The 110,628-nt window shown below is 62.8% G+C and carries 117 protein-coding genes and 1 pseudogene (1 of these 118 only partly in view); 56 read left to right on the top strand and 62 right to left on the bottom strand.

Annotated features, from left to right (window positions below; all coding sequences use genetic code 11):
* The first annotated feature begins 66 nt into the window (after positions 1-66).
* From AB6N07_RS07640 to AB6N07_RS07620, 5 genes are all read left to right on the top strand, one after another.
* Positions 67-591, top strand: coding sequence for an N-acetyltransferase family protein (locus AB6N07_RS07640; RefSeq protein ID WP_370677206.1), 525 nt, complete (start codon positions 67-69; stop codon positions 589-591).
* A 39-nt stretch (positions 592-630) separates the two neighbouring features.
* A complete protein-coding gene (locus AB6N07_RS07635) occupies positions 631-1,017 on the top strand; it encodes a DMT family transporter (RefSeq protein ID WP_370677205.1) in 387 nt (128 codons plus the stop codon).
* Positions 1,018-1,263: 246 nt separating this feature from the next.
* A complete protein-coding gene (locus tag AB6N07_RS07630; protein WP_370677204.1) occupies positions 1,264-1,662 on the top strand; it encodes a hypothetical protein in 399 nt (132 codons plus the stop codon).
* An 11-nt stretch (positions 1,663-1,673) separates the two neighbouring features.
* Complete coding sequence (locus AB6N07_RS07625) at positions 1,674-2,174, top strand: ImmA/IrrE family metallo-endopeptidase (protein WP_370677203.1); 501 nt, start codon at positions 1,674-1,676, stop codon at positions 2,172-2,174.
* 17 nt (positions 2,175-2,191) lie between these two features.
* On the top strand, positions 2,192-3,241 hold the full coding sequence (locus AB6N07_RS07620) for a hypothetical protein (RefSeq protein ID WP_370677202.1): 1,050 nt from the start codon (positions 2,192-2,194) through the stop codon (positions 3,239-3,241).
* Here AB6N07_RS07620 and AB6N07_RS07615 read toward each other — a convergent pair.
* The gene (locus tag AB6N07_RS07615) at positions 3,238-3,966 is read right to left on the bottom strand and encodes a sce7726 family protein (protein WP_370677201.1); all 729 of its coding nucleotides are present in this window, start codon (positions 3,964-3,966) and stop codon (positions 3,238-3,240) included. The two genes, AB6N07_RS07620 and AB6N07_RS07615, sit on opposite strands and share 4 nt — an antisense overlap.
* 221 nt (positions 3,967-4,187) lie before the next feature.
* Between AB6N07_RS07615 and AB6N07_RS07610 the strand changes: the two genes are divergently transcribed.
* Entirely contained in the window at positions 4,188-4,688 is a 501-nt protein-coding gene (locus tag AB6N07_RS07610) for a GFA family protein (protein ID WP_370677200.1), read from the top strand.
* Positions 4,689-4,907: 219 nt separating this feature from the next.
* Here AB6N07_RS07610 and AB6N07_RS07605 read toward each other — a convergent pair whose 3' ends face one another.
* Positions 4,908-5,372, bottom strand: coding sequence for a MarR family winged helix-turn-helix transcriptional regulator (locus tag AB6N07_RS07605; protein WP_370677199.1), 465 nt, complete (start codon positions 5,370-5,372; stop codon positions 4,908-4,910).
* Between the two features lie 251 nt (positions 5,373-5,623).
* On the opposite strand from AB6N07_RS07605, the gene AB6N07_RS07600 reads away from it, so the two are divergent.
* Positions 5,624-6,070 carry a VOC family protein gene (locus tag AB6N07_RS07600; RefSeq protein WP_370677198.1) on the top strand — a complete coding sequence of 149 codons (447 nt, stop codon included), beginning with the start codon at positions 5,624-5,626 and terminating at the stop codon, positions 6,068-6,070.
* A gap of 70 nt (positions 6,071-6,140) precedes the next feature.
* Complete coding sequence (locus tag AB6N07_RS07595) at positions 6,141-7,352, top strand: MFS transporter (RefSeq protein WP_370677197.1); 1,212 nt, start codon at positions 6,141-6,143, stop codon at positions 7,350-7,352.
* A gap of 34 nt (positions 7,353-7,386) precedes the next feature.
* Here the strand turns inward: AB6N07_RS07595 and AB6N07_RS07590 are convergent, their stop codons facing one another.
* A complete protein-coding gene (locus AB6N07_RS07590) occupies positions 7,387-8,475 on the bottom strand; it encodes an AI-2E family transporter (protein WP_370677196.1) in 1,089 nt (362 codons plus the stop codon).
* A gap of 478 nt (positions 8,476-8,953) precedes the next feature.
* Here AB6N07_RS07590 and AB6N07_RS07585 point away from each other — a divergent pair, with 478 nt between their 5' ends.
* From AB6N07_RS07585 to AB6N07_RS07570, 4 genes are all read left to right on the top strand, one after another.
* Positions 8,954-10,762: an oleate hydratase gene (locus tag AB6N07_RS07585; RefSeq protein WP_370677195.1), complete on the top strand. Its 1,809-nt coding sequence runs from the start codon at positions 8,954-8,956 to the stop codon at positions 10,760-10,762.
* A 457-nt stretch (positions 10,763-11,219) separates the two neighbouring features.
* Positions 11,220-13,295: an autotransporter domain-containing protein gene (locus AB6N07_RS07580; RefSeq protein ID WP_370677194.1), complete on the top strand. Its 2,076-nt coding sequence runs from the start codon at positions 11,220-11,222 to the stop codon at positions 13,293-13,295.
* 269 nt (positions 13,296-13,564) lie between these two features.
* On the top strand, positions 13,565-15,640 hold the full coding sequence (locus tag AB6N07_RS07575; protein ID WP_370677193.1) for an autotransporter domain-containing protein: 2,076 nt from the start codon (positions 13,565-13,567) through the stop codon (positions 15,638-15,640).
* A 238-nt stretch (positions 15,641-15,878) separates the two neighbouring features.
* Positions 15,879-16,415 carry a GNAT family N-acetyltransferase gene (locus AB6N07_RS07570; protein ID WP_370677192.1) on the top strand — a complete coding sequence of 179 codons (537 nt, stop codon included), beginning with the start codon at positions 15,879-15,881 and terminating at the stop codon, positions 16,413-16,415.
* A gap of 58 nt (positions 16,416-16,473) precedes the next feature.
* On the opposite strand, the gene AB6N07_RS07565 is transcribed toward AB6N07_RS07570, so the two are convergent.
* From AB6N07_RS07565 to AB6N07_RS07535, 7 genes are all read right to left on the bottom strand, one after another.
* Positions 16,474-17,139 (bottom strand): spermidine synthase, encoded by a 666-nt coding sequence (locus AB6N07_RS07565; RefSeq protein ID WP_370677191.1) that lies wholly within the window; start codon positions 17,137-17,139, stop codon positions 16,474-16,476.
* A gap of 291 nt (positions 17,140-17,430) precedes the next feature.
* The gene (locus AB6N07_RS07560) at positions 17,431-17,928 is read right to left on the bottom strand and encodes a DUF2867 domain-containing protein (RefSeq protein WP_370677190.1); all 498 of its coding nucleotides are present in this window, start codon (positions 17,926-17,928) and stop codon (positions 17,431-17,433) included.
* Between the two features lie 11 nt (positions 17,929-17,939).
* Positions 17,940-18,305, bottom strand: coding sequence for a nuclear transport factor 2 family protein (locus AB6N07_RS07555; protein WP_370677189.1), 366 nt, complete (start codon positions 18,303-18,305; stop codon positions 17,940-17,942).
* A 33-nt stretch (positions 18,306-18,338) separates the two neighbouring features.
* A complete protein-coding gene (locus AB6N07_RS07550) occupies positions 18,339-18,722 on the bottom strand; it encodes an ACT domain-containing protein (protein WP_370677188.1) in 384 nt (127 codons plus the stop codon).
* Positions 18,723-18,769: 47 nt separating this feature from the next.
* Positions 18,770-19,381 (bottom strand): GNAT family N-acetyltransferase, encoded by a 612-nt coding sequence (locus AB6N07_RS07545; protein WP_370677187.1) that lies wholly within the window; start codon positions 19,379-19,381, stop codon positions 18,770-18,772.
* 750 nt (positions 19,382-20,131) lie between these two features.
* On the bottom strand, positions 20,132-20,494 hold the full coding sequence (locus AB6N07_RS07540; protein WP_370677186.1) for a hypothetical protein: 363 nt from the start codon (positions 20,492-20,494) through the stop codon (positions 20,132-20,134).
* A 263-nt stretch (positions 20,495-20,757) separates the two neighbouring features.
* Positions 20,758-21,666, bottom strand: a complete 909-nt coding sequence (locus tag AB6N07_RS07535) for a LysR substrate-binding domain-containing protein (RefSeq protein ID WP_370678204.1) — start codon at positions 21,664-21,666, stop codon at positions 20,758-20,760.
* Between the two features lie 106 nt (positions 21,667-21,772).
* Here AB6N07_RS07535 and AB6N07_RS07530 point away from each other — a divergent pair, with 106 nt between their 5' ends.
* The 4 genes from AB6N07_RS07530 (at position 21,773) to AB6N07_RS07515 (ending at position 24,366) form a co-directional block, all read left to right on the top strand.
* Entirely contained in the window at positions 21,773-22,231 is a 459-nt protein-coding gene (locus AB6N07_RS07530; RefSeq protein WP_370677185.1) for a tautomerase family protein, read from the top strand.
* A 14-nt stretch (positions 22,232-22,245) separates the two neighbouring features.
* Positions 22,246-22,656: a cupin domain-containing protein gene (locus AB6N07_RS07525; RefSeq protein WP_370678203.1), complete on the top strand. Its 411-nt coding sequence runs from the start codon at positions 22,246-22,248 to the stop codon at positions 22,654-22,656.
* Positions 22,653-23,201 carry a DUF4865 family protein gene (locus tag AB6N07_RS07520; protein WP_370677184.1) on the top strand — a complete coding sequence of 183 codons (549 nt, stop codon included), beginning with the start codon at positions 22,653-22,655 and terminating at the stop codon, positions 23,199-23,201. Before AB6N07_RS07525 ends, AB6N07_RS07520 begins: the two co-directional genes overlap by 4 nt.
* Before the next feature lie 118 nt (positions 23,202-23,319).
* Positions 23,320-24,366, top strand: a complete 1,047-nt coding sequence (locus AB6N07_RS07515) for a S66 peptidase family protein (RefSeq protein ID WP_370677183.1) — start codon at positions 23,320-23,322, stop codon at positions 24,364-24,366.
* A gap of 19 nt (positions 24,367-24,385) precedes the next feature.
* Here AB6N07_RS07515 and AB6N07_RS07510 read toward each other — a convergent pair whose 3' ends face one another.
* The 3 genes from AB6N07_RS07510 to AB6N07_RS07500 are packed head-to-tail and all read right to left on the bottom strand — an operon-like array spanning position 24,386 to position 26,608.
* The gene (locus tag AB6N07_RS07510) at positions 24,386-24,871 is read right to left on the bottom strand and encodes a GNAT family N-acetyltransferase (protein ID WP_370677182.1); all 486 of its coding nucleotides are present in this window, start codon (positions 24,869-24,871) and stop codon (positions 24,386-24,388) included.
* A gap of 10 nt (positions 24,872-24,881) precedes the next feature.
* Positions 24,882-25,958 (bottom strand): D-alanine--D-alanine ligase family protein, encoded by a 1,077-nt coding sequence (locus AB6N07_RS07505; RefSeq protein ID WP_370677181.1) that lies wholly within the window; start codon positions 25,956-25,958, stop codon positions 24,882-24,884.
* Between the two features lie 29 nt (positions 25,959-25,987).
* The gene (locus AB6N07_RS07500) at positions 25,988-26,608 is read right to left on the bottom strand and encodes a hypothetical protein (protein ID WP_370677180.1); all 621 of its coding nucleotides are present in this window, start codon (positions 26,606-26,608) and stop codon (positions 25,988-25,990) included.
* 92 nt (positions 26,609-26,700) lie between these two features.
* On the opposite strand from AB6N07_RS07500, the gene AB6N07_RS07495 reads away from it, so the two are divergent.
* Complete coding sequence (locus AB6N07_RS07495; RefSeq protein ID WP_370677179.1) at positions 26,701-28,212, top strand: PLP-dependent aminotransferase family protein; 1,512 nt, start codon at positions 26,701-26,703, stop codon at positions 28,210-28,212.
* Here the strand turns inward: AB6N07_RS07495 and AB6N07_RS07490 are convergent.
* The 5 genes from AB6N07_RS07490 to poxB form a co-directional block, all read right to left on the bottom strand.
* Positions 28,178-28,771 carry a class I SAM-dependent methyltransferase gene (locus AB6N07_RS07490; RefSeq protein WP_370677178.1) on the bottom strand — a complete coding sequence of 198 codons (594 nt, stop codon included), beginning with the start codon at positions 28,769-28,771 and terminating at the stop codon, positions 28,178-28,180. The genes AB6N07_RS07495 and AB6N07_RS07490 overlap by 35 nt on opposite strands.
* A gap of 180 nt (positions 28,772-28,951) precedes the next feature.
* Positions 28,952-30,547, bottom strand: a complete 1,596-nt coding sequence (locus AB6N07_RS07485; protein ID WP_370677177.1) for a xylulokinase — start codon at positions 30,545-30,547, stop codon at positions 28,952-28,954.
* A gap of 148 nt (positions 30,548-30,695) precedes the next feature.
* Positions 30,696-31,697, bottom strand: coding sequence for a helix-turn-helix domain-containing protein (locus tag AB6N07_RS07480; protein ID WP_370677176.1), 1,002 nt, complete (start codon positions 31,695-31,697; stop codon positions 30,696-30,698).
* Entirely contained in the window at positions 31,673-32,845 is a 1,173-nt protein-coding gene (locus tag AB6N07_RS07475; RefSeq protein WP_370677175.1) for a type II toxin-antitoxin system HipA family toxin, read from the bottom strand. The genes AB6N07_RS07480 and AB6N07_RS07475 overlap by 25 nt, the downstream gene beginning before the upstream one ends.
* A gap of 277 nt (positions 32,846-33,122) precedes the next feature.
* Entirely contained in the window at positions 33,123-34,844 is a 1,722-nt protein-coding gene (gene poxB, locus AB6N07_RS07470; RefSeq protein ID WP_370677174.1) for a ubiquinone-dependent pyruvate dehydrogenase, read from the bottom strand.
* A gap of 537 nt (positions 34,845-35,381) precedes the next feature.
* Between poxB and AB6N07_RS07465 the strand changes: the two genes are divergently transcribed.
* From AB6N07_RS07465 to AB6N07_RS07450, 4 genes are all read left to right on the top strand, one after another.
* On the top strand, positions 35,382-36,662 hold the full coding sequence (locus tag AB6N07_RS07465; protein ID WP_370677173.1) for an ATP/GTP-binding protein: 1,281 nt from the start codon (positions 35,382-35,384) through the stop codon (positions 36,660-36,662).
* Positions 36,659-37,285, top strand: a complete 627-nt coding sequence (locus AB6N07_RS07460; protein ID WP_370677172.1) for an RloB family protein — start codon at positions 36,659-36,661, stop codon at positions 37,283-37,285. Before AB6N07_RS07465 ends, AB6N07_RS07460 begins: the two co-directional genes overlap by 4 nt.
* 204 nt (positions 37,286-37,489) lie before the next feature.
* Positions 37,490-38,902, top strand: a complete 1,413-nt coding sequence (locus tag AB6N07_RS07455; RefSeq protein WP_370677171.1) for an L-fucose/L-arabinose isomerase family protein — start codon at positions 37,490-37,492, stop codon at positions 38,900-38,902.
* 477 nt (positions 38,903-39,379) lie between these two features.
* A complete protein-coding gene (locus AB6N07_RS07450; RefSeq protein WP_370677170.1) occupies positions 39,380-40,405 on the top strand; it encodes a LacI family DNA-binding transcriptional regulator in 1,026 nt (341 codons plus the stop codon).
* Positions 40,406-40,953: 548 nt separating this feature from the next.
* Here the strand turns inward: AB6N07_RS07450 and AB6N07_RS07445 are convergent.
* Positions 40,954-41,463 carry a GNAT family N-acetyltransferase gene (locus AB6N07_RS07445; protein WP_370677169.1) on the bottom strand — a complete coding sequence of 170 codons (510 nt, stop codon included), beginning with the start codon at positions 41,461-41,463 and terminating at the stop codon, positions 40,954-40,956.
* Between the two features lie 241 nt (positions 41,464-41,704).
* Between AB6N07_RS07445 and AB6N07_RS07440 the strand changes: the two genes are divergently transcribed.
* Entirely contained in the window at positions 41,705-42,418 is a 714-nt protein-coding gene (locus AB6N07_RS07440) for a DNA helicase (protein WP_370677168.1), read from the top strand.
* A 177-nt stretch (positions 42,419-42,595) separates the two neighbouring features.
* On the opposite strand, the gene AB6N07_RS07435 is transcribed toward AB6N07_RS07440, so the two are convergent.
* Positions 42,596-43,564 (bottom strand): nitrilase family protein, encoded by a 969-nt coding sequence (locus AB6N07_RS07435; protein WP_370677167.1) that lies wholly within the window; start codon positions 43,562-43,564, stop codon positions 42,596-42,598.
* 90 nt (positions 43,565-43,654) lie between these two features.
* Here AB6N07_RS07435 and AB6N07_RS07430 point away from each other — a divergent pair, with 90 nt between their 5' ends.
* Positions 43,655-44,581 (top strand): LysR family transcriptional regulator, encoded by a 927-nt coding sequence (locus AB6N07_RS07430; protein ID WP_370677166.1) that lies wholly within the window; start codon positions 43,655-43,657, stop codon positions 44,579-44,581.
* Here the strand turns inward: AB6N07_RS07430 and AB6N07_RS07425 are convergent.
* The 8 genes from AB6N07_RS07425 to AB6N07_RS07390 all read right to left on the bottom strand — a co-directional run bounded on the left by AB6N07_RS07425 (position 44,526) and on the right by AB6N07_RS07390 (position 50,004).
* The gene (locus AB6N07_RS07425; RefSeq protein WP_370677165.1) at positions 44,526-44,945 is read right to left on the bottom strand and encodes a cyclophilin-like fold protein; all 420 of its coding nucleotides are present in this window, start codon (positions 44,943-44,945) and stop codon (positions 44,526-44,528) included. The two genes, AB6N07_RS07430 and AB6N07_RS07425, sit on opposite strands and share 56 nt — an antisense overlap.
* Before the next feature lie 152 nt (positions 44,946-45,097).
* Complete coding sequence (locus AB6N07_RS07420; RefSeq protein WP_370677164.1) at positions 45,098-45,931, bottom strand: hypothetical protein; 834 nt, start codon at positions 45,929-45,931, stop codon at positions 45,098-45,100.
* 159 nt (positions 45,932-46,090) lie between these two features.
* The gene (locus AB6N07_RS07415; RefSeq protein WP_370677163.1) at positions 46,091-46,321 is read right to left on the bottom strand and encodes a tautomerase family protein; all 231 of its coding nucleotides are present in this window, start codon (positions 46,319-46,321) and stop codon (positions 46,091-46,093) included.
* Between the two features lie 18 nt (positions 46,322-46,339).
* Positions 46,340-47,356: a zinc-dependent alcohol dehydrogenase family protein gene (locus AB6N07_RS07410; RefSeq protein ID WP_370677162.1), complete on the bottom strand. Its 1,017-nt coding sequence runs from the start codon at positions 47,354-47,356 to the stop codon at positions 46,340-46,342.
* Between the two features lie 20 nt (positions 47,357-47,376).
* Complete coding sequence (locus AB6N07_RS07405) at positions 47,377-47,703, bottom strand: carboxymuconolactone decarboxylase family protein (protein ID WP_370677161.1); 327 nt, start codon at positions 47,701-47,703, stop codon at positions 47,377-47,379.
* Between the two features lie 16 nt (positions 47,704-47,719).
* Positions 47,720-48,259, bottom strand: coding sequence for an NAD(P)H-dependent oxidoreductase (locus tag AB6N07_RS07400; RefSeq protein WP_370677160.1), 540 nt, complete (start codon positions 48,257-48,259; stop codon positions 47,720-47,722).
* Between the two features lie 137 nt (positions 48,260-48,396).
* On the bottom strand, positions 48,397-49,356 hold the full coding sequence (locus AB6N07_RS07395) for an IS110 family transposase (protein ID WP_370676023.1): 960 nt from the start codon (positions 49,354-49,356) through the stop codon (positions 48,397-48,399).
* Positions 49,357-49,707: 351 nt separating this feature from the next.
* Complete coding sequence (locus AB6N07_RS07390) at positions 49,708-50,004, bottom strand: DUF1330 domain-containing protein (RefSeq protein WP_370677159.1); 297 nt, start codon at positions 50,002-50,004, stop codon at positions 49,708-49,710.
* A 150-nt stretch (positions 50,005-50,154) separates the two neighbouring features.
* Between AB6N07_RS07390 and AB6N07_RS07385 the strand changes: the two genes are divergently transcribed.
* From AB6N07_RS07385 to AB6N07_RS07375, 3 genes are all read left to right on the top strand, one after another.
* The gene (locus AB6N07_RS07385; RefSeq protein ID WP_370677158.1) at positions 50,155-51,108 is read left to right on the top strand and encodes a LysR substrate-binding domain-containing protein; all 954 of its coding nucleotides are present in this window, start codon (positions 50,155-50,157) and stop codon (positions 51,106-51,108) included.
* Positions 51,109-51,871: 763 nt separating this feature from the next.
* The gene (locus AB6N07_RS07380) at positions 51,872-53,542 is read left to right on the top strand and encodes a methyl-accepting chemotaxis protein (protein WP_370677157.1); all 1,671 of its coding nucleotides are present in this window, start codon (positions 51,872-51,874) and stop codon (positions 53,540-53,542) included.
* Between the two features lie 139 nt (positions 53,543-53,681).
* Entirely contained in the window at positions 53,682-54,023 is a 342-nt protein-coding gene (locus AB6N07_RS07375) for a hypothetical protein (protein ID WP_370677156.1), read from the top strand.
* 115 nt (positions 54,024-54,138) lie between these two features.
* Here AB6N07_RS07375 and AB6N07_RS07370 read toward each other — a convergent pair whose 3' ends face one another.
* Together AB6N07_RS07370 and AB6N07_RS07365 are read right to left on the bottom strand one after the other, a co-directional pair.
* Positions 54,139-55,836 (bottom strand): methyl-accepting chemotaxis protein, encoded by a 1,698-nt coding sequence (locus AB6N07_RS07370; RefSeq protein ID WP_370677155.1) that lies wholly within the window; start codon positions 55,834-55,836, stop codon positions 54,139-54,141.
* Positions 55,837-56,159: 323 nt separating this feature from the next.
* Entirely contained in the window at positions 56,160-56,771 is a 612-nt protein-coding gene (locus AB6N07_RS07365; protein WP_370677154.1) for a LysE/ArgO family amino acid transporter, read from the bottom strand.
* Positions 56,772-56,861: 90 nt separating this feature from the next.
* Here AB6N07_RS07365 and AB6N07_RS07360 point away from each other — a divergent pair, with 90 nt between their 5' ends.
* On the top strand, positions 56,862-57,752 hold the full coding sequence (locus AB6N07_RS07360; protein ID WP_370677153.1) for a LysR family transcriptional regulator ArgP: 891 nt from the start codon (positions 56,862-56,864) through the stop codon (positions 57,750-57,752).
* A gap of 21 nt (positions 57,753-57,773) precedes the next feature.
* On the opposite strand, the gene AB6N07_RS07355 is transcribed toward AB6N07_RS07360, so the two are convergent.
* Positions 57,774-59,459: a methyl-accepting chemotaxis protein gene (locus AB6N07_RS07355; RefSeq protein WP_370677152.1), complete on the bottom strand. Its 1,686-nt coding sequence runs from the start codon at positions 59,457-59,459 to the stop codon at positions 57,774-57,776.
* A 623-nt stretch (positions 59,460-60,082) separates the two neighbouring features.
* Complete coding sequence (locus AB6N07_RS07350) at positions 60,083-60,892, bottom strand: autoinducer binding domain-containing protein (protein WP_370677151.1); 810 nt, start codon at positions 60,890-60,892, stop codon at positions 60,083-60,085.
* Between the two features lie 285 nt (positions 60,893-61,177).
* On the opposite strand from AB6N07_RS07350, the gene AB6N07_RS07345 reads away from it, so the two are divergent.
* The 13 genes from AB6N07_RS07345 to AB6N07_RS07285 all read left to right on the top strand — a co-directional run bounded on the left by AB6N07_RS07345 (position 61,178) and on the right by AB6N07_RS07285 (position 75,243).
* Positions 61,178-61,711: a GNAT family N-acetyltransferase gene (locus AB6N07_RS07345; RefSeq protein WP_370677150.1), complete on the top strand. Its 534-nt coding sequence runs from the start codon at positions 61,178-61,180 to the stop codon at positions 61,709-61,711.
* 187 nt (positions 61,712-61,898) lie between these two features.
* Complete coding sequence (locus AB6N07_RS07340; RefSeq protein WP_370677149.1) at positions 61,899-62,288, top strand: SgcJ/EcaC family oxidoreductase; 390 nt, start codon at positions 61,899-61,901, stop codon at positions 62,286-62,288.
* Between the two features lie 233 nt (positions 62,289-62,521).
* Positions 62,522-63,904, top strand: a complete 1,383-nt coding sequence (locus tag AB6N07_RS07335; protein WP_370677148.1) for a ferric reductase-like transmembrane domain-containing protein — start codon at positions 62,522-62,524, stop codon at positions 63,902-63,904.
* A 591-nt stretch (positions 63,905-64,495) separates the two neighbouring features.
* Positions 64,496-66,229, top strand: coding sequence for an ABC transporter permease (locus AB6N07_RS07330; protein ID WP_370677147.1), 1,734 nt, complete (start codon positions 64,496-64,498; stop codon positions 66,227-66,229).
* Between the two features lie 21 nt (positions 66,230-66,250).
* Positions 66,251-67,585, top strand: coding sequence for an AAA-associated domain-containing protein (locus tag AB6N07_RS07325; protein ID WP_370677146.1), 1,335 nt, complete (start codon positions 66,251-66,253; stop codon positions 67,583-67,585).
* A gap of 214 nt (positions 67,586-67,799) precedes the next feature.
* Positions 67,800-68,687 carry a VOC family protein gene (locus tag AB6N07_RS07320; RefSeq protein WP_370677145.1) on the top strand — a complete coding sequence of 296 codons (888 nt, stop codon included), beginning with the start codon at positions 67,800-67,802 and terminating at the stop codon, positions 68,685-68,687.
* A 303-nt stretch (positions 68,688-68,990) separates the two neighbouring features.
* Positions 68,991-69,839, top strand: a complete 849-nt coding sequence (locus AB6N07_RS07315) for a DUF3313 domain-containing protein (RefSeq protein WP_370677144.1) — start codon at positions 68,991-68,993, stop codon at positions 69,837-69,839.
* A gap of 278 nt (positions 69,840-70,117) precedes the next feature.
* A complete protein-coding gene (locus tag AB6N07_RS07310) occupies positions 70,118-71,689 on the top strand; it encodes a methyl-accepting chemotaxis protein (RefSeq protein WP_370677143.1) in 1,572 nt (523 codons plus the stop codon).
* 176 nt (positions 71,690-71,865) lie between these two features.
* Entirely contained in the window at positions 71,866-72,378 is a 513-nt protein-coding gene (locus AB6N07_RS07305; RefSeq protein WP_370677142.1) for a DUF1543 domain-containing protein, read from the top strand.
* A gap of 242 nt (positions 72,379-72,620) precedes the next feature.
* Positions 72,621-72,902, top strand: coding sequence for a metal/formaldehyde-sensitive transcriptional repressor (locus tag AB6N07_RS07300; protein WP_370677141.1), 282 nt, complete (start codon positions 72,621-72,623; stop codon positions 72,900-72,902).
* A gap of 26 nt (positions 72,903-72,928) precedes the next feature.
* On the top strand, positions 72,929-74,041 hold the full coding sequence (locus AB6N07_RS07295; protein ID WP_370677140.1) for an S-(hydroxymethyl)glutathione dehydrogenase/class III alcohol dehydrogenase: 1,113 nt from the start codon (positions 72,929-72,931) through the stop codon (positions 74,039-74,041).
* Between the two features lie 108 nt (positions 74,042-74,149).
* Positions 74,150-74,986: an S-formylglutathione hydrolase gene (gene fghA / locus AB6N07_RS07290; protein ID WP_370677139.1), complete on the top strand. Its 837-nt coding sequence runs from the start codon at positions 74,150-74,152 to the stop codon at positions 74,984-74,986.
* A complete protein-coding gene (locus tag AB6N07_RS07285; protein ID WP_370677138.1) occupies positions 74,983-75,243 on the top strand; it encodes a hypothetical protein in 261 nt (86 codons plus the stop codon). The genes fghA and AB6N07_RS07285 overlap by 4 nt, the downstream gene beginning before the upstream one ends.
* A 383-nt stretch (positions 75,244-75,626) precedes the next feature.
* On the opposite strand, the gene AB6N07_RS07280 is transcribed toward AB6N07_RS07285, so the two are convergent.
* The 3 genes from AB6N07_RS07280 to AB6N07_RS07270 all read right to left on the bottom strand — a co-directional run bounded on the left by AB6N07_RS07280 (position 75,627) and on the right by AB6N07_RS07270 (position 78,186).
* The gene (locus tag AB6N07_RS07280) at positions 75,627-76,595 is read right to left on the bottom strand and encodes a DarT ssDNA thymidine ADP-ribosyltransferase family protein (protein WP_370677137.1); all 969 of its coding nucleotides are present in this window, start codon (positions 76,593-76,595) and stop codon (positions 75,627-75,629) included.
* The gene (locus AB6N07_RS07275) at positions 76,580-77,494 is read right to left on the bottom strand and encodes a macro domain-containing protein (RefSeq protein WP_370677136.1); all 915 of its coding nucleotides are present in this window, start codon (positions 77,492-77,494) and stop codon (positions 76,580-76,582) included. Before AB6N07_RS07275 ends, AB6N07_RS07280 begins: the two co-directional genes overlap by 16 nt.
* A gap of 320 nt (positions 77,495-77,814) precedes the next feature.
* Complete coding sequence (locus AB6N07_RS07270) at positions 77,815-78,186, bottom strand: methyltransferase domain-containing protein (protein ID WP_370677135.1); 372 nt, start codon at positions 78,184-78,186, stop codon at positions 77,815-77,817.
* A 329-nt stretch (positions 78,187-78,515) separates the two neighbouring features.
* Between AB6N07_RS07270 and AB6N07_RS07265 the strand changes: the two genes are divergently transcribed.
* From AB6N07_RS07265 to bioB, 3 genes are all read left to right on the top strand, one after another.
* Entirely contained in the window at positions 78,516-79,142 is a 627-nt protein-coding gene (locus tag AB6N07_RS07265) for a GntR family transcriptional regulator (protein WP_370677134.1), read from the top strand.
* A 133-nt stretch (positions 79,143-79,275) separates the two neighbouring features.
* A complete protein-coding gene (locus tag AB6N07_RS07260; RefSeq protein WP_370677133.1) occupies positions 79,276-79,851 on the top strand; it encodes a biotin transporter BioY in 576 nt (191 codons plus the stop codon).
* Positions 79,848-80,879, top strand: a complete 1,032-nt coding sequence (gene bioB, locus AB6N07_RS07255; RefSeq protein ID WP_370677132.1) for a biotin synthase BioB — start codon at positions 79,848-79,850, stop codon at positions 80,877-80,879. The genes AB6N07_RS07260 and bioB overlap by 4 nt, the downstream gene beginning before the upstream one ends.
* A gap of 6 nt (positions 80,880-80,885) precedes the next feature.
* On the opposite strand, the gene AB6N07_RS07250 is transcribed toward bioB, so the two are convergent.
* Positions 80,886-81,746 (bottom strand): LysR family transcriptional regulator, encoded by an 861-nt coding sequence (locus tag AB6N07_RS07250; RefSeq protein WP_370677131.1) that lies wholly within the window; start codon positions 81,744-81,746, stop codon positions 80,886-80,888.
* A gap of 90 nt (positions 81,747-81,836) precedes the next feature.
* On the opposite strand from AB6N07_RS07250, the gene AB6N07_RS07245 reads away from it, so the two are divergent.
* A complete protein-coding gene (locus tag AB6N07_RS07245; RefSeq protein WP_370677130.1) occupies positions 81,837-83,069 on the top strand; it encodes an MFS transporter in 1,233 nt (410 codons plus the stop codon).
* A 21-nt stretch (positions 83,070-83,090) separates the two neighbouring features.
* Here the strand turns inward: AB6N07_RS07245 and AB6N07_RS07240 are convergent, their stop codons facing one another.
* The 3 genes from AB6N07_RS07240 to AB6N07_RS07230 all read right to left on the bottom strand — a co-directional run bounded on the left by AB6N07_RS07240 (position 83,091) and on the right by AB6N07_RS07230 (position 84,815).
* Complete coding sequence (locus AB6N07_RS07240) at positions 83,091-83,444, bottom strand: type II toxin-antitoxin system PemK/MazF family toxin (RefSeq protein WP_370677129.1); 354 nt, start codon at positions 83,442-83,444, stop codon at positions 83,091-83,093.
* The gene (locus AB6N07_RS07235) at positions 83,441-83,665 is read right to left on the bottom strand and encodes an antitoxin MazE family protein (protein WP_370677128.1); all 225 of its coding nucleotides are present in this window, start codon (positions 83,663-83,665) and stop codon (positions 83,441-83,443) included. Before AB6N07_RS07235 ends, AB6N07_RS07240 begins: the two co-directional genes overlap by 4 nt.
* Positions 83,666-83,762: 97 nt before the next feature.
* Positions 83,763-84,815, bottom strand: coding sequence for a helix-turn-helix domain-containing protein (locus AB6N07_RS07230; RefSeq protein ID WP_370677127.1), 1,053 nt, complete (start codon positions 84,813-84,815; stop codon positions 83,763-83,765).
* A 160-nt stretch (positions 84,816-84,975) separates the two neighbouring features.
* Between AB6N07_RS07230 and AB6N07_RS07225 the strand changes: the two genes are divergently transcribed.
* The gene (locus AB6N07_RS07225) at positions 84,976-85,674 is read left to right on the top strand and encodes a hypothetical protein (RefSeq protein ID WP_370677126.1); all 699 of its coding nucleotides are present in this window, start codon (positions 84,976-84,978) and stop codon (positions 85,672-85,674) included.
* Positions 85,675-85,677: 3 nt separating this feature from the next.
* Here AB6N07_RS07225 and AB6N07_RS07220 read toward each other — a convergent pair whose 3' ends face one another.
* Together AB6N07_RS07220 and AB6N07_RS07215 are read right to left on the bottom strand one after the other, a co-directional pair.
* The gene (locus AB6N07_RS07220) at positions 85,678-86,574 is read right to left on the bottom strand and encodes an SDR family oxidoreductase (protein ID WP_370677125.1); all 897 of its coding nucleotides are present in this window, start codon (positions 86,572-86,574) and stop codon (positions 85,678-85,680) included.
* Positions 86,575-86,756: 182 nt separating this feature from the next.
* A complete protein-coding gene (locus AB6N07_RS07215) occupies positions 86,757-87,506 on the bottom strand; it encodes an SDR family oxidoreductase (protein WP_370677124.1) in 750 nt (249 codons plus the stop codon).
* 103 nt (positions 87,507-87,609) lie between these two features.
* Here AB6N07_RS07215 and AB6N07_RS07210 point away from each other — a divergent pair, with 103 nt between their 5' ends.
* Positions 87,610-88,509 carry a LysR family transcriptional regulator gene (locus AB6N07_RS07210; RefSeq protein ID WP_370677123.1) on the top strand — a complete coding sequence of 300 codons (900 nt, stop codon included), beginning with the start codon at positions 87,610-87,612 and terminating at the stop codon, positions 88,507-88,509.
* Here the strand turns inward: AB6N07_RS07210 and AB6N07_RS07205 are convergent.
* Together AB6N07_RS07205 and AB6N07_RS07200 are read right to left on the bottom strand one after the other, a co-directional pair.
* The gene (locus AB6N07_RS07205) at positions 88,506-89,690 is read right to left on the bottom strand and encodes an MFS transporter (RefSeq protein WP_370677122.1); all 1,185 of its coding nucleotides are present in this window, start codon (positions 89,688-89,690) and stop codon (positions 88,506-88,508) included. The genes AB6N07_RS07210 and AB6N07_RS07205 overlap by 4 nt on opposite strands.
* 147 nt (positions 89,691-89,837) lie before the next feature.
* The gene (locus tag AB6N07_RS07200) at positions 89,838-90,590 is read right to left on the bottom strand and encodes an SDR family oxidoreductase (protein WP_370677121.1); all 753 of its coding nucleotides are present in this window, start codon (positions 90,588-90,590) and stop codon (positions 89,838-89,840) included.
* A 214-nt stretch (positions 90,591-90,804) separates the two neighbouring features.
* Between AB6N07_RS07200 and AB6N07_RS07195 the strand changes: the two genes are divergently transcribed.
* Positions 90,805-91,692 (top strand): AraC family transcriptional regulator, encoded by an 888-nt coding sequence (locus AB6N07_RS07195; protein ID WP_370677120.1) that lies wholly within the window; start codon positions 90,805-90,807, stop codon positions 91,690-91,692.
* Positions 91,693-91,695: 3 nt separating this feature from the next.
* Here AB6N07_RS07195 and AB6N07_RS07190 read toward each other — a convergent pair whose 3' ends face one another.
* From AB6N07_RS07190 to AB6N07_RS07170, 5 genes and pseudogenes are all read right to left on the bottom strand, one after another.
* Entirely contained in the window at positions 91,696-91,932 is a 237-nt protein-coding gene (locus AB6N07_RS07190; protein WP_370677119.1) for a hypothetical protein, read from the bottom strand.
* 43 nt (positions 91,933-91,975) lie between these two features.
* Entirely contained in the window at positions 91,976-92,707 is a 732-nt protein-coding gene (locus tag AB6N07_RS07185; protein WP_370677118.1) for an RES family NAD+ phosphorylase, read from the bottom strand.
* Positions 92,704-93,120: an antitoxin Xre-like helix-turn-helix domain-containing protein gene (locus tag AB6N07_RS07180; protein WP_370677117.1), complete on the bottom strand. Its 417-nt coding sequence runs from the start codon at positions 93,118-93,120 to the stop codon at positions 92,704-92,706. Before AB6N07_RS07180 ends, AB6N07_RS07185 begins: the two co-directional genes overlap by 4 nt.
* A gap of 196 nt (positions 93,121-93,316) precedes the next feature.
* A complete protein-coding gene (locus tag AB6N07_RS07175; protein ID WP_370677116.1) occupies positions 93,317-94,201 on the bottom strand; it encodes a J domain-containing protein in 885 nt (294 codons plus the stop codon).
* Positions 94,202-94,300: 99 nt separating this feature from the next.
* Positions 94,301-94,707: pseudogene (locus tag AB6N07_RS07170) on the bottom strand (DUF2000 family protein).
* Positions 94,708-94,752: 45 nt separating this feature from the next.
* On the opposite strand from AB6N07_RS07170, the gene AB6N07_RS07165 reads away from it, so the two are divergent.
* The 3 genes from AB6N07_RS07165 (at position 94,753) to AB6N07_RS07155 (ending at position 95,923) form a co-directional block, all read left to right on the top strand.
* Entirely contained in the window at positions 94,753-95,067 is a 315-nt protein-coding gene (locus tag AB6N07_RS07165) for a helix-turn-helix transcriptional regulator (protein ID WP_370677115.1), read from the top strand.
* Positions 95,068-95,188: 121 nt separating this feature from the next.
* A complete protein-coding gene (locus AB6N07_RS07160) occupies positions 95,189-95,575 on the top strand; it encodes a hypothetical protein (RefSeq protein WP_370677114.1) in 387 nt (128 codons plus the stop codon).
* A 189-nt stretch (positions 95,576-95,764) separates the two neighbouring features.
* Entirely contained in the window at positions 95,765-95,923 is a 159-nt protein-coding gene (locus AB6N07_RS07155) for a DUF3563 domain-containing protein (RefSeq protein WP_370677113.1), read from the top strand.
* A 116-nt stretch (positions 95,924-96,039) separates the two neighbouring features.
* Here the strand turns inward: AB6N07_RS07155 and AB6N07_RS07150 are convergent, their stop codons facing one another.
* From AB6N07_RS07150 to AB6N07_RS07130, 5 genes are all read right to left on the bottom strand, one after another.
* Complete coding sequence (locus tag AB6N07_RS07150) at positions 96,040-97,572, bottom strand: diguanylate cyclase domain-containing protein (RefSeq protein WP_370677112.1); 1,533 nt, start codon at positions 97,570-97,572, stop codon at positions 96,040-96,042.
* Between the two features lie 371 nt (positions 97,573-97,943).
* On the bottom strand, positions 97,944-98,345 hold the full coding sequence (locus AB6N07_RS07145; protein ID WP_370677111.1) for a cupin domain-containing protein: 402 nt from the start codon (positions 98,343-98,345) through the stop codon (positions 97,944-97,946).
* 114 nt (positions 98,346-98,459) lie between these two features.
* Entirely contained in the window at positions 98,460-98,654 is a 195-nt protein-coding gene (locus tag AB6N07_RS07140) for a hypothetical protein (protein WP_370677110.1), read from the bottom strand.
* A gap of 42 nt (positions 98,655-98,696) precedes the next feature.
* Positions 98,697-98,993, bottom strand: coding sequence for an addiction module antidote protein (locus AB6N07_RS07135; RefSeq protein WP_370677109.1), 297 nt, complete (start codon positions 98,991-98,993; stop codon positions 98,697-98,699).
* The gene (locus AB6N07_RS07130) at positions 98,994-99,281 is read right to left on the bottom strand and encodes a type II toxin-antitoxin system RelE/ParE family toxin (RefSeq protein WP_370677108.1); all 288 of its coding nucleotides are present in this window, start codon (positions 99,279-99,281) and stop codon (positions 98,994-98,996) included.
* 621 nt (positions 99,282-99,902) lie between these two features.
* Here AB6N07_RS07130 and AB6N07_RS07125 point away from each other — a divergent pair.
* Complete coding sequence (locus AB6N07_RS07125; RefSeq protein WP_370677107.1) at positions 99,903-100,712, top strand: GH25 family lysozyme; 810 nt, start codon at positions 99,903-99,905, stop codon at positions 100,710-100,712.
* A 209-nt stretch (positions 100,713-100,921) separates the two neighbouring features.
* Positions 100,922-101,656, top strand: coding sequence for a prephenate dehydrogenase/arogenate dehydrogenase family protein (locus AB6N07_RS07120; protein WP_370677106.1), 735 nt, complete (start codon positions 100,922-100,924; stop codon positions 101,654-101,656).
* Between the two features lie 22 nt (positions 101,657-101,678).
* On the opposite strand, the gene AB6N07_RS07115 is transcribed toward AB6N07_RS07120, so the two are convergent.
* Positions 101,679-102,344: an ArsR/SmtB family transcription factor gene (locus AB6N07_RS07115; protein WP_370677105.1), complete on the bottom strand. Its 666-nt coding sequence runs from the start codon at positions 102,342-102,344 to the stop codon at positions 101,679-101,681.
* Between the two features lie 65 nt (positions 102,345-102,409).
* Here AB6N07_RS07115 and AB6N07_RS07110 point away from each other — a divergent pair, with 65 nt between their 5' ends.
* Both AB6N07_RS07110 and AB6N07_RS07105 read left to right on the top strand, forming a co-directional pair.
* Positions 102,410-102,772, top strand: a complete 363-nt coding sequence (locus AB6N07_RS07110; protein ID WP_370677104.1) for an antibiotic biosynthesis monooxygenase — start codon at positions 102,410-102,412, stop codon at positions 102,770-102,772.
* Complete coding sequence (locus AB6N07_RS07105) at positions 102,765-103,151, top strand: amino acid-binding ACT domain-containing protein (protein WP_370677103.1); 387 nt, start codon at positions 102,765-102,767, stop codon at positions 103,149-103,151. The genes AB6N07_RS07110 and AB6N07_RS07105 overlap by 8 nt, the downstream gene beginning before the upstream one ends.
* Positions 103,152-103,167: 16 nt before the next feature.
* Here AB6N07_RS07105 and AB6N07_RS07100 read toward each other — a convergent pair whose 3' ends face one another.
* Positions 103,168-104,076 carry an alpha/beta fold hydrolase gene (locus AB6N07_RS07100; protein WP_370678202.1) on the bottom strand — a complete coding sequence of 303 codons (909 nt, stop codon included), beginning with the start codon at positions 104,074-104,076 and terminating at the stop codon, positions 103,168-103,170.
* 194 nt (positions 104,077-104,270) lie between these two features.
* Here AB6N07_RS07100 and AB6N07_RS07095 point away from each other — a divergent pair, with 194 nt between their 5' ends.
* The gene (locus AB6N07_RS07095) at positions 104,271-105,266 is read left to right on the top strand and encodes an HWE histidine kinase domain-containing protein (protein WP_370677102.1); all 996 of its coding nucleotides are present in this window, start codon (positions 104,271-104,273) and stop codon (positions 105,264-105,266) included.
* A 32-nt stretch (positions 105,267-105,298) separates the two neighbouring features.
* Here AB6N07_RS07095 and AB6N07_RS07090 read toward each other — a convergent pair whose 3' ends face one another.
* The 7 genes from AB6N07_RS07090 to AB6N07_RS07060 all read right to left on the bottom strand — a co-directional run bounded on the left by AB6N07_RS07090 (position 105,299) and on the right by AB6N07_RS07060 (position 110,238).
* Positions 105,299-105,871, bottom strand: coding sequence for an acyloxyacyl hydrolase (locus AB6N07_RS07090; protein ID WP_370677101.1), 573 nt, complete (start codon positions 105,869-105,871; stop codon positions 105,299-105,301).
* Between the two features lie 311 nt (positions 105,872-106,182).
* Positions 106,183-106,638 carry a hypothetical protein gene (locus tag AB6N07_RS07085; RefSeq protein WP_370677100.1) on the bottom strand — a complete coding sequence of 152 codons (456 nt, stop codon included), beginning with the start codon at positions 106,636-106,638 and terminating at the stop codon, positions 106,183-106,185.
* A gap of 32 nt (positions 106,639-106,670) precedes the next feature.
* Positions 106,671-106,970 (bottom strand): hypothetical protein, encoded by a 300-nt coding sequence (locus AB6N07_RS07080; protein ID WP_370677099.1) that lies wholly within the window; start codon positions 106,968-106,970, stop codon positions 106,671-106,673.
* 41 nt (positions 106,971-107,011) lie between these two features.
* A complete protein-coding gene (locus tag AB6N07_RS07075; RefSeq protein ID WP_370674005.1) occupies positions 107,012-107,356 on the bottom strand; it encodes a hypothetical protein in 345 nt (114 codons plus the stop codon).
* Positions 107,353-108,444: an IS5 family transposase gene (locus AB6N07_RS07070; protein ID WP_370674004.1), complete on the bottom strand. Its 1,092-nt coding sequence runs from the start codon at positions 108,442-108,444 to the stop codon at positions 107,353-107,355. The genes AB6N07_RS07075 and AB6N07_RS07070 overlap by 4 nt, the downstream gene beginning before the upstream one ends.
* Positions 108,445-108,511: 67 nt before the next feature.
* A complete protein-coding gene (locus AB6N07_RS07065; RefSeq protein WP_370677098.1) occupies positions 108,512-109,435 on the bottom strand; it encodes a three-Cys-motif partner protein TcmP in 924 nt (307 codons plus the stop codon).
* Between the two features lie 26 nt (positions 109,436-109,461).
* Positions 109,462-110,238, bottom strand: a complete 777-nt coding sequence (locus AB6N07_RS07060) for a phage Gp37/Gp68 family protein (protein ID WP_370677097.1) — start codon at positions 110,236-110,238, stop codon at positions 109,462-109,464.
* 238 nt (positions 110,239-110,476) lie between these two features.
* Between AB6N07_RS07060 and tcmP the strand changes: the two genes are divergently transcribed.
* On the top strand, positions 110,477-110,628 hold the 5' portion of the coding sequence (gene tcmP, locus AB6N07_RS07055; RefSeq protein WP_370677096.1) for a three-Cys-motif partner protein TcmP. The gene runs 1,024 nt beyond the window's last position; 152 of the gene's 1,176 nt are visible here — the first part of the coding sequence; it begins with the start codon at positions 110,477-110,479; the stop codon falls past the right edge of the window.

Below are 110,628 nucleotides of genomic sequence, written 5' to 3'. Positions count from 1 at the left end.
GTCTTGTTTTCGATCGTCCACTATATTAGATTTTCGTCATCACATAGTGGACGAACGGAGACTATCTTGGACATCAGAGACGCAGCGTCGGCCGACATCGAGGGCATCGCCAATATCTACAATCACGCGGTGGTGCATACCGCCGCCATCTGGAACGACACCCAGGTCGACATCGCCAACCGCGCCGCCTGGCACGCCGACCGGCAGCGCCAGGGCTATCCGGTGCTGGTGGCCCTGGACGAGGCCGGCGCCGTGCTGGGCTACGCCACTTTCGGCGACTGGCGCCCGCACGACGGCTATCGCCACACCGTCGAGCACTCGGTCTACGTTCGGCACGATCGGCGCGGCCAGGGCATCGGCGAGGCGCTGATGCACACCCTCATCATCCGCGCCCGTGCCATCGGCAAGCACGCCATGGTGGCCGGCATCGAAGCCGGCAACGCCGCCTCCATCCGCCTGCACAAAAAGCTCGGCTTTGCCGAGGTCGGCCTGCTGCCGCAAGTCGGCATGAAGTTCGGCCAATGGCTCGACCTCGCCTTCCTGCAATTGACGCTGGATGAGCGAGCCAGCCCGGATGCGCCGCTGAAGTGATGGTCATCGACCTGCTGATCGCCTCCCGGTGGCGCCATCGTGATCCAGAACCTCCTCATGCCGCAGATCTCGGCGGCGACCTCGACGCCGATCATCGCCATGGCCCTGAACTCGGTGGTCGGCCTAACCCTGCTTCTCTCGCTGCTCGCCGCCCGATCCGGCACGGCCGGCTTCGGAGAACTCACCGCCGCCCTCAGCTGGCGCAGCCTCATCCCAGGCCTCCTCGGCACCTTCTTCGTCTTCGCCAGCCTGATCGGCTACCAGCGGCTAGGCGCCGGCGCGACCATCTCGGTGCTGGTGACAAGCCAACTGATCGGCGACCTCGTAGCCGACGCGATTAGGACGGGCGGCGCGAGGATCGATGCGGCGACGCTGGTGGGCGCGGTGATGCTTGGGGTGGGGACCGTGCTGGTGGCGAGGGGGTAGTGGTTACCAGGGCCTCAGCTTGGCGCTGGCCCGGATAGCCACGCGACCGCACAACGCACTAATTTCTATGATAGGCCGTCCGCCAGATGACAAGCAGCAGGCGTGTTCTCGCTAAGATCGTTTACGACTTGTCAAAATCGAAATAGCGAACATAATGAGAACAAATATATAGGGATTCGATATATGGGAGCGTATCAACGGTCTGATCATTTCCCAGTTTTCCTAGCGGGAATGTTGCTGGGGACAATGATCACAGTCGGCAGCTTAGTCACCTTAAAAGTAAAGCCTGAGCAGATGCAGGATATCAGCATGTCATATACGGACTTTATCACGATTATGCTTACAGCCGTGACCGTCGTGATAACGATCCTCGCGATATTTATTGGAATTCTCGCTTTATGGGGATACTCACAGTTCCAGAAGATGACCGAGACTGCATCAAAAAGCCACCTTGAGAAGCTACTTCAAGAAGGCCCATTCGCGGCGAAGATTGAGGCGGCGATCATCCAACACGTTACAGATCAACTTCGGCAGGGTGAACTGCACAAAGTCTTGGTAGATCGCATAGACAGCATCATTTTAAACGACGCATCACAGCGCGCGGACCGAGAGCAAACCGGCGACGAGAAGCCATTCACCGACTAAGGAGAAAACAAATGATGAGCCGCGAATGGCAGTCCTTAGGTCATGAAACTATTAGGACCATCCAGGAAAACCAGGATGGCGCGCCTATCCGCCTCTCGGCGATTGCTAATGCACTTGGTATAAAGGTCATCGCAACGACCTTGCCAAATGGCATTTCTGGCGAAATTCGCCCAGATCCCGAAAACGAGGGACATTTCATTATCAAAGTTAACCGTAACGATTCCGCTCGTCGTCAGCGGTTTACCGTTGCCCATGAAATCGGGCACTTTCTGTTACACCGCGATGAAATTGGCAATGGGATCACTGATGACGTTCTCTACCGCTCTTCGCTGTCTGACCGAAGAGAGGCGCAGGCAAATCGCATCGCAGCCGATCTATTAATGCCGCAAAATCTTGTTGATGAGTGGATGGACAGAGCAAGAACACTTAAGGTTGATAACGTCATCGGTTTTCTTGCTGATAAATTCAATGTCTCGGAAGCTGCTATGAAGATTCGGTTGGGCATACCGTGACCTATGAGGCAAGGCGGATGGACTTCAGCGCTTTTCACTACGTGCCTATAATTGGCGTCAGACCGTCTGAAATGCAGGCTCTTGAAGAACTCCCGCCCCACGTGAAAGCAGGAATTTTGCCGCTTGTAGTTTTGCAACCCTGGACAACTGCAAAGGAGTTTCCAAGTACCCTCGCGAAGGTTTCTGCTAGTACGGCAGGAAAGCCGATCATCACTGATATTACGGATGAAGTCTTTGATGGGAATCGGCGTCCGGTTCATGACGTATTTGACTCCTTAAGAGACGCCACAGATGGCTACGCCGCGTGGAGAGCATTTATTGACGAAAATGAGTCATTTACTCCCGCTCTCCAGCTCTCAGACCCAAGATCAATCGCGCCCCAGATCCATTCCTTTAAGGCTATGGGACGTGGCGTGGTTATCCGCCTGCATGAACAGATATTTGGCTTAGCAGGGAATATAGCTCAGTTATTCAGAGCGTACTCTTACAATGACGACGTATACTTCATATTGGACTTCCAGAGACAAGATAGGCAAATTCTTACAAAGGCCTTAGTAGCTGTGGCCACCTGCAGAGCAATCAGAGCCCAGTTGCCGGACTGCTTTATTTCGGTGTCTGCATCAACATTCCCAACTTCATTTACTGATATTGTCGAGCAGGAGATATTTGAGCGTAGATTTTACACCCATGTGGCGGAAGTAATTGGCTACAGCAATAATATCTACTGTGATAGAGCAAGCGTAAGAGCTGAAAAGCAAAATGGGGGAGGAGGTTCTCCCGCTCCTCGCATAGATAATGCTTTAGCAGCTAAATGGAAGTTTTTCCGAGAGGCGGAGGAGGAAGATCGGGACGATGCTTATAGGATTGCGGCTATTCGTGCGACTAATTGCCCCGAGTGGAGTGATCTAGGTATTTGGGGCACCGAAATGATCAAGAGAACAGCAGCAGGCGAAGAGAACGCCATCTACTCACCGAAAATGTCAACGGCGGCTAGAGTCAACATTCACATGTATATGCAAGCAGGTGCACCCGAAGCGCCCGCAGAGATTGAATGGACAGACCTTTAGGCGGACACTTCCCGTAGAACGGCAGCCGCATCTTTCTGCCAGGATTCCCAGAACCTAGCTTTCTCGTTTTCCTTTTCGCGCGAAATCACTCGCTCCGAGGCATAGCGGCTAAGACAGCCCAGGGCGTCCAATGTGACGCGCTTCCCTTTCACCTGCCGCCAAAAATCTGCGGATGTGTCGGAAAAAGTCTCCTTAAACGCGTCCACCACCGCTCCACGGACAGCATTTTTTGAGAGCGTTTCAGCCCGCTCAAGAAGCAAGCTTCTTTTCACAGGCGCACTGACCCCATAACCCAAAAGCTTCTTTAGTTCTTGCATGGTGAGCAACTGCAAGCGCACTTTGGCGCTGACCTGGGGTTCGCCGGCCGCCGGGCGCCGCAGTCTGATATCACCCCTTCGCCCCACCTCAAACACAGCAACCTCGACAGGCGCTATTTCCAAGCCCTCTTCAACATGGCGCTCGTCAAGAGCGATCATGACATCGTCGAAGCAAGAAATATAAGCGTTTATTTGGTCGCGCAATCGCAGCAACGTATCGTACTGACTTTTCACTTCGATGCCGATGAATCTTGATCCGTTATAAATCGCCAAATCGGCACGACGTCCAGTAGCCCCCAACACATACTCGGATGCGATTACAGAACGCGCACCAATTGTCCTTCGCGCCCTCAGATAATTAAGAAAGTCACACTTAATATGTGACTCATAATATTTATCAGTATTCATTTTGCAGCCTGCAGTGACGCACCTAGCCACGATAAATGCCACTAGCCGAACAAATCATTAACGCCTCCCCTTAAGTTGTTCAATTTCAAATTACACTCCCTTGGATTGCATTCGCAACAGCTCTAGCTCAAACACCCCTTCGAGCTGACTCTGCAGACACAAATTCTCGCATCGCTTGATAACCTACCTTCCAGCCGCCCCACCCACACCAGGAGCCCCCCATGAACCGCATCGACACCGTAGTCTCCGGCGGATGCCAATGCGGCGCTCTGCGCTATCGCGCCACCGCCATGCTCGACAACTCGCATGTCTGCCATTGCCGCATGTGCCAGAAGGCCACCGGCAACATCTTTTCCGCGCTGGTCGCCGCGCCCGATGAGGCGCTCAGCTGGACGCGCGGCAAGCCGAGCGTATGGAAGAGTTCGGAGCTGGTGGAGCGCGGCTTCTGCGCCAACTGTGGCACGCCGCTGTTCTTCCATCACGTTGAGAACGGCCGCACCAACCTGATGATCGGCACGCTCGACGATCCCAACGCCTTCCCGCCGCACGCCAATATCTGCACTGAAAACATGGTGGCGTGGTTCGATACGATCACCGACATCGAGAATACGGGGGCGACCGAGAGCAATGGCGCCGCCTGGGCGGCGGCGATCAAGGCGAGCAACAACCAGCACCCCGATCACGACACCAGCGAGTGGGAGGTAAAGGGGCGGGAGGGGTGATGTTGGGGGAGCGCTATATTGGCCGAACGCTTTATTCTGCCTGAGGTCCCCGCCTTCGCGGGGATGACAGGTAGGTTATATAAAACAATCAATTAGCGCATCGCTTGCCGCATACCTCAATATAAAGCTGTCATCCTCGCGCAGGCGAGGACCTCAGGCAGAAAGGGGCGCGGGGTTCATATAGGGCTCCGCTGCCTTGAGAACGCGCCGCCGCTTCGATCACCCCGCAACACCACCCTCCCCTCTACTCAGCACCATCAGCTCCCCGCGCAGCCTCTCCGCATCCGCCAGCCCCCTCTCAATCTCCGCATGAACCGCCTTCCAGATCGGCACCGCCTCGGTCAGCACCTCCCTCCCGGCCGACGTCAGCCTCAACAGCTTGGCGCGTTTATCCGTCGGGTCGGTTTCCGTTTCCACGAAGCCACGGCGCTCCAGCGGTTTGAGGTTGGCGGTCAGCGTCGTTCTGTCCATGGCGAGCAGTGCCGCCACGCTGCCGACTTTCGGCGGATGCGGGCGGTTGAGCGACATCAGCAGGGAGAACTGGCCGCTGGTGATGCCGGCCGGCTTCAGAGCGATATCGAAGCGGCGGGCCAGCGCCCGCGCCGCCCGCTGGGCATGCAGGCACAGGCAGGTGTCGCGCACCAGAATGGTCGTCTCGTAGCCGGGATTGATAGGCGTTTGCATTTGGGGTTGACATCCAGGGTATTTTTACGTTGATATCAACGTAGAGGATGACGCGTCAATGGATATCGCAGGCGATATCGGCGCGGCGAACAGGGCGCGGAGGGCAGGACCGCGTTCGCCAGAGCACCCGCCGATCAGGTTGAACCAACCCGATCGAAAAGCGGCTGCTCCAGCAAATGAATCTGGGGGCATGGCGCCCCGTGACAGCATTTCCAGACAAAGGCGATCCCGGTTTCGGAGAGGAGACCATCATGAAGATCGTGACCAGCTTGAGCTTCCAGGGCCAGTGCCACGAGGCGTTCGAGTTCTATGCCAAGGTGCTCGGCGGCAAGATCATCGCCGCCATGCCCTATGCCGACGCCCCGCCGGACATGCCGATACACGACGAGAAGTACAAGACGTGGCTGATGCATTGCTGGCTTCAGGTGGGCGATCAGGCCCTGATGGGCTCCGACATGGATGTCCAGTGGGCCAAGAACATCGACAAGCCCAAGAACGGTTTCGATGTCGCCCTGCATACGACAGATGAGGCCGAGGGGCAGCGCTGGTACAATGAGCTGTCCGAGGGCGGCAAGGCGGTGATGCCGTTCGAGGAAACCTTCTGGTCGCCGGGCTTCGGCTCGCTGATCGACAAGTTCGGCATCCCCTGGATGATCAACGTCATGCCCTCGGCGGATTGGAAACCAAAGCAGGGCTGACCGGGAAAGCAAGCGATATCAGGCACTTCGAGGCGCAACAACAGTCGGGCGGACGCCCACGAGGAACACCATGAGTAACAATTATCGCTGGGTGATCGTCGCGGCGGGCGGCCTTCTGGGCTGCGTGGCCATCGGCGGCATGTTCTCGCTGCCGGTGTTCCTGCAGCCCATGTCGAAGGAGACCGGCTGGTCGGTCACCGGCATTTCCACGGCGATGACCATCGGCTTCCTCGCCATGGCGGTGGCCAGCATGGTGTGGGGCGGCCTGTCCGATCGGTTCGGGCCAAGGCCGGTGGTGCTGACCGGGTCGGTGGTGCTGGCGCTCAGCCTGGCGCTGGCCAGCCGGGCGACATCGCTGATCGAGTTTCAGCTGACGTTCGGGCTACTGGTCGGGGTGGCCACCGCCGCTGTCTTTGCGCCAATGATGGCCTGCGTCACCGGCTGGTTCGACACCCAGCGCAGCCTCGCCGTCTCGCTCGTCTCGGCCGGCATGGGCATGGCGCCGCTCACCATGGCGCCCTTCGCGGCCTGGCTGGTCACCGGCCATGACTGGCGCGGCGCCATGCTGATCATCGCCGTCCTCACCGCCGTGCTGATGATCCCCGCGTCGTTCCTGGTGCGCCGGCCACCGGCGCTGGAGGCCGGACACGCCGAGATGATGGCCGACGAGCCGCAAGCCGGCATGACGGTGCGGCAAGCCGTCGTCTCGCCGCAGTTCATCACGCTGATGCTGGCCAATTTCTTCTGCTGCGCCACCCACTCCGGCCCGATCTTCCACACGGTGAGCTATGCCGTTACCTGCGGCATTCCGATGATCGCCGCCGTGTCGATCTACAGCGTCGAGGGGCTGGCCGGCATGTTCGGCCGCATCGGCTTTGGCCTCGCCGGTGACCGGTTCGGCGCGCAGCGCGTGCTCGTGCTGGGACTGCTGGCCCAGGCCTTCGGCGTGCTGTCCTATTCGTTCGTCAATCAGCTCGGCGGCTTCTACGCGGTGGCGATGATCGTCGGCTTCATCTACGCCGGCACCATGCCGCTCTACGCGGTGATCATCCGCGAGAACTTCCCGCTGAAGATGATGGGCACCATCATGGGCGGCACGGCGATGGCCGGCAGCCTCGGCATGTCCACCGGCCCGCTGCTGGGCGGCATGATCTACGACCACTTCAACGGCTACGCGCTGATGTATATCGCCTCCTGCGGCATGGGCCTTGCCGCCACGCTGATCCTGATGGGCTTCCGCCCGTTCCCCGCAAGGCAGCGGGGAGAGATGGCGCCGGCATAGGGCGTCTCTGAGCAAGCGGCGCGCGAAGGCGAGATCAGGCGGGCGGATTGCCGGTGCCATCGGCCGGCGGGTCGCGGCTTTCTCCGGACTGCGACGTCGGGAAGATGTCCCACACGGCGATGAACATCGCGGCGACCGCCGGGCCGATCACCAGGCCGTTCAGGCCCCAGATGCTGATGCCGCCGACCGTTGAGATCAGCACCACATAGTCGGGCATTTTCAAGTCCTTGCCGACCAACGCCGGACGCAGGACATTGTCGACGAGGCCAATGACGAACGCCCCGAACAGCAGCAGCACGACACCCTGCCAGATGGCGCCGGTGGCAAAGAAATAGATCGCCACCGGAACCCAGACCACGCTGGCGCCGATGGCCGGCAACAGCGACAGGAACATCATCAGCACGCCCCAAAGCAGCGGCGCGTGAATGCCGAGCATCCAGAAAACCAACCCTCCCAGAGAGCCCTGAAGCACCGCCACCAGGATGACGCCTTTGACGGTCGCCCGCACCACGGTGGCAAATTTGGCAAACAGCGCCCGCTTGTACTCCGGATTGAGCGGCACCGCGTTCTTGACGCGCAAGAACAGACTGTCGCCATCGCGGATCAGGAAGAAGGCCAGATAGGCCATCATGGCCAGACTCATGAAAAATTCGAACGTCGACTGCCCGATGCCGATGACCTGGGTCGCCAGATATTGGCTCCCCTGCGTCAGCGCGCCGCTCAGCCGGTCTTGAACGGCGCCGAAGTTGCCGAGCCCCGACTGGGCCATGAAGCTCTTTGCCCAGGCGGGCAACGCGTCGGACACCGCTTGGAAATAGACGCCGAAATTGATCTCGCCGGATTTGACCTGCGCAAACAGCGCCGCCGCCTCATCCACCAACGCGATGGAGACGAGAACCAGAGGCACGACGACGATCAGCAGCACAAGGAGAATTGTCGCCAATGCCGCCAGGTTGGCTTTGCCCGGCATGGCAGCGAGCAGGCGGCGTTTCAGCGGCGCAAACAGGATCGCCACCACCGTGCCCCACAATATGGCGCCGTAATACGGCCAAAGCACCCAAGCAAAGGCAAGCGTGACGGCGACGGTCAGCAGAAGGAATGTCTTATTTTCAAGATTGCGCACCAGCGCTCCAGTCAAGACAAGAGGAACAATAAAGAACCGCCAAAATACGTTTTATCGAGCGCTGACCGCCATTTTTATTGTCTAGAGCGTGGCAACTGGCGGAACGATCTGCCTGATGATTGTAGCTTTTCTCGGACGGCTTCGTAAGGTGCTTTCCTGCCTTGCATTGGTGCCCATACCAGTTGGGTTCGCGACGGGCTCTTGGAGCCTGACCCGAAGCTCGCTGGGGGGTGGCAGATAGCGATGAGTTCGAGAACCGGAGCGGAGCGGACTTCCTGTCCGTGAGCACCGGAAGCGCAGAATTCGAAGCTAGGTGCCCGCCCCAGTAGAGTTTCGGGTCAGGCTCTGAGTGGTTTCCGATCCTCCCCCGGCAACATCCTCCCGCCCTACAATGCTCGCCTGTGCCATCTGCCGGGATTTGCTCGGAAAAATCTCATTTTCGGCAGAACTGGCTTAACAAGGGTGGTTCATCAGCACCATGAATATTTATAAAACCATGTATCGCGCTGCGAAGCCTGACGGCATCGAAACGCGCAAGGCCTATATCGTCGGCGGCGGCGTTGCCGGCCTGGCGGCGGCGGCATTTCTCACCGACGACGCCGGCATGCCCGGCGAAAACATCACCATCTTCGAAAAGCTCCCGGTGGTCGGCGGCTCGATGGACGGCGTGCGCACGCCCAATGGCTACCAGAACCGCGGCGAACGCGAGCTGGAGCCCTACATGGAGTGCCTTTGGTACCTGTGCAGCAAGGTGCCATCTCTCGAGCGGCCGGGCCGCAGCGTGCTCGACGACATCGTCGATTTCAACAAGGACGAGCCGATCCATTCGGAATGCCGCGCCCTGGTACAGCAGGGGCTCATCGCAAAAGACATCCATGATTTCAAACTGCCGGCCAGCGTCAACGCCAAGATGTTCCATCTGCTGACGTCGCCGGAGGAAGGCTTCGAGGACCTGACGATCGAGGACTATTTCGGCACGGACTCGGCGTTGTTCAAAGGTAATTTCTGGCTGTGCTTCCATACGATGCTGGCCTTCAAGCCATGGCACAGCGTCATGGAACTGAGGCGCTATATGACGCGCTTTGCGCCCAACGACTTCCGCATCGAATACCTGGAGGGCATCCTCCACACGAAATACAATGAATATGACGCGATCATCAAACCGATCGAGGTCTGGCTAAGGGGCAAAGGCGTGAAAATCGTCAGCGATTGCCCGGTGACCAACATCGATCTCGACCCGGCCTGCAACGCGGTGCAACGCTTGCAGTTGAAGCAAAACAGAATCGACACCTCGGTTGCCATCGCGCCCACCGATCTGGTCTTCGTGACCAACGGCTCCATGACGCAGAACTCCGGCTATGGCGACAACCAGACGGTTGCCCCAATCGACCGCTCGACGCAAGACCGAGGCGTGTTCACGCTGTGGGAACGGCTCGCCAAGAAGCACAAGAAATTCGGGCAGCCACAGAAGTTCATCGGCAACATCGACAAGACGATGTGGGCTTCCTTCTTCCCGACGATCAAGGGCTATCCGCAATTCGTGGCAAGGCTCGAAGTGCTGACGGGCAGCAAGGCGGGAACCGGCGGCGCCATCTCCATCAAGGACTCCGCCTGGCAGATCGGCCTCATCCTACACCACAAGCCATTCTATCCGGGCCAGGCCGACGACGAGGAAGTGCTGTGGGGCAACGGCCTGTTCAGCGAACGCATCGGAAATTACGTCAAGAAAACAATGCTGGACTGCACGGGCGAAGAGATCATGACCGAGGTGCTTTACCACCTCGGCTTGCTGGAGATGAAAGACGAGCTGTTCAAGCACATGTCGGTTTCCACCTGCGTGATGCCGTATATCAACAGCCAGTTCATGCCGCGCAAAGTGACCGATCGCCCGGCGGTCGTGCCGAAGGGCTGCACCAATCTCGGCTTCATCGGCCAGTTCGTCGAGGTGAAGGACGACGCGGTGTTCACGGTGGAGACCTCCGTCCGCACGGCGATGGAAGCGGTCTATACGCTGACGAAACTCGCCCGCGACGTGCCCGAGGTCTACCCCTCGCAATACGACATTCGCTGCGCCGTCGACCACGCGCGGCGCTTCCTCGGCGTCAGCGGCGAGTTCACCAAGGCCGATATTCCCAGCGTCAATCCGTTCCTGCTGTTCGGATTGAAAACCAAGATCGCCGCGTTCCTGAACGGCGTGCCGCATTTCCCGCACCTCTATCAGGGCCACGATCGCAGCGTGCCGGACAAGGTGTCGGTGTTGCATCCCCAGTATCCCCTGGAGAAATAAGCCGGCGCGGGTGCGGAACAAGCCGAGGGCCCTCGCGCGCTTTCCCAAACCAAGCGAGGGTCCAGTTCCATGAGCCGGCGTCCTCGGCATCTGGCCGCCGGCGGATCCGCCCGGTGTCGCCGAACCGGCGATCTTGGTCACCGCCACTTTTCCGCGACGTCACCTCGATACGAATATAAGTACTTGCACTATATATATAAATTCGACTTCAGCACATGACGAACAACGAGAATTGTGAAAGATTGCAACTCGGAACGTGGGCGAACTGGCGGGGGGCCAGACGCGGAGCATCATATCAACCGATGTTGGCGGGTTGGCAGTACGAGCGGTCGTTGATCGCTGAGTTACGGCCTTGTGGCCACGCGGATCGAGCATTCTGGGGGCTGAAAGCGTGTCGACCATAAGCTGTTTGCCGAGGCTGCATCATGGCCTGAAATCTGCCGTTTCGGTCATTGCCATGCTTGCCGGGGCCATGGCGCTGCCGGCAGGCCATGCCTGGGCGGGGGAAGTCGTCGTCAACAACGGTTACGTCGGCAGTGTGAACGCAAATGGTCCCAGCGCTTCCAATAACAAGCTGACACTCACAACCAACGCCAATGTGACCGCCGATGCGTATGGCGGGTACACGACAGATCCTTCCGTTGACGCCAGCAACAACACGGTTGTGATGGACAGCAACGCTCAGGTCCATGGCATTCTCGGTGGTGGCGGCACCACAAGCGGCGATGCCATCGGCAATTCGGTGAGCCTCAGCGGCGGCACGGCTTGGTCGAAAGTCTATGGTGGCGCGACCAGGGACGGCGATGCCATCGGAAATACGATCACCATCAGCGGTAGCGCCGTGACGAAAGACTTTGTCCGTGGCGGCTATTCCGACAATGGCTCCGCCACGAACAACGCCGTGACGGTCAGCGGCGGCACGCTCATGGACACAGTCATCGGTGGTGTATCCGAAAACGGCACCGTTTCCGGCAATACGGTGACCATCACTGGCGGCACGTTGAACGGCGCCATCGCAGGCGGATACGCGGAGCTTTCTGCAACGGGAAATACGGTCGACATCAGCGGTGGCACGATAGACTCCCCCTTGATTGCCGGAGGCGCAACGAATTCCACCACGGCGACTGGGAATACCGTTACGATCAGCGGCACGCCCTCGATCTCAAGCAGCGTCATACTCTACGGAGGCTTTTGCGATCACAGCAGTTGCTCCGGCGATCTGTTCTCGGGCAACACGCTCAACCTCAAGACCGCTGGCCTGACCGTCGGTGAGCTGGCAAATTTTGAGTACCTCAACTTCTATCTGCCGACGACGCTGACCGCTGGCGGAACCATGCTGACCGTGACGGGCACGGCCGATCTGACCAATGGCAGCGGCACATCCTCCACCGTCAACGTCGGCATCAACGGCGCCTCCTCGGCCCTGGCCGTTGGCGACAGCGTCACGCTGATCCACGCAGGAACGCTGATCACCACAGCCGGCCTCAACGACACGGCCACCGGGTCGGGCATGCTGGGCGTGACGCTGAAATACGTGTTCGGCATCAGCGCCGACGCCAATGACCTGACCGCCACCGTTCAGTCGGTCGGCGTGTCCGAACAGAGCAAGGCGCTGTCCGAAGGCTTCGTTTCCGGCGCATCCTTCGTCAACCAGGGCGCCGACCTTGCGTCCGGCAAGGGCATGGCCAATGCCATCAGCGCCGCCGAGGCGGGCTGGTCGTCGTTTGGCGCGGTGTCCGGCGGCTCCATCCGCACGGAAACCGGCTCGCATGTCGATGTTGATGGCGTGTCGCTGCTGGCTGGCCTGTCCAAGGGGGTCGACCTATCCGTCGGTCGCCTGACAACCGGCGCCTTTGCCGAATTCGGCAGCGGCTCCTACGACACCTACAACGGCTTCTCCTCAGGCAACGTGCATGGCGAGGGCGACAGCCGCTATGTCGGTGGCGGCCTGCTCGGCCACATGGACTTCGACGCGGCGGGACCAGGACACGCCTATGCCGAGGCTTCGGCCCGCTTTGGCAGCGCCCACACCAGCTTCGACAGCGCCGACCTGACCTCCGGCGGCGTCGCGGCCGGCTACGACACCTCATCGCTCTACGCCGGCGCCAGCGCCGCCGTCGGCTATGTCTGGACCGTCAATGAAGCGACGACGGTCGATGTCAGCGGCAAGTATCTGTGGTCGCGCCTTGGCAGCGACAGCGTTCAGCTCACCACCGGCGAAACGGTGGATTTCGACGCGGTGACCTCCGAGCGCACCCGCCTCGGCGCCCGCCTCTCCTACGCCCTGTCCAACAAGGTCACCCCCTATGCCGGGGCGGCTTGGGAGCATGAGTTCGACGGCAAGTCCCGCGCCACCACCAACGGCTTTGCCATCGACGCCCCGTCGATGAGCGGCGACACTGGCATCCTGGAAGTGGGACTGACGCTGAAACCATCCGACGACCTGCCGCTGTCGGTCGACCTCGGCCTCCAGGGCTACGTCGGCCAGCGCGAGGGCGTCGCCGGCAACCTGCAGGCCAGACTGGCGTTCTGAGGAGGGGCCATCGGTGCCCCTCCACCCCACACCTTTCCCGCGCGGCACGGTCGCAATATCAGGCGCGAAAATGCTCGTGGTGTGGCGGCCAGCATCACCCCTGGGTACTTTCGCGACAACGTAAAGCTCTACGATATAAAGAGAAATACGACTGGAGGCCGCGAGGAGGTTTGGTAATTTGACGTTATGTTTCAGGCAATGACGCAACGCGCCGGTCTGCGCCGACGGTTGTGTTGTCTTTGGTGTCTTTATCTCAGGAGATGAGAAGCGTGGTTGCCATCTTCCGCCCGGCGCTGCTTGGCCGGCGTCTCAAATCTACCGCCTCCGTCGCCGCCATGATCGTCGGCGCAATCACTTTCGCGCCGCAGGACGCGGTTGCCGGCGATGTGACAGTCAACTCGAATTACGGGCAAGACGATGTCTACGGCAATAGCGTGGCAGGCCATCCGGAGACTGTGGACACCTCCGCTTCCGCCTCCGGGAACAATCTGATCCTGGAGAGCGGGGCGTCCGCGTCTTCCGCGTATGGCGCCAAGGCAGGTGGGGCCGCAAACCACAACAGCGTGGTGATGAACGGCGGAAACGGGGGGGATATTTATGGTGGACGGTCCGGTTCTGGCGGCGCCACAGACAATTCGGTCACCGTCAACGGCGGAACAGCGCATACCGTGGTTGGTGGTTTTGCTGGTAGCGGCAGCGCTATCGAGCGCAACAGCGTTGTCATCAATGGAGGTACCGTCTCTGACGACGTTTATGGGGCCTGGTCCATCACTACGGAGTCGCTGAACAACACTGTTGAGATCAGCGGCGGCCAGGTTGGAACTGTTGTCGGCGGCTACGCGCAGTACTCCTCAGCAAAATTCAATAGTGTCACCATATCAGGAGGGACGCTAACCGGGGCCTATATCGCCGGGGGGCAGTCAGTTAATGGCTCGGCAACCGACAACACAGTTACGATCAGCGGATCGCCGGTTATCACCAATAACAACCTGAAGCTATACGGCGGCTATTGCGTTGGCGCATGCGGCGATATGTTTGCAGGCAACCGGCTCGAGCTCAAGACCGCAGGTCTCAGCGTCGCCGGTCTATCCAACTTCCAGTATCTCGATTTCTATCTGCCGACGAGCCTCGCATCCGGCGGAACCATGCTGACCGTGTCGGGCACCGCCGATCTGACCAATGGCAGCGGCACATCCTCCACCGTCAACGTCGGCATCAACGGCGCCTCCTCGGCCCTGGCCGTCGGCGACAGCGTGACGCTGATCCACGCGGGAACGCTGATTACCAACGCCGATCTCAACGACACGGCCACCGGATCTGGCATGCTGGGCGTGACGCTGAAATACGTGTTCGGCATCAGCGCCGACGCCAATGACCTGACCGCCACCGTCCAGTCGGTCGGCGTGTCCGAGGAAAGCAAGGCGCTGTCGGAAGGCTTCGTTTCCGGCGCATCCTTCGTCAACCAGGGCGCTGACCTTGCGTCCGGCAAGGGCATGGCCAACGCTATCAGCGCCGCCGAGGCGGGCTGGTCGTCGTTCGGCGCGGTGTCCGGCGGCTCCATCCGCACGGAAACCGGCTCGCATGTCGATGTTGATGGCGTGTCGCTGCTGGCTGGCCTGTCTAAGGGGGTCGACCTGTCGATCGGTCGCCTGACGACCGGCGTCTTCGCCGAATTCGGCAACGGCTCCTACGACACCTACAACGGCTTCTCCTCAGGCAACGTGCATGGCGAGGGCGACAGCCGCTATGTCGGCGGCGGCCTGCTCGGCCACATGGACTTCGACGCGGCCGGACCGGGACACGCCTATGCCGAGGCCTCCGCCCGCTTCGGCAGCGCCCACACCAGCTTCGACAGCGCCGACCTGACCTCCGGCGGCGTCGCGGCCGGTTATGACACCTCATCGCTCTACGCTGGCGCCAGCGTCGCCGTCGGCTATGTCTGGACTGTCAATGAAGCGACGACGGTCGATGTCAGCGGCAAGTATCTGTGGTCGCGCCTTGGCAGCGACAGCGTTCAGCTCACCACCGGCGAAACGGTGGATTTCGACGCGGTGACCTCCGAGCGCACCCGCCTCGGCGCCCGCCTCTCCTACGCCCTGTCCAACAAGGTCACCCCCTATGCCGGGGCGGCCTGGGAGCACGAGTTCGACGGCAAGTCCCGCGCCACCACCAACGGCTTTGCCATCGACGCCCCGTCGATGGGCGGCGACACCGGCATCATGGAAGTGGGACTGACGCTGAAGCCCTCCGACGACCTGCCGCTGTCCGTCGACCTCGGCCTTCAGGGCTTCGTCGGCCAGCGCGAGGGCGTCGCCGGCAACCTGCAGGCCAGACTGGCGTTCTGAGAAGGGCGGGCTGGCAATTTCGCCGGCACGGCCCGTCATGTCCCGGAATTGTTTCAGGGACGCGCGTTCGCTAAACCAGCGTTCGAGAGTTGAGGCCGTTGCCTCGGCTCGGCCCATGGAGCCTTGATGATAAAGCTTGTGCGATAGGGCTCTCCGAACCACGGAGAGCATCGTGACTTCAAAGCCGCCCGCCTACGCGCCCGCGGCGTTATTTTCACATCCGTCACACGAGACATCCATGAATATCTCACGAAATGAACACCGTGCGCGGCGCTTGCTGATCCGCGATGAAACGACGGCTGACATCCCGGCCATCAGCCGCCTTGTCACTGAAGCCCTCCGCATGCTCGCGCAATCCACCGGAACCGAGGCGAGCATCGTCGAGGCGCTGCGGGCAGCGGGCGCGCTTGCCCTATCGCTTGTGGCCGAAGAGGGAGGCGAGGTGATCGGTTATCTGGCCGCCTCGGAGGGCCGGGTCGGCGCTGAGGGCGGTTGGGGGCTGATCGGCCCGCTTGTCGTCTTGCCGTCAAGGCATCGCCAGGGTATCGGCACGGCCCTGATGGCAGAAGCCCTGCGTCGGCTGCGGGAAACCAGCCGGGGCGCGGCTCTGGTGGGCGACCCCGCCTACTATGGCCGGTTCGGCTTCCGCGCCTTCGCCGGCCTGAGCGTCGCCGGCTGCCCGCCCGAAGTGGTTCAAGCCTTGCCCTTCGACGGCGGCGAGCCGCGCGGCGAGCTGATCCATCACCCCGCATTCGGTCTGGACCAGCAGGCGTAACACAAAGCTCGGGCTGCGCCTCCTAGTGGAGCAGCCCGGCCAGGGGCAGAACCTCCCCCTACTTCGTCGCCACCCAGATCATATGCCGCGCGCCGCGCCTCTTGCCGGCCCGCGTCGGCACCTCGGTCACCTCAAACCCCACCCTCTTGAGGCGCCGCGTGAAGGCCGGGTCGGGCAGCGACGACCACACCGTGAAGACGCCGCCGGGGCGGAGCGCCTGCCAGGCCGCGTCGAGGCCGGCGGTGAAATACAGCGCGTCGTTGCCTTGCTGCGCCATCGCCTCGGGGCCGTTGTCGACATCGAGCAGGATGGCGTCCCAGCTGTTGACGGCGGCGCGGATGACGACGGCGACATCCTCCACGCGCACGGTGACGCGCGGATCTTCGAGACAGCCGGCGAACACCTCGGCCATCGGCCCGTGCGCCCATTCCACCACCGCCGGCACCAGTTCGGCGACGGTGACGCGCGCGCTGTCGTCGAGCGCCTTCAGCGCCGCCCGCAGCGTGAACCCCATACCAAGGCCGCCGATCAGCATCTTCACCCGCGGCCGTCCGGCGAGCGCCGAACAGGCGAGCGTGGCCAGCGCCTCCTCCGAGCCGGAAAGGCGGGAATTCATCAGCGTGTTGGTGCCGATCATGATGGAAAATTCGCTGCCGCGCTGCATCAGCCGCAGCTCGGTGCCATCGTCAGTCTTCGCGGCGCCAAGCCGAACCCAGGGAAGCATTCAAAACACCCGTTCACGAAAAGAGCCGGCACCCTACACGAGGCAGGGCCGGACGGACAGGGCGAGAGAGCTGAGACATCCATTGGATAAGAAGCGGCACCCGATACCACCCCCTCGCCCCACCTTCCTGAGATCCCTCGCCTGCGCGGAGGATGACAAATTGATATTTATTATCAAGAAATTATCACCTCGCGCCTGACCTAGCCCCCGCGTCTATAAATTGTCCTCCTCTGCGCAGGCAGAGGACCTCAGGCAGGATGGGGTGCAAGGCCGATATCGGTCTCCCTCCCGTCAAGCCGCCGGGGCGTTTCGCGCCTCCAGCGTTCGCCTGGCGCGCCTCAGGTAACTGTTGACGATCAGCTTGTGCGCCGGCCCGACGGGCAGCATGTAGACGCGGCCGAAGCGATTATGCGTGACGACGGAGGCCGTCACCGTCACCACCCGATGGGCGACCGAAAGGCAGATCATCACGTCGAGGTGCCGGTCGCGCGCCGTCAGCACCAGCCTATCCGGCGCGCAATCCTCCACCAGGAAGAAGTCCAGCCGGTCGCCAACCTCAACGCTGGTGCGCCGCTTGCCGGAGAAACCATCGATGCGTTGGACGCCGAACCGCGCGGAAATCGCGTCCCGCGTTCGAAAGGCCAGCCGCAGCAACAGCCCCGGCTCGGCCGTCATCAGGTTCCACGCTTCCAGCGCGGTGATCGACACCGGCAGCGCCATCGACCTCGTATCGTAATAGTCGAGTTCGGCCGGCGGGCGCAGGGTGCGGATGGCGGACGTGTTCTCCAAGTCAGGACTCCCTAATAAGGCAGCATCCGCCGCTCGCCCATCTTGAACCAGGCCTTGGCGATCTTGCCAGCCTCAATCTCGTAAATACAGACGACGTCGACCTCGCCTTTGCCTTCGGGAAAGCTGCGCATCACCGTTTCATGGTCGACGACGACATTACCCACCACGATGCGCGTGAGCAGCTTGCCATAGAGGTCGGGCTCCCTGAAACGCTCGACATGGCGCGCCCGGATCTCCTCGGCGCTCCCCGCCAGCAGCGTCGACGGAAAGGCGTAATACTGGCAATCGCTAGCCCACCAGGGCATGAACGCCTCGATGTCGCGGGCGTTATAGGCCTCAAGCTGCTGCTGAACCGGCCGTTCGATGTCGTGGGTCAAGGGTACCTCGCCTGAAGAGTTGCTGGCAGAAAATCAGAGCAGCACATGCCCGGCCTGCGTCAGCAGACGGCGCGCCGCCTCGAGGTCGGCTTCCTTCACCAGCACATGGTCGCCGTCGAAGGTGGAGACCACGAAAATGCCGATGCCCTGAGTGGAGAGCGGCGAGATCACCGACAGAACGATGCCCGTTTCATGAAACGCGAACGGCCCCTGCAATTTGAAGCAAGACCAGCCGCGATCCGCCTGCGCATCCCCGGGTATGCGATCCCGCGGGCAGACGATGGACAGCTCGTCGTCACTGCGACTGATGCTGACAAAGCCGCTGCCATCGGCCCATGCCGGAATGGGATCGGACGCGCCGAGCCGCGCCACGCCATAGGCTCCGTCCAACAGCCGCAATTTAACCCGAACCGCCATGCGGAACTCCCTTGGCCGGAAACCGAAAAACCGTTGCGCCCTGCCCCTCAGGACTCACGAGGCAAATCCTTGCCCATCAAGATCCATTCGCCCGCTTCATCCGACCCCGGAAAAGGAACGAACGGCCGCCTGTCCCACGCGGCGAAACCGGCTGCCCGATAGAGGCCATAGGCCCTGGCGTTGAAGCTGCCGACCATCAGCGTCAGCCGATCCTTGCCGGCAGCCCGCGCCATGCTCTCCGCTTCCATGAGCAGGGATTTGCCAAACCCCTCGCCCTGATATTCGGGATAGACGGCCACGGCGGATATATACCAAGTGCCGGCGGCCATCGCCTTCAGCTCATTGAGCGGCTTCACGATGTCCATGCCGGCCGCCGGCGCGCCGGACGATTCGGGGATCACATATCCGCCCACCGCGCCCACCACCTGGCCCTGCCCTTCGGCCACCCGCCAGTTGCTGAAATGCGTGAAATGGCTTTGGTCGTTGCGGATGATATCGCGGCCGATCTCGAAGGCCGACTGGCCGGCCGAGGCGGCTTGCCCCCACAAAAGCGAGGTCAGGCGGCGCGTCGCCATGTCGGCGAGAAGAACCAGATGCGGGCAATCGTTTGGCGTGGCCGGCCGGAAGGCGATGGGCTGGACATCGGACGCGGGAGGCATGTTTCTTTCCCCGGATTGTAAACTGAACAACAAAAAACCCGCCGACCGGACGGTGGGCAGGTTGCGCAAGATCCTGTGACGAGAGAGGGACTATTGCCCTCCGAAGCCTCGCCGTCGCGGAATCGACGCGCCACGCTGCAAAAGCGCGCGGCGTCGGCGTCGGATGAGACTGGCGGGTGCGAAGTTCATGGCGGGAGCATCGGCCGGATTGGTTGCAAGGTCAAGCGGCGGATTCAGGACGCCCGCGTCAAGGCACTGAACGGAAGATTGACGTGGAGAGGCGAAGGACTGACCTTGCCCACCGCGGCGGAGTTCCAGCCCTATATCCGCCGCCCGCCCTTTTCGGCCTGAGATCCTCTGCCTTCGCAGAGGAGGACACCTTATAAGGGCCGAAGACAGGTCGGGAAGCGACGCGCTAGAAGCTCGGAGGTCCTCCACCCCGTCGAAGTGATCGCTGCGGCGCCTTATATCAACCGCTCGCTCTACCTTCCCGAGATCCTCTGCCTGCGCAGAGGAGGACAGATTTATATTTAGGATCAGATGGATAGTACGTCGCCTTCCGGCCTGTCTCCCGCTTCTATAAATTGTCCTCCTCTGCGCAGGCAGAGGATCTCAGGCAGAACGAAGCGCAACGCCGATATAGGTCTCCAAGACGCAAAAGAGCCGGCTCACGCCGCTTCCCTTGCCATCCACTCCGCCGGCAAAGTCTCTCGAAACGCGTCGCGGCTTGGAACCTTCCCATTGCATCGCTCACTCAAGGTGCAACTGACTTAAGTCCAGAATATCAATCGGGGTCTCAATGGGCGAACCGTCGTCCTTGTAAACCTCCAGCTCGTGCAGCATGCCGTCGACGACATGCAAAAGTACATGCACGGCTGGGCGTGGGCCGACGCCCTCCGCATCGAAATAGTATCCCTCCGTAGGCACCCGCTGCTCCACATCGGTCGACGGGCCTGAAACCCTGAATTCAAGGCTGCCGTCCGCATCGATTATCGACACCCTGGCCGTTTCCAACTGAGCGCGCAGTCTCTCACAGCCGGGAAACTCTGGGGAGAGCAGCTTCTCGACGAGCCGACGCTCGCGATCGGTGAGTTGGCGCCACGCCCGAGACATGTCCGATCCTCCTCTTGCAAGCTGAGCTTATAGATACAAAGGCGACTGCCACAGCCCTATATCAACCTCTAGCTCTACCTTCCCGAGGTCCTCTGCCTTCACAGAGGAGGACCGATTGATATTTCGGATCAATCGGATAGCGCATCCCTCTCCGGGCCTGTCTCCCACTTCTATAAATTGTCCTCCTCTGCGTGAGGCAGAGGACCTCAGGCAGAACGAAGCGCAACGCCGATATCGACCTCCAACACGCAAAAGAGCCGGGCTCACGCCGCTTGCCTTACCATCCACTCCGCCGGCAAAGTCTCCTGGAACGCCTCGCGGATGATGACGGCGAGATGATCGGCGATCGGGTTCGCTCCCTTGTCCGAGCGCATCAGCCTGAGGCCGAGGCTCGGCAGCGGCGGCAGGCCGTAGTGCTTTTCATCCAACAGGCCGACCGAGGCCGGCCGCCCCAGTGACGTGCGCACCGCCACACCCAACCCCGCCGCCGTGGCGGCCCACAAGCCACCCAGGCTGGGCGTGACGAAGGCGATGCGCCAGGGGATGCCCTGCCGGTCCAAATGCTCGCAGGCGATGGTGCGCAGCAGGCACGGCGCCTCCAGCACCACCAGCGGCAGCGGCTCGCCGCTCTCCCGGCGCCACACCGGCGCCTCGCCAGCCGCCCCCAGCCAGCAGAGCGGCACGGCGGCGATCCGCTCGTTGGCCGGCGCACTGCCGTCGTCCCAGGCGAGCGCCAGATCGAGCTGGCCCGAGGCGATCTTCTCCTTCAGTTCGGCGTTGCGGGCGATCCGCCCCTCCACCCGCACCTTGGGGTGGGCGCGGGCGAAACGGCCGAGCACGCGCGGCAGCACCGTTTCGCCGAAATCCTCCTGAATGCCGAGCCGCGCCCAACCCTCAAGCTCTGCCCCGCGCAAGGCGCTCACTGCCTCGTCGTTAAGGGCGAGCAGGCGCCGGGCATAGGAGAGCAGCAGTTCGCCGCTGTCCGTCAGCACCAACCCGCGCCCGGATTTCTTCACCAGTGGCGTGCCGGCCTGCTCTTCCAGTTTCTTCAGCTGGGCGCTGACCGCCGAGGTGGACCGCCCCAGTCGGTCGGCGGCGCGCGCAAACGATCCGGCTTCGATGCCCCAGACGAAGCTGCGCAGGGCGTCCATGTCGAGATTGGTCAGGCGCATGCCACCATCCTGAATTTCAGGATCAATCATCCTGAATAATCCGATTTAAGGGATGATGATGCCGCTCTATCCTTCATCCGTCAACAGCATTCAAGGAAGCGCGCCCATGCCCTTCACCCGCATATCGCTGAAAGAAGGCAAGTCGCCCGCCTATCTCCAGGCCGTCGCCGACAGCCTCGATCGCGCCCTCGTCGATGCCTTCGAGGTGCCGGAGAACGACCGCTTCGTGGCGATCCACCAGCACCGCGACGGCGAATTGATCTTCGACCGCAGCTATCGAGGCGGCCCGCGCTCGGACGACTTCATCCTGTTCCACATCACCACCGGCCGGACGCGCTCGGCCGACACCCAGGCCCGCTTCTACCGCCGCCTCGTCGACAACCTTCAGGCAACGCCGGGCGTGCGGCCGGAGGACGTGATGATCGTCATCGCCAACTCCACCTTCGACGACTGGTCGTTTGCCTCCGGCCACCCCGCCAGCAAACCGGTGGAGCATCCTGCGGAAAAGTGGGCACCGGTTTTCCGCGAAAGCGATGCGGCAACAAACAGCGAGACCACCCGATGAGCAACCCCTTTGACATGGGCGCGGCTTGCCCTGACAAGATGACTATCTGGCGCGCCGGCGACGGCGTCGTTCAGGCGCCCGCTGGTGTTTCGAGCGGCGCCTTTGACGTCCAGATGCTGCTGTCGAGCCGCGCCGATGGCGAAATGACGGCGATGCGCGCCTTCGTGCCGCCGGGCGTTCTCACCCACTGGCACAGCCATCCGCGCGGCCAGCTGCTGCACGTGCTCGATGGCGTCGGCCTCGTCCAGCGCGACGGCGGCGACATCGTCGAGGTGCGCTCGGGCGACAGCATCTGGTTCGCACCGGACGAAAAGCACTGGCACGGCGCCGCGCCCACCAGCCCCTTCAGCTACCTCAGCGTCCAACCGGTCAAGGACGGCACCGCCGCCCACTGGATGAACCCTGTTCAAGGAATAAAGCCATGATCGCCATGCAATACGGCTTCACCCTGCCCGCCGACTACGACATGTCCATCATCGACCGCCGCGTCCGCGACGAGGGGCCGCTGCTCGACGGCTTCCCGCGCCTTCGCTTCAAAGCCTACCTCGCCGCCCGCAAACAGGACGACGGTTTCACCAGTGCCGAGAACCTCTACGCGCCCTTCTATCTGTGGGACGAGCCCGAGGGCATCGACGCCTTCCTCTCCAGCCCCGGCTTCGCCACGCTGACGCGCGATTTCGGCTGGCCAAGTGTGCGGACCTGGCAGGTCTGGCACGCCGAACTCGGAGCTGACTTGCGGGCGGCGAAATACGCCAGCCGCGAGATCGCTCCCATCGCGCCCTACTCCAACCTCGCGGAAATCCGCGACGCCGCCATCGCCGAGGCACGCTCACGCCCCGGCGCACTCGCCACCGTCACCGGCTTCGACCCGACGGCATGGAAGACCGTCCGTCTCAGCCTGCGGCCAGCTCTGCCCGCACCGATGCCCGGCGCGCAGCTCTACACCGTCGGGCACGTAGCGCTGCCCTGAGAGATCGTCGGCGATGCTATTGGCCGAGACGGTCTGCCCCCTATCGCCGCGCGATGCGGCGTGGCAATTTCCGACGTGAACGCTGCCCCTTCGGGCATCGAACGGACGGGCAAGGCTTATGGTTGCGCTGATCAAACCGCGCCGCTTGCAAGCGGGCGACAAGGTGGCGGTCGTCTCCCCCTCCTGGGGCGGGCCGGCCGCCGCTCCCCACCGCTACGCGGCTGGCAAGCGGCAGCTCGAACAGCTATTCGGCTTGCAGGTGGTGGAGATGCCGCATGCGCTCTCCCCGGCGGATTACGTCGCCAAGCATCCGGAAGCGCGCGCCGCCGACCTGATGCAGGCCTTTGCCGCTCCGGACATCGCCGGCATCATTTCCAGCATCGGCGGTGATGACAGCATCCGCCTGCTGCCGCATCTCGACCTCAAGGTCATCGGCGCCAATCCCAAGGTGTTTCTCGGCTTTTCCGACACCACCGCCCTGCATTTTGCCTGCGCCGCCGCCGGCGTCGCATCGTTCTACGGCCCCAGCGTCATGGCCGGCTTCGGCGAAAACGGCGGCATGCATCGCTACACCGTCGATGCCCTCAGAAGGGCGCTGTTCACCCCCGATCCGATCGGTCTCGTTCCCCTCAACGACGAGGGCTGGACGGCGGAGCATATCGACTGGAGCCAGGCCGATCTGCAGGACTGCAAGCGGGCAATGCATCAGCCCGACAAGCCACGCGTCCTGCAAGGCTCGGGTGTCGCCTCCGGGCACCTTCTGGGCGGCTGCGCCGAGGTGATCGAAATGGTGAAGGCGACCGCCTGGTGGCCGCCGCTCGAGTCTTGGCGCGGCGCCATCCTGTTCTACGAGACATCCGAGGATGCGCCGCAGCCACAGTTCATCCGCTACTGGCTGCGGAACATGGCGGCTCAGGGCATCCTTGAGGTGTTGAGCGGCATCTTGATTGCCCGCGCCGACCCCAGGGGCGCGCCCGACTATCAATCCAAGATCGAAGCCGCCGTCCTCGATAGCCTGTCCGAAGCGAACCTCACGTCCCTGCCGGTTCTCACAGGCCTGGATTTCGGCCACACCCAGCCGATGCTCACCCTGCCCTATGGCGCCGAGGCCAGCATCGACTGCGGGAGCGGAACTCTGACGATCACCGAGCCGGGTGTGACCTGAGCGACGTGCCCCCAACGGCCTAGGCCATTTCCATGACGACGATCTCGATAGGGTCGCCGCCGACGCCGTGGGAGAAATGGCCCTTCTTCACGGCGCGAAACCCGTGGCGCTCGTAAAAGCTCTGGGCGTTGAGCGTTGCTTCGATGCGGATCGGGCCGGCGTGGTCGCGCCGCGCCGCCTCAATCCCGAGATCGAGAAGCTGGCGGCCCAGCCCGCGCCCGGCCGCCTCCGGCAGCAGGAACAGGCGCGTGACCTCGCCGGGCTCGGCATCGACAAAGCCGACCACCGCGCCATTTTCCTCGGCAACCACGGTACGGCCGCCGGCGATCACCGCCTCATAGGTGGCCGCCGTACGATCGCCCATCCAGCCGGAAAGCTGCTCCGGCGAATAGTGGCTGCGAGCCAGCGCCTCAACGGAGCGCCGGGTCACATCGTAAAGCGCCGCGCCATCGCCGGCTCGCGCCGGGCGCAGCACGACGCCGCCGGAATGCCTGTCGCCAGCCATGATGCCCCCCTCAGTTCGCCGCGCCGGCCCGCGCAATACCATGGGCGATCAGGCGGTCGATCAGTTCGGCATAGCCGACGCCGCTGGCGCCCATCGCCTTGGGGTACATGCTGATGTTGGTGAACCCGGGGATGGTGTTCACCTCGTTGACCAGGAAGCGCCCATCCGCCATCAGGAAGAAATCGACGCGCGCCATGCCGTCGCAGCCGAGCGCCCGGAAGGCCCTGGCGGCCGCCTCGCGCATGGCCGCCTCCACCTCGGGCGGCAGGTCGGCCGGCACCTTCAGGGCCGCGCCGGCCTCGTCGATGTATTTGGCGTCGTAGCTGTAAAAGCCGTGGCTCTCGGCCGGCACGATCTCGCCGGGGCGGGAGACGAACAGCCCGCCCGCCGGCTCTTCCAGCACGCTGAACTCGATCTCGCGGCCGCGGATGAACTCCTCGGCGAGCAGGCTATTGTCGTAACTGAAGGCCTCATCGAGCGCCGGCTGGAACTCCTGGCTACCCGACACCTTGCGCACGCCGACCGACGAGCCCTGCCGCGCCGGCTTGATGAACAGCGGCAGGCCTAGCTCGCGCTCCAACGCAGCGAAATCCGCCGCCTCGCCGGCATGGAGAATGGCCTCGCGGGCGACGGGAATGCCGGCTGCCCGCAGCAGCCGCTTGGTGATCACCTTGTCGAGCGCCGTGGCCGAGCCGAGAATGCCGCAGCCAACCAGCGGCACCCGCGCCACCTCGGCGAGGCCCTGCACCGAGCCATCTTCGCCGTAAAGGCCATGCAGCACCGGGAACAGGGCGTCGATCTTGCCGGCCTCGCGGATAGCGCCGTCAGCCCCGATCGCCAGCATGCGGCCACGCCCGCCGGGCACCAGCGCCAGCTCGGTGCCGCTGTCCGGCTTGGTCAGCGCCTTGCCGTCGAAGCGGCTTTCAAGCCATCGGCCATCGCGCGTGATGAAGATCGGCACGGCGTCATATTTGGCTGGCGACAGCGCCGCCATCACGTTGGTTCCCGACATCACGGATACGTCGTGCTCGGAGGAACGGCCGCCGAACAGCACGGCAATGCGGAGTCTGGTTTGGTCATTTGACATCAGGAAAATCCAAACAGTTTTGAAGAAGGTCAGAAGCCGAGCGCGATGCCGCGATTGGCGAAAAAGCGGTCGAAATCGGTCAGCGTCAGCAGGACGTCCGCCTGGCTGGCCCGATCGTGACCGGATGGGTTGTGAAAGCGGATGGCGTCCGGCGTGGCCGCCGTCACCAGCACCAGATGCCCGCCCTTCGATGGCGGTTCCCGGTCCGGCCAGCGGATGCCGTGGTGCACCGACGCCATGAAGAACGGCCAGCGCGCCAGCAGCTCCGGCAGCGCTGCCGTTTCGAGGCCGGTGACCACTTCCGCCCTCAGCCCGAACCGCTCCGACGCCATGCGGACAAACGGCGCATAGATCAGGCCCTTGATGGACTTGCCGTCTTCGCCGACGACATAGCCGCCATATTGCGTGCAGACGCGGGCAAGCTCCAGCGTGGGATGCGCCGCGCCGCACGCGGCGAGGATCATCTTCAGGCAGGCCATGCCGCAGAGGTTCACCGCCCAATGGGCGTATTCCCTAACCGTCTCAGCGCCAGACTGAGCCCAGAGCGGATCGTTCAGCAACGCCGCCTCGCCCTCGGCGACAACGGGCAGCGTCATCTCCGGCGTTTCCCACTGGCTGAAATACGGCACGGCCTTGACAGTCCTATCCATCGGCTGATTCAGTCCTCGCTTGAAAGTGGATCAATAGGATTGCATTATCGCTCATATTTAAAGGGCCACTATAAGCATAAGGGGTGAGCCACTTGGCCGACAACATCAGCCTGAAGCGGCGAAGAGAAGGCCCCTCGGCCAGCTTTCGGCCAAACGTCGATCCGTCGTCGCCGGCATCGCTCGCCCGGCAGCTCTATCTGGCGCTGCGCGAAGCAATCGCCGATGGCCGGCTCGACGCCGGTGAGCGGCTGCCCTCCACCCGCCTGGCGGCTGGGGAATGGCGATTGGCGCGCGGCACGGTGGCGGAGGCCTACGACATCCTGATCGCCGAGGGCTACGCCGTGGCGCGCCAGGGCTCCGGCACCTATATCGCGTCGGGCGCCCAGGAGGGGCTCTCCAAGGCGGGCGCCGCCCGGCAGTCGGAGCCGGGTTCGCCGCGCCGCGCCATTTCGGTGGCGGTCACAAGGGTGATGACCACGGGGCCAAGCCTGGCGCGGCAGAAGCCGCTGCCGTTCGTCACCGGCCGGATCGGCCATGACGAGCGGACGGCGGGGCTGCTCAACCGCATCGCCGGCCGCCACATCAACTACGCCTTCGACGGCTATGGCGACATTCAGGGCGAGCCGGCGCTGCGCGCGGCCATCGTCGCCCATCTCGCGGTGTCGCGCGGGGTGCGTTGCGCGGCCGAACAGGTGTTCATCACCGCCGGCACCCAACAGGCGCTCGACCTGGCGTTCCGCGTGCTCGCCTCGCCCGGCGACAGCGTCATCGTCGAAGACCCCTGCTATCCGCCGGCACGGCAATGCCTGGCGCTCAACGGCGCGGAGATCGTCGGCCTGCCGGTGGATCACCAGGGCCTCATGACGGAGAAGCTTAGCGCCCTGCCGCCGCCGGCGCTGTTCTACGTGACGCCGTCCAACCAGTATCCGGTGGGCGCCGTGCTGTCGCTGCCCCGGCGGCTGGAGCTTCTGGCCTACGCCCGCGAGCACGGTTCGTGGATCGTCGAGGACGATTACGACAGCGAATTCCGCTACGACGGCCATCCCATCGCTTCGCTGCAAGGGCTCGATCAGGCCAATCGCGTTCTCTACACCGGCACCTTCAGCAAGGCCTTGCTGCCCAGCCTGCGCCTTGGCTACCTGATCGTGCCGCCCGACCTCGTGCCGGCGTTTAGGGCGATCCGGCCGGCGCTCGACGTTTGCCCGCCGACGTTCCAGCAGCGCGTGGTCGCTGACTTCCTGGTCGAGGGCTATTTCCCCGCCCACTTGCGCCGGCTGAGGGACCGGCTACGCGCTTCCCGCGATCTGCTCGCCGGTCTGCTGAGGGAACGCCTCGCCGACCATCTTTGCGTCGTGCTTCCCGAGCAGGGCATCACGCTGACGGCGAAGAGCACCGGCACCTGGACGAGCGACATGGCCGTCTCCAGGGCGGCGCTGGAAAAAGGCGTCGTCGTCATGCCGCTGTCGCGCATGAACGTCGCCACATCCGACACCTCGCGCCTGCTGCTCGGCTTCTCCGGCCTCTCCGAACAGGAGGCCGACACAGGAACGCGGCTTCTGGCGGAAGTGTTCAGGGAGCGGGCATTCGCGGCCGAACGGCGGTGATCGCCGCCCAGTTCGTGGGCCGCCGATCATACGCCCCACCTTGCCAGCATTCGACCTCAAGCTCGGCCCAGGGCCCGTTGTCGCGCCAGCAAGCCACAAGCTCGTCGGCGGAGAGATAGTTGTAATAGCGGCCGAGGCCGTCGTCGCCCTCGGCTGTCCCCGTCTTGAAACTCGCCCAGACAAGGCCGCCATCGACGAGCGCCGCGTGAATCTTGCCGATCACAGCGCCCAATTCGGCTCTGGGCACGTGGGTCAGCGCAGCGCAGGCATAGATCCCGCCATAGTGCTGGGTGGCGCAGAGCTCGTCGAACATCATGGGCCTGACGGGCTGGCCGATGCGGATGGAGGCGATCGCCGCCAGCTCAGCCGAGCCGTCCGTGGCATCAAGCCGAAACCCGGCATCGAGGATCGCCTTGGCGTCGACGCCGCCGCCCGTGCCCAGCTCGAGAATACCGCCGCCCGGCTTGCAGCGGCTCAGAAAGCCGAACAGCCTGGGATTGGGCGGATTTTCATTGGCCGCGTATTCAGCGGCCTTCGCTTTATAGAACTCGATCGTCACGTTCCCTGCCCCCAGGCCTTGGCAATGTCCTTCATGGCCGCACAGCCTGTATGGGAACAAGATGGCGTTTTATCGAAATGAGCGCTTGCGGGTGCCCGATATCAAGCTCCCCGAACAAACAAAAAAACATCCCCGGTGACGCGCGGTCCCCGGGGATGCTCAACCTATCAAACGGCTCAATCAGCTGATGGCTTCCACGGCCGCCTTCTGGATCGCCAATCCCGCCTCGTACTGCTTGAGCCACACGCCGTAGCCCTTCACATCGGCAGCATCGGGCTTGGCGACGTCCAGCTTGGCGCCGGCGAACACCCGCTCGTTGAGATAAACGCCGAGGTTCTTGCCCTTGCCGCTCCTCAGATACTCGGCCAGCACGGCGATGCCCCAGGCACCGCCCTCGCTCGCCGTATCGCCCACCGTGACCGGCGCGCCGATGGCGGCGGCCAGCAGGCGCTGCGCCACGCCGGCCGTCTTGAACATGCCGCCGTGGGCGAACATCGAGTCGAGCTTGACGCCCTCGCCGTGCAGCACGTTCATGCCGAGGCTGAGCGTGCCGAAGGCGGCGTAAAGCTGGGTGCGCATGAAGTTGGCCAGCGTCAGGCGGCTGCCTGGGGTGCGCACCACCAGCGGGCGGCCCTCGGTGAGGCCTGTGATCGGCTCGCCGGCCAGATAGTTGTAGGCGAGCAAGCCGCCGCCATCCGCCTCGCCTTCCAGCGCGGCGGCGAACAGTGCGCCGAACACCGCGTTGGCGTCCGACTTGGCGCCGATCGCCTTGGCAAATTCGGTGAACACGCCGGCCCAGGTGCCGAGTTCGCTGGCGCCGTTGTTGCAGTGAACCATGGCGACGAGATCGCCGCCCGGCGTGGTGACGATGTCGAGTTCCTCATGCACCGTGGTCAGCGGCTTTTCCAGCACCACCATGGCGAAGATCGACGTGCCGGCGCTGATGTTGCCGGTGCGCGGCGCCACGGCGTTGGTCGCCACCATGCCGGTGCCGGCGTCGCCTTCCGGCGGGCAGACCGGGATGCCGACAGTAAGCTTGCCGGTGGGGTCGAGCAGCTTGGCGCCCTCGGCCGTCAGCGATCCCGCGTCATCGCCGGCCACCAGCACCTTGGGGAACAGCTTGGGCGCATCAAGGCCCGGCTTGTGGGCGGCCACCAGCTGGCCGAAGCGCTTCAGCATCGGCGCGTCATAGTCGTGCGTGGCGGCGTCGATCGGGAACATGCCCGAGGCATCGCCGACGCCGATCACCTTCTGGCCCGTCAGGCGCCAGTGCACGAAGCCGGCCAGCGTGGTGATGAAGGCGACACTCTCCACATGCGGCTCATTGTCGATCACCGCCTGATAAAGGTGCGAAGCCGACCAGCGGAGCGGGAAATTGAAGCCCAGCGTCTTGGTCAGCTCGGCGGCGGCGCGCTCGGTGTTGGTGTTGCGCCAGGTGCGGAACGGCACCAAGAGCTTGCCGGCGGCGTCGAACGCCAGATAGCCATGCATCATCGCCGAAAAGCCCAGCGCGCCCACCTTGGTCAGCTCGACATTGTAGCGCTTCTTCACATCGGCGCTGAGGGCGGCATACGACGCCTGCAACCCGGCCCAGATCGCCTCTTCCGAATAGGTCCACAGGCGATCGACGAACTGGTTCTCCCAGCCGTGCGTGCCGGTGGCGAGCACCTCATGATCCGGCCCGATCAGGCAGGCCTTGATGTTGGTGGAACCGAGCTCAATGCCCAGCGATGTGCGTCCCTCGGCGATCGCCGCGGCCATGGCCTGCTGCGTCATCTGGCTTTCACTCCCTAACCTGTTGTCCGCTTCACGCGGCGACCTCTATGATCGTTATCCTCACCATACCGCAGGACACCTGTCGATGAGTAGTGACAGGTACCGCAACGATATGGAGGATGCTGCAATTCCGGCGGGCGCCGCCGCCTTATCGACCGTTGAGCAAACCACCCACCTCAGCCTCAACCCGGCCGGGCGACAGGCCGGCAACGCCGAAGCGCTCGTAGAGTGAGGCCATCAGCGGCAGCAAGTGCTCGGCGAGCCGCCCCTCGATGTCGGCGGCCGGGATCTCCGCCTCCAGCATCGCCTCATCGCTCTGCGCCGCATGGCCCTGGACGATGAGATCGCTCAGCGGGTTCGCCCAGGGGCGAAGAACGCGGCCGCTCAGCCCCGTGAACAGGGCGCGGAAATGCACCGTCACGCGGCTGTCCGCATCCTTTTTGAGGAGGGACGCCAGCCTTTCGGCGTGCAACAGCACCTCGCCCATCCGCCAGAGCGGCAGGGTCGTGTCGAGGATAGCGCCGGCCGGGAACGTGTCCGCGCCGTCTTCCTGATAGCCGCGCATCAGCACCATTCGCCCCGATGGCGCAGCCCGCCAGAAATCGCTATGCGCGGGGTCGTTGAAGACGCGCTCGGTGTCATCAGGCGGCGCCAGCCAGCATTCGATCAGCCCGTCCACCTCGCGCGGCCGAGTGGCATCCCGCGTCGGCATCCAGAATGGCGGCCAGCCGGTCTTCGCCACGACGGCCTTTTCGAGAAGGCGCCCGAAGGCGGCGATATCAGGCGTCTTGAGATCGCCCTCAAGCCAATAGTCGACCCGGAACCAGCCGTTCGGGAAGCGGGCCGGCGCATCCGGAGCGAGCGGCGCCACCAGGGTCTGCCAGCGCTCGAAAGCCTCGCGCACAAAGCGCGTCTGCGCGTCCTCCGGCCGGGGCTCGTCCACCAGACCGACCACGCGCAGGATGTCCATCGCTTTCGCCAGCGTCAGGGTGGTCTCGCCGCGCTCGAAGGCCGCCATGGTCGGATGACTGACGCCGGAGAGAGCCGCATGCTCCTTCTGCGTCAGCCCCTCCGCCTTGCGGCGGCGCAAGGCCTCCTCGACGAGGCGCGGCCAGGCGAGCGGTGCTATGCTGGGAGAAGTCTGAGACATGAGCGGTCCACGATCTCCTTGAAGCGGTGGGTGAAGCCATCCTCGGGCTCGGCGTCCGGCGGTTGGATGACGGATGCCGCCCGCTCGACGCCGCGTTTTAGATCCTTGAAGGTCTGATCCACGACCCGATCCGGCAGGCCGATTTCCTTGCCGAAGGCCCTGAAAACCGCCTGATCGGCCGCCTCCAACTGCAATCGCCGGCCGCCAATCGACAGCGCCAACAACTGGTCGAAACCGTCATAAAGCGCGGTGTTCACCACGTCATAGGCCGGCGACAGGCGTAGGCCATCAGGCGTTTCGAGCAGGGAGAAGTTCTTGAGGTGGGCGTCGCAATTGCCAATCAGGACGAAGGCGATCAGGCGCTTGAAGAAGCGCGCGAGGTCGATTTGCGGCCGCGATGAATACCTCTCGATGATCGAGGCCACGTCCTCATAGGCGGCATCGTACTTGCCGGTATAGTCCTGCCCTCTCGGCTTTCGCAGGATCTGGGCGCAATCCTCGAGGCGCAGCTTGCCGCCATCCGGCGCCCGATCGAAGCGCGTCACCACGAGCGCGATCTCGCCGAGATCGGAAATCAAGGCCGTGGTGAACGCCGTCACCTCCGTCTTGCCGAGCACGGCGGCCATCCACCTGAGGCTGAGGGCCTCGTTGCGAACGAGGCTGCCGATCCTCTCGGAATTGAACTTGGCTATATAGGGCGCCGGGCCTGTCGCCGCCGCCGGAACGAAGCGGCTGTCCGCGCCCCTTGCGACCAGCAGCTTCCTTTGAACACCCGAAACCGTTCGGCCGGGGTTCACAGTGGCCTCGGTGATCTCGGGCAGCGCCCCGGCATCGTCGGGAGGGCGAACGCTGACCGCCCCGATGCAATCGGCGCCATAGCGCAGCAGCAACCCAAGGTCATCGTCCTCGACGACATGCGCCGCCCGGGCCTTTTGTTGCCGAAGCCAGCCTTCCGAACCAATATTCTGAAAGAAGGGATGCAGCCCAACCGGCCACTCATGCTCGCGCCGGAGGAACGGAAGGCAGCAGGCGATATCGCCGCCGCGCCAGTCGGCGCGATAGGTAAAGCGCGTGCCGCCATTGGCCGTTTCGACCAACGTTCCGGCCAGCTCATCCTTGAACAGAATATCGGCGCCTCTCAGAGCCATGCAATTATGCCTTCAATGACTGCCTTGAAGGATACCACATAGCGCCAGAATGAAGCCATATCTTAATTCAAGCGGCAATCGATACGATGAATCAATCTTTGAATTGATAGCAGCGGATAAGGAAAAGACAGAGCAGTTAGAAATTCATTTCCAAGCAAAAATCCAGCACCTAACGCGACTATGAAGCCATGATTGAATCGCTGACTAGATAATCACCAGCCATTTTCGGGCGGCGGCAGGGCCGCCACCCGCGCGTTTGCGCGGCAATTTCAGCCAATCACCGCCAGTTCGTCTTGGCCAGTTCGATCAGTTCGTCGCCCCGGCCGTTCAGGATCGCTCGCATCATGTAGAGCGAGAAGCCCTTGGCCTGTTCGAGGTTGATCTGCGGCGGCATGACCAGTTCCTGCTTGGCGGTCATCACATCCACCAGCACCGGGCCGGGCGTTGCAAAGGCCTCGTCGATCGCCGCCGGCAGCGCCTTGGCGTCGTCGACGCGGATGCCCTTGATGCCGATCGCTTCGGCCACCTTGACGAAGTCCGGGCTGTTGAGGTCGGTGTCGTCGGAAATATAGCCGCCGGCCTTCATTTCCATGGCGACGAAGCCGAGCGAGCGATTGTGGACGATGAAGATCTTCAGCGGCAGATCGAGCTGGCGCACCGTCAGGATCTCGCCCATCAGCATGGCAAAGCCGCCGTCGCCGCACAGCGCCACCACCTGGCGGTTCGGATCGATACCCTGCGCCCCAATGCCCTGCGACAGGGCATTGGCCATCGAGCCGTGGCTGAACGAGCCGACCAGCCGCCGCTTGCCGTTCATGGTGATATAGCGCGCCGCCCAGACGGTGGGCGTGCCGACGTCGCAGGTGAAGATGGCATCGTCCGCCGCCTTCTCGCTGATCAGCCGGGCGAGATATTGCGGATGGATCTGGCCTTTTTCGCCATCGTCGGTGGCGAGATCGTCCAGCCCCTGGCGCGCCTTGGCATAGTGCTCCAGCGCCGTCTTGAGGAAAGCGTCGTCGCTGTTGACCGGCAGCTTGGCGAGCAGCGCCGTCACCGTCGCCTTGACGTCGCCGACGATGCCCAGATCGATCTGGGTATGGGCGCCGAGGCTTTCCGGCCGGCTGTCCACCTGGGCGATCTTGGCGCCCGCCGGATAGAAGGCGCGATAGGGGAAGGACGAGCCCAGAATGAGCAGCGTGTCGGCCGCCCCCATGGCGTGATAGCCGGAGGAAAAGCCGATCAGGCCGGTCATGCCGACATCATAGGGGTTGTCGTGCTCGACGAATTCCTTGCCGCGCAGGGCATGAACGATCGGCGCCTTCAGCCGCTCGGCCAGCGCCACCACCTCGTCATGGGCATCGGCGCAGCCGGCGCCGCACAGCAGCGTCACCTTGGCGCTGGACCTCAGCAGCGCCACAAGCGCGTCGACCTGACGCTCAGACGGAACGACCCGGCCCGGCTCCGGCGCCTGCCAGCGGATGTCGACGCCCTCCGGCATCGGCTTCAGGGCGATATCGCCGGGCAGCACGATGACGGCGACGCCGCGCTTGGCGATGGCGGTGCGCACGGCCACTTCCAGCACGCGCGGCATCTGGTCGGGGTTGGTGATCAGCTCGCAATAAACCGAGCACTCGCGGAACAGTTCCTGCGGATGCGTCTCCTGGAAATAGCCGGAGCCGATTTCCGATGACGGAATGTGGGCGGCAATGGCCAGCACCGGCACATGGCTGCGCTGGCAATCGAACAACCCGTTGATCAGATGCAGATTGCCCGGCCCGCACGATCCGGCGCACACCGCCAGTTCGCCGGTAATATGCGCCTCGGCCCCAGCCGCGAACGCCGCCGCCTCCTCATGCCGCGTGCCCATCCAGCGGATCTGCTTGAGCCGATGCAAGCTGTCGCTGAGCCCGTTGAGGCTATCGCCGGTCACGCCCCAAATGCGCTTAACGCCGGCCTCGCCAAGGAAGCGGGCGATGTAGTGGGCAATGGATTCGGTCATGAGAGAACCTTTCTTGCAAGACGTGCTAGCGGCAGCAGAGCCAACCCGCCGAGGCCGCTGACCCACCGCCCAATCCCTTCAGCCTACCGCCGCAAAACGCGCCGAATTGGGGCAGCCCCGGAAGCGCAACAGGCCAAAAGCCAGAATTCAATCGATAAACCAAGACCATGACAGAACGAACGCCAAGCCAACGGGTTCTACGGGCCGGGCGTGTGGGAGGGGAAAGGTAGCAGGGGTTAGGGGCGGAGGATTGTACGGAACGTGTGGGAGGTTTTGGACGCGAGTATAAGCGCGGTGATCGATGGTATATTGCGTCCCCCTTTGTGAGATGCGGAAGACGCTAGCGGATCGCCGCCGACCTCGACCCGGATTTCAAGCGGCAACGGCTGTGACAGTCGTCCACTGGATGGGGGCCACCTTCCAAGACGCCCGTCAACGGGATAAATCGCAATACCACATATTTTAGGGCTCACATTTGTGAAAAAAAAGCATATTTGATGCTTAAGTCATGGGCATCAGGGTATTTGGAGGCCAATCATGCTGTTACGCTTCGAGACAGGCAATTTTCTGTCCTTTGCTGGAGTTCAAGAACTTTCCCTTGTGGCAAGCAAGCTCAAGGGCAGGGAAGATGGCCTCATGCCCATTCCGGGGACGCCTGAATTTCAAGCGGTCCCCGCGACTTTGATCTACGGGGCAAATGCTTCAGGTAAAACCAATTTTGTCCGAGCCTTCACCTTTATGCGAAGCGCTATCCTACACTCCCATAGTCAGGGATCCCCTGACGGGGGGGTCCCCAGAAAGCCATTTGCCCTTGATGAAGAGATTCGGATGACCCCCTCGCACTGTGAAGCCGAGTTTGTCGTTGACGGAACGCGCTTTATTTTCGGATTCACTTGCGACGACGAGAGTTTCCTCACCGAATGGCTCTACGCGTTTCCTGAAGGAAAGCGAAGGAAGCTTTATGAGCGGGAAGGAAAAATGGTCACCTTTGGCCAGAGCATGGCTGGCGCGAAGAAAACCCTTGTTGAATTCATGCGAAACAACAGCCTTTTTATTTCCACAGCAACCCAAAACGATCATGAGGAACTCTCAAGAATCGCAACCTTTTTCCGTAACTGTACATATAGCAGTAATCTGGAGGTGTCTGCCGCCAATATTTCGAATACATTCAAGAAAGGGCAAATTGACGCCCGAGCCATCAGCTTTTTGCAGGATACCGGTACGGGGATTGTTGGACTAGAGCAACACGAAAAAGAAATTACGGACGAGGTTAAGAATTTCAACACGGAGTTTCGCTCAGTTCTGCGTAAATATTTAGGGGATGAAATCGCTCCAGACCCTAACACAAATGAAAAAGACGTAGAGATACAGCTAATCCATCAAGGAACAAAAAAAGAATACTCCCTACCACTGCAACAAGAAAGTTCTGGTACCAGACGTCTTCTTATTTTAATAAGCAAGATTCTTAGAGCGTTAGACAAAGGAACGCTAATAATTGTAGACGAACTAGATGCCAGTTTGCATACTCTAGTCGCCGAACAAATAATAGAGCTTTTTACAAACAAAGAATACAATCCACGCGGCGCACAACTTATAGCGACCACTCACGACACCAATTTGCTAGCCTGCGGCCATCTGCGACGAGACCAAATTTGGTTCTGCGAGAAAGACGGCACTGGTTCGTCTCACATCTTCTCGCTTGCCGACTTCAAGCTCAGACCGACTGATAAATTCGGAAAAGGTTATCTCGAAGGGCGTTTTGGGGCCATACCATTCGCCGGCGACCTGAATGCATTAGTGGGTGGCAAAGCATCATGAGCGAGTCACGTCGATTTAGGCCTCTTCGCCGCAAGGTCGAAACAAAAACACCGAAGCCAAGGATTATAATCTATACTGAGGGAGAAAAAACGGAGCGGGATTATTTTGAAGAGATGAGACGCACTTTCCGGAGTGTGGTCGTGGACGTGGAAATAATAGGTGGCGCCGGGGTCCCCCTCACCATCGCCAATGAGGCAGCACTAGCTGCCCGAACGGCGCGACGACAAGGGCGCAACCAATCGTATACTAGGTATGATGAGTTCTGGGCGGTGTTCGATCGAGATGAACATCCCAACGTCACAGAAGCAATTTCGAAGTGCCGAGCCGCCAAGGTCGGGGTGGCATTTTCGGATCCTTGTTTTGAGCTTTGGCTAATTCTTCATTTCCAGGATTTTGATCGACCTGACCATAGGCACGATGTCCAACGGCATCTGGAAACTTTATGCCGCGATTATGACCGCTCAAAACGAAAGACAACCGACTGCACCAAGTTAATGGATCTGATTGTCGAGGCCGAGCAACGAGCCGAGCGGCAACTGGCCAGGCGAAAGGACGAAGGAACCCCACCTGGGCCACCATTTACTACGGTTTACGAGCTAACCCGGCGCATTCGAGTGAGATGAAGTAACGTTCACCTAGCGTGAACCTACTTACTTGCCTCGCTCGCATTGCCCTCCCCCGCCCTTGCCTCCCCCCTCCCCTTGATGTACGCTCATCACAACTCGCTTGAATCCCCTCAATTATCCTTAATTCCCTACCGGAAAACTCACCTTATCCTTTCCGGTAACGTACCTCAAAACTTTCAAGCGAAATCGGAGGAAAGCCTGATGCCCAAGCAAATGACCTTCGGCGTGATCGTCGGAAACCGTGGATTCTTCCCCAGCCATCTGGCCGCCAGCGGCCGCCTGGAGATGATCGCCGCTCTGGAGAAGCAGGGCTATAAGGCGATCGTCGTATCGCCTGAGGAAACCGCCCATGGCGCGGTGGAAACCTACAAGGAAGCCGAGATCTGCGCCGCGCTGTTCAAGAAGCACGCCGCCGAGATCGACGGCATCATCATCACCCTGCCGAACTTCGGTGAAGAGCGCGGCCTTGCCGACGCCCTGCGCCTTGCCAACCTCAACGTGCCCGTGCTGATCCAGGCGACGCCCGACGAAGCCGGCAAGATGGCCATCACCCATCGCCGCGACAGCTTCTGCGGCAAGATGTCGATCTGCAACAATCTGCAGCAGTATGGCATCAAGTATTCGCTGACCACGCTGCACACCGAGGCGCCCGACTCCGCCGAGTTCGAGGCCGACCTCAAGTGGTTCGCCGCCGTCTGCCGCGTTGTCGGTGGCTTCAAGAACCTGCGCGTCGGTGCCGTCGGTGCCCGCCCGGCCGCCTTCAACACCGTGCGCTATTCGGAAAAGCTGCTGGAGCGTTCCGGCATCACCGTTGATACGCTGGACCTCTCCGAAGTGCTCGGCCGCATCGGCAAGCTCAAGGACGATGACGCCTCGGTTCAGGCCAAGCTCGCCGAGATCAAGGCCTATGTGCCCGTCGGCAACACGCCGCACGCCGCCCTCATCAAGATGTCCAAGCTCGGCGCCGTGCTGGACAACTGGGTGGAGACCAACCGCCTCACCATCACGTCCGTGCAGTGCTGGACCAGCATGGAAGAGTTCTTCGGCATCGTGCCCTGCACCGTCATGAGCATGATGAGCCAGAAGCTGCTGCCGTCGGCCTGCGAGGTCGATACGCTCGGCTCGCTGTCGATGTATGCCCTGGGTCTGGCCAGCGAGACGCCGTCGGCGCTGCTCGACTGGAACAACAACTACGGTGGCGACCCCAACAAGGCCGTCTGCTTCCACTGTTCGAACCTGCCCAAGCACTTCTTCAACGAAGGCGTGAAGATGGACTACCAGCAGATCATCGCTGGCACGGTGGGCGCCGAGAACACCCACGGCACGCTGGACGGCAAGGTGAAGTCTGGCGCCATGACCTTCCTGCGTCTGTCGACCGACGACTTCTCGGGCAAGATCAAGGGCTACACCGGCCAGGGCTCGTTCACCGACGATCCGCTGAACACCTTCGGCGGTGCCGGCGTGGTGAACATCCCCAACCTGCAGAAGCTCCTGCGCTACATCTGCGAGAACTCCTTCGAGCACCACGTGGCGACCAACTTCTCCAACTCGGCCGCGGCGGTCACGGAAGCGGCCAGCAAGTACTTGGGCTGGGACATGTACGTCCACGAATGAGCCTGTCCAAAATTCTACTGGGGCGGGTAGCTAGCTTAGAACTCTGCGCTTCCGGTGCTCACGAACATTAAGTTCGCTCCGCTCCGGTTCTCAAGTTCGTTGCTATCTGCCGCACCCCAGCGAATTTTGACTCAGGCTCTGCGTCTCAATTGGCATCAGCGTTTCCGGCGGCACGCGCTGCCGGGAACGTTATCTCCTTGGTTTGGTTGATATGTTCTCGCCCGGAGTTGACAACGGGCGGGCTATAAGTGGAATTTGTTGATCAAGTTTATCGACCCGCCGGAAATTCGCTCAGGCGAGTCGAATAGCGTGGCTTTCGAGAACCGGAGCGGAACGGACTTCGAGCAACTCCAGCAAAAGTGCCCTTGCGGTTTTGCGTCCGGAGTTGCGCCTTAGAAAACAGCCCGTGAGCACGGCAAGCACAGAAAGTCGCGCTAGTCGGCCGCCTGAGTAGAATTTACGTTTCCAGGAGTCCTCATGCGTCCAACCGTCCACGATGTCGCGCGCGCTGCCGGCGTTGGCATTGCCACCGTGGATCGCGTGCTCAACGAACGCCCCGGCGTGCGGCCGGCCACGGCCGAGCGGGTGAAGGCGGCGGTCGACAAGTTGGGCTTCGTGCGCGACGCATCGGCGGCGGCGCTGGCGCGCAAACGCAATCACGCCTTCGTCTTCGTCATTCCCCAAGGCGCCAACGCCTTCATGCGCCGCCTGGAAGCGGAAGCGCGCGAGGCGGGCCAGCGGCTGGCCGGCGAGCGCGTCGAGATCGACGTCGTCTCCGTGCCGCCGTTCGATGGCGATGCGCTGGCGGCGGCGCTGCGTGCGCTCGAACCCGAGAAGGTGGCCGGCGTGGCGCTGGTCGCCACCGAGTCGGCGGCCGTCCGGGCCGAACTCTGCCGCCTCAACGCCGCCAGCATCCCCGTCGTCACCCTGGTGTCGGATGCGCCGCGCTTTCCCCGCCATCGCTATGTCGGCATCGACAACGTGGCGGCCGGCCGCACCGCCGCCAGCCTGATCGGCCAGTTCCTCGCCGGCAAGCCGGGCAAGATCGTCGTCGTCGCCGGCTCCATGCTGGTGCGCGACCACGTCGAGCGCCGCCTCGGCTTCGGCCAGGTGATCAGCACGCAATTCCCGCATCTGAAGGCCACCCTGACGCTGGAAGGCCGCGACGAGCGCGACGCCACGCGCGAGGCGCTCAAGGCCTGCCTCACCCGCGAGGGCGACATCGTCGGCCTCTACAACATCGGCGCCGGCATCGACGGCATTCTCGACGTGCTCTCCGAGCTGCCGGCGGAAGCGCGCCCGGTGGTCGTGGCGCACGAACTCAACGACGACACCCGCGCCGCGCTGGAAGGCGGCCTGATCCACGCCGTCATCAACCAGGACCCCGGCCACGAAATCCGCAGCGCCATCCGCGTGCTCCGCTCGATGATCGAAGGCACGCCGCTGATCGAAGGCCAGGAAGCCATCCGCATCGAGATCTTCCTGAGGGATAATCTGCCGTAGGGTAGCTACTCCTGGGCCAGGGCGCCTAGCCCATCCCTTTGTTCCCTCAACATAAAACAATCGGATAGCGGTTGGAGATCGCTGCCATCATGCTGTCCTCCTCTGCGCAGGCAGAGGATCTCGGGCAGGATGGGGCGCAACGCCGATATAGAGCTCCAAGGACAACGGGCGCCGGATATTTCCCTCATTGCCCTTTTCGGCCTGAGATCCTCTGCCTGCGCAGAGGAGGACAGTTTTATATATTTGAATCAGCAGCTTATCCGTCGTAACGGCAGCCATCCCGGGGGCAAAGCCAACGCCAGGGCGCCAACCTATCCCTTTGTTTCCTCTATATAAAACAGTCGGATAGCGGCTAGAGATCGCTGCCATCATGCTGTCCTCCTCTGCGCAGGCAGAGGATCTCGGGCAGGATGGGGCGCAACGCCGATATCGCGCTCCAAGGACAATGGGCGCCGGATATTTTCCTCATTGCGTCTTTCGGCCTGAGGTTCTCTGCCTGCGCAGAGAATGACAGTTTTATATATAAAACAATTATTTAGATCGACGCCCTACTCCTCGCCGATCACCTTGCTCATGTTGATGCCGGTCACGTGGAAACCGGTCGCTTCATAGACATGCCGGGCGCGGGCATTGTCGCCGGCCACTCTGAGCTTGATCTGCGTGAAGCCCTTGGCTTTGAGGTCACGCTCGAGAAGGCCCATCGCCGCCTTGCCGAGGCCCCGCCCCTGATGGGCGGCGAGGATGTGAAAATCGGTGATGAAGGCCGAGCGCATCGCCGCGTCCGGCTTGTACCAGAGATAGCCGATCAGCTTCTCGGCGGTCGCCGACGGATCGATCAGGCAGATCAGAACCTGACCGGCGGTGCGCACGCCATTGGGCAATCCAGCCTCGATATCTCGCCGGGCCTGCGAGAGCGCCGCCTCCTGCGAGAGCCGATAGTTGGCGGCGATTTCCGCCGCGTAGTCGGCAATGAAATAATCGAGATAGGCGGGATATTCACTGTCCCGCATCGGTCTGAAGGCAATCACATCAAGTCCTGTCTCACTGGCGGCGCTCATGGAGCGGGCCGACCTATCAACCCTGAGCCACCGCGCGGCGCAAGCTGAAATCGCTCGGCGAGTACCGTCCCCGCTTGCCGGGAATCGCCGCGCTCGCTAACTTCGGGGCCAAGGCGTGGCCCGCGCCTCCCCCCTCCATTCGGGGAAGCATTGCACATGCGGGGTGACTGTCACAGGCCGAACCATCTGTTCGAGCGTCGCATGCGGAGGGGTTGCGTTTTGGCTCGTTTCGGAGGTCGCGATGAAACTTTCCGCCCCCATTTTCCAGCTGAAACGCCGCGCCAAGCTGATGGCCAAGGCCGGCAACCTGCCGCTTCATGAAGCCCTCGACACGATCGCCCGTGAGGAAGGCTTTGCCCGCTGGAGCCTTCTGTCCGCCCGGATCGCCACCGGCTCGCTGTCGGAGACCATCCTGTCCCGGCTCGAGACCGGCGACCTGTTGCTGATGGCCGGCCGCCCCGGCCATGGCAAGACGCTGCTCGGCCTGCGACTGCTGCTCGACGCGGCGCGCACCGGCCGCCGCGCCGTGTTGTTCACGCTGGAATTCACTGAGCCGCAGGCGCGTAGCCACCTGCGCCAGCTGGAAAAGCCGCCGCTCGGCGCCGCCGACCAAGTGGAGGTGGTCACCAGCGAGGCGATCAGCGCCGACACCATCATCGCCCACCTCTCGGACGCAGCGCCGGGAACGGTGGCGGTGATCGATTACCTGCAGATCCTCGACCAGCAGCGCAGCAAGCCGACGCTGGCCGACCAGGTGGCGGCGCTCAGCGCCTATGCCCAGAGCACCGGCCTCATCGTCGGCTTCATCTCGCAGATCGACCGCGCCTTCGATCCCGACGCCAAGCGCCTGCCCGATATCGGCGACATCCGCCTGCCCAACCTCGTCGACCTCGGCCTGTTCACCAAGGCCTGCTTCCTGCACAACGGCGAGGCGCAGTTCCAAAACGTGGCGTAATACCAATTCGCGAAGATGCTGACGCATCCGCTCATTGAGCCATTGCCGATTTCTCATTTGCATCAGGGGCATGAGAAATCGGCAAGCAGAATACCAAGAGGCATTTTCAATGCATCTTGGTATACCCCGCGATCGGCCGCCGCGCTGCGGAGCGCATCGCGGCGGCCGCATGCACTATCAGCCCGCCCGCGTCGGCGCCTGAGAAAACCGCGCCTCCAGCGGCTTGAGGTTGTCCGGCCGGGGCGCCGTCAGGATGCCATAGAGCTCCGGTCGCCGGCCGCGCAGCCAGCGTTGGCCGGTGCATTTGTCGAGCAGCGCAAGGTCGAGATCGGCGCTGACCAGGGCGTCCGCCGCCGCGGCGGTTTCGACGATGATCCGGCCGTAGGGGTCGAGGATCATGGCGTTGCCGGTGCGCACTTCGTCCTCGTCCTGGCCGATGCCATTGCTGAAGACGATGAACAGGCCATTGTCGTGGGCGCGGGCCGGCAGCCAGCGCATCAGCCATTGCCGGCCGTTGGGCCCACGGATTTCCGCCGCGATGGCGGCGGGGTCGTCATGCCGGCGCGCCCATGTCTCCAATGGAATGTGCTTCATGCCCAAGGGACTCACCGAGTTGCAGCCACCCGTCTGATGCGGCGCGATCAGCAGCTCGGCCCCCATCAGCGCCGTCGCCCGGGCGTTCTCGACGAGGTTGTTGTCCCAGCAGATCAGAATGCCGGCCCGGATACCCCAGGGCGTGTCGAACACCGTGTAACGGTCGCCGCTTGAAATCAGCCGGTGCTCGAAGGCGTGCAGCTTGCGGTGGCAATGCACCGCGCCATCCGGCAGGCACACCGCATAAGCGTTGTAGAGCGCGCCATCGTCGGCAAGCTCCAGGAAACCGGCGCCGATGGCGATGCCGCGCTGCCGGGCCAGCGCGCCGACTGCGGTGATCGATGGGCCGTCGAGCGGCTCGGCCAGCGCCCGCAGGCCCGCTTCATCCAGCTTCGGCACGTGCCAATAGCCGGTGATGCACATCTCGGGAAACACCACCAGCTGGCTACCCTTCTCCAGCGCCGCCTCGGTGAAGTCGGCGATGCGCGAGAGGTTATAGGCCTTGTCATTGGCGCGGTGCTGGAACTGCGCACTGGAAACCTTGAGCGTCATGGTCGCCCCCCTGTTGAGTGGCCGTGAGCTTGCTCTTGTTGCGTTCCATCTGTAAAATGACAAATTATCCTGAAATTAGTCGGTAATCGAATGGATCTGAAACTCCTGCGCGCCTTCGTCGAACTCGTCGACAGCGGCCATTACGGCAAGGCGGCGGCCAAGCTCTGCGTCACCCAGTCGACGCTGACCAAGCAGATCCAGGCGCTGGAATCTGCCGTCGGCGGCGTGCTGCTCGAGCGCGGCCGGCATGGCGCCAAGCCGACCGCCCTCGGCGAGGTGTTGCTGGCCGAAGCGCGGCCGCTGCTGGCGATGAGCGGCGAGGCCGACGCCCGGTTAAGGCGCGCCAGTGCCGGCCTCACCGGCCAGCTCGACATCGGCTTCGGCATCTCCATGCTGATCGCCGCGCCGGCGCTGATCGCCGGCTTCCGCCAGCTTGTGCCCGATTGTCAGATCACCCTTAACGACATGGCCTCGCGTGAGCAGCACGAACGCCTTCTGGCCAGCCGGCTCGACGTCGGCTTCTGCCGCGCTCCCGAGGCCGGCGGCGACCTCTCCTTCCGCCCCGTCATCACCGAGCATCTGGCGTTGGTGGTGCCGCACGGCGTCGTCCTGCCGCCGCCCGACCGGCTGGATGACTTGAACGCCCTCGGCTTCGTGGCGCTGGCCGCCCGGCGCGGTCCCGGCCTTGACGCACAGATCGCCGCCTGGTGCGCCGGCGCCGGCTTCCGGCCACGCGTCATCCAGCAGGCCGACGACATCCTCACCGTGCACGCCGTGGTGGCCGCCGGCCTCGGCGCGGCGCTCCTGCCCTGGCAGGGTGTCGAGGCGCTGGGCGGCCGCGCGCGCCAACGGCGTCTCACCGGCAACGGCGCCAGTTGGCCGGTCGGCCTCTGCTGGCGCACCGCCGACAGCAACCCGCTGCTGAAAAGATTCGTGGAGCATGTCGGCCAAGCGGCGGGCTCTACTCCACCTTCTCCACCCGCACCGTCACCTCGCCGGGACGGTCGAACATCGTGACGTCACCCGTCACCTCGCCGAGCCAGACGATGCCGGGCGACGGAACGCGGCCCGACCGGTAGTAGATGACGAAGTCGCCATCGCTCCACAGGCCCAGCGTTCCCGGCCTGAAATCGCGCTGACGGGCGACCTCCGGCAACGGCTGAGGCAGCGCGCCGGTCTTCTCCTGCCGCATGTGGTCGCTCATATCGATGGTGAGCGGCAGCATGGCGGCAAGCGCCTTCGCCGCCGCGTTGTCGCTGAGCGTCGCGGTCACGCTGCCCCACTCCGAGGCGATGCGGATCCGTTCGGCCGCAACGGCGGGACCTGAGAGCCCGACAGCCAGCGCCACCGGCAAGCCGAGAGTTTTCTGGATGCCGTTCATGCTGGCTCCGTGATGGGGTTAGGGAAAAGGGGGCGGCTGATTTAAGCCGCTCGCCCTTGTCGTGCTGAGCTCCTCGCCTTCGCGAGGATGACAGAATTATACCGAGGAAAGAGAGCTATAAGCCGTCATCCCCGCGCCGCCGGGATCGGCAATCAGTGATCGGTATCCGTTGGCGTTTGCTCGCGCACTTCCCTGAGAGAGTCCGGATAGATGAAGGAACCCGCCGACAGATGATCGGTGACCTTCTTGGCAGCATTCAGGCTGAAATACTTTGGCCGCGCTAACTTTAAATCGAGCGCTTCGACCGGAAGCGACAACCAGGGAAGCCTTGCTTGGATAGCTTTGGTGATCGGAATTTCCGGTGGCGGCGAAAACCACTGCCACCAGCGCAGTTCTGGCGTCTGCAAGATTTCAAACTCGCTTCGGGCGATCCGCACGCCGGAACCGAAGCTCGCCTCCAGATCGTTCGGATCGATACGCTCCGCCGTCATTGGATCAGCCAGATCCCGAAAGCGGATCAACAGCGGAAGCTGTGCGTTGGACACTGTTGTCTTTGGGTGAGTCCGGATCAGATCGTCAAGGTGCGCGGCCAGTTGATCTTTGCTGCCCTCCCGGGGGAAAAGCCTGAGAGCAAAATCCCACAGAGCTAAGCTTTGATGGGCACGCTCGTAGTCACCCCCTATCGTACAGAAAAGAATACCTCTGTCGCCGAGGTCCACCATGGCGGCTTCGCCCCAGAACATCGTGTAAACTTCTGTCATACTCAAGCCGGCTAGAAAACCATCGTTCGGACCGATGCTGTATTTCGCCACCGTCGAGACAGTTCTTAGCCCTTCCGGCGTCTCTACTTCCATGGTGAAGCGCGCAAATAAGGTGCGCGGCGGGGTGCCGCACCCGGCGAGCAGAAGCGTCACGGCGAGCGTCAGAAGCAGAAAAGCTGCTCTGCCCCGGTCGAATACCCCCTTCGGAAAGGCATACTCTGACATGGCTTTCAGATACCAACGTGCTTGACGACATACAACCTAAGAAAGAAAATACCGAAGAGTCAACACCCTATGTGGTGAGCGGAACCCGTAGCAGACGTAGCGAGCCAAGCGGAAGAACCAAGGCGCCAATATTGGCGTCTCCCGCCGCCCGCCGCATCCTCACTCCGGCTTGTACCCCGGCTTCTTGTAGAGCGTCTCGAGCACCGGCTCGATCTCCGGCCGATACACCGCTGCGGTCCACTGATCGGCCGGCACGTCTTCGATGGCAACGGAAACGGAGCTTTCCTTGCAGCCGGCGCCGTCCATGATCGCCTGTGTCACCAGATCGGCGATGCGCTGCTTCTGCTCCTCGCCCCGTCCCTCGATCATCTTGATGACGACATGCGGCATGGTTTTCTCCTTCGTTGATTACACGCGCAACAGCGCCTTGATCGCCCGCCGCTCGTCCATGGCCTTGTAAGCCTCGGCCACTTGCTCGATCGGCAGTTCCAGGTCGAACACTTTGCCCGGATGGATCTTGCCGGTCCAGACCAGATCGATCAGTTCGGGCAGGAAGCGCCTCACCGGCGCCGGGCCGCCATGCAGGTGAATGTGGGCGAAGAACAGCTCGAAGCCGTCGAGCTTCACCCCATGCGGCACGCCGACGAAGCTGACATGCCCGCCCTTGCGGGCGCTGCGGATCGCCTGCATGAAGGCGCCCTGGGTGCCGACGCATTCGAGCACGCTGTCGGCACCGACGCCGCCGGTCAGCTCCAGGATGCGGGCGACACCGGCGTCATCGCGCTCGGCCACGATGTCGGTGGCGCCGAACTCGCGGGCCAGCGCTTGCCGTGTCGGGTGGCCGCTCATGGCGATGATGCGGCCTGCCCCCTTTAGCTTGGCCGACAGCACGGCGAGCAGGCCGACGGCGCCGTCGCCTACCACCACCACCGTCTTGCCGGGCGCCACCTCGGCCGCCTCGGCGGCGAACCAGCCGGTGCCCATCACGTCGGACAGCGTCAGGAGGTCGGGGATCATCGACGGCGACGGCATGTCGGGCGTCGCTACCAGCGTTCCGTCGGCCAGCGGCACGCGCAGCATGCCGGCCTGGGCGTTGCCCACCAGCTCGCGGTGGACGCAGGACGACTGGTAGCCGATCTGGCAGGCCGGGCAGGTGTTGTCGGAGGCAAAGAACGAGCCGATGACGAACTGTCCCGGCTTCACGGTGGTCACCGCGCTGCCCACTTCGACGACGACGCCGCAATATTCGTGACCCATCCGCGTCGGCTCGTTCACCGGCTGGATGCCGCGATAGGGCCAGAGGTCGGAGCCGCAGACGCAGGTCGCCGACAGGCGGAGAATGGCGTCGGTCGGCTTTTCGATGGTGGGAATGGCAACCGCTTCGAAGCGAACGTCGCGCGGGCCGTGCAGAACCGTGGCTTTCATGATGTCCTCCGTCTTGTCGTTTACTTGCCGGCGTCCGCGAACACCTGGCGGGCGATAGAAATGGCGGTGTTGGCGGCCGGCCAGCCGGCGTAGAAGGCGAGATGAGTGATCATCTCGACAATCTCTTCCCGACCAAGGCCGTTTTCCGGCCCGAGTTTCAGATGATATGGCAATTCATTGACCCGGTAGAGCGCCACCAGCGTGGCGATGGTGATGAGGCTGCGGTCGCGCGGGGCAAGGCCGGGCCGCTTCCAGACATCGCCGAACAGCACGTTGTCGGTAAAATCGGCGAGCCCTGGGGCAATGTCGCCGAAAGCCTTCCGGGCAGGGCTTTGTTCCTGAGGCATGCTTGGGTCTCCTTGATCAATCGGCCAGCGCCGGCTCGCCGAGGGCGCATTTGAGCTGCCACTCAAAGCCAGCCAGGGTCTTGGCGTCGGCGCCCATGGCGGAGAAGAAAGCGAGCGGCGGCAGGTAGCGCATGCCGACATAAAGCGCACTGGCTTTGAGCGGTGTCAGCACCTCGTCGATGGTGCTCTCGATGAGCCCCTCGGCTGAGTAGGTGTGCTCGGTGGCGCCGGCCGTCACCACGGCCTGCAACGCCTTGCCTTTGAGGGCCGTGCCGTTGGGGCCGAAAGCCCAGCCATAGCTCCAGACTTCGTTCAGATAGGCCTTCAGCATCGGCGTCAGATTGAACCAGTGGATCGGGAACAGGAAGACGATCCGCTCGGCCGCCTCCACCGCCCGCTGCTCGGCGGCGACGTCGAAGGCGGCGGTATCATCGCCATAAAGCGCTTCGAGGTTGCGCACCGTCACGTCGGGCAGGCTCTCGGCGGTCTGTTGCAGCGCCTTGATGGCGGCGGAGCGGGCAAAATAGGGATGGGAAACGATCACAAGCGTTTTCATGGGAGGCTTTCTGGAAGTGGCAATCGCGGACCTTCAACGCAGCCCCATATTCGCCGTTCGCCCTTTTCGGCCCGAGGTCCTCTGCCTGCGCAGAAGAAGACAATTTATATAACAAAAACATATATATAGAACTGTCATCAACTCTGTTGGGCATTGAGGTCTCTCAGTCTTGCATTGAGGATGACGATGATCTTGCGCATGAGGGCTCCGATGGCGACGATTGGCTTCTTTCCGTTTTGAACAAGGCGTTGATAGACCTCACGTAATGGTCCCTTTGCGTGGCTTGCGGCCAGGGCTGCCATGAAGAGGAGACGACGCACCTCAGAGCGTCCACCGCGCATCGTCCTGTGTCCCTTGAACAGACCGCTGTCATTGGCGTGTGGGGCCACGCCGGCCAGCGAGGCCGCCTGCCTTCGCTGCAGGCTGCCCAGCTCTGGCATGTGGGCGAGAAGAGCGATCGCGGTCAGCGACCCGACACCGGGCAAGCTCTGCATTTCCCGGAAGGCAGCCTTGAGCTGCGGGGTTCTGTCGATCAGCGCCTTCGTCTCCGCCTCAATGGCTTTGATCTGGCGGACGATGGCCCGCAGGATGGCGTCACAGGACGCCTTGATCACCTTGCTGGCCGGCGCTCTTGCCCGGTTCTGCTCGGCCACCTTGAGGGCAACCAGGTCCTCGCGCCGGGCAACCAGATCGGTCAAGATCTTCTGGTCGGCCTCTTTCGGCAGGAAGAGGGAAAGCCGATCCCAGCGATCCTGCCCGTAGCGGGCCAGCGCTTCGGCATCGAGAGCGTCCGTCTTGGCCAGGGTGCCGAAGGAGCGGATAAAAGCCTTTACCTTCAAGGCATCCACCCGGTGGCAGGCAATGCCTGCGGCCATCAGTTCGGCCACAAGGACATGCTCATGGCCACCGGTCGGCTCGCAGACCGCAAGGTCTATCCGCTCAAGACTCTTCAGAAAGCGGCGGATGGCGGCGGCGGTATTGTCGATGACGCAAGGCTTCGGACAGGCAGACGAGGAAAGGGCTTGGAAGACCGTCAGCGTGTCCTGGGAGACATCGAAGCCCAGAACGATCTCGGGAGCCTTCTGCAAAAAGGTCATGATGTGCTATCCTTCCCAAGTTAGGCCACCATGAGCTTCGGATTGTTCTCGGGCGTGGGTCTGATCGGCAAGGGTCAGCCCCCAGAGACCCCATCAACTCTCCAAGCGAATGATGGAAGATGGCAGGGAGCCTTGATGACAACGGGTGAAAACCCGATCCTCCGCACGGTCGCCTGCCACCGGCCTCTCCGGGGTCGTCAAACCAACCGGCCGGAGAGGCCGCCTTCATCTTAAGACAACGCAGACGAACAATCCTCCGCGAAGGCGGGGGACCTCAGGCAGGATGAGGCGCTGTGGCTGCTATAGGTCGCGGACCAGAACCTTGCGATTGTTTGGGGGAAAGAGGATTGTTCAGGCTACGGCTTCCACGAGATACGCGTCGCTTGTCGACGCCCCGAGGCGAATGCCGATGATCTCTTGATAAACCGGCGAGGCGTACCAGGCCTCGGCCGCTGCCTTGCCGGGAAATTCGAGGATCACCGTCATGCCCGCCGGCGCTTCGCCCTCGACGGCCGTGGCCGGGCCACCCATCAGCAGGCGCCGGCCGCCGAAGGCAGTCACCGTCGCCATCGCCGAGGCGAGATAGGGCGCGATCGCCTCGTGGTCGTCAATGGTGGTGTGGAAGATGAAATAGGCGGGCGCGGACATTGAACTTCTCTCTGCCGTTGGGGCTCGGCAGCTATATAAGTCAGCCCTATTGATGATCTGAAGACGCCGTCGGGTTGGTGATTACATAACCTGACATTGATAATAGACAGACGAGTGCGTCGGCCGAGAGCCTTGCCACGAGAGTCAGCCATGGATTCCACCCAGCGCGTTCGCGCCATCCTGTCCTTCATCAACGCCGCCGATGCCGGCAGTTTCGCCGGCGCCGCCCGGGCGCTGAGCATTTCCTCGGCCGCCGTCAGCAAGAACATCGCCGGCCTCGAGAAGGCGCTGGGCGTCCGGCTGATGAACCGCACCACCCGCACCCTCAACCTCACCGAGGAAGGCGAGACCTTCCTGCGTGAGGCGCGCATCGCGCTGGCCGCCCTCGATCAGGCGGCCGAGGCGGTGATCGCCCATCGGGCCACGCCGACCGGCCGCGTCCGCATCTCCACCAGCGTCGGCTTCGGCCGCGAGCAGTTGACGCCGATCCTGCCCGGCCTCATCGATCAATACCCCGGCCTTGCCATCGAGGTGGATTATGACGACCGGCTGGTCGATCTGGTGCACGATCGATACGACATGGCGCTGCGCGGCGGCCACATCGCCGATAGTTCCCTGATCTCCCGGCCGGTCTGCCAGATGAACCTGGTGCTGGTGGCCTCGCCCGGCTATCTCGCCGCTCACGGCACACCGCGCACGCCGGAAGATCTCGGCCGGCACAGGCTGCTGACGCGCCGTTTCCTGGGCGGCCGGGTGTCGCCGTGGAATTTCCGCGCCAGCGATGGCAGCCTGACAACGCTCAACACCGAGCGGGCCGTGCTCACCCTGTCCTCGCCCGAAGCGCTGACGGCGGCGGCGCTCTCCGGCGCCGGCGTCGCCGAAGTGGGCGTCCACCATGCCTGGAAACATCTGGTCGACGGCTCACTGAAAGCACTGCTGCTTCAAAGCCACCACCCCGGCGGCTTCGAAATGACGCTGCAATACCCACACCGGGCCCTGATCGCGCCGCGCGTCCGCGTTACCGTCGATTATCTCCTGACGGCCTTCGCCGGCATGCAAGAGCTGCGCGTCCCGCTTTCCGCCCTGCGTCAATTCGCGGCGTGAAGGCCGGACTCCACGGCCCTCGTTTCTCTTCAGCGAGGTGTGGCCACCCCACCATACAACTCGAAATATAAGCGCGATCATCTGATCACGCAGTTTGAGAAAACAGACCGGAGACCTGCATAGGCACGCGGCAGACCCAGGGAAAAGCGCTGGAAGCCCCCACGTATTCCGCCGGAAAGAGGCTCAACCGCCGGCTACAACCTGCGGCATCAAATCGCCGATCAGAATTTCCCAACGCCACACACGCAGGTGGCCAAATTGATGGCAACGCAACCGACAACACATCTTCGGCGCGCAATTTCATTCTTTACCGACGGGTATCGAATTCAAATATAGACTCATAAAAAATCTCAGAACGACATGCATAAAGCCGAATAAGTCTACAAATTAAGAAAAATTTTACCATCAAAAACCCAAACATAACACCACGAAGACATTCGTTTGACTATAAGCCATCCATAGGAAAATAAAGATATGTGACGTTACCCTGAGGGGGAGCACCCCAAAATCACCAACAGACCTATAATATATATCCAGATATCGCCCGGTTTTTATGTGAACAATACTTAGTTTGAAAGGGGTCCTCGCGTATCTACATATCACTCCCATCAGATAGCGGGGCACTTCATCAGCGCCATGGCCTGTCATAAATACCAGTACCCACGTCTTTTTCCCTCAACCAGTCTATCTATACACAGCGTTAACAAAACAAATACCTTTTTATATTAATTGAATTCCATGCTGTTCCATCGGGGGTGAAGTTATGGATCGCCTGAAGATTTCCCACAGGCTCTACGCGGGCTTTGGCCTCGTAACCTTGATGCTCATCGCCGTCGCAATGGCCGGCTATGTATATCTGACGGACTCCTCGGCCTACACCAAGGAGTCTGTACGTGTTTATACGTTAAACCTCAACATGGAGATGGCGCTGAAGCAGATCTCCATGGGCCGCGCCTCCTTCTACGAAGCGCTGGCACAACCCAAGCGGCAAGCCGAGATCTTCGACCGCATGGGCAAGGCCTTCACAACCGCCGAGGCCAAGCTCGACGAAGTAGCTGCGAACACGCAGGATCCCACGCGCAAGGCGAAGGCGGCCGACATGGCGTCGACGCTGAAGAGCTATCATGCTGGGGTTAAGACGCTGGCCGACCAGATCATGACCGGAGACACCGGCGCCATCAACTCCAACCTGCGCTCCGAGCTGGCGGCGATCTACCCGCAGATCGACGCGCTCGGCACCGAGCTGTCGACCAATTACGGCCAGCTCGCCGAACAGGCGGGCAAGGCCGGCATCGATGGGGCCGCTAGCGGCGTCGTCATCGAACTTAGCATCGGCGTCGTCGCTGCGCTGGTCGCCGTCACCATCGCCTTTGTCAGCGCCATTTCGGTGATGCGGCCACTTGGCATCGCCATCGCCTACGTCCAGGCCCTCGGCCGGGGCGAAAAGAACTTCGTTGTGACCATCGCTGCGCGGCGCGACGAGTTCGGCATTCTCGGCGGTGTGCTGGAGAAGTGTCGGCAGAGCATGATCGCCGACGAAAAGGCCCACGCCGAGCGCGAGGCCCGCGAGCATATAGAGCGCGAACATCTGCAACAGCGCCAGAAGCTGGCCGACGCGTTCGTCGCCGAGATGACGGGTCTGGCCTCCAACTTCGCAGAGTCCTCGGCCGAGATCGCCGACAGCGCCCACGGCCTTGCCGCCACCGCCGAGGAAACCGCCCGCCAGGCGCAGGCCGTCGCCGCCGCCGCCGAACAGGCCGCCAGCAACGTGCAGACGGTGGCCGCCTCCTCGGAAGAAATGGCCGCCTCCGTGCACGAGATCAGCGCGCAGGTCGATCACTCGGCTGAAGTCGCCGACCTGGCCTTCGGCGAAGTGCAGGCCTCCAACGCCCGCATCTCCACCCTCGCCTCCTCAGCCGCGGCGATCGGCGACGTCGTCAACATCATCCGCAACATCGCCGAGCAGACCAACCTTCTGGCGCTCAATGCCACCATCGAAGCGGCGCGGGCCGGCGAGGCCGGCAAGGGCTTTGCCGTCGTCGCCGCCGAGGTCAAGCAACTCGCCGACCAGACGGCGCGGGCAACCGGCGACATCGAGACCAAGATCGGCGAAATCCAGGACGCCACCAACAACACGGTCCACTCCATGACCTCGATCGTCAAGACGATCGCCAACATCAAGGAAGTGGCGTCTGCCATCGCCAGCGCGGTGGAAGAACAGGGCGCGGCAACCAACGAGATCTCCACCAACTGCCAGCAGGCGGCCATCGGCACCAACCAGGTCACCGAGAACATCGCCGGCGTCGGCCAAGCCGCCGAGATGACCGGCGCCGCCTCGACCCAGCTGATGAACCTGTCCACCGGCCTATCGACGAAAGCCCAGAACCTGAAATCGGTGGTCGAGACCTTCGTCGTCAAGTTCGCGGCGGCCTGAGACAGCCGGGTTCCGCGACAATCGAAAGCCGGCGACACCATCGCCGGCTTTCGTGTTTTGGAAGGGTAGTCCAGAGAACGCACCCCCATCAAAGGGTGCTCCTTGCGCCTCTTGGCGCATGGCATAAGCTAGGGAAATGATGTCCCCCTGCCCCGTCTATCTCTTCCGAAGTCCCGCGTTTGCGCCATCCGGCGACACGGTCGTCAGTCTCGCGCCGCTCGACCGGGTTGTCGCCGTTTACGGCGGCGGTGGCATTTGGGGAGAAGGCGGGTTGTCTTCGGCCTTTGGCGGGGTGGCCGTGTTCAAGAACGACACGTCCGGCGAACGTTTCGTCGGCGTTTGGGGTTCTCGCAACGCTGCCCGTTTCCGCCGCGAGCTTCAGGCCCATATGCCGACCGCCATTCACAAAGAGGCACCCGACGCCCGGCTTGTCTTTCGGCAGGCCGAGGGAGAACGGCCTGAAAAAGCAGGTCGGAGCTGAGGGGGCGCCCCGCGCCTTTGTGCCAGGCCCACCTCAACCAACGACAATGGCCCGAGGCGTACGCTCCGGGCCAGGTCTCGCCAGTAACACGACGGATATCTTCCGATGCCGATCCTCAGGCTGCCTTGAGCTCGGCGACAAAGGTCTCGACCGCCCGCTGCAGCTCGGTGGTTTGCGTCTCAAGGCCGTCCGACAGCGCCATCAGCTGTGTCGAGGCCGCGCCGGTCGATTCCGCCGAATGGCCGACGCCCGAGATATTGCTCGTCACCTGGGCGGTGCCGTGGGCGGCGCGCTGGCAGTTCTGGGCTATCTCGTTGGTGGCCGCGCCTTGTTCCTCGACGGCTCCGGCGATCGATGCGGCAATATCCTTTACGCTGGAAATCGTCCGGACGATTTCCACCATCGATTTGACCGTGTCCTCCGTTGCCTTCTGGATTTCGGCAACCTTGGCTGAGATCCCGTCGGTCGCACTGGCCGTCTGAGCGGCCAGCTGCTTCACTTCCGAGGCGACCACCGCGAACCCCCGGCCGGCATCGCCGGCCCGCGCCGCTTCGATGGTCGCGTTGAGGGCCAACAGGTTCGTCTGGTCGGCAATGCCGTTGATGAGGTTGACGACTTCGCCGATCGCAGCGGCGGCCGTCGCCAAGGTGGCGATGCGCTTGTTGGAGGCTTCCGCCTCGGCGAACGCGTCGTCGGCGACCTGTGCCGAATGCGTCACCTGGCCGTTGATCTCATGAACGGAGGCAGCCAACTCTTCCGAGGAGGCAGCCACGGTCTGCACATTGGTCGTGGCATCCTCGGCCGCCTTTGCCACGGCTTGTGCTTGGCGCGTCGTCTCTTCGGCAGTCGCCGACAAATTCTTGGCCGCGTCGGCCACTTCACCGGAGGAACGCGCAAGGCCGGCCACCAGCAACTGCATCCGGGCGACGAAGGCGTCGGCGTTGGTCGCCCGCCTCGACGTCCGGTCGCGTGCCAACGCCTCGGCGCCAGCCTGTTCAACCCGCCTGAGATCCGCCTCGCCGAGCATCTTGCGCAGCACTTCCAGCGTTTTGGCGATGGCTCCTACCTCGTCGCGGCGCTCGGTACCTGCGACGGCGGCGCCAAGTTCGCCGCGCCCCATCGCTTCCATCGTTCCCATCATGACACGAATCGGCGCCACAAGGCCGCCGCGCACCAGCCCGACCGCAAGGCCGATCACCAACAGCGTACCGAGAGCGATCATGCCAATGGTCAACGTCACGGTGAAGGTTACCTGCTGTTGAGCGGCCTCGGACTGCGTGCCGAGGTATTTGGCGAGCCCGATATAGACCTTGGACGCGTCTGCGAAGACCTGCTCAAGCGCCGGCGCGCAGGTGGACTGCATCGCCGTCATCGCCTTGACCGTGCCAGCGGCATCCGTTGAACTGGCAGAAAGGCTTATGGTTTCGGCGCAGGCGCCGTCCATCGCCACCTCGTAGGATCGGCCGACCGCCGCCGTGCCCGCCGCCTCGGTCGGGGCGAACTTCACGGCTTCGGCGATCCGGTCCTTGAAGCCCTGCCGCACCTCCACCAAGGCCTTGGCCGCGGCGGAGTTGCCGGCATCGGTCGTCGATACGGCGTAACGGTAGATCACCACTTGGGTCTGATAGATGATGCGGCCAACGCGGGCCAGCGCCAGCACGGCCTGGCTGGGGCCATCGAGCAGCGTCACGTAGCTGCCGCTGATCGTCCGCATCTGAGAGGCGGAATACAGGGCTCCGCCAAGGCTCACGGTGCCGAGCAACAGCAGGAGACTGATGACTTTCCAAATCATCGACCAATTTTTGAACGACATCGAACCAATCCTCCGGGCCCACACCATTCGGCATGGCGGCACTGGTACGCTGTGCGCAAGATGTTAATTTCGAAGAAATTCGAGATCAAAATAAAAAATGATGGCAGTCAATATAACTTGAAAGTAATATACATCGATCCGGCATACATTTCGCTCTCAAGATAAATTTAAATAGACAATAGTGCTATTTTCGTTTTTACCGAAAGGCGACGTATATTTCATAGAATTTATCTTTAACCAGAAAATAACCTTTTACGATTTCGAAATGAAGCCGGCGTGGATGGCCAGTGCAACCGTTGACGCGCAATCGGCCATAGCCCCCTTTATCCTCCCAACACCAGGCTGCCGGCGATTGTCCACATGATCACCGCGATGGCGCCCTCGAGCAAGCGCCACGCCATGGGCTGGACGAAGATCGGCCGGAGCTTGGTCGCGCCATAGCCGAGCGAGAAGAAGAAGCCGAAGGAGGCCGTCATGGCGCCCAAGGCGAACGCCGCCTCCCGCCCCGGATATTGGGTGGAGATGGTGCCGAGCAGCACCACCGTGTCGAGATAGACATGCGGATTGAGCCAGGTGATGGCAAGGCAGGCCACAAGCGTCGGCATCAAGGGCGTTGCCCCGTTGGCTCCGCCGACATCGAGCGCCCCATGCGAACGCAGCGCCGACATCAGGTTCCTGACGCCATAGAAGGCCAGGAAGGCGGCGCCGCCGAAGCGCATCACCGGATCGAGCCACGGTAGCACCGCCGCGATGCGGGAAAAGCTGGTGACGCCCAGGATGATCAGCGCCACATCGGACAGCGCGCACGTCAGGCAGACGGCGAACACGTGGCCGCCCTTCAGGCCTTGCCGCAGCACGAAAGCATTCTGCGCGCCGATGGCGACGATCAGGCTCAGCCCCATGCCGAGCCCGGAGAGATAGGCCGAAAAATCCACAAACGCCCCCTGTTTACGAGGCTTGCAGTAGCCATACCCAGGGGGTTAGACAAATTAATCCTTCTTACTCTGAATTAGCCGAGCTAACCGATGATCGACTATTCCGCTGCGCTTGCCGTCGCCGCCATTGTCCGCACCGGTAGCTTCGAGAAGGCCGCCAAGGCGCTCTCCGTCACGCCCTCGGCCATCTCGCAGCGGGTGCGCCTTCTGGAAGAGCGGCTGGGTGCCGTATTGGTCGAGCGCGGCACGCCCTGCGTGGCGACCGAAAAGGGCGCCTGGCTCTGCCGCCATGTCGAGCTGGTCGGCATGCTGGAAAACGACCTGTTCGAGCGGCTGCCCGGCCTCGGCGACCCCTTGTCCGGTCCGATCACGCTGGATATCGCCGTCAACGCCGACAGCCTCGGCACCTGGTTCATGCCGGCGGCGGCGGCCTTCACCCAGAGTTCCAAGGCGCTGCTCAAGATCGCCGTCGACGATCAGGACCATACGGCCGACTGGCTGCGGCGTGGCCACGTGGTGGCCGCCGTCACCTCGCTCGCCAAGCCGGTGGCCGGCTGCAAGACCAGCCCGCTCGGCCGCCTGCGCTACCACGCCACCGCCAGCCCGGATTTCGTGGCCCGCCATTTCCCGAACGGCGTCACCGCCGAGGCGCTCGCCCAGGCGCCAGCGCTGACCTTCAACCAGAAGGACGGCCTGCAACAGGATTGGGCGATGACAACGCTTGGCGCAACCGAGCCCGGCCCCACCCACTGGCTGCCGTCGACGCAGGGCTTTGTCGAAGCCGCCCTGCTCGGCATGGGCTGGGGGCTCAACCCCACCCAGCTCGTCTCGGGCCACCTCGCCACCGGCCGCCTCGTGGAGCTGGTACCCGGCGCCACTCTGGACGTGACGCTCCACTGGCAGGTGAGCCGCCTCGTCTCCAGCCAATTTCCGGAGCTATCCCGCGCGGTGCTGGCAGCGGCGAAGGCGGCGCTGCTGTGAGAGGCCGCCCCATGGCGCTCGTTACGCAGCGGCGACTTTCTTGAGGAACTGTTCGACGGTTGTCCTGAGTTCGTCCGAGCGATCCGTCACCTTGTTGGCGGAGCCGAGAACGTCCGTCGCACAGCGGTTGGTCTCTTGCACGCCACGGGAGACGCCGGCCATGGCGCGAACCACGTCTTTGGCGCCATTGGCCGTTTCCGTGACGTTCTGGGAGATTTCCTGCGTTGCCAGGCCCTGCTGTTCGACGGCGGCGGCGATCGCCGAGGTAAATTCGTCGATTTCGCCCATGATGTGGGTGATCTCGCGAATGGCCGACACCGTTTCTCCCGTCGACGTCTGGATGTTGGAGATCTGCTTTGAGATGTCCTCGGTGGCTTGCGCCGTCTGCGAGGCCAGCGACTTGACCTCGGAGGCCACCACCGCGAAGCCTCGCCCGGCTTCACCGGCGCGCGCCGCCTCGATGGTGGCGTTGAGGGCCAGAAGGTTGGTCTGCCCGGCGATGTCGGAGATCAGCTGAACGACGGTGCCGATGCGATCGACCGTTTCGGCCAGCCCATCGACGCGGCGATTTGTCGACGTCGCCGCTTCCGTGGCGCTACGAACGACATCCTTGGTCGTCCTCACCTGGCGCGAGATTTCATGGATGGAGGTTGAAAGCTCCTCGGCGGCCGCCGCGACCGCTTCCGCGCCGGCAGCGGCTTCCTCGGATGCCGAGGCGGCGCTGGACGCCTCCTCCGAGGTCGAATCCGCAATGCCGTTGAGGCTGGTCGCGGTCTTGGCCATCGCCCCGGCGGTGGTCGAGACTTCGCCGAGCGATAGCGTCACATCGCCACGGAATCCGCCGATGAGTTCATCCACCCGACGCTGGCGGTCGAGCTGCTTCTGGTTTTCCTGTTCCTGCTCGGCGCTCAGCTTTTTGCGCTCGATGATGGCATCGCGGAAATAGGCCACGGCATGCCGGATGGCGGCAATCTCCTTGAGACCGCCCGCCGCCTCTAAAAAGAGGTCGGTGTTGCCGGTGGCCAGCGTCCGCAGTTCCCTGACGGCGCCAGCCAAGGGCTGCAAGATCGAGCGCACGATCAACAGCGACAGGACGGCTGCGACGAGCAGAAGCAGGCCGCAGATGCCGCCGAGAACCGCCGTCATGCGAGACGTCCGGGCGTCGAGATCGTCGACGTAAAGTCCCGTTCCCACGACATAGCCCCACGGCTTGAATAGCTTGACGAAAGACCGCTTCGGAAATAGCGCCTGTGCGGCGGCGCCGGGCTTTGACCACTGATAGCTGTAGGATGCCTCCTCGCCGCCGGCAGCGGTGATCGCCTGGTTCATGCCGACGAAGATCGCGGTCCCGTCGCCACTCTTGTAGGAGGTGAGATCCGTTCCATTCAGGCTGGTGTTGATCGGATGCATGATCATGGTCGGGCGCAGATCATGAATCCAGAAATAGTTGGTTGCGTCGTAGCGCATCGTCCCGATCGCGGCGAGCGCTTGCCCCTTTGCTTCGACCTCGGACAACTCGCCTTTGACGACCCTCTCCTGGTACCCGGACAGGATGGCGTAGGCGCTGTCGACGAGATTCTGCAGCCGGTGATCCGTCTCGGTGTAAAGCGTCGAGCGAAACTGGACCACCGAATAAACAGAAAGCAACATGAAGCAAATCATCAAGATGCCGACAACCGCGAACAACCGACCACGCACAGTGTTCATTTCCAGCTCCGGAAATTGTCGTTTGAATCCAGCTTGCACAGTGCGGACGTAAAAAAGAATAACCTGTAAAGAAAATAACGGATGGGGTTATTTTGTGATTGCAAGAAATCACAAGTGCTTCCCGTCCTGGTAGGAATGCCATTGTTATTTTGAGATATAGTATAGGCCCTGATAGACCTTCGATTCGAGCATCATCCGACCGGAGTGAAACGAGGATCGATAAGATGATGCTTCCAAACCAAGAACTTAGAGCGCCGATCTGATTCAATCAGATCGGATAGCGCTCTAAGCCTGCCGACACACCTGGTTCGGCAGAGGAGGAAGCGTCACCCTGAGGCCGATTGGCAATAACAAGAACAGCCGCCCCGATACACGCGGAGGCGGCTGCCTTGACTATGCCAAGAACTATAAATTTCGGCGACGGCCCTAAAACTAAACTAACCTTATTCGGGCGGAAGCCAGCAAGCCCACCCGTGCAATAAGGCCGACGATAACGGCGAATTCGGCCATGAGTACTACGGAATTCCGTGGTACGTCGTCAGAGGGAAACGACAAAATACACCATGAAATCAACCGGATGAAACGCGGATCGCGTGACGCGGCAACCTCCCGGACGCGGCGGTCTAAATCGAAATAGCTCCGAGCTGCACCGCCCTGAGGACGGCGACCACCTTGTCGTTGCAGCGCAGTTTCCGGAAGATCTGCCGAAGATGGTCGTCAACCGTGTCTTCGGTTATGCCCATGATGTCGGCGATATCGGCGCGCGTCTTGCCCGTCGCGGTCCACCGCAGAACCTCCTTCTGCCGCGCCGACAGCCGTATTTGCGGAAGCTGCGGATTGGGAAGCAGCGAGGTGTAAACCAACTGGAACTGACCGGCCATCGCATAGAGCTGGCTGAGATGGTCCCTGCCAAACGAGTGGCGATCCGCGCTGGCGAACCCGAAGCCGATGAGATCGCCATATCCCAGATGGATGGCCGCGGCGGCGCCGGCTTTCAGCCCGGCGTCACGGGCTTCGTTCATCACCCTTACTTCGTCCTTTGACAGGGAATGCGTCTTGGAAATGGACGCCCAGTCAAAGATTCCGCTTTTCTCCCAGCCAATCCGGTAGATGGGGTCAAAGGTAATGTAGTTGTGGCTCACATAATGATTGAGCCAATCGCCAGGGTAGTTCGACAGGACCGCGTGACCGGCAATGTCATTTTGATGATGGACATAGCTGAAAGCAAACATATCAATGCCCAGCCGGGCAAGGTAATCGCCGAAGACGGAGCTCAGCTCCCCATAATTTCGGCACTTGTTGGACTTCTCGATGAACTCCTGAAGCACCTGATGATGGGGCTGAGCAACCATCTGGATTATCGCATGAAGCGTCGACTGAATGGCGGGCGGATACGCAAGCGATCGGCGACCTTGGTGGTGCCGGATAGCCAAACACGGACCATACAATTGAGAGAGTCGATCATGGTGTCTCGCGCTTGACGTGTGATGTTCAAGGTATAGCCCCCCGGCAAAAATGCAGCCGTAAATGCACGTACCTGGCGATCGAAAGCCGCGAATTGTCGGAGATGCTTGGCGTTACCGGCACATGCGATGTCAGCCCTGTCGCCTGCCGAACAGAGCCGGCGATTGGCTCATCTCATCCTTGTGTCGTCGGACGAATGCGCGGTATGGGTCGGGCAGCGGCAAGATGATTTTCCGATTGAGACTGCCCTAACCATGGACTTCACAACCACGACGCTATCGTCCACTCGCCTGCGGCTCACGGCTTTCCAAGCCGAGGACGCGGCGGAGATTTTCGCCGCCGTCACGCCGACGCTCACCCGCTTCATGGCATTTGATCCATCGCCGTCGTTCGACGCCTTCTCCGAAGTCTCCTCGGCCTGGTTTGCCAAAATGGCAAGCGGCACGGACCTCTTCCTGGTGGTTCGCCTAGCGCTGACCGGAGAATTCCTCGGCCTCGTAGGGCTGCACAACATCGGCGATGAGGAGGCGGAAGCCGGCGTCTGGATCAAGGAGGCCTCTCACGGCTTCGGCTACGGCCGGGAAGCCGTCTCGGCACTGGTCGGCTGGGCAGCGGGAGCGACCGGCGTGCAGCGGATCACCTACCCCGTTGTCGAATATAACCACCCAAGCCGGCGTGTGGCGGAGAGCCTGGGCGGCGTGGTTGTGGGGAGCCGACGCCTCAGGAAAACGGACGACCTCGATCATCCGACGGTGATTTACCGCATTCCAGTGCCTCGGTCCCAGTGACCGCCGCGCCGAACGTTGTATCACCGCCGCCTCCATGTTACCCATCCCCCATGGACAACCTTCGCGCCCTCGCCCCGTCGATTATTCCCGCCATCGATTGATTGGTGGGTGCGCGTTATTGTTCTTAGCAACCCGCCCGCGAGGCGGGTTTTTTGTGCCGTCTCCGGGCCGAACTTGGAGATGAAACATGGCCGAACATGAATTGAGGCAGCTGATCGAAGCCGCCGACCGGGCCATCACCGCCGAGGACTTCGACGGCCTGATGGAGTTCTACGCCGACGACGCCACGCTGGTCGTCAAGCCCGGCCTCAACGCCACCGGCAAGACGCAAATCCGCAAGGCCTTCGTGGCGATCGCCGCCCACTTCAAGAACGCGCTGAAGGTGCGGCAAGGCCGGATGCAAGTGATCGAGGGCGCCGACAACACCGCGCTGGTGCTGATGGAAACGCTGCTCGACGTGGAGGGCCAAGCGGAACCGATCGTCCGCCGGGCGACCTACGTCTTTCGCAAGTCGGAAGCCGGCCGCTGGCTGTGCGCGGTGGACAATTCCTACGGCACGTCGCTGCTCGACGGCTGACGACAAGCATCGGCGGCCGGCAGCGTCTGGCCGCCAGCCGATCCTAGATCGCCGCGAGCACTAGAACCAGATAGCGATGCCTGATTACACCTTTGTACACATTGTTGCAGATTATTCGGCCAGCTGACACTACATCACCCTCAACGAGACGGCCGGACGGGCCGGTTTTTACCGAATATTGGCCGGTAGAGCCTAAAGCACCCGTATCGGTGGCCTGTCTCTAGGGGTGAATGATGAGCAAGATTTCCGCCACGCTGGGGCTGTTCAACCTCCTGCTGCTGGCCGTGTTTGCCGCGAGCGCTATCGGCATCGCCGGCATTTCCAGCACGGCCGGCATGGGGCTCGCCTTTACCCAGCTCACCGGCTTTCTGTCGCTTGGCATGATGGCCTTCGCGGCGGTCCTGTCGACCCGGCAAAAGTGGCTCGAACCGAGCTTGGGCGGGCTCGACAAGATGTACCGGCTGCACAAGTGGCTCGGCATCGGCGCGCTGGCCATCGCCGTCGTTCACTGGCTGGTCAGGACCGGCGGCGGTCACCGCCCGCCGGTGGAAGCGGCCGCCGCTGCGGCCAATGCCGTCGCCTCGACCGTTACCGCCGCCGCCAGCGCCGCCGCGCCGGTGGAGCGCGTAATCGACCCGGCCGTCGCCGCCACCCAAACGCTGTTCCCCAGCCTGATGGGCCTGGCCCACATGATCGCCCAGCCCGTGCTGTTCCTGCTGATCGCGCTGATCGCCGCCGCGCTCGTCAAACTCATTCCCTACCGGATCTTCCAGAAGCTGCACTTCGTGATGGCGGCGGTGTTCCTTGTCTTCGCCTTCCACGCGCTGGTGCTGATGCGGCCGGAATACTGGCCCACGCCCTTCGGCTGGGCCACCGTGACGATGGCGGTGACCGGCTCGATCGCCAGCGTCTACTCGCTGGTCCGCCATTTCATCGGCTTCCCCGGCGCCGAGGCGCGGGTGGTCGAAACGCACTACTACCCCGAGCTCAAGGTGCTGGAGGTCGATCTCGAAGTCGACGAGAGGTGGAAGGGCCATCGCCCCGGCCAGTTTGCCTTCGTCGTCACCGACCTCAAGGAAGGCGCCCATCCCTTCACCATCGCCACCTCCTGGAATCCGGCCAATCGCCGCATCGGCTTCATCGCCAAAGAGCTGGGCGACTTCACCTCCGGACTGCGCCGCGAGTTCCACAAGGGCGCCCGCGTTAAAATCGAGGGCCCCTACGGCCGGTTCACCTTCGACAGTGCCAAGCCCTGCCAGATCTGGATCGGCGGCGGCATCGGCATAACGCCCTTCGTTGCCAAGATGCGGGAACGCGCCGGCACCCCCGCCAACACCCAGATCCACCTTTTCCACACCACGCGCCAAGTCTCCGAGGACGCCCTCAACCGGATGCGCGCCGATGCCGACGCCGCCAGCGTGGACCTCCACGTCCTGGTCAGCCCGCGCGACGGCCACCTCGACGCCAAGCAGATCATGGAAACCGTTGCCGACTGGAAGGACGCCAGCTTCTGGTTCTGCGGCCCGACCGGCTTCGGCGCCATCCTGCGCAAGGACCTGGTCGGCGCCGGCCTTCAGCCAGCCGACTTCCACCAGGAACTGTTCGAAATGCGCTGATCCCTCGTCGGCGTCCCCACGCCGACCAGTTCTTCACCATCATGCCGATGAGCACCGCCAGCAGCAGCGCCGCCACCAGCGCTTCGGCGAAGGCGAACGGCGCGGCGACATAGCACTGGCTGTGAAACGGCGGACGCAGCGAATTGCGCGTCCCCCGCAACGCGTTCCGCCGGATGAGCGCCACCGCCATCATCAAGGTAAAAAAGCCGCGCGCGTGCCTGTCAGCCCTTCAATATTTGCTGATCTGGCAGGACGCTCAAGATGCTTGACAATGACAGCCGACAGGAAGAATTGGGTTCTGCGCGGCCCTCGCCGCCGCACGAACCAACAGAAAGATCATGGACAGTCACAGTCGATCTAGTCGCAACCGCGCGAACCGCGCCGACGAGTGAGCCGTCCCCGGCTCGCCCAGCGCGTTTCGTGCCTGAGGACGAGCCAATGCCAAGCAAGCTGTTTCTACCCCGGCTGACACGCCGCCTCCTTTCATCTCCGAGCCAGTCGCTTTCCGGTCGAAGACCGGAAGCCTGACCCCGACGCGCCGCCTTTTTCGCGACATGGCTCTGGCCTCTATCGGTCAGGAGATGATTCAATATGGTTTTTCATAATGTTAGGCCGGCCGCCGTCGGCCGCGGCCTTGTGCCGAACATCTTCGACGTCGCCGCCCTGGTTCTGGTCCTCGGCCTTCTGGTGCTGATCGCCTATGGCGTCGATCAGGCCGACGGTTCGCTGACCGCCATGGCCGGCTCCCCCATCAGCCTCGACCCCTGGTACCTGCCCGAATATGCGCTGCGCACCACGCTGCGCATGCTGGCCGCCATGGTCTGGTCGCTGGCCTTCACCTTCGTCTACGCCACGGCGGCGGCGAAAAGCCGGCGCGCCGAAATCGTGCTGATCCCCATCCTCGACATCCTGCAGTCGGTGCCGATCCTGGGCTTCCTCACCTTCACCGTCGTCTTCTTCATGGGCCTGTTTCCCGGCCGCGTGCTGGGGGCGGAGCTTGCCTGCATCTTCGCCATCTTCACCAGCCAGGCCTGGAACATGACCTTTTCCATGTACCAGTCGCTGCGCAGCGTGCCGAAGGATCTCGACGAGGTGTCCCAGAGCTTCCACCTGTCGCCGTGGCAGCGCTTCTGGCACCTCGATGTCTCCTTCGCCATGCCGGGTCTGGTGTGGAACGCCATGATGTCGATGTCCGGCGGCTGGTTCTTCGTGGTCGCCTCCGAGGCGATTACCGTCGGCGACACCACGGTGACGCTGCCCGGCGTCGGCTCCTACGTGGCCGAGGCGATCCACCAGCAGAACCTCTCGGCCATCGGCTGGGCGGTGCTGACCATGCTCGCCGTGATCATCTGTTACGATCAGCTGCTGTTCCGGCCGATCGTCGCCTGGGCCGACAAGTTTCGCGTCGAGCAGACGTCCTCCGGCGAAGCGCCGTCCTCCTGGGTGCTCGACCTGTTCCGCCAGACGCGCTTCCTGCGTGCCCTGTCGCTGATGATCACCGACGCCTTGCGCGGCGTCGGCCGCTGGCGCCTTCGCCTGCCGCCGGTCCCACGCCTATCGTTCAGGCTGCGGCTATCCGCTCGCCTCATTGACGGTCTGTGGCTGGCCGTCGTCGTCATCGGCACCCTCTACATCGGCTTCGAAGTGGTGCGCTTCGTCGGCGCCAGCCTCAGCTTTGTCGACGTCGGCGAAGCCTTCGCAAAGGGCGTTCTGACGCTGATCCGCGTGCTGGTACTGATCGCGCTCGCCAGCCTCGTCTGGGTGCCGATCGGCGTCTGGGTCGGCCTGCGGCCGCGCGTTGCCGAGCGGGTACAGCCGCTGGCCCAGTTCCTCGCCGCCTTCCCGGCCAACATCGCCTTCCCCGCCGTGGTGATGCTGATCGTCAGCTTCAACCTCAACGCCAATATCTGGCTGAGCCCGCTGATGATCCTGGGCACCCAGTGGTACATCCTGTTCAACATCATCGCCGGCGCTAGCGCCTTCCCCTCCGACTTGCGCGATGCCGCCGCCAGCTTCCATGTCACCGGCTGGCGCTGGTGGCGCAACGTCATCCTGCCGGGCATCTTCCCCTACTACGTCACCGGCGCCATCACCGCCTCGGGCGGCTCGTGGAACGCTGCCATCGTCGCCGAGGCGGCCAGCTGGGGCAGCCACAAGCTGACGGCCACCGGGCTCGGCTCCTACATCGCCGAGGCGACGGCGGCCGGCAACTTCCCGCGCGTCGTGCTCGGCATCGCCGTCATGTCCTTCTTCGTCACCCTCACCAACCGGCTCGTCTGGCGCCCGCTCTATGGCTACGCCGAACGCCGCCTGCGCATTGCTTGACCTGTGGAAAGGTTCCCGATCATGACCATGACCACCTCCTCCACCGCCACTGCCACTGCCACTGCTGAAAAGCTGATCGATGTCCAGGCCGTCAGCCGGGTGTTCCCCAAGGCCAATGGCGAGGACCTCCTGGTTCTCGAAAACGTCGACCTGACCATCCGCTCCGGCGAGATCGTCGGCCTGCTCGGCCGTTCCGGCTCGGGGAAATCGACGCTTCTCAGGATCATCGCCGGCCTATCCTCGCCCTCCACAGGCGTTGCGCTCTATCGCGGCAAGCCGATCTCCGGCCCACCGCGCGGCCTTGCCATGGTGTTCCAGTCGTTCGCGCTGTTCCCCTGGCTGACCGTGCTGCAGAACGTCGAACTCGGCCTCGAAGCGCTCGGCATCGACGCCGACGAGCGGCGGCGCCGCGCGCTCGAAGCCATCGACCTGATCGGCCTCGACGGCTTCGAAAGCGCCTATCCCAAGGAACTATCGGGCGGCATGCGCCAGCGCGTCGGCTTTGCCCGGGCGCTGGTGGTCCACCCCGACATCATGCTGATGGACGAGCCCTTCTCGGCGCTCGACGTGCTGACGGCCGAAACGCTGCGCACCGACATCATCGACCTCTGGGTCGAGGGCCGGCTGCCGATGCAATCGGTACTGATCGTCACCCACAACATCGAGGAAGCCGTGCTGATGTGCGACCGCATCCTGGTGTTCTCCTCCAACCCCGGCCGCATCGCCTCGGAGATGAAGGTCGATCTGCCGCATCCGCGCAACCGCCTCGACCCGACCTTCCGCAAGCTGGTGGACAGCATCTACGCCCACATGACCCGGCGCGAAGAGCCGAAGACCACGGCGGGAGCCGGCATCCCCGGCACCGGCGTCGGCATGGTGCTGAACCCCGTCTCCACCAACGAGATGGCCGGCCTTCTGGAAGCGCTGGCCGCCGAGCCCTTCCACGGCCGGGCCGATCTGCCCGTGTTGGCCGACCGGCTGCAAATGGAAGCCGACGAGCTGTTCCACCTCGCCGAAACGCTGCAACTGCTCCGCCTGGCCAACCTCAGCGAGGGCGACCTGCTACTCACCGAACCCGGCAAGACCTTCACCGGCCTCGGCACCGACGACCGCAAGAAGCTGTTCGCCCAGCATCTTCTGTCCTACGTGCCGATCGTCGGCCTGATCCGCAGCGTGCTCGACGAGCGGCCGACCCACACCGCCCCCTCGGTGCGCTTCCGCCAGCAGCTCGAAGACTACATGTCGGAAGACTATGCCGACGAGACGCTCAAGGCGGTGGTGGCCTGGGCGCGCTACGCCGAACTGTTCGCCTTCGACGAAAACGCCGACATGTTTAGCTTGGAAAACCCGGAGTAACGCCCTCGGGGGGCAGGGTTCGTGTTTTTGTGAGCAATGCATCAACATTTAACATCGCGATCAAAGGACGAGAAACAGGTCCTGTATTATACGTAGGATCTGCTGATCTCCCCCGCGCTTGGAGACGCACCCAAGTCCGTCAGCCCGCCCCTCTCTACGCAAGGCGGTCATCCTGTATTTTTGAGTTTTCTCTAAAAGCCTGGAGGGTCGCCGCATGCAAACCGCCGCCCGTCGCCTGGCTCGGTTGGCCAAGTTGCAAGGCCGTCCGGAGAGAGTCTCCTACGGCCCCGTCGAACTTGAGGTGACCGATGTCGAGCGGGCCGTGTCCTTCTGGACCTCGGCCCTCGGCATGGTGCCAAGGCCGGCAGCGGACGGCGTCGCCCTCGGCACTCGATCGGAAACGCTGCTCATCCTGCATGGCGGCGCCACGCATCCGGCCCAGCAGCGCCGCCACACCGGTCTTTTTCACATCGCCATCGGCGTGCCCGACCAGGTGGAATTCTCCCGCCTGTTTGCCCGACTGATCGGCAACCGTATCGACGTCTCGCCGGACGACCACCTGATGTCGAAGGCGCTCTACTTTCACGATCCCGACGGCATGGGCTTCGTCATCGCCTACGAAACGCCGGAGCGCTTCGGTCGCTTCGGCGATTTCGTGCACAGAGTGGAGCTGTTCGATCCCGAAGGGCGCCCCCATCCGGGCCGTGCGCCGCTCAATATGATCGAGGAACTCGACCATGCCCGCAATGCCGACCTCGACGCCGGCCTCGCCGATGCCGCGCGCATTGCCTATATCAACCTCAGTGTTCCGGACCTCGCCGCCGCGATCGCCTTCTATGAACGGCTGGGCTTCGTCCGCAATCTGACGCTGCCGCACATCGGCTTTGCCGATCTGGGCGCCGGCAGCACGTTCACCCATCGCATCGGGCTCAATACCTGGCTCGGCTATGACAGCGCGCCTCCCCCAAGGGCAGCGCCCGTCTCAGGCGCTTCAGCCTGCACGTCGCCGATCGGGAGGTATTTGCGGCGGCGAGCCGGCTGGCGGACGCCTCCATTACCACCGGCGGACTTCGCTTCACCGACCCCACCGGCATCGAGCTGACCCTTATCGCCCCAAGGCAGGGCTGATACCAAGATGCATTGAAATGCCTCTTGGTATTCTGCTTGCCGATTTCTCATGCCCCTGATGCAAATGAGAAATCGGCAATGGTTCCATGAGCGGATGCATCAGCCTCTTCGCGAATTGGTATGAAGGGAGCCGGAAACGGCGCTCTTTGGAGCATGGGCCTCGCCGTCTTCCGTCACGGCGAAATAAATCGGCGGCGGTAGCGAAAAAGTCAGCAATCCGCCACATCGATTCGTGACAGAAAGGCGCATGTCCTCAGCCGTGAGAAGAGCCAACTGAATGAATGATGCCTGCGCCGCCAACAGCCGCCGCCGATCCGCCCCCCTGCTCCTCGGCGCCGCGCTGGTGCTGGCCGGCTGCGCCTCGGTTCCCCTCAAGCAAGGCGGCACGCTCTCCAATTACGACCGGCTCGGCAAGGAAAGCGGCATGCTCGGCAAGTCCCGCGCCTATGTCGACAAAGACGCCGTGGCCGGCGCCAAAACGGTCCGCATCCTGCCGGCCACCTTCTCGCCCCAGGCAATCGCCAGGGTTCCGGCCAACGGCGACCGCGATCTGGTGACGCGGGCGCTCGACCGCGCCGTCTGCGTGGCGCTCAGCGACAAGTATCAGGTGGTGGCGCCCGACCAGCCGGCTGACCTCACCATCCGCAATTCGGTGATCGACGTGGTGCCGACCAACAAGACGATGGCTGGCGTATCCGCCGTGACCTCGCTGGGCAGCGGCTTCGTGCTGCCGGTCAGCATTCCCCGCATTCCCATAGGGCTCGGCGGCGTCGCCATCGAGGGCGAGGCGCTCGACAGCGGGCAAATCCAGCGCGCCGCCATTGTCTGGGCGCGCGGCGCCAACTCCATCACCAACAACCCGAGCGTATCCGATGTCGGCGACGCCTACAGCCTCGCCGCCTCCTACGGCGGCGACTTCTCCGACCTGATCATCGCCGGCAAGGAACCCTCCCTGATGGACTTCCACCTGCCGACCCTGGCGCGGATCGGCTCCTTCTTCGGCGGCCAGCCCAAATATCCGGCCTGCGACACCTTCGGCCGTGCGCCCGGCGTGCCCGGCATGGTCGCCGGCATGGTCGGCGCCCCGCCGCAATGGACCGACAAGCCGCCCGAGCCGAGGCAATGACCCTCGGCCGGCGGCTCTTGCCGGGCCAAACTCAGATTTGATTCGAAGCCGGCTAATCAGCTACGGGGCCGGCCGCGTTGGGCAAACGGCGACCAAAACTACAATAAATCTTGAGGCCGCCGAACCAGATAGACGTTAATACGGAGGGTGATAACCGCCTTGGTTGCAGATTTGCGCCTTGCCCCTTCTTACCTTGTCGTTTCTTGGTTGCAGCTTGCGGAATTCTACACTTCGTTAACGGGTTCCGCTCCAGGATCGCCGCGCTTAGGAGACTGCGCATGGCGACCTCAACTGCTTCACTGAATTCAACTTTTTCCCCCGGCGCCGCGTCGGGATCCCCTCGGTCGACAACGGTGTCATCCCAGGGGGATGTTAAGGGGCTTGTCGCCAGCCTGTTCGACGCCACCGCGCCGGAGCGCCGCCTTGCCGACCTCCTCGCCGGAGGCACCGATCTCGGCGCGCTCGCCGCCGGCGTGGAAGCCCACATGGCCGCCGCGCTGCCGACGCTGATGCGCAAATCGCCCTTCGCCTTCGGCCGCTCGGGCGCCGCCTCCGACCTCTGCCTTGCTTATGCCAAGGTGATGACGGCGCTGGAACGCGCCATGACCGAGCGCCGCGTCAGCGCCGAGAGCGAGACGCTGCGCGCCTGCTTCACGCGGCACTCCATCGGCCGCATCGCCGCCACCATTTCCGACGTCAACGCCATCGCGGTGGAAATGTCGGGCCTCGCCTACAACATGGGCGACCTCACCACCAGTTCGCAGGCGATGGCCAGTTCGACGGCCGAGATGGTGGCCTCGATCGGCGAGATATCCAGGGCCAGCCACGAGGCGTTGAATGAATCGCGCAGCGCCTCCGATGCCGCCATGCAATCGACCGCCGCCGTGGAAAAGCTGCGCGCCGCCATGGGTAACATCAGCGCCACCACCGACGAGACCAAGGCCAAGGTGACCGAGCTCGAAGCGGCCTTCGACCAGATCGCCCAGATCCTCTCCGTCATCGACACCATCGCCAACCAGACCAACCTCTTGGCGCTCAATGCCACCATCGAAGCGGCGCGGGCCGGCGAGGCCGGCAAGGGCTTTGCCGTGGTCGCCTCCGAGGTGAAGGTGCTGGCCAACCAGACGGCTAGCGCCACCGAGAACATCAACGCCCGCATCGAGAGCATGCGCCAGGTGATAGAGGGCATGACGGACGCCATGTCGCACACCAACACCGCCGTCGCCACCGGCGGAACGGTGATCGACGAGGTGTCGGGCGCCATGAGCACCATCGGCGAGCGCGTCGCCACGGTGCTGACGCGCATCGACTCCATCGCCGCCGTGCTGGAAGAGCAGCAGGCGGCCAGCGCCGAAATTGCCACGTCGGTGGACGCCGCCGCGTTCCTCGCCCAGCACAATCAGTCGCTGCTCAAGCAGATGGCCGACAAGGTGGAGACCAGCAACCAGCGCAACGCCGATGAATCCAAGGCGCTGTTCCAGGATTCCGTCGACCCGGCCATGCTCTTGGAAATCGCCAAGATCGACCACGTGCTGTTCAAGAAGAAGGTGATCGACACCCTGCTCGGCTACGGCAACTTCCTCAGCGCCAAGGTACCCGACCACCACTGCTGCCGCCTCGGCCTGTGGTACGACAAGGTGACCGACCCCAAGATCAAGTCGCTGAGCGAATTCCGCTCCATCGAGCCGGCCCACGCCCGCGTCCACCAGGAAGCGGTGGCCACGCTGAAACTGTTCGAAGCCGGCCGCCACAAGGACGCCCTCAGCCATCTCGCAGAGCTCAACGAGGCGGGCGACGAGGTGTTCAAGCGGCTGGGGGATCTGGGGAAGACGGCGTTTAGCTGTGAGTGAGGGCGCGACCTCGGGTCACGTTCAACGCAAGGGGGCCGCGCCCGGCGGAAGTCGGCGCGGCCCATTGTTTTCCATCTGATCTCAAGCGCTCCGGCACACCGTCCATTCTCCTCTACTGACATCCCCCGGCGAGTCCACGCGCCATACAGAACCGTGACTCAGCCAGGGAGATTGCATTGAAGCTCTTCATGTTTCAGGTCGGCGGCAATTTCAGGAACTCGAACGTCGAGTTGCACGACATCCGCTTTTCGATCGGCGACAAGGTCGAGGACTGCTTTGCCGACCTGAGGGCGCAATGGTGGGGCGACAAGGCAAAGTTCCACGTCGACTGCTGGGCCGCCATCGAACAGGCCGACGGCCATGACATCACGCTGCGGACCACGGCGCCCGAGCCCACGCCCAACCGGCTGTTCTTCATCAACCTCGGCGGCTACGACCCGGCCGAATTCACCGAGCAGCACAAAAACGTGCTGATCGTCGCCGAAGACGCCAACGCCGCCAAGGCCAAGGCGCTGAAGCTGGTGAAAGGCTGGAAGCAGCCGCACAAGGACAAGCTGTTCGAAGTCGACCAGGCGGTAGATCTATCGGCCGCGCTCCGCCAGTACGGCCATTTCATCCACCTGACCAAGGCCAGTGAGATGAAGCCGTTCGAGTTTACGGCGGATTATATCCTGATCGACAAGGCCTGAGGGCGGGGAGCCAAGGAAGCGCCGAAACGCCTGCCTCCGAAGGAGGATATGGATTCCCGCATCCGAGAAATATTTATTGTCACAATCATATATCCACTCTTCAGCTTGGTTCTCAACTTTCAAAGCCAAGACCTGTCGCCGGCTTGCCGGTCATGATACGACGCTCCGCGCATCTCCCATACTCCCTCCAGTATATTGACACACTCTGTCCAGTATGCGTATTGCCACTTAGGAGCGCGCGAATGCCATACTCGGCTGAAGACAAAAAGAAGGCCACGACACGTCTCAGACGCATCAAGGGACAGGTCGAAGCATTGGAAAGAGCAGTGCAGGCAGGCACCGAATGTCGCCTTCTCCTCCAGCAGATTGCCGCCATGCGCGGCGCGGCGGGCGGGTTGATGGCCGAAGTGCTGGAGATCCATCTCCGTGAAACGATGAGCCACCCAGCGCCCGCGAAGACACCATCGGTCGGAGACGATCAGATGGACGACATCATGAAAATCCTGCGCGCCTATTTGAAATAGGCACGCTCCCCTGAAGGAGAGGCCTTGTGAAAAGCAGAGCAGCCGTTGCCTGGGAGGCAAACAAGCCCCTGACCATCGAAACGATCGAGATCAGTGGGCCGAAGGCAGGCGAGGTTCTCGTCGAAATCATGGCTACAGGCGTCTGCCATACCGACGCCTACACGCTGTCAGGCCTCGACTCCGAAGGCAAGTTCCCAGCGATCCTCGGTCATGAAGGCGCGGGAATCGTGCGTGAAGTCGGCGCGGGCGTCACCTCGCTCAAGGTTGGTGATCACGTCATCCCGCTCTACACTCCGGAATGTCGCGCGTGCAAAACCTGCCTTTCCCAGCGTTCCAACCTCTGCACGGCCATCCGCTCGACGCAGGGGCAAGGTCTGATGCCGGACAGCACGACCCGTTTCTCCTGTGATGGCGGCGATATCTTCCATTACATGGGGTGCTCGACGTTTTCGAACTTCACGGTTCTGCCGGAAATCGCATTGGCGAAGATCCGTGAAGACGCGCCGTTCGACAAGATCTGTTATATCGGCTGCGGTGTCACGACGGGGATCGGCGCCGTCATCTATACGGCCAAGGTGCGTCCCGGTTCGAAGGTCGTGGTGTTTGGTCTCGGCGGTATCGGCCTCAACGTCGTCCAGGGCGCCCGTATGGTCGGCGCCGATCAGATCATCGGCGTTGATCTCAACCCGAACAAGGCGCCGATGGCCCGGAAGTTCGGTATGACCGACTTTATAAATCCAGCGGAGATCGGCAGCGACAAAGTCGTGCAAGCCATCCAGGAGCTGACCGACGGCGGCGCCGACTACACATTTGACGCGACCGGCAACGTCAACGTTATGCGTCAGGCGCTGGAAGCGGCGCATCGCGGTTGGGGTGAATCGATCATCATCGGCGTGGCCGAGGCAGGCAAGGAGATTTCCACGCGCCCATTCCAGCTGGTTACCGGCCGCGTCTGGAAGGGCTCGGCCTTCGGTGGCGCCCGTGGGCGTACTGACGTACCGAAGATCGTCGACTGGTACATGGACGGCAAGATCAACATCGATGATCTGATCACCCATAAAATGCCGCTTGAAGAGATCAACACCGCTTTCGATCTCATGCATGAAGGCAAGTCGATCCGTTCGGTCATCGAATACTGATCACTCGTCGCATGCGTTTGCATGCGGGCATCCACTGTTCCATCGGCAACCGCGGATGCCCAAGCGCTCTCCCAGTCCATCGACTCTCGCCCATTCGACAGGTCAGCAATGAAACAAATCTCGGTCAGCAAGTCCTTTGGCGGCTCCCAATATGTGTTCTCGCATGCCTCCGAGGCCTGCCGCTGCGACATGACATTCGCGGTCTTCATGCCGCCGCGGGCTCAAGTCGCGAAAGTACCGATGTTATGGTACCTGTCGGGTCTCACCTGCACCCATCAGAACGTCATGGACAAAGGCGAATATCGCCGGGCCGCCGCCGACCTCGGCGTCGCAATCATCTGCCCCGACACCAGTCCTCGCGGCGATGACATTCCCGACGAACCCGACAATTGGCAGTTTGGGAAAGGCGCTGGCTTCTATCTCGACGCCACCGTAGAGCCTTTCGCCCAAAACTACAGAATGCAGACTTACATCATGGAGGAACTGCCGCGGCTTCTGGATGGCGCCGGTCTTGCCATCGATAACAAGCGGCAGGGCATTTTCGGACATTCGATGGGGGGGCATGGAGCCATCACGCTTGCCCTGAAGACTCCAGAACGCTTCACCTCCGTCTCGGCATTCGCCCCGATTTGTCAGCCATCGACCGCGGACTGGTCACAGCCAGCTTTTCAAAAGTACCTCGGCGACAATCCCGCCGCATGGCGAGCCCACGACATGACCTTGCTGATCGAGGACGGATATCGGGTAAAGGAGCTGCTGGTCGATCAGGGAACGGCCGACCCGTTCCTGGAAACTGGACTAAGGCCCGAGCTCCTCAAAAATGCCTGTCAGAAGGCAGGCATCGATTTGACGCTCAATATGCGTGATGGCTACGACCATTCGTATCTGTTCATCTCGACGTTCATGGCTGACCATATTCGTTGGCACGCCGAGCGGCTTCAATGAAGGGCAAACCCCGGTGCGTCGCCCTCGGCCTGTGGTACGACAGGGTGACCGACCCCAAGATCAAGTCGCTCAGCCAACTCCGCTCCATCGAACCAGCCCACGCCAGCGTCCACCAGGAAGCGGTGGCCACGCTGAAACTGTTCGAAGCCGGCCGCCACAAGGACGCCCTCGGCCATCTCGCTGAGCTCAACGAGGCGGGGGATGAGGTGTTCCGGAGGCTGGGGGATCTGGGGAAGACGGCGTTTGCGTGTGAGTGAGGGGGAGGCGACATCCGCCACTCTGCGCCTACCTTGTAAAGCCCGCAGCCGTCGAGCGGATAGCCGCGCCGCAAGGGCCGCCTGAAAAGAACGCTATGCGCCCCGGCTTAGCTTCGGCTACGGCTCTGGATAGTCCTGCCGACTCCGCCACCGCCGGCAGCCCGCGAGCCGCAGGCACCATTCAGTGGGGGCGGCGCTACGACCACAACTGGTTCGTCGACCGGGCGAATAGCATCCCTCCATCATCCTCACCAACACCGCCATCGAAGGCATGGTCGCCCCCCCCTTGACGATCGAGGTGCGCGATGCGGTGATGGGGCTGTGGGGGCTCCTTGCGGGGCCGAGGGATTTTTAATCCGCCTCTGCGGCGCCGAACTTCACTATCAGAATAGTTCGGAAACCTCTGCCTGAATTCTTCCGTTAAAAGCGAGCTGATCTTCCAGCCTAATCAACCAGATCGCAGATGTATCAGGCCTAAAATTCTTCACCCGGAAAGTTGGCTTTCTCAACTCTACAGGCTTATCGTAAATCGATGATTGACCTACCACATTTTGACAAATATATACTTTAAATACCCGATCAGAAGGAGAGAAATCAATTGGAAAATTAAATGTCAGACTCACAACATCCTCAGAAAAACTAAGATCATTAATATAAAATGCTCTCGATAAAAATAACGTTCCACGAGACCTCTCCACGAATCTCTTATATGGACAAAATATTCCATCCCTCTCAAGTAAATATTCAAACGTACGCATGTCCGATTGAGTACGGAATACAATCGCCTTGAGATGAGGGAAAAGTGGAACCTTTCTTTCGACACCCACTTCCGACATACGCATATTCAGTATGTATTCTTTATTTCCGGAATTTGTAGGTGAGTCATGATAAATTGCAGTGAAATCAAGCTCACCAAAAGCGGTGTCCCCATCCAGAAATGAACGAGATTTTTGAACGTTCCCACTACTGAATTTTGCCCCAGGCAAAGTAATAACGGAAACCAAGTCGAAAACAAACATAACGGGTATGGACATATGGTTAGCCAAGCGCCATTGGTCTGCAATACACTTTATGCCTTCAGTTCTGAAATGAAACGGGTTTTTCGGACGGAAATACAAGCGAGCACACGAATGGGAGCCATCGAAAATATTAAGAGCCCCTCCATTCGCCACATCGAGAAAGCCAGAAGCGTCATTGCGACACTTTAACTCACCATGGCGGACTACGTTAATTGCCGTGGTTACGTCACATGCATGATATAAAAACTGTGGCCATCCAGCACGATTGCTGCCCTTCAAGCGTGCCGTTTGGTCGCTGACATGCTTTCGAGCTCGAGCTAGAGTGATAGGCACGCCTGCTCCCCAGATCCTGAAGACACAGCATCCATCTGTGCCCCACTCTTTCGGTCATCACGACTAATATATAATGCGTGCCCTTGGCTTCCCTCTAGCCAGCCTGGCTTACTAATCTCCGCGACCTTTACATAAGGTAAGGAAGCAAGAATAGGAAAGAGATAAGATTTTAACTTCTTAGAAGGTTCATCCGCGAACTGATCCGCCGTAAGCATGCCATTCTGTAAAGCTGACCAAGCCGCCTCTATCAACTCACGATCTATAATTTCGCTGCGACCAGTTGATCTTTCGATTATAATATTTCCGTCTTCCACCCAGCGAGCAACAAACTCAGATGTGTTTCTCAAAGTGGAGAAGTTTCTGCTACGTTCAATCCTAAACATAATATCATGCGTAAACTCATTAAAACTAATCGGAACACGCTTTTCTTCAGGAAGCTGATGCTCGGCAATAAATGTTTGAGGAACTTGTCGATCGTGCACATAAACGGGTATTTCGATCCTAGCCAAATAACGCTCCATTAGAGGCCGTACATCGCGCCAGTCTAAGTTACCATTACCACAACCTAAAGGAGGAAAGGATACCGATGCGATACCCATCGCCTTGTAGGAGCGTTGAAAGACCTCTAGTCCAGCTTCAATATATTCAAGCTTAGAAGGCTGGCGCCAAGTTGTTTTGGTGGGAAAATTTAGAACCCAATGATCTGAGGCGCGCCAGAGATGGAGCTTCCCAATGTCCAACGAATGGCTATCGCAGAGCTTCTTATAAGCCCTGAACATATCTGGATAACGCTCTTTAAACTCAAGTGCGATGCCTTTTCCCATAACTCCTACGACGTTGACCGTGTTGACCAACGTTTGAGCTGGAGAATCAAAAAGGCTGGTTCGAACATATGTCAACAAGGAGCACCTGCGTTCTCTTTTCGTTCTAATATATCACATTAATATAATCAAGTCTCGAATATCGGTTGGATGGGCACAGAGTCTCAGACATGACAGTCTCCATGCACTCACATTCCGGCCAGCTATCGTCTCACGGGATTAACGAAGAGGTCAATCCGAGAGTGACAAACTCATCGCTTTTGCCCCCCCTCGGCCTCACAAACACACTCGTCGTTATGTTCCTCTCCACCCTTCCCACGAACTCATCCCTTGCAAACCTACCAATCCCCCCAGCACCGCCTCACTATCCTCCCGTGTGGTGAGGTTGGAGTACGTCGCTAGAGGGCCACCGTCTGATCGACGGTTAGCACCATTTGCCACGGCACAATCCTCTGCTCCACGACATCAAAGGCGCCGCAGCGCTTGAGGGCGGTACTTCGGACTTCCGCGTCGAGGCCGAAGGGGATACCGCGTTCGCCGTCCGGAGGGATGTCGAAGCCGGAGAGCAAGTCGCTCGTTGCGTCATGGAACGGATCGGGGCGGAGCAGCCGCGCCACCTTCTGGAGCGTCGCGTCTTCGTCGAGCCAATGGAAGGCGGCGGCGCAGATGCCGAGGTCGAAGGCGCCCTCTTCCAGCGCCGCTTCCTCGAGCGCGAGCGACCACCACATCGAGCGCCGGGCCGGGGTTGGCCGCCCGCAGGAAGGCGGCAAGCCGCGCACCCGGTTCGATGGCCATGAGCGGATCAGCGCCGAGCGCCAGCAGCCGGCGCGTCGCCGTGCCGGTGCCGATCTCGAACACCTTGGCGCCGGGGCCGAGGCCGCAGCGCGCGGGGAGCAGGCCATAGAGCCTATCGGGATAGTCCGGCCGAGCGGCGAGGTAGGCGGCAGGATTCAGCCCGAAGGCCTTCCGGCCGAAGCTCATTTCGATGGTGGCCACGATCTTCCTCCCACCGTCTTGCAGGCCGTGCGAGTCCGATATCTATAGCACCATTCCGGCAGATCCCCTCGACACCTCCCCCCTCATGAATTATCTATAATTCATGAGCACCGCCAAATCAGAGCCCATCTCCGCGCGGATCAGCAAGACGCTGGCCGAGCGGATCATTTCCGGCGCCATTGAGGCCGGTAGCCGCCTTCGGCAGGACCATGTGGCCGAGGAATTCGGGGCCAGCCATGTGCCGGTTCGCGAAGCATTTCGCCTGTTGGAGTCGCAGGGGCTGGTGGTGAGCGAGCCGCGCCGGGGTGTGCGGGTGGCCGGCTTCAGCCGCGAGGAGGTACGCGAGGTGTCGGAAATGCGGGCGTCGCTGGAGGCGCTGGCGCTGCGTAACGCCTTCCCGCATATGACGAAAGCCATTCTCGATCAGGCTGAGGACGCCAACCGGGCTGGCGATCGGGCGCGCGACGTCTACGCCTGGGAAGAGGCCAACCGCGCGTTCCACCGCATCATCCTGACGCCCTGCGGCATGCCGCGTCTCCTAAAGGCGATCGACGACTTGCAGACCGCCAGCGCTCGCTTCCTGTTCTCCGGCTGGCGGGCCGAATGGGAAGCCCCCACCGACCGCGATCATCGCGCCATCCTTGATGCGCTCAGGGCCGGACAGGCCGACACAGCCGCCGCCGTGCTGGCTCGGCACGTGCGGACGGTGGGTCGCAAAGAGCCGAAATAGTCAGCCTTACCAGCTTCTTAGCTTAACTCTGAATGATGCCGCGTGCTTGGCTCTTGCCAAGCGCGTCGTTCTGTGGACTCCTTTAGCGATAGATTCTTGAAATTATCTATAATTTCGGAAAAGGAGACGCAGCATGAGCAACGCATCCGAATGGTCGACCGGAAGCCGCCTGTCGCAGACGGCCCGCGTGGCACTGATCATCGTCGGTGGCACGGCGCTGATGACGCTGGCCGCCAAGGTTCAGATCCCCTTCTGGCCGGTGCCGATGACGCTGCATACGCTCGCGGTGATGCTGTTCGCCGTCACCCTCGGCCCGCGCCTCGCGCTGTCGATCTTCGTGGCCTACCTCGCAGCGGGGGCCGCCGGCCTGCCGGTGTTCTCCGGCTCGCCCGAACGCGGCATCGGCCTTGCCTACATGGCCGGCCCCACCGGCGGCTATCTCGCCGGCTACCTCGTCGCCACCGGACTGGTGGGCACGCTGGCCGCCGGTCGGGGCATCGTGGGCCGCCTGCTCGCCATGCTGGCCGGCCTCGTGCCGATCTACGCGCTCGGCCTTGCCTGGCTCGCGCTCTACGTGCCGGCCGACAAGCTGATCGCGCTGGGCCTCGCGCCATTCATCCTCGGCGATATCGTCAAGGTGGCGCTGGTGGCGGCCGGATGCACGGCCGTGCCGGCCACGCTCGCCCGCTTCAAGGGGCCGGCCGCGTGAGCGCCGCCGACGGAACCATCCGGCAGGACTGGACGGTGGACGAGATCGCCGCCCTCCACGACCTGCCGCTGCTCGAGCTGATCGGCCGCGCCAACGCCGTTCACCGCGCCCATCACGATCCCAACCGGGTGCGGAAGGCCAGCCTGCTCTCCATCAAGACCGGCGGCTGCCCCGAGAACTGCGCCTATTGCCCGCAGTCGGCCCACCACCGCGAGGTGGCGCTGACCAAGGACCGGCTGATGGACCCGGCCAAGGTGATCGCGCTGGCCGAAACCGCCCGCGATGCCGGCGCCGAGCGCTTCTGCATGGGCGCCGCCTGGCGCGAGGTGCGCGACGGCGCCGAGTTCGACGCCGTCATCGACATGGTCCGGGGCGTTCGCGCCCTCGGCATGGAGGCCTGCGTCACCTTGGGCATGCTGAAGCCGCACCAGGCCGAGCGCCTCGCGGCGGCCGGCCTCACCGCCTACAACCACAACCTCGACACCAGCCCCGAGTTCTACGGCCGGATCATCACCACCCGCACCTATCAAGACCGGCTGGATACCTTGGCTCTGGTGCGCTCCTTCGGCGTCGATCTCTGCTGCGGCGGCATCATCGGCATGGGCGAGACGGTGCGCGACCGCGCCTCCATGCTGCGGGTGCTGGCCGGCATGGATCCGCACCCGGAAAGCGTGCCGATCAACGCGCTGGTGCCGGTCAAGGGCACACCGCTGGCCGACCGTCCCACGGTCGATCCGCTCGATCTGGTGCGCATGGTGGCCACCGCCCGCCTGGTACTGCCGGGCTCCACGGTGCGCCTGTCGGCCGGCCGCTCGGCGCTCAACCGCGAGGCGCAGATCCTCTGTCTGGTGGCCGGCGCCAACTCGGTGTTCTACGGCGACAAGCTGCTCACCACGCCCAACGCCGAGATCGGCGAGGACGCCGACCTGTTCGCCGCCATCGGCGATCGCGCTTGCCCGCTGAAGGAGTCGGGGGCCGTCGGCCAGATGGCCGGGGCGAGCGCCGAGACCTGTCACTGTCCTCACTGACTGCCTTCACCCCGGCATTGCCCGGAACGCCCCGGCGATGCGGCTCAGCGCCGAGGCCGCCCGTGCGCCCGTGACGTTGGAGTGCATCACCGCGTCGCGTTGGGGCAGCGGCGGCAGGCCGAGTTTGTCGCCCATGTCGACGACGCCGTTCGGCGCGGCGCGGTGGGCGAGCAGGGCCACCGCGAGGCCGGCTTCGGCGGCGGCGCCGACGGCCGTGGCCCCGGTGCCGACGAAGGCTTCCTGCCAGGGGATGCCGGCGGCCGCGAGCGCCCGGAGCGCCATGGCCCGCAGGCTGCACGGCTCGGGCTGGATGGCGAGCGGCACCGGCGCGCCGAGCGGTGAGGCGAAATCCGGCGCCGCGAACCAGCCGAAGCTCTCGGTCAGCAGCACCTCGCCGCCCCGCCGGCTCTCGTCGTGGCGCAGCACGATGACGGCGTCGAGCGCGCCGGCATCGTAGAGGTCGAGCAGAGCCCGCGTGCCGGCGGTGCGCAGATGCAGCGTCACGCCGGCCTCCCGCTCGCTGACCACGCGCAACAGGCGCGGCAGATCGGGGCCGACGAGGTGGTGGGTGATGCCGATGGCAAGCCGGCTCGGCCCTTCGGCGAACGCCTCGGCCGCCCGCCGCCCGGCGGAGACGAACTCGCGCGCCGGGCCGACGAAACGCTCGCCGGCGGCGGTCAGCCGCACGTGGCGCGGCGTCCGCTCCAGAAGGCGCTGGCCCAGCAGGTCTTCCAGCCGACGCAGGCGCAGCGAAACGGCCGCCTGCGTGGTGTTGAGCAGGCCGGCCGCCCGGGTGAACGACTGAAGTTCGGCAACGAGAAGGAAGGCTTCCACCGCCTCGGGATCAAGCAAGCGCATGGCCATCATAACAAACGCTAATCATTGAAACATGCAAGAGGCAGTTTCTGTTGGGTGTCGGGCGGTGTCTATGGACGGAAAACCAACCGGAACACCCCCATGGCCTCCTCGCACACCTCTGCCCTGCCACCCGTCGCGACCTCCATCGATCCCCACGTCTGGACGGTTCTGGCGGTGGCCGTTGGCACGCAGACCGCCGGCTCCTTCGTGTCGCAAGGCATCTACATTCTGGTGCCCTTCTGGCGCGACGCCCTCGGCGTGTCGCTCGCCTCGGCCTCGCTGGCCGTCACCGTGATGAACGGCGTGCAGATCGCCACCATGTTCATGCTCGGCCGCGCCATCGACCTTTACGGCGAGCGCAAAGTGGTGGGCCTTGCCATGCTGGGCATGGCGCTGGCCATGGCCGGCGCCGCCAGTCTGGCCAACGGCCTGCCGGCGCTGCTGCTGGCCATGGCCTTCCTCGGTGGCACCTACGCGGCGGTGCAGCCCGGCGGCACACGGGCCATCATGCGCTGGTTTCCGCCCCGCCATCGCGGCATCGCCACCGGCTTCCGGCAGGCCGCCGTGCCCTTCGGCACCATGATCGCGGCGGCGGTGCTGCCCTATCTGGCGCTCCACCACGGCTGGCACGCGGCGGTGTGGGTGGGCGCGGCGGTGTCGGTGCTGGGCGCGGCGCTGTTCTGGGGATTGTATCGCGAGGGCGACGAGGTGCTGAGCAAGGCCGAGCGGCCGCTACCGCTCCGCGACCTGATCCGCGCCGTCGGCGCCAACCGGGATTTCTGGCCGGTGCTGCGGCTCGGCATTGCCATGTCGGCCTTCCAGTTCACGCTGACCGCCCATGTGATCGGCTTTCTGGCCGATGGCCTCGGCCTGGGGCTTATGGCCGCCGCCTCGCTGTTCGCCGCCACGGAACTCGCCGGCATCCCCGGGCGCGTGCTGCTGCCCTGGCTGAGCGACCGCTTCCGGCCGGGCCGGCGCGTCCAGTCGTTCGGCATCGTATCGCTGATAGCGGCCGGCGCCGCGCTCGCCCTCGCCCTGCTGCCGGCCGGCCTACCGCTGCCGGTCGTCGCCATCGTGCTGGCGGTGCTCGGCTGGTTCGGCATCGGCTGGTTCCCGATCTACCTGCTGCAGATCGCCGAGAGCGCGCCCAAGGGCTCCATCGCCTCCACCGTCGCCTTCGCCTCCACCATCTGTCTGGCGGTGATGGCGCTCGGCCCCTACCTGTTCGGGCTGATCGTCGATCATGTCGGCTACACCGCCGCCTGGGCGGCGCTGATCCTGCCGGTGGTGGCGCTGGCGCTGCCACTGTTGCGGGGGCGAGTGGCGGGGTGAGGTCTGCCTAAAGGACGGCGATCAGCCGCCAGCTCTTCCCTTCGGAGAAACGGCCAAACCCAGAAACACCAACATTGCCTGATTGAGGCGCACGATGTCCTCATCATCAAGTCGTCCGATCCGATCGCCGAGCTTGGACTTCGGAACGGTGTTGATCTTGTCGACCATCAGGCGAGAGGCAAGGTGCAAGCCGTTACGCTCGCTGGCCTCCACAGGCAAACGAAACAGAGGCGCCTTGGTGGCGTTCGAGGTGAACGCGCAAACGGTGATCGAGTCCATTCCGTCGAAGCTGTCATCCTGGACGATCACCACAGGGCGCGGCTTGCCAGCGTAATCCTTGCCACCCGAAACGGTCCAGATGTCACCCCGCCTCATTCATCGCCCCAGTCGCTCACGGCATCGATAAACGCCTGGTCCTCCGCTGCCTCGGCGCTCGCGGCGACAGCGAGCGATTGGCGGTGTGCCTCAGCCTTGAACGACGGCGCGCGCACATCCGGCACCCAGATCTGGATGGGACGCAGCCCTTGGGCGCGCAGACGGGCGCGGTGCTCGCTGACCTTCACGCGCGACGACTTGGGGCTAGATAGAGAGGACATGCTTCCTCCTTCAATACGGGTTACATGTAACCTATCACAGATACGTGGACTTTGCCAATAACGGCCCGTGCGGCCCGGTGAAAGCCGACCTCAAGACCTAATGGCCCCTCGATCCGGCCCGCCGATAGGCGCTCGGCGTCATGCCCGTCACCCTGAGGAACTCGCGGTTGAAGTTGGACTTGGTGCCGAAGCCGGCCTCCAGCATCACCACGGTCACCGTATCGTCGGTCTCTTTCAGCCGCCGCTGCGCGTCGCGCACCCGATACTCGTTGACCACCTGCGACACATTGCGGCCATGGATGCGGTTGAGCGCCGCCGAGATCTGCCGGGCGGGAATGCCGGCGCGGCGGGCGAGGCGCTCCAGCGTCAGGTCGGGGTCGCGGTAAAGCTGCTTTTCCGCCATCAGCGCTTCGATGCGCCCGACCACGGCGGCATCCGCCTCGGCGGTGTCGTCATCGGGAGGAGCGGCCGAGAGGGCGGCCTCCTCGGCCGTTCTCCTCTCGCCTCCAACGTCCGCTTCCACCTCTGGTTCGGGGCGACTGTCGCCGGCCACGGTGGCGGCATAGCCGGCAACACCCAGCCACAGCAGCTTGGCGGCCACCAGCAGCGTTCGCGCCCTGTCGCCATTGCCGAGGAACAGGTCGACCGAGATCGCCGCGTCGCCGACGGCGGTGACGATGAGCAGCGCGGCAATGGCGAGAAGCGCCCGATAGGCCGTTCGCTCGTCACTGAAGCGCACGGCGGAGAGCGCGCTCGGCCCGTGCCGCGCCACGGCGAGAAGCGCCACGCCGTAGCCGATGCAGATCACGAACAGCGCAGGATCGATCGCCTCGCCCCGGAAGGCGACCAGCAGCGCGATCAACCCCGCCGGCAGCAGGTGCGGCCACAACGGCCGTGCCCGCGCATGGTGGCGCAGCCGGTCGAAGGCCACAAAGGACAGGGCCGGCAACAGCGCGGCGAGAACCGGCTGGATCATCCGCGCTGGCCGCCAGCCCATGTCCCAGTTCAGCCCGGACACGGTGGCCTGCACGGCGAACACCGCGACCAGCAGCGGAAACAGGCCGAACTTCTCCGCTCCGTGCCGGATCATCCGCACGAGAATGAGGCAGAGGATGAACGAGACGACGAACGACAAGGGGATCGACAGCATGGCTTTTCCTAGCACGTCCGATGTCGTTTCGTCGCGCCGCGCTTCGCTCCGTTTGTGCCACATCCACGATCGCGTTCAAGGCCGTCCTCAATCGCGTTCGAGGTCGCGGCGCGGGCGCCTTGCCGGCAAATCCATCAGGTCCCCTCGATGGAGCCCCGCCATGACCGCCAGACTGACCACCCTCCTCCTCTTGCTCACCGCCCTGCCCGCCAGTGCCGAGAGCGGCGATGAGCAGCGCCTCGACCTCACCGGCATCACCACCATCTCGATCACCGGCGACGCCAGCTCCATTGCCCTCACCACGGCGGACGCGCCTTTTGAGGCCACGCTGGGCGGCCGACGCTCCGGCTGGTTCGCCAACTGGTATTCGGCGTTCTTCGCCAGCGATTGCCGCTCGGCCGGCCGGATGCGCGTCGAGGGCGGCACGCTTCACGTCGACGTCGGTGCCCCCTGGCCGGACACGTCCGACTGCGTCGTTGCGCTCAAGGCCAACCTGCCCAAGGCGAGCACGGTGACCATCCAGCAGGCGGCGGCGCAAGTCAGCCTCGACGGTGATTTCTCGGCCGTCTCGCTCGACAGCAAGGCCGCCGACATCAGCTTCAGGGGCCATGCCAGCTCGCTGCTTCTGAAGGGCGATGCGCTCCGTTCCAACCTCACCTTCGACAAGGTGGACAACACCGAAACCATCGCCCTCGATGCTCGGGCGCTCGACGTCACCCTCGGCTTCGTGGCCGGCACCAAGGTGAGCTACAAGGTGGAGGCGGGCGCGGCGCTGGTCGACAGCGTCCTGCCCAACACCCTTGGCGCCAAGCCGGCCATCGACATCAAGGCCAGCTTCCTGCGCGCCCATATCGAGTGAGCCTCACTTGGCTCTGGGCTTCAGCAACTCATCGAAGCCCACCCGGCGCAGCATCTCCTCGCGCAGGCGATCGGTGACGGCGAAGCCGACATCAGCGCCATCGCGGCTCGGGTCGATGTGGACGCGGAAGGGCCGCGCGCCAAACGGCTGGCCCACCACATCAACGATGGCATCCGCCACCAGCGAGGCGTCGGCGTCCTCCGGCACGATCGCCGCGAAGGCATCGCGGATGCGGTCACCCCAGCCGGCATAGGGGCCGGCTTCGTAATCGGCGGCGACAGCGGCATCGGCGGGCGCGCCGGCATGGGCGAAGTGGTTGGTGCCGGAGGTGAAGGCGCCCGGCACGATGATCGAGGTCTCGATCCCCCACAGCGCCAGCTCGCGAGCATATTGCACGGCAATGGCGTCCATCGCCGCCTTGGCGCCGAAGTAAGGCGCAAGCCACGGCGGCGTGCCCCCGGCCACACTGCTCGACGATACCCAGACGACGAGCCCGTCGCGGCGTGCCCGCATGTGCGGCAGCACGGCGCGATTGACCCGCTGGGTGCTCACCACGTTGATGTCGTAGAGCAAAGCATACTGCTCGGGCGTGAAGGCCTCGGCTGGGCCATAGGCCATGTGGCCGGCATTGTGGATCAGCACGTCGATCCGGCCGCTTTCGGCAATGACGCGCGCCACGGCGGCATCCACCGACGCCTGCGACTGAACGTCGAGCTCGACGCTCCTGAGATCGACGCCGGCCTCATCTGCCAGCTTGGCCAACGCCGCCACGTTCCCAGCGTTCCGCCCGCCGATATCGCGCATCGACGCCCATACGGTGTGCCCGGCGCGAGCCAGCGCCTCAACAGTGAGCCGACCGAACCCGCTCGACGCACCGGTAACAAGAATGACTTTGGACATGATTTTCTCTTTTCAGTGAATGGTTTGGCTCAGAGCGCAGAAACCGTTTCGGAAATTCGCTCCGGTGAGTCGGCTGGCGTGGCTGTCGAGAACCGGAGCGGAGCGGACTTTCTGTCCGTGAGCACCGGAAGCGCAGAAAGTCGCGTCAGACGGCCGCCGGAGTAGAATTTCAAAACGGTTTCTCAGAGCATGCCGCCGTTGGCGCGGATGACTTGGCCATTGATCCAGCCGCCATCGGGGCCAACCAGGAAGGCGACGGCGGCGGCGATATCCTCGGGCGTGCCGAGGCGCTCCAGCGGGTTCATCTTGGCCATGCGGTCGATCAGTTCGTCCGACTTGCCAGTGAGGAACAGGTCGGTGGCCGTCGGCCCTGGCGCCACGGCGTTGACGGTGATCGACCGGCCGCGCAGCTCCTTGGCGAGCACGCCGGTCAGCGCCTCGATGGCCGCCTTGGTGGCGGCATAAACGCCGTAGGTCTCAAGCCGCAGCCCGATCACCGAGGTGGAGAAGTTGACGATACGGCCGCCATCGCCGAGCCGGCGCGCCGCCTCGCGCATGACGTTGAGGCTGCCCTTCAGATTGACGGCGATGGTGGCGTCGATCCCGGCGTCGTCGGCGTCGATAAGGCGCGATAGCTTCATGATGCCGGCGTTGTTGACGGCGACGTCGATCCGCCCGAAAGCCGCCTCGACGGACTCGAACATGCGGGCCACGGCGGCGGCATCGGCGACATCGGCCTGATGGGCGACAGCGCGGCCGCCGCTCTGCTCGATGTCGGTCACCACCGCCTCGGCGGCGGCGGCGTTGCCGGCATAGTTGACGACGATGGTGAAGCCGTCGTGGGCAAGGCGGCGGGCGATCGCCGCGCCGATGCCGCGCGAGGCGCCGGTGACGATGGCGACCTTGGCGGCGGGATGCGTGGTGGTGGTCATGATGTCTGTCCTCTGGGTTGGTTTCGATGGAGAGGACCATGCACCTTCTGATTTGGCGGATAATCATGTATCATTCGTCATCACCATCCGGGAAAGACGAACAATGGATCGCTTCGACGCCATGCGCATCTTCACCCGCGTTGCCGAGCGCCGCTCGTTCACGCTGGCCGCCGAAGATCTGGGCCTGCCGCGCTCGACGGTGACAGACGCGGTGAAAAGCCTGGAGCGGCGGCTGGGCGTGCGCCTGTTGCAGCGCACCACCCGCCACGTGGCGCCAACGCTGGACGGCGAGGCCTATCATCAGCGGTGCCTGGCCATTCTCGCCGATGTCGAGGATGCCGAAGGCGCCTTCGCCGGCTGCAAGCCGCAGGGCCAGTTGCGCATCGACGTGCACGGCACGCTGGCCCGCCGCTTCGTGCTGCCCGGCCTGCCGGGCTTTCTGGAAACCTACCCCGACATCACCTTGCTGATGACCGAGGGTGACCGCCTCGCCGATCTGGTGCGCGAGGGCATCGACTGCGTGCTGAGGGTCGGCGAACCGCGCGACACCGACATGATCGGCCGCCGCGTCGCCCTGCTCGACGAGGTGACGCTGGCCTCACCCGGCTACATCGCCCGCCACGGCCGGCCCGAACGCCTCGCCGATCTTGACGACGGCCACCGCATGGTCGGCTTTCATTCCAGCGCCACCGGCGCCGTACTGCCGCTGGAGTTCCCGGAAGATGGCGAAGTGCGCGCGATAACGCTGCCGCGCGTCATCACCGTCAACGCCGCCGAAAGCTACGTCGCCGCCGCCCGGCTCGGATTGGGGCTGATCCAGGTGCCGCGCTACCACGTGGAGGCGGCGCTCGCCGCCGGCGAGCTGATCGAGATCCTGCCCGACCATCCGCCAAAGCCGACGCCGGTATCGCTGCTCTATCCGCGCACCCGCCAGCTATCGCCACGCGTCCGCGTATTCGCCGACTGGCTGACCGCCGAATTCGCCAGGGCGAGAAGCGGCTAACCCGCCGGCCTTCGCCGCTCCAGCAGCGACAGGGCGAACAGCGCCGACGAGGCAAGGATCGACAGGGCGAAGGCCAGCCACAGGGCGGCGTGCGGCCCCGATGATGTCATGATGGCGGCGAACACCGGCGGCGCGGCGGCGAACGACAGGTTGAGCGGCACCGCCAGCTGGGCCGATGCGCGGGCATAGGCCTGTTTGGGGAAGATTTGCAGCGGCAGCGTGGCGCGGGCGACGGCGGTGGCGCCGCTGGCCATGCCGTAAAGCGTAGCAAACAGCACGGCGCCCAGGAAGCCGCTGGTCAGCAGCAAAACGATGAAGCTCAAGGGAAACAAGGCCGAGGCGGCAAGACCGGTGACAAAGCCCGACCAGCGCTTGCCGCCGACAATGTCGATCATCCGCCCCGCCCATTGGGCGATGCCGATCAAGGCGGCGGCCGTCAGCGCGCTGGCGTGATCGAGGCCGCCGGCCTCGAACAGAATGATGATGGTCAGCGCGAAGCCCCAGGTGAAGAAGCCGTTGGCGGCAAAGCTCAGGGCCAAGAGGACGAAACGAGGCCGGTCGATGGCGGAGGGCTCATCGGTCGAACCGGCTTTCTCCTGTGGCCTTTGGCGCGGCCGGCGGGCGAGCGCCGCCCAATGCAGCGGGGCGCAAACGAGCAGCGTCAGGCCGGCATAGACGAGCGTCGTCGCGCGCCAGCCCCAGGCGGCCTGCATCAGCCCGGTGAGCGGCCAGACGATGGTCGAGGTCAGCCCGCCGGCCAGGATCAGCATGCCGAGCGCCGAGCGTGCCTTTTCGCCGGCGATCTCGGTCACCGCGATCTGCGCCGGCGTCGTCAGCATGCCGGCCCCGGCAAGACCGAGGATAACCCAGGCGAGGCCATAGGATATCGGCCCCGCGGCAAGGCTGATGACCATAAGGCCCGCCGCGCCCATCAGCGACCCCAGCACCATGATCGGCCGTGCGCCGTAGCGCTCGAAGCTGGCGCTCAGCGGCCAGGACGTCAGAGCCATCACCACGAGCATCACCGTCGGCCCGGCCATCACCATGGGCAAGGTGATGCCGAGATCGCCGGCCATCGCCGGCCCGGTGACGGCCGGCAGCCAGAACGTCGCGCCCCAGCCGAGAAGCTGGGTCACCGACAGGGCGGCAACGGCGCGAACGGTGGGCGAGAGGAGCGGCATCAAAACCCGGCATGGCAGAGGCCGGACGTCCGGCGCGGCATGAAAGGCAATTCCAGCACACCCATGTTACGGTTTTGCGTCAGAAAACAAAGAGATAGAGCTTTTCCGGCAAAAACGGATCGCCGGAAAAGCTCTGCCGCTTGCCGATCAGATCACCTGACCGCCCGATACCTCGATCCGCTGGGCGGTGACCCAGTGATTGTCCTCGCCCAACAAGCTGGCGATCATTGGGCCGATATCGTCGGGCAGGCCGACGCGGCCCAAGGCGATCATGTTGGCGAAGGCTTCGTTGTATTCGGGGGTGTCGCGCACCGCCCCACCCAGGAAGTCGGTGGCAATCGCCCCGGGCGCCACGCAGTTGGCGGTGATGCCGCGCGCCCCGAGTTCCCTGGCGAGATAAATCGTCAGGATCTCGATGGCGCCCTTGGCCGCCGCGTAGGCCGAAAAGCCGGGATAGGAGACGCGCGTCAGCCCCGAGGAATAGGTGATGATGCGGCCGCCGTCGGCAATCAACGGCAGCAGCGCCTGCGTCAGGAAGAACACGCCCTTCACATGCACGGCGAACAGGCCGTCGAACTGCGCTTCGGTGGTCTCCGAAAAGGCCGCCATCTCGCCATGACCGGCGTTGTTGACGAGGTGGTCGAAGCTGTCGCGGCCCCACACCTCCTGAAGGGTCGTACGCAGCGTCTCGGCGAAAGCCGGGAAGCTCCTGAAATCGCTGACGTCGAGCTTCAGCGCCACCGCCTTGCGGCCGAGAGCCTTGGCTTCGAACACCACCGCGTCCGCTTCCGCCTTGCTGCCGCGATAGGTGACGATCACGTCGCCGCCGCGCTGGGCGATGCTGAGGGCAACATTGCGGCCGAGGCCACGGTTGGCGCCGGTGATGAGAGCGATGGTCATGGACTGTCTCCTTGGTTCGGTTTGACGGACGGATGATCGCCCGAACGGCTCCGGCGTGGTTGCCCGATACTGGCCGCTTTTTGCCTGATCCTTCACGAATGCGACCACCGACACCAATTCCACCAACACCACGCTTTGCCCAAAGCTCGCGCATCTTTGCCTGATTCTCCGCGCCATCTTGCGCACGCGAGGCCGATGTGCCTAACTTCCCGACATGATCGAAACGCTGCTCTCCGCCGTGCGTCGCCACGCCGCCGCCCATGCCGATGAGGCTGGCGTCGCCGCGACGCCGATCGCTGGCCTCACCGTCATCCGCGCCATGCTGCCCAGCGCGCTGCAATATGCGATCAACCGGCCACTGGTGGCGCTGGTCCTCCAAGGCGGCAAGCGGGTGACCATCGGCCGGCAGACGCTGGATTTCGGCGCCGGCGAGTCCTTGCTCATCTCGGCCGACGTGCCCACCGTCAGCCAGATCACCCGTGCCAGCGGCGCCGTGCCCTATTTCTCGCTGGTGCTGGAGCTCGACCTCAAGGTGATCGAGGAGCTCTCCGTCGAAATGGCCGCCGCGCCCGAGCCGGGCCCGGCCGTCCGGATCGAGCCGACCGATGCCGAGGTGGCGGATGCCGCGCTGCGCCTGATGCGGCTGATGGAGCGGCCGGCCGCCCTTCCCGTCATTGGAAACCAGCTGTTGCGCGAGTTGCACTACTGGCTGCTGGCCGGCCGGCACGGCGGCGCCATGCGTGGCCTCGGCGTCACGGGCAGCCACGCCCAGCGTATCTCCCGCGCCATCGCCGTGCTCAGGGCCGATTATGCCGCGCCCGTCCGGGTGGAACAGCTTGCCGACATCGCCGGCCTCAGCCCCTCGGCCTTCCACCAGCATTTCAAGGCGATCACCTCGCTGTCGCCGCTGCAATTCCAAAAGCAGCTGCGCCTCATCGAAGCCCGGCGGCTGATGCTGGCGGAAGGCCGAAGCGCCAGCCTCGCGGCCTATGAGGTGGGCTACGAAAGCGTGCAGCAGTTCAACCGCGAATATGCCAGGCTGTTCGGCCAGCCGCCCGGCCGCGACCTCAAGGCCTCGCGCGAGCGGGCCGTCGCAGCGTGAGCGCTACTTCTTCACCTCGCACGCCACCTGCACGGAGAAATTCCGGGCGACGTCGGCCACATCCGGCGTCTTCAGGTCGTTGCCCGGCGCTTCGACGTCACAGTGGACCTGATTAGCGTCCAGGAAGAACTGCGCCATGCCGGCCTTGATGGCGAAGTTGACGTTCTGGATCACCTCGATGTCAGGATGCTCGGCGGTGCCGCGCGGAGCTAGGTTCGACTTGGCGACCACGATGCCCACCACATGCCCCGATCGATCGGCCACAGCCTGACGGGCGGATTTTTCAGCTCTCGCGCGTCGGCGTGATCACCTCGAACACCGTGTTCGCCTCGTCCGCCTCGTAGCGCTTGACGAAATCCACCCGTGTCCCGTTCCAGTGATAGCAGTAGTGCGCGCCCTGCACCGGCACCGGGATCACATCCGGCCAGAAAATGCCGATGCACCAGCCGCCGGCCCCGCGCACGCTCGGATAGACCACGCCGTCGCTGCCGGCGGCCCGCAGCTCACGCCCCAGAGCCTGCGAGGCGCTGTAATCGTCCGGGTCGAGTGCCCCCGGCACCGCGCTGACGTCGTCGAGTTCGCGATCCACCGCCCCCACCAGCACGCGGAAATCCGAGGTCCAGCCCGGCGCTTCCTTCGTCGCCACCATGAAGCGCTGGTGGTGATGGATGGTCTCGGCGATCGCCACGTCCTCGCTGTCGCCGGCGTAGTAGAGGCCATAGCTGCCGTCGGTGAAGCGGCCGGGCCGCAAGGGCGATGCGTGAACGAAGGGCGCCATCACTAGGCTGGCGCCGAGGCCGCCGACGCGCCGGTTCTTCGGCACCTTGGAAAGATCGCCGATCAGGCCGCGCACCCGCGGATTGGTCTTCGCCTCGACGGAAGCCAGCGCCTCCCAGTCGTGCGGGTCGGCGATATCCTCGAACAGGTCGATCGGCGGATGGATCGAGCGGATGATCCGATAGGTCTTCGGCCAGGACACCCGCCGCCGAACCACCCCAGCGACCTCCCCCGTCACCACGCGCCCCGCTCGGCGTCGAGATAGGCGCGCATATCGGCAAGGTCCGACAGCTCGCCGCGCAGCATCAGCTCAAGCGCCGACTTGCCATCGAAGGTGTCGTTGGGCTTCCTCACCCACTCGTAGCCGCGCGCCGGCTCCTTGAAGAGGTAGCGCAGCCCTTTGTGGATGCCCATCAGGTGCGCCATGCGCATGCGGAGGTCGCGGTCGATCCGGCCGATGCTGCCCTCCTTCCACCGCGCCCAGGTGCGCGTCGACAGCCCGCCCAGGAGCGTCGTCGCCTCGGCATCGCTGAGCTTCCACGCCTTGAACAGATTGACCGTCGCCCGCGCGAGCGCTGCCGCTTCCTCGTCGGTGATGGCGGCGCTCTCGGTACGCTCGATCGGAGTGGCTTCGATGGGTTGCAGCAGCATGGCACGTCCTGTCATTTGTCGTGAATATAGGCGCATTACGCCAAATGGCAAGAACATATGCCAAGTTGGGATTCACGCTGGCGTTGTTGGGACGCGTGACGGGAGGGCTGGCCGTCAGGATGGATGCCGCTGCGCCTCGTATCCTGCTGGCAGCCTCATGCTGATCCGTTACCACTACGCGGATCAAAATGATTGCCTAGGGCTTTAGGAACTCCGCCAACGGCACACGCACATAGTAATATGCTGGGTGCCTACTTCGACCATACTCGGCTGGGGAATCCTTCGGAAGGGAAGTGAATCTATAATACTCTCCACCTCCGTAATTATCCTGCGTAAATTCCCTGAGCCTGGACTCGCTGATAACGACTGGCTCCAATAAATTCCTGCACGAAACGTCCAATTTACTCCCAAACGCATACTGAAGTTTATAGAGCCCGTCGAAAATATAACCGTATTTGAAAGATCCCCCACTAGGAATGAAGAAGGCCGCAACGACGCGACCAGACTTTACGTCCCGAACCTTAGCAAGCATGTTGTACAAGGTCTCGTTCTCGATCCTCAGGGAATGGATACCGACGGGTTGCCCCTCGGGCCCGAAAAAAGTGCCCATGACGGGCTGGTTCGCGCACGTCGGAAAGCGTCGCGAGATATCGGCGTCCCTTTCCTGGGCAAGTGCCGTCTCGGCCTTCATGTTGGCCTTTTCTTCCAAGGCTATCCAAACGCCGAACGGGCAGCCAACCAGTATCCAGACGATCACAATCGCCCGTCGCAGTCGGGATCGAACTGCTCGGGATGGGGACGGATCTGCTGCCCGCCGCTCGGGTCGCTGCACTGCCTCCTCGGTAGCCTGCTGTTCGTAAAGCTCCTGGGCGGCCCTGTCGTACTCCTGCCGGCGGACCGGATCGCCCAGAATGTCATAGGCGTCGGAAATCTCGCGGAACGCGTCGGCCGACGCCTGTCCCGTGCTGTCGGGGTGGGTTTCCTTCGCCCGCTTTCTGAAAGCCGCCGCGATCTCCTCACTGGTCGCCGATGAGGTCAGCCCCAGCGCACGGTAAAGGTCCATGGGGTCGTTGTGGATCATCGCTGCCTCGGAAACCCGCCGGTTGGTGCCGTCCGATATGGACGGAGAGCCAACGGTAAGCGAGTCGCGTCTACAACTTATTGACGAACCCGTTCCCCTTCACGGGTGCATCTTCGCCCCCTTCGTAATCTTGTCGACCACCTTCTTCTCCGCCCGCATCGCGATGCCCACCAGCTTGGCATCCTCCGGCGAGAACTCACCGAACACCTCGCGGTTGGCGGCGTCATGCCGGTTGCGAACATCTCCTCGACATAGGCCGATGTCACCACGCCGCGCTCCAGCGACCGCCGATGGATGGTGCGCAACGTCTCCTGGTCGGCCACCAGCACCACCATCGGCTGGATGGACATCGGGTTGTAGACATTCCCCGCCGCATCTCGGTAGGCTTGCCCGATAATCGTTGGCACCTGCGCGACGATGCCGCTCGTCAGAAAGGCAGTGACGTTGAGCTTCTGCCAGGTGGCAAGGTCATCGCGGACGACGAGGACGATCTTGGTGTCGAACATGGCGGCCTCAGACAAGCGAAAGCGTCGGCCACCGCCGAGACAGCCGTGCGGCGCGCTCGCGATTACCTCGAAAGCCATGCCACGGAGACCGTCCGCTCGGAAACACTGGAGGCGGTCACCGGCCTTGACCGCTACGAGCTGGCGCGGCAGTTCCGCCGCCACACCGGCACCAGCCCACACCGCTTTCTGGTGATGCGCCGGCTCGACCGCGCCAAGCGCCTCATCGCCTCCGGCAACCGCCTCGCCGACGCCGCGCTCAACGCAGGCTTCGCCGACCAAGCCCACTTCACCCGCCACTTCCGCGGCGCCTTCGGCATGACGCCCGGCCGCTGGCTGGCGATGCGGAAAGCGGCGGTGTGAGGGCGTTTCTTGCAGGAAATCAATGCCCTGACGACGCCCCCGACCAAGGCAGCCGCAAGCTTTGCATTGCACACCCACAACGCCCAACTTATAGTTGTCAGAAGTTGCACGGGCGACCCTGATGTTTGGACCTCGGATCAATTACCGCTCGATGACGCCTCAGCAAAAAAGGACCGCCAATATCGTGGGCGGCATTATTGCATTGGTGGTCTTCGCCATGGCAGGCGGCCTTTACCTCTGGCGGCTCCGTCACTTCCCGCACACCGTCGCAACCATCGAAGCTGTTTGGGAGAAGGAGGTTCACCGAAAGGAAAAGACCATCGTGACGATGGCAGACCTGTCTTTCACAAGAACCTCGCCGACAGGAGAAGCCATTTCCTGCAGATATTCCTTTGAGATAGGCACGCCGCGCGATGGCTTCCAGGTCGGCGATAAATTGGAGATCGTGCCTGCGACGGGAACATGCCAGCGAGTCAATATCATCGGCAGAAGCAAACCGGCTCCTTAAGCCCTGAAACCGGCGATGCGGAAAGCGGCGATGTGAAGGCGCTAACGGAATTTTACTTATAGAAAATCTGAAGGCGACCTTCAGAAGTTGCAATTAGGTCCGCGGCGCTTCCGGCCCTATATTGAGGATGCAAAAAGAAAACAGAGACAGAGACCGGAAACCGCCGGTCTAGGAAAAGGAAAAATCGAAATGTTCGCCACTCTCAAGCGCACCGCCAAGCTCTTCAGCATCCCCAGCCAAGCCGAACGCGACATGGCCTACCTCAATGGGGCCAGCGACCGCTACGACCTCGAAGCCCGCGAGCGCTACCTCGGCCGCCGCTCCTTCAACCGGACCCTCGGCCTCTGAGGATCTGACGGCGCGGAGCCGATAAAGCCAAACGACGTTGAGCGCTCGAAACCTGACCGGTTCGGGCGCTTTGTCGTTTCTGAAGCGATCCCAGCAAAGAGATGGAGCGCTCAGCCTCAAAGCGTGCCTTCGCCGCTGATCCGGTTGCGACCGGCGGCCTTGGACCGATAGAGCGCTTCGTCGGCGCGCTCGATGGCTTGCTGCATGGCCGTCCCCGGTAAAGCAAACGCATAGCCGATGCTGACCGTGACGCGGCCATGAGGCGAGTCCGGATGCGGGATATCGAGATCTTCCACCGCCCGCCGCGCTGCGTCGAGATGCGACCGCAGCCGGTCCGGATCGCTGTCGTTCAGCACCAGCGTGAACTCCTCGCCGCCATAGCGCGCCGCGATTTCATCCTGGCGCCGGGCAAACTTTCGCAAGGCTAGCCCAACCCTCTGCAAGGCCTTGTCACCCGAGGCGTGGCCGAACCTGTCGTTGAACAGTTTGAAATTGTCGATATCGATCATGGCCACCGCGATCGGCCCCTTCCCGTCGGACAGCAGTTGATCGCAAAGTGCCATATGGCTATCGAGCGCGCGCCGATTGGCGATCCCCGTCAGGGCGTCCTGACGGCTCGTATCCTCAAGCTTGTCCACCATCAGGTTGAGCGCCGAGACGAGCGCTTTGAAGTCGGGGATATGCGACTTGATCGATATCCGCCGCCCTTGCTGGCCTTCAGTTATTTCGGTGGCAAGCGCGCCGATGCGGCGGAGGTTCCGAATAAATAAGAACTCCACCGAAAACATCACCAGGGAGGCCAGGATCAGAGTCTCGATAATGGCCGATATGATTGCCTGACTCAGATTTCTCTTGGCACGATCATATTCGCTCTTCAGAGGCGCGATGAAGACAATTCGCGAGTTATTCATCGGAAGCTTGACGACACCCGCATAATACCATCCATCGGCCGATGTAGTGTCGGAGATGACGCCGGAAGACACCGCGAGGCTTCTGCGTATGAGATCGGTGCCAATTGCCGTCTTCGGCGAAGAGAAATGCTCCGACGCCAGAACCACCCCCTGATTGTCGATCAGGGCCGCTTCCGTCAATGAGACGTCGAGCAAAGCCAGCGCCTTGCGCAGCATCGTCTGGGCCGCCACCGAAGCGACCACGAAGTAATCGACATCGACGCCATTGCGAATGGCCGTCGCAGACGGAACGACCAACGTGTTGGAGATCCGGCTGATCCGCGTCTCGCCCCATAGCGTATCGTTGCCGTGCATGCTTCTGATAAAATCTCCGGAATGATCCGCTTGGACACCAGAGACACCAGAAAGCGAAGAGCAATAGACAATTTCCTGGGCCGTCAGAATAGAGATATGAGAGACATTCTCGTATAATCTGGCTATCTTAGACAGACGATCATGGCATGTTTCCGGAGATGTATCCGCATAGGCGTTACTGATCGATATATTCTGGGCTATATTCTCAATATCGGCTTGCGTGTCCTTAAGAAGCTCTTGAACGCGTTCGACAGACAGTTTCACGTTCTGCTCCACCCGCGCCAGCGCGTCCGCTCTTTCCTTATGCGCAGCGAAGATCTGGGCCACCAAGAAAGGCGCCAGACACAGAGAGATAACGGCCAGAACGATAAGCCGGATGCGCATGCCTACCCCCGCAAAGTCTGGCGACATCGCCTAAGACCACTGTAAAGCTTAGTCGCACGCGGAGTTGTAAAGGCTGGTTAACCAGCTCGTCCACAAAAGGTATATTTACCAAGGAATTGCTTATGCCACTGCCATTTATCCTTAGTGGCAATCATAATAAGACTACAACCAAATGATATATGCCAACCATCCTGGCAATCCGCATCGTTTCCGGTAGGTCATCAGGTCCGTTCTGCCAGCAATAGGCTCGACATCAGGCTCAGAACCCCGGCCGCGCCGATCACCAGCCCCATCGGCCAAGGCGTGCCGTCGGCGAGCCAGCCGAGGGGAGCAGCCAGCGCGCCGGCCACCCAATTGGCAACGACGAAACTTCAATTGGCGCCGGAATATTGGTCGTCAGTGACCTGCTCCATCCAGTCGACCGCCCTGCCGTCGAGCTCTTCCTGGATGGCGATGTGGGTCATGGCGATGTCCGGCGCGGCCCCGTGCCAGTGCTTTTCGCCCGGCTCGAACCAGACGACGTCGCCGGGGTGGATATCTTCGATCGGGCCACCCAGGCGCTGGGCCCGACCAAGGCCGGCGGTAACGATCAAAACTTGCCCCAAGGGATGGGTGTGCCAAGCGGTGCGGGCGCCCGGCTCGAAGGTCACGGTATTGCCGGCCGCCCGCGCCGGCGGGGCAACTGGATAGAGCGGATCGATGCGGACGGCGCCTGTGAACCAATCGGGAGGCCCCTTGAGCGACGGGCGCGTGCCGGTGCGGGTGATCTGCATGGTCGTCTCCTTTCAGCTTGAGCTCGCTAACGCCGAGGCTTTCACCACTGTGAAAATGAGGAGTCAGATATCGGAGGACTTCCAAATACCCCAAGCCAGGCCAACAGGCGTGTGTCAGCGTCCGGCCAAAACGGCGCCGAAATCCGCCGCCTCGGACCCATCACGCGAGTAGCGCCATTTGATCTCAAACCCTTCGTGCTCAAGGTATTTTAGAACGGCCACCTGATCTCCGTCATAGTCGTCGAGCGCCTTATTGAGCGCGGAGAGGCCTTGTTCCGCGTAGATTTTCAGCCAATCTGGGTTGCTCATGGGGTTCCTCCTTCTGCAGCCGCAAAGCCGCTTGCCCCTCGGTCAAGCGGCCTCATCCGCCTTTGTCACCGTGAACCGCAGCCCAAGCGCCTTCATCACGCCGAGGAGCGTCGACAGCTTCGGATCACCCCGGTCGCTGAGTGATTTGTAGAGCGCCTCGCGGGTCACGCCAGCTTCCCTGGCAATGGCCGACATGCCCTTGGCCTTGGCGATGTCACCCAAGGCAACGGCGATCATCTTCGGGTCGCCGTCCTCGAAGGCCGCTTCGAGGTAGGCGGCAATCGCCTCGTCGCTGGTCAGGAACTCGGCGGCGTCCCACTTGGTCGTTGAGAGTCCCATTCAGACCTCCTTCGCCATATCGATGGCCTGCTTGATGTCCTTGCTCTGCGTACTCTTGTCGCCACCGCAAAGCAGGATGACAATCTCGTTTCCGCGCTGGACGAAGTAGACCCGGTATCCGGGACCATAGTCGATGCGAAGCTCGCCGATCCCGTTGAAGAACTTGACGTCTCCCAGCAGCCCAGCCTCAAGGCGGTTGATCCGCATGAAGATACGGGCCTGAGCGCGAGCGTCCTTGAGAGACCTGAGCCAACTCGCAAAGACGGCCGTTTTGCGGACTTCGAACATATGTGAACTATAGTTCACAGCTCCGACTGCGTCAAGAGGTGTGAACTATGGATTACAGAAACACGAGATCAGGCAGCCAACGGCAGGTTATAGCCGCTGCGTCGGAGAGCAAGCTTGCCACCGCGACGGCATCGCTAGGGTGGCAGACGCTCCGTTGCCCGCGTTCCTCTTCCAGTGGCAGCCAGGTTCGCCTATACTAGGAACAGCCAACGGAGAGCAACCTTGGGTAAATACATCGCCCTGTTCAGCTTCATTGCTCCGATGATCGGATTTTACGTCTATCATTTCAAAGAAAACCATCTGATACTAAAATACGATCCAAACGCGAAACGCATGATTACAGGTAGCGCGCCAACTGCGTATATTGCATCGAAGACATTACAGAAAAACCTGGAGTTCATGGCAGAATACAACAGACTAAGCTACATAAAATGGGGATTCTTCCTATTTTGGGTTATAGATATATTTATTACAACCCGATATCGATATTATTTTGGCTAACAACCACTCCCACCAGTCCGCCCCTCTCGTCGTGGTTAACAAATCCTTATCCTTGTGCTGGGATGCTGGGTGCGAGGGAAGGCGCGCCGCCGCGCCGGATCCCACCCAAGAGGCTTGTTGATGGTGAAGTCCCGTTCCTTCGTTCTCCGCTCGGCCGTGCTGGCGTTCTCCGCGCTCCTCATCGGCTGCTCGGCGCTCAGCTTCGACGACGATGCGCCGGTGCGCACAAGCGCCCGCAAGGGCGCGGATTTCGAGATCCGCCAGCCCTCGAAGACGGCGGTCGAGGGCATCGACGTCTCCTATTTTCAGGAGACCGTGAACTGGAACGCCGTGGCCGGCGACAACATCCGCTTTGCCTATATCAAGGCAACCGAGGGCGGCGACCGGGTCGACCAGCGCTTCTATGACAATTTTACCGGCGCGCGGCAGGCCGGCGTGCTGCGCGGCGCCTACCATTTCTGGTACCACTGCCGCTCGGGCGCCGAGCAGGCCGCCTGGTATATCCAGAACGTGCCGCGCGATCCCAGTGCCCTGCCGCCGGTGCTGGACATCGAGTGGACGCCCACTTCGCCCACCTGCACCAAGCGGCCGGCGGCCGCCACGCTGCACGCCGACATGCAGGCCTTCCTCGACACAGTGGAGGCCTATTACGGCAAGCGGCCGGTGATCTACACCACCATCGATTTCTATCAGGACCGGCTGGCCGACGGGGCTTTCTCCAACTATCCGCTGTGGGTGCGCTCCACCGCCGCCGAGCCGCACGAGAGATATGGCAAGCGCCCCTGGCACTTCTGGCAGTACACCTCGACCGGCCGCGTCGCCGGCGTCCCCGGCAAAACCGACCGCAACGTCTTCAACGGCTCGGAAGCCGCCTTCCAGCAATTCCTCGCCAACAGCAATACGGCTCCGGCCATGATGGCAGAGCGGTGAGCGGAGTCGGGTCAAAGTCCATCCCGCCGCATTGACTTGGCACGGGTCGGTTGCTATCGCAAGGGCATGATGATGACCCAGCCCCTTTCAGGTCTGTACTATGCGCTGCTGACATAGCGGCGAGGGCATCATTTGCTTTTTCAACCGCGGTCTGACCAGCGGTTGAAGTCGACGGACACCCCTGGCGGGCTCGCCAGTGCGAGGATGTCATGTCAGACGCTCCCGACAAACGATCCGATAGGCCCGTGGGCATCATCGGCTTTGGCGCCTTCGGGCAACTGCTGGCCGAGCATCTCCGCGCCTATTTTCCCATCCTGGTCTTCGACATCGCACTGGACGTCGCCCGAGCCGACGCTCTGGGCGCGACGGTCGTGTCCTTTGAAGCCGCCGCCGCCTGCCCAGTGGTGATCCTCGCGGTGCCGGTCAGTCAGATGCGCGGCGTGGCACTGAGCCTCGCGCCGCACCTGAAGCCCGGCGCGCTGGTGCTCGATGTCGGCAGCGTCAAGGTGGAACCGGCCGCCATCCTGCGGGACACGCTGCCCGACCACGTCGAGATCGTCGCCACCCATCCCTTGTTCGGGCCGAACAGCGCCCGTCAGGGTATCCGAGGCGCGCGGATCGCCATATGCCCCGTGCGCGGGCGGCGCTTCCGCGTCGCCGCCTTCTGCCGGCGGCTCGGCCTCGACGTCATCATGACCACGCCCGAACAGCACGACCGCGACGCCGCCGAGGTGCAGGGGCTGACGCATCTGGTGGCAAGCCTGCTTATGAAGATGAACCTCCGCCCAACGCGCCTCACCACGCGCAGCTTCGAGCTGATGATGTCGGCCGTCGACATGGTCCGCAACGACGCGCCGGAAGTGCGCCGGGCCATCCTCACCTCGAACCCCTATGCCGACGACGTGCTCAGGCGCTTCAAATTGGCCCTGGATGATACGGCCTGATATCGGGTCGACCCAGGCCCCCTTACCCGATCCATTCCCGAAACCGCCGCTCGCCCTCCGGCGTGAAGGCGACGACGCGGGAGGAGGGCAGACGCCTGGCCCAGGAAAGCGCGAACAGGCGATCGAGCGTCGCCTTGCCGACGACACCGGCGAGATGGTGCCGCCGCTGGCTCCAGTCGAGGCAGGCGCGGCAATGCGGCCGGTTGCTGCGTGGCAGGTCTTCCGGCGTCACGCCGATGGTCGAGAACTTCGACCAGCCCTTGTCGGTCACCCCGAGGTCGGCCGACAGCCAGCCCGCCTCAACAGCCCGGTCGTAGAGCGCCACGCCCATTTCGCCGGCCAGATGGTCGTAGCAGACGCGCGCCTTCCTGAGCGCCGGCTCCTTCGGACCAGTGCGGACCGGCGGCGCCCTGTCGGCGGAAAACACCATCAACGCCTCGAGGAGCGCCGCGACAGGCGTGCCTGCCAGGCGGAAATAACGGTGCCGCCCCTGCGCCTCCACCATGAGCACTTCGCCATCGACCAGCTTGGCAAGATGGCTGCTGGCCGTCTGCTTGGTGATCCCGGCAAGGCCGGAAAGCTCGGTGGCGGTCAGCGCGCGGCCATCCATCAGCGCCAGCAGCATGGCGCCGCGGGCGGGATCGGCCACCAGAGCGGCGACGCGGGCGATGTCGGGACCTTCTGTCATGGTTCGATGATAGCCGAACCATCGACCGACGCCAGTCGCCTATGACAGGGCAAAAGGAGGCACCCATGATCGCGGTGATTTTCGAAGCGGAAACCACGGCCGAAGCCCAGGCCGAATATCTCGATCTGGCGGCCGAGCTCAAACCCCTTCTGGCAGAGATCGATGGCTTCCTCTCCATCGAACGCTTCCAAAGCCTGACAACGCCCGGCCGGCTGCTGTCGCTGTCGTTCTGGCGCGATGAAGCCGCCGTTGCGAAGTGGCGCGCCCTGCCCGAGCATCGCCGTGCCCAGGCCGCCGGGCGCGATCATGTGTTCGCCAGCTATCGCCTGCGCATCGCCGAGGTGCTGCGCGACTACGGCATGAGCGACCGGAACGAAGCACCCGCCGACAGCCGCGATTTTCACGCCAAGGGACACCAGCATGTTTGATCTTGAATTCGACCTCACCCACTGTCCCGGCGCCCTCGCCGATCTCGGCGAGGCCATGGGCCGTGCCGGCGTTGCCTTCGAGGGCGGCGGCGTTTTCAGTCAGGGTGACAGAGCCGTGGCGCACTTTCTATTCAAGGATGGCGAGGCGGCCCGGCGGGCGGCGGAGGTGGCGGGCATCAAGGTCGTGGCCATGCATGAGCCGGTGATCCGCCGGCTGAGGCAGGGTACGCCGGGCCAGCTCGGAGCGATCGCCCGCGCGCTGGCCGAGGCGGGCGTCAACATCCTCATCCAGTATTCCGACCACAACAATCGGCTGATCCTCATCTGCGATAAGCCGGAGAAGGCGGCTGAGGCCACGCGCGCCTGGGAGGCTGGCTGACGACGAGAGAGCCCACCTATGTTTCCAACAGCTGAGCGGCCGCCGATATAGGGCCTCCCCCACCCTCCCCGCTGAAGAACGCCGCCAGCTCGGCAGCCAATTCCTCCGGCGCCTCCTCGGCCATGTGGTGGCCGCAGTCGAGGCCGGCGCCGGTCACCGGTAGCGCCGCCCAGGGCTGCCAGGTGGCCGGCACGTCGCCGTAGAGTTCTTCGAGATCGTCCCTCTTCGACCAGACGACATGGACGGGACAGAGCAACCTGCGGCCGGCGTCCCGGTCGTCGAGATCGTCGAGCGGATCGACGTAGAGACCGGCGCGATAATCGCCCAGCATGCCCCTGACGGTGTCGGGATCGTGGATCGCCACGCGATAATCCTCGTAATTGCCGGGGCCGAGCGTCTCCCGCGTGCCGCCATACCAGGCGTCGGGGTCGGCCAATATGGCGCGCTCCGGCTTGTCGGGTTGGGCATAGAAAAACCAGTGCCACCAGCGGGCGGCGAAGCGGGCGTCGCAGCGCTCCAGCGCGCTGAGGATCGGCACGCCGTCCAGCACGGCGAGCTTCAGCACTCTCTCGGGATGGTCCATGGCGAGGCGGAAGGCGGTGTAGCAGCCCCGGTCGTGCCCGGCGAGATGGAATTCATCGAAGCCGAGGTGCTTCATCAGGGTGACGCAGTCGCCCGCCTTGGCCCGCTTGGACGACGCCTCGTGGTCGTGCGGATCGGCGGGTTTTGACGATTTGCCAAAGCCCCTGAGGTCGGGACAGACCACAGTGAAATGTTGCGCCAAGAGCGGTGCCACCTTGTACCAGGTGGTGTGCGTGCGCGGGTGGCCGTGCAGCAGCAGCAGCGGTGGACCGGAGCCGCCATGGCGCACCCGCAGTGTCGCCTCGGGCAGGTCGACCATCTCCAGCTTGAAAGTCTCGAACATCGCCGCCCCCGGAGCATCCTCGGAACGGGCAGCCTCGCGAATGCTCAAGCAAACCCGTTCCCTCGATGGATGAACGAGCGACGGTGGTGCTGGGTTCCGGCGATCAACGAAAGGCCCAAATCGCCCCTGTCTATTCCGGTTGTAGACCGGCGGGTTTGTTTATAATCTAGGTCTCTAATGGAGCGGCGATCGGCATGAACGTAGAAGACCTGTACCGCCTCCTTCGCACCGGTCATATCCAGGCACAAGGTATCGTCGATACCGTGGCCGACCCCATGCTGTTGCTGGACGAAAGCCTGTGCGTGCAAAGCGCCAACCGGGCCTTCTTTGAAACCTTCAAGGTCGATCGCTCCGAGACCATCGGCAAGCCCATCCACGAGCTGGGCGATGGCCAGTGGGACATCCCAGATCTGCGCCTGTTGCTGTTGCAGGTAATCCCCCGCGCCTCCGCCATCATCGACTACGAAGTGGAGCACGACTTTCCCGGCCTTGGCCGGAAAACCATGCTGCTGACGGCCCGCACGCTGCACCATCCCGACAACGGCAGCCACACCATGCTGCTGTCCATCGTCGACGTTACCGAGCGCGCCCGCAGCGATGCCCTCAAGGACATGCTGTTCGGCGAGCTCAGGCACCGCATGAAGAACCTGCTCTCCGTGGCGCAATCCATCGCCCGCCGCACCACCACCGAGGGCCGGACGGCGGAAGAATACCGCAACGACGTGCTGGGCCGCCTCGATGCCTTGGCCAGCGCCCATGATGTCGGCTTTTCAGAGGAACAGGACACCGGACTGGCGGTGCTGATCCAGCGTGTGCTCGCCCCCTATGCGACCGACCCGGAAGCGGTGGTGGTCGCGCCCGGCGCGCTCGTTCTGCTCGGGCCCGATACGGTGATGGCGCTCGGCCTCGTCCTGCACGAGCTGGCCACCAACGCGGCGAAATATGGCGCGATGTCGGTGCCCGGCGGCCGGGTATCGATCGGCTGGCAGCTCGACGAGGCGGACAGCCGGCTCCGCATCACCTGGATGGAAAGCGGTGGGCCACCGGTCGTCCCACCGGCGGCCACCGGCTTCGGCAGCCGGCTGATCCGCTCGGCCATTGCCATCGGCGAGGTCAGCCAGGTCTACGCGCCCGACGGCCTTGAGGTGGAGATCGTTATCCCGCTCGGCCCCGCCGCGCTGGCCGAGTGAGCCGGCCTCGGCCGTCGATCACTTGAAAAGCCTCAGAAGTGATAACCAACGCGCAGGCCGGCGCTCTCATAGCCGTTGTTGTCGTCGCAGAGGTCGGCGTTGGATATGTGGCTAGCGTAAAGCTGCGCCGACCAGTTCTCAGTCACGCGCCAGTCGACGTCGAGGCCGAGGTGGAACAGGGCATGGCAGCCGAGTTCGCGGCCGGAGGGATCGTTTTTCAGCTTGGCGTCGTGCAGCGCGCCGCCGAGCTGGCCCTCGAAGGCGAGATCGCCATATTTCAGGAAGGTGAAGGTGAGGCCGGCATAGACGTCGCTGATCTGTTTGCTCTCGGTGGCGATGTCGACGCCCAGCGTCGGCCGTGGCGAGAACAGCCAGGACGGCGCATCCAGCGCCGGCGCCCGCACTTCCATGTTGGCGAGAACGCCATCGACGTCGCCGGCCGTGAACAGGCCGGCATTGCTGGCGCCGACGCCGCCATACACCGACCAACCGGAAAGAACGCGGGAATCGGCGGCATCGCCGGCCTTGGCCGGCAGCGAACCGCCAAGGGCGGCAACAACGATCAACAAGGCAACACAACGAGGATGGCGACGGCCAAGCTGCATGGTGGGCGGCTCCGGGCTGGGGAACAGTCGAATCAAACCAGAAAGCACGCTACACGTGCACATGCTTTCGCGGAAGCGGTCTGATTTTCTTGACCGTCGACAGTCTCGGAAGCCCCCGATCGGATAAAGTCCGCTTCGTTTCGCTGGGCTTTCCGCGCTTTTCGCAACACAGCGAGCCGCGCGCCCGGCGCGATGCACCCCGAACGGCCCGTTGAACAGACCACAACCCTGGATATTACACCGATCGACATTCGGCGCCCTCAGCGTCCTCATCCGCCCGACAAACCCTTCCACCGGGGCCCTTGCCTCATTCAGATGGATGAAGAGGCAAGCGTGCTCGCCGCCGGGCACTGCGAACAGCTCGGCGCCGGCGATCTCCTCGGCCGACCGCGCCCCATGGGCGAACGCACCACTCGGTCGGCATCGCCATGGATGACCAGCGTCGGCGCCGACACCCGCTTGAATGGCAGTGGCGGCAGGTCGGCAAAAGCCATGGTGCCGACCACCGTGCTGGGCAGCCGCGCGGCCAGATACTGGAACACGCTGCGTTGCAGAACCAGCATGAGCGGCCCAGCTTCCCGATGGTCGAGCGTCTGCCGCAGCAACTGGGGATCGCAGACCGAGCGCGCCGCCGCCCGTTCCGGCTGCCGCCCCATCACCCAGCCAAGCGGCACGGCAAGACCAGAAATGCGGCACAGCGCCTGAAACTGCCGGAGCCGTTTGATCACATAGTCAGGCACATCGAAGCAGCCGTTCGCCGTCGACACCAGGATCGCCCCAGCACACGCATGTTTGGAAATCACAAAGCAGGTTTCTGCCTGAACATAGGAAAGAATGTGCGCTGATCCTTTAAGCGAAGAGTATCTTTAATTTGGATCGTGTTGCCTTTTCGGCGGATTCCACCGTTGCACGTGATTACCTCCAGCTCTTCACTCTCAAGCATCGCTACGTGGATGTCGTTCATATGAGCGGGTGTCGCGCTGTAGGCCGCCTCGTAAAACGAGCCTACCAGCATTGTTTTACCGGCGTCGGAAACTAGGCGCGGAATATCGGTAAGCAACTGGGTTCTAGCGGCCTGCCGGTCATCGGCCTCGAACATGTAGAGTCGACCTTCGTTGGCAGGGTCGTACGAAAACATGTCTAGCAGGCTGTTGAAGAAGTCACCCGAATGGCTTTGAGGGTGGCTTGGTCGCCGTTGTGATAGGCGAAGGTGACCTCGATGGAGCCATCGTCGAGCAATTCGGCGTCACCGTCGCCGGTGACCTCGTCCATTTCGTCTGATCCGGCCCATGTGAAGACGACCATCGAGCGGCTGCAGCCGAGTTCGAGGTTGGCCTGCATGGCGCCGAAGGCGATTTCGCCACGGCTGTTGGCCCCGATGGTGATTGTGGCCGGGCCACACAGATCGAGATAATCGCGATCCCAGATGTCGGCTTCGATGATGCGCCAGCGGCCGATCAACTGGCAGTCCGTTGGCACGCTCATGTGGGTACCGCCAGGAGTTTGGGCAACCGCACCAGATTGTAGGCGGCGGCACAGAAGGTGAAGGCCCATCCGACGCGGTCGATGCCCCGGAACCTGGTCTTGCGCTGCCCGCCGATCGTCTTGATCCAGCCAAAGGCTTCCTCGATGCGCTTGCGAATGCGCAGGCTGACACCATAACCCTCATGCCGTGTCGTGCGCCCGTCGATGGCCGAGCTTCGCCCGCTGGTATTCCGGGCCACGTGCGGCGTCACGTTCATCGACCGCAACTCGTTGACGAAGTCCTCGCTATCGTAGGCCTTATCGGCACCCAGCGTGATCGCCTCCGGCCGGTCGGCACGCAGTTCGACCATGCAAAGGCCCGCCACCCGTTCGGCGTGGCCATCGGCTTGGGTCAGGCTGGCATCGACCAGAAGACCGTGGCGGTTCTCCATCAAGCCGTGCCCCATGAAGCACAGCTTCGCCTCCTTGCCTTTGCCCTTCTTGTAGAGCCGCGCCTCCGGATCGGTGGTGGAGACATGGGTATCATTGGTCCGCTTGTGCCCATGAAAATCGGCTTCGGCATTGCGGCCACCACCACCCGAAGGCGGCGTGTCCGATCCGTCTCTGGGCCTAACGCTCTTCATCGAGGCCCACGCCTCGATCAGCGTCCCGTCGACCGAGAAGTGATCGGTGGACAGAAGCTTGTTCACCTTGGGCTGCGCCAGAACCGCCCTGAGGAACTTCGCCGCGACGGCCCCTGCCAGCAACCGGTCGCGGTTCTTGGAGAACGCCGAATGATCCCAGGCCGCATCGTCCACGCCGATCCCGACGAACCAGCGGAACAAAAGGTCGTATTCCAGCCGCTCCATCAAAAGCCGCTCCGAGCGGATCGAATAGAAGGCCTGCAACAGCATCGCCCGCAACAGCTTCTCCGGCGGGATAGAGGGCCGCCCGATCGGCGAGTAAAGCGCTGCAAAATCTGCTGCCAGGCTCGTCAGGGCCGCGTTCACGATCTCCCGGATCACCCGCAGCGGATGATCCCGCCGAACCCGCGCCTCAAGATCGACATAGCTGAAAAGCTCGCCGCTCCGCTCGTCTCCACCCCGCATCCACCACCCTCCAAATCACCGTTCGGACAGAGTGAATCATGCCAGTATTGACGAGGCGAGGCCTTTTTCAACAGCCTGCTAGGCCAGAACGCCCGAAATGGTCCAGCTGACCATTATCATGGAGAACATCATTGTAGACCTGCCTGGCTCGATAATTGTTGGCAAAATGGAGCATCCAGTAGCGCCAACCGTTGGGATTGCGGATCGAAAACGGGCTGACATAAAGAGCGCAGTTCTTGAGGGTCTCGTACACTAGGCGTTCGGCCGCGCCCAGCCATGCAGTCTTGCTGAGAAGTCCTTCGAGCGCTTTCATATTTGATGGTTCGATACCCAAGTGTCCTAGCTGCCTAGACAATAACATAGGATTTCTGCCACTGAGATAGGTCAGTAAACCCTCGATCGCAAACGTATAGAATACTTCCGTTGATGGCGCGGACAACGGGCCACGTAGCATATCTTGAAGGGTAGATATGTTGACCCCCGTGTGACCATACTGATCGAGATTGTAGAGAACACTACGGTAGTGCCCCTTGAGGATCAGATCTTTTATCCTCGGATAAACGGTCTCGAATTCGCCAGAAAAATAGCAGATACTCACATGTAGTTTTTGCGTACTGTCTTTAAGCGAAGCCAACAGAGGCTCACAGTGAGACCGTAGCATATCTGTCACGCTCGGAATCGCGTCGTTAAAGATTAAAAGAGCCTCGATCTCGATAGTACCGAGACCACGACCCGCTCGGTTGAGATTGATCTCTTCAAGCGCGCTGCTTAACTCTTCAATGAAGATGATTGGTGAGCCAGGCGCGCCACAGTTATAACGGCCACTCCCGGAGAACCCATCGACAATAGCCAAACGGAATTTGGCTTGGTGAGGGTTCTGGCAGCGAACTGTTAGGTATTGACGGAAATACTCTCTGAGGACCTTGTGCTTGCGCCGGCTATGGTCGTCAAGATCAGCCCCTTTGGTCCAGTTATAGCCTTCGGTCTTCAAAATTTACTCCGCACAGGCCGGCGCCATTAGACTTCGAGAGCCGGAGGCATCTCATTCCAGATGCGACCACGATACTCACGCCCGTTAGCCTTCTTGGAGCGCCTCTTGTTATCCTTGCCCCAAGTACCCCACTGCTTGAAGAAAAAAGCTGTACCGTAGGTGTCGCAATACGCGTAAATTTCATCGACCCAATCTTCGCGGATAGGACGCGCGTTTACGCCGCTCTCTCCCCCAACGATCGCCCAGCGGATGTCGGTAAGATCGATCTTGCCGACGGGACCTATCAGCGGCTCAAACGAGATGAAGCGAATGGTGGCTGGCACAGCCCGTAAATGGTCAATCCGCTCAACTACATCGGCGTTCTCAACGCTGGTGCCCAACCAGACATTAGGCAGGACATCGCGGATTGTTCGCGCCACAATCTCGGCCATTCGCTCCGGGCGCTTAGTCAGAATCTGATAGTTGTGGTGCGGCGTCTCTCGCATGACCCGCCACACATCAACGATGAAGTCCTCGCTTACGGCATCGTGGAAGAGGTCGCTCATCGAATTGACAAAGATCTTCCGGGGCTTGCGCCACCCGTAAGGAATCTCAAGAGCGGCTCGGTCCTCACGCACGACCCCATTCCAGACAGCGCGTTTGCCGCTTTTTCGAGTCAGACCGTCATACTTGGGAACACCCATAGCTTCGAGACGGCGAGCCATCTGCATCGCGTAGCAGTTCGTACACCCTGCGGTTACGATGGAACATCCAGCCACCGGATTCCATGTGGCGTCGGTCCACTCAATCTGCGTCTCAGCCATAGGTCAAACTCATCTATCAAAGTAGCTAGAACTTCTGATCGGCCTGAACTGTCAGCCCTAGCCAAAAAGATTTTCTTAAGAACGACAACTCGCCCGCCGGTTGACGGCGGAAATGCCAAAGCCAAGTGAGTTACAATTGGGCGCGATTCTACCTATGCGAGTTTTCCTAGACTCCTACAATAGGCTTTGCCATGGTGCCATAAGGTAACGCAAAACGACCTGATACTGCGAGCATGTGATGATCGGGGAATTGGAGCTCTACAAGGGGCGTGAACAAGCTTATGTGAAGCATTTCCTATTGGGCGAGTATCTCGAGGCCTGGGCCTACAAGATAGGCAGCCAGTGGAACGAGGTGGCCTATATCGATGGTTTCTCAGGTCCCTGGCAAAA

It is taken from the genome of Pleomorphomonas sp. PLEO (genome assembly GCF_041320595.1).
Taxonomy (GTDB): Bacteria; Pseudomonadota; Alphaproteobacteria; order Rhizobiales; family Pleomorphomonadaceae; genus Pleomorphomonas.
Note: the sequence above shows the minus strand (reverse complement) of the source record. Positions and strands in the feature narration are given on the sequence as shown.

What these genes read in the sequence shown, in the direction of transcription:
- AB6N07_RS07390 (WP_370677159.1), bottom strand. Translation starts at nt 50,004, where the DNA reads ATGTCCGCGCCCGCCTATTTCATCTTCCACACCACCATTGACGACCAC.
- AB6N07_RS07115 (WP_370677105.1), bottom strand. Translation starts at nt 102,344, where the DNA reads ATGACAGAAGGTCCCGACATCGCCCGCGTCGCCGCTCTGGTGGCCGAT.
- AB6N07_RS07550 (WP_370677188.1), bottom strand. Translation starts at nt 18,722, where the DNA reads ATGGCGGTTCGGGTTAAATTGCGGCTGTTGGACGGAGCCTATGGCGTG.
- AB6N07_RS07110 (WP_370677104.1), top strand. Translation starts at nt 102,410, where the DNA reads ATGATCGCGGTGATTTTCGAAGCGGAAACCACGGCCGAAGCCCAGGCC.
- AB6N07_RS07320 (WP_370677145.1), top strand. Translation starts at nt 67,800, where the DNA reads ATGCAAACCGCCGCCCGTCGCCTGGCTCGGTTGGCCAAGTTGCAAGGC.
- AB6N07_RS07335 (WP_370677148.1), top strand. Translation starts at nt 62,522, where the DNA reads ATGAGCAAGATTTCCGCCACGCTGGGGCTGTTCAACCTCCTGCTGCTG.
- AB6N07_RS07410 (WP_370677162.1), bottom strand. Translation starts at nt 47,356, where the DNA reads ATGAAAGCCACGGTTCTGCACGGCCCGCGCGACGTTCGCTTCGAAGCG.
- AB6N07_RS07505 (WP_370677181.1), bottom strand. Translation starts at nt 25,958, where the DNA reads ATGTCAAATGACCAAACCAGACTCCGCATTGCCGTGCTGTTCGGCGGC.
- AB6N07_RS07595 (WP_370677197.1), top strand. Translation starts at nt 6,141, where the DNA reads ATGAGTAACAATTATCGCTGGGTGATCGTCGCGGCGGGCGGCCTTCTG.
- AB6N07_RS07435 (WP_370677167.1), bottom strand. Translation starts at nt 43,564, where the DNA reads ATGACGCTCAAGGTTTCCAGTGCGCAGTTCCAGCACCGCGCCAATGAC.
- AB6N07_RS07200 (WP_370677121.1), bottom strand. Translation starts at nt 90,590, where the DNA reads ATGACCATCGCTCTCATCACCGGCGCCAACCGTGGCCTCGGCCGCAAT.
- AB6N07_RS07535 (WP_370678204.1), bottom strand. Translation starts at nt 21,666, where the DNA reads ATGCGCCTGACCAATCTCGACATGGACGCCCTGCGCAGCTTCGTCTGG.
- AB6N07_RS07405 (WP_370677161.1), bottom strand. Translation starts at nt 47,703, where the DNA reads ATGCCTCAGGAACAAAGCCCTGCCCGGAAGGCTTTCGGCGACATTGCC.
- AB6N07_RS07180 (WP_370677117.1), bottom strand. Translation starts at nt 93,120, where the DNA reads ATGCTGCTGCAACCCATCGAAGCCACTCCGATCGAGCGTACCGAGAGC.
- AB6N07_RS07425 (WP_370677165.1), bottom strand. Translation starts at nt 44,945, where the DNA reads ATGAACGGCATCCAGAAAACTCTCGGCTTGCCGGTGGCGCTGGCTGTC.
- AB6N07_RS07620 (WP_370677202.1), top strand. Translation starts at nt 2,192, where the DNA reads ATGGACTTCAGCGCTTTTCACTACGTGCCTATAATTGGCGTCAGACCG.
- AB6N07_RS07125 (WP_370677107.1), top strand. Translation starts at nt 99,903, where the DNA reads ATGGTGAAGTCCCGTTCCTTCGTTCTCCGCTCGGCCGTGCTGGCGTTC.
- AB6N07_RS07455 (WP_370677171.1), top strand. Translation starts at nt 37,490, where the DNA reads ATGCCCAAGCAAATGACCTTCGGCGTGATCGTCGGAAACCGTGGATTC.
- AB6N07_RS07300 (WP_370677141.1), top strand. Translation starts at nt 72,621, where the DNA reads ATGCCATACTCGGCTGAAGACAAAAAGAAGGCCACGACACGTCTCAGA.
- AB6N07_RS07205 (WP_370677122.1), bottom strand. Translation starts at nt 89,690, where the DNA reads ATGCCGCTCCTCTCGCCCACCGTTCGCGCCGTTGCCGCCCTGTCGGTG.
- AB6N07_RS07385 (WP_370677158.1), top strand. Translation starts at nt 50,155, where the DNA reads ATGGATTCCACCCAGCGCGTTCGCGCCATCCTGTCCTTCATCAACGCC.
- AB6N07_RS07460 (WP_370677172.1), top strand. Translation starts at nt 36,659, where the DNA reads ATGAGCGAGTCACGTCGATTTAGGCCTCTTCGCCGCAAGGTCGAAACA.
- AB6N07_RS07265 (WP_370677134.1), top strand. Translation starts at nt 78,516, where the DNA reads ATGAGCACCGCCAAATCAGAGCCCATCTCCGCGCGGATCAGCAAGACG.
- AB6N07_RS07225 (WP_370677126.1), top strand. Translation starts at nt 84,976, where the DNA reads ATGACCGCCAGACTGACCACCCTCCTCCTCTTGCTCACCGCCCTGCCC.
- AB6N07_RS07610 (WP_370677200.1), top strand. Translation starts at nt 4,188, where the DNA reads ATGAACCGCATCGACACCGTAGTCTCCGGCGGATGCCAATGCGGCGCT.
- AB6N07_RS07450 (WP_370677170.1), top strand. Translation starts at nt 39,380, where the DNA reads ATGCGTCCAACCGTCCACGATGTCGCGCGCGCTGCCGGCGTTGGCATT.
- AB6N07_RS07120 (WP_370677106.1), top strand. Translation starts at nt 100,922, where the DNA reads ATGTCAGACGCTCCCGACAAACGATCCGATAGGCCCGTGGGCATCATC.
- AB6N07_RS07315 (WP_370677144.1), top strand. Translation starts at nt 68,991, where the DNA reads ATGAATGATGCCTGCGCCGCCAACAGCCGCCGCCGATCCGCCCCCCTG.
- AB6N07_RS07475 (WP_370677175.1), bottom strand. Translation starts at nt 32,845, where the DNA reads ATGGCTCTGAGAGGCGCCGATATTCTGTTCAAGGATGAGCTGGCCGGA.
- AB6N07_RS07415 (WP_370677163.1), bottom strand. Translation starts at nt 46,321, where the DNA reads ATGCCGCATGTCGTCATCAAGATGATCGAGGGACGGGGCGAGGAGCAG.
- AB6N07_RS07325 (WP_370677146.1), top strand. Translation starts at nt 66,251, where the DNA reads ATGACCATGACCACCTCCTCCACCGCCACTGCCACTGCCACTGCTGAA.
- AB6N07_RS07510 (WP_370677182.1), bottom strand. Translation starts at nt 24,871, where the DNA reads ATGGCTGGCGACAGGCATTCCGGCGGCGTCGTGCTGCGCCCGGCGCGA.
- AB6N07_RS07545 (WP_370677187.1), bottom strand. Translation starts at nt 19,381, where the DNA reads ATGCCTCCCGCGTCCGATGTCCAGCCCATCGCCTTCCGGCCGGCCACG.
- AB6N07_RS07485 (WP_370677177.1), bottom strand. Translation starts at nt 30,547, where the DNA reads ATGACGCAGCAGGCCATGGCCGCGGCGATCGCCGAGGGACGCACATCG.
- AB6N07_RS07615 (WP_370677201.1), bottom strand. Translation starts at nt 3,966, where the DNA reads ATGAATACTGATAAATATTATGAGTCACATATTAAGTGTGACTTTCTT.
- AB6N07_RS07080 (WP_370677099.1), bottom strand. Translation starts at nt 106,970, where the DNA reads ATGTTCGAGGCCGATGACCGGCAGGCCGCTAGAACCCAGTTGCTTACC.
- fghA (WP_370677139.1), top strand. Translation starts at nt 74,150, where the DNA reads ATGAAACAAATCTCGGTCAGCAAGTCCTTTGGCGGCTCCCAATATGTG.
- AB6N07_RS07160 (WP_370677114.1), top strand. Translation starts at nt 95,189, where the DNA reads ATGTTTGGACCTCGGATCAATTACCGCTCGATGACGCCTCAGCAAAAA.
- AB6N07_RS07625 (WP_370677203.1), top strand. Translation starts at nt 1,674, where the DNA reads ATGATGAGCCGCGAATGGCAGTCCTTAGGTCATGAAACTATTAGGACC.
- AB6N07_RS07380 (WP_370677157.1), top strand. Translation starts at nt 51,872, where the DNA reads ATGGATCGCCTGAAGATTTCCCACAGGCTCTACGCGGGCTTTGGCCTC.
- AB6N07_RS07340 (WP_370677149.1), top strand. Translation starts at nt 61,899, where the DNA reads ATGGCCGAACATGAATTGAGGCAGCTGATCGAAGCCGCCGACCGGGCC.
- AB6N07_RS07105 (WP_370677103.1), top strand. Translation starts at nt 102,765, where the DNA reads ATGTTTGATCTTGAATTCGACCTCACCCACTGTCCCGGCGCCCTCGCC.
- AB6N07_RS07195 (WP_370677120.1), top strand. Translation starts at nt 90,805, where the DNA reads ATGATCGAAACGCTGCTCTCCGCCGTGCGTCGCCACGCCGCCGCCCAT.
- AB6N07_RS07090 (WP_370677101.1), bottom strand. Translation starts at nt 105,871, where the DNA reads ATGCAGCTTGGCCGTCGCCATCCTCGTTGTGTTGCCTTGTTGATCGTT.
- AB6N07_RS07355 (WP_370677152.1), bottom strand. Translation starts at nt 59,459, where the DNA reads ATGAACACTGTGCGTGGTCGGTTGTTCGCGGTTGTCGGCATCTTGATG.
- AB6N07_RS07150 (WP_370677112.1), bottom strand. Translation starts at nt 97,572, where the DNA reads ATGCGCATCCGGCTTATCGTTCTGGCCGTTATCTCTCTGTGTCTGGCG.
- AB6N07_RS07230 (WP_370677127.1), bottom strand. Translation starts at nt 84,815, where the DNA reads ATGCTGTCGATCCCCTTGTCGTTCGTCGTCTCGTTCATCCTCTGCCTC.
- AB6N07_RS07070 (WP_370674004.1), bottom strand. Translation starts at nt 108,444, where the DNA reads ATGCGGGGTGGAGACGAGCGGAGCGGCGAGCTTTTCAGCTATGTCGAT.
- AB6N07_RS07175 (WP_370677116.1), bottom strand. Translation starts at nt 94,201, where the DNA reads ATGATCCACAACGACCCCATGGACCTTTACCGTGCGCTGGGGCTGACC.
- AB6N07_RS07310 (WP_370677143.1), top strand. Translation starts at nt 70,118, where the DNA reads ATGGCGACCTCAACTGCTTCACTGAATTCAACTTTTTCCCCCGGCGCC.
- AB6N07_RS07395 (WP_370676023.1), bottom strand. Translation starts at nt 49,356, where the DNA reads ATGACCTTTTTGCAGAAGGCTCCCGAGATCGTTCTGGGCTTCGATGTC.
- AB6N07_RS07515 (WP_370677183.1), top strand. Translation starts at nt 23,320, where the DNA reads ATGGTTGCGCTGATCAAACCGCGCCGCTTGCAAGCGGGCGACAAGGTG.
- AB6N07_RS07330 (WP_370677147.1), top strand. Translation starts at nt 64,496, where the DNA reads ATGGTTTTTCATAATGTTAGGCCGGCCGCCGTCGGCCGCGGCCTTGTG.
- AB6N07_RS07400 (WP_370677160.1), bottom strand. Translation starts at nt 48,259, where the DNA reads ATGAAAACGCTTGTGATCGTTTCCCATCCCTATTTTGCCCGCTCCGCC.
- AB6N07_RS07155 (WP_370677113.1), top strand. Translation starts at nt 95,765, where the DNA reads ATGTTCGCCACTCTCAAGCGCACCGCCAAGCTCTTCAGCATCCCCAGC.
- AB6N07_RS07445 (WP_370677169.1), bottom strand. Translation starts at nt 41,463, where the DNA reads ATGAGCGCCGCCAGTGAGACAGGACTTGATGTGATTGCCTTCAGACCG.
- AB6N07_RS07240 (WP_370677129.1), bottom strand. Translation starts at nt 83,444, where the DNA reads ATGAGGCGGGGTGACATCTGGACCGTTTCGGGTGGCAAGGATTACGCT.
- AB6N07_RS07220 (WP_370677125.1), bottom strand. Translation starts at nt 86,574, where the DNA reads ATGTCCAAAGTCATTCTTGTTACCGGTGCGTCGAGCGGGTTCGGTCGG.
- AB6N07_RS07605 (WP_370677199.1), bottom strand. Translation starts at nt 5,372, where the DNA reads ATGCAAACGCCTATCAATCCCGGCTACGAGACGACCATTCTGGTGCGC.
- AB6N07_RS07465 (WP_370677173.1), top strand. Translation starts at nt 35,382, where the DNA reads ATGCTGTTACGCTTCGAGACAGGCAATTTTCTGTCCTTTGCTGGAGTT.
- AB6N07_RS07145 (WP_370677111.1), bottom strand. Translation starts at nt 98,345, where the DNA reads ATGCAGATCACCCGCACCGGCACGCGCCCGTCGCTCAAGGGGCCTCCC.
- AB6N07_RS07235 (WP_370677128.1), bottom strand. Translation starts at nt 83,665, where the DNA reads ATGTCCTCTCTATCTAGCCCCAAGTCGTCGCGCGTGAAGGTCAGCGAG.
- AB6N07_RS07500 (WP_370677180.1), bottom strand. Translation starts at nt 26,608, where the DNA reads ATGGATAGGACTGTCAAGGCCGTGCCGTATTTCAGCCAGTGGGAAACG.
- AB6N07_RS07570 (WP_370677192.1), top strand. Translation starts at nt 15,879, where the DNA reads ATGAATATCTCACGAAATGAACACCGTGCGCGGCGCTTGCTGATCCGC.
- AB6N07_RS07530 (WP_370677185.1), top strand. Translation starts at nt 21,773, where the DNA reads ATGCCCTTCACCCGCATATCGCTGAAAGAAGGCAAGTCGCCCGCCTAT.
- AB6N07_RS07520 (WP_370677184.1), top strand. Translation starts at nt 22,653, where the DNA reads ATGATCGCCATGCAATACGGCTTCACCCTGCCCGCCGACTACGACATG.
- AB6N07_RS07580 (WP_370677194.1), top strand. Translation starts at nt 11,220, where the DNA reads ATGCTTGCCGGGGCCATGGCGCTGCCGGCAGGCCATGCCTGGGCGGGG.
- AB6N07_RS07100 (WP_370678202.1), bottom strand. Translation starts at nt 104,076, where the DNA reads ATGTTCGAGACTTTCAAGCTGGAGATGGTCGACCTGCCCGAGGCGACA.
- AB6N07_RS07345 (WP_370677150.1), top strand. Translation starts at nt 61,178, where the DNA reads ATGGACTTCACAACCACGACGCTATCGTCCACTCGCCTGCGGCTCACG.
- AB6N07_RS07440 (WP_370677168.1), top strand. Translation starts at nt 41,705, where the DNA reads ATGAAACTTTCCGCCCCCATTTTCCAGCTGAAACGCCGCGCCAAGCTG.
- AB6N07_RS07585 (WP_370677195.1), top strand. Translation starts at nt 8,954, where the DNA reads ATGAATATTTATAAAACCATGTATCGCGCTGCGAAGCCTGACGGCATC.
- AB6N07_RS07285 (WP_370677138.1), top strand. Translation starts at nt 74,983, where the DNA reads ATGAAGGGCAAACCCCGGTGCGTCGCCCTCGGCCTGTGGTACGACAGG.
- AB6N07_RS07135 (WP_370677109.1), bottom strand. Translation starts at nt 98,993, where the DNA reads ATGGGACTCTCAACGACCAAGTGGGACGCCGCCGAGTTCCTGACCAGC.
- AB6N07_RS07130 (WP_370677108.1), bottom strand. Translation starts at nt 99,281, where the DNA reads ATGTTCGAAGTCCGCAAAACGGCCGTCTTTGCGAGTTGGCTCAGGTCT.
- AB6N07_RS07430 (WP_370677166.1), top strand. Translation starts at nt 43,655, where the DNA reads ATGGATCTGAAACTCCTGCGCGCCTTCGTCGAACTCGTCGACAGCGGC.
- AB6N07_RS07375 (WP_370677156.1), top strand. Translation starts at nt 53,682, where the DNA reads ATGTCCCCCTGCCCCGTCTATCTCTTCCGAAGTCCCGCGTTTGCGCCA.
- AB6N07_RS07525 (WP_370678203.1), top strand. Translation starts at nt 22,246, where the DNA reads ATGGGCGCGGCTTGCCCTGACAAGATGACTATCTGGCGCGCCGGCGAC.
- AB6N07_RS07260 (WP_370677133.1), top strand. Translation starts at nt 79,276, where the DNA reads ATGAGCAACGCATCCGAATGGTCGACCGGAAGCCGCCTGTCGCAGACG.
- AB6N07_RS07360 (WP_370677153.1), top strand. Translation starts at nt 56,862, where the DNA reads ATGATCGACTATTCCGCTGCGCTTGCCGTCGCCGCCATTGTCCGCACC.
- AB6N07_RS07370 (WP_370677155.1), bottom strand. Translation starts at nt 55,836, where the DNA reads ATGTCGTTCAAAAATTGGTCGATGATTTGGAAAGTCATCAGTCTCCTG.
- AB6N07_RS07630 (WP_370677204.1), top strand. Translation starts at nt 1,264, where the DNA reads ATGATCACAGTCGGCAGCTTAGTCACCTTAAAAGTAAAGCCTGAGCAG.
- AB6N07_RS07600 (WP_370677198.1), top strand. Translation starts at nt 5,624, where the DNA reads ATGAAGATCGTGACCAGCTTGAGCTTCCAGGGCCAGTGCCACGAGGCG.
- AB6N07_RS07480 (WP_370677176.1), bottom strand. Translation starts at nt 31,697, where the DNA reads ATGTCTCAGACTTCTCCCAGCATAGCACCGCTCGCCTGGCCGCGCCTC.
- AB6N07_RS07215 (WP_370677124.1), bottom strand. Translation starts at nt 87,506, where the DNA reads ATGACCACCACCACGCATCCCGCCGCCAAGGTCGCCATCGTCACCGGC.
- AB6N07_RS07075 (WP_370674005.1), bottom strand. Translation starts at nt 107,356, where the DNA reads ATGAGCGTGCCAACGGACTGCCAGTTGATCGGCCGCTGGCGCATCATC.
- AB6N07_RS07420 (WP_370677164.1), bottom strand. Translation starts at nt 45,931, where the DNA reads ATGTCAGAGTATGCCTTTCCGAAGGGGGTATTCGACCGGGGCAGAGCA.
- AB6N07_RS07210 (WP_370677123.1), top strand. Translation starts at nt 87,610, where the DNA reads ATGGATCGCTTCGACGCCATGCGCATCTTCACCCGCGTTGCCGAGCGC.
- AB6N07_RS07095 (WP_370677102.1), top strand. Translation starts at nt 104,271, where the DNA reads ATGAACGTAGAAGACCTGTACCGCCTCCTTCGCACCGGTCATATCCAG.
- AB6N07_RS07245 (WP_370677130.1), top strand. Translation starts at nt 81,837, where the DNA reads ATGGCCTCCTCGCACACCTCTGCCCTGCCACCCGTCGCGACCTCCATC.
- AB6N07_RS07060 (WP_370677097.1), bottom strand. Translation starts at nt 110,238, where the DNA reads ATGGCTGAGACGCAGATTGAGTGGACCGACGCCACATGGAATCCGGTG.
- AB6N07_RS07140 (WP_370677110.1), bottom strand. Translation starts at nt 98,654, where the DNA reads ATGAGCAACCCAGATTGGCTGAAAATCTACGCGGAACAAGGCCTCTCC.
- AB6N07_RS07250 (WP_370677131.1), bottom strand. Translation starts at nt 81,746, where the DNA reads ATGATGGCCATGCGCTTGCTTGATCCCGAGGCGGTGGAAGCCTTCCTT.
- poxB (WP_370677174.1), bottom strand. Translation starts at nt 34,844, where the DNA reads ATGACCGAATCCATTGCCCACTACATCGCCCGCTTCCTTGGCGAGGCC.
- AB6N07_RS07540 (WP_370677186.1), bottom strand. Translation starts at nt 20,494, where the DNA reads ATGTCTCGGGCGTGGCGCCAACTCACCGATCGCGAGCGTCGGCTCGTC.
- AB6N07_RS07565 (WP_370677191.1), bottom strand. Translation starts at nt 17,139, where the DNA reads ATGCTTCCCTGGGTTCGGCTTGGCGCCGCGAAGACTGACGATGGCACC.